The organism is Arthrobacter sp. NPDC058288, assembly GCF_042880995.1.
Classification (GTDB): Bacteria; Actinomycetota; Actinomycetes; order Actinomycetales; family Micrococcaceae; genus Arthrobacter.
On the sequence record NZ_JBHVYH010000002.1, the window covers coordinates 112883 to 227921 of the forward strand.

Below are 115039 nucleotides of genomic sequence, written 5' to 3' on the forward strand. Positions count from 1 at the left end.
TTCCGCTCGGCGTCCTCGGCAAAAGCCACCAGCGCCTTACCCACCGACGTGGTGTGGAGGGCGCCAAGATGCCCGGGATCACTCGTGACGCGGAACGTCTGCGGTCCGTCCACCTTGTTGACCGTAAGGTGATGGTTTCCGTCGCGGACGGAGAGGATGGTGGCTTCCCCGGTCTTCTCAGTGACCCGGCGGAGGATGGGCAGCGCCGTACCGGCGAATCCGTGATGGTTGGAGACGCGCTGGCCCAGCTGGAAGACGCGCAGGCCCAGGTGGTAGCGGCGGCCGTCCGGCTCGTAGTCCACAAAGCCGTCCCGGGTGAGCGAGCCCAGCAGCCGGTACGTGGTGCTGAAGGGCAGCTCGGCCCGCCGGGACAGCTCGGCCGCACTGGCGCCCCGCGGCTCATCTCCCAGCAGGACAAGAAGGCCCAGGGCCTTGCCCACCATATCCGTACGGGAATCTTCCTTGGCTGCCCTGGGCACCCTCGCCCCTTTGACTGCTCCGGCCACAACGTCCGGCTCTGTGCTTTGATTCACACTCATAACTCGATGTTGCCACATTGTGAGAGCTATTTCTAGATCGTGATTATTTTTCTTGACAAGTGACAGCCCTCACAGCCATCATTGCTATATCGCACAAGTAGCTCCCACCATGTGGCTACTCGTCCGGGTCTTCACACGGACCACCGGCCGCCGCCAGCAGAGCCTTCAACTAGGTTTCCAGCAACAAACAGGCGTCAGCTGCGAAAATCCTGATCCATCCGCGACAATGTCGTCACACAAAGGAACACCATGAGCCAGACACTCCCGTCCACGACGCCGGGCACCGCTGCACCGGCCGGGACCCCGAAGAAGGCAGCCCTCGCCAGCTTCCTGGGAAGCGCCGTCGAGTACTACGACTTCTTCATCTTCGGTTCAGCCGCCGCGCTGATCTTCCCGCACGTGTTTTTCCCCAATGCTGATGCCAACGCCGCCATCATGTCCTTCGCCACCTTCGGCTTCGCCTACGTGGCCCGCCCGATCGGCGCCGTCATTCTGGGCCACTTCGGCGACCGCGTGGGCCGGCAGAAGGTCCTCATGTTCACCCTGGTGCTGATGGGAGCCTCCACCTTCCTCATCGGCTGCCTCCCCGACTTCAACACGGTGGGCTGGTGGGCTCCCGCGCTGCTGGTGCTCGCCCGCCTGTGCCAGGGCCTCTCCGCAGCCGGTGAACAGGCCGGTGCCTCGTCCATGACGCTGGAGCACGCCCCGGACAACCGACGTTCCTTCTTCACGTCCTGGACCCTCACCGGTACCCAGGGCGGCCAGATCCTCGCGGCCCTCGTGTTTATCCCCGTGCTCGCGCTGCCTGATGAGGTCAAGTACGGCATCGGCTGGCGCATCCCGTTCTGGCTCAGCGCCGTGGTGGTCCTGGTGGCCTTCTTCATCCGCCGCACCCTGCACGAACCGCCGGCATTCGCCGAAGCCCAGAAGACCGCTGCCATCTCCAAGCTGCCCGTGGCCGACCTGCTGAAGCACCACTGGCGCGACGTCCTCCGGGTTGTGGCCTGCGCCTTCATCGCCGCAGTGTCCACCGTGTTCGGCACGCTGGCCATCAGCTACGCCAAGACCGTGGCCGGCGTGGACGGCACCACCACCCTCTGGCTCGTAGTTGGCGCAAACTTCGTGGCCCTCGGCACCCAGCCCCTGTTCGGCATGCTGTCGGACAAGATCGGCCGCAAGCCCGTCTTCATCTATGGCGCCGTAGCCAGCGCCGTCCTGACGCCGGTGTTCCTGCTGAGCCTCGAATCCGGCAGCGTTCCGCTGATGTTCCTGGCCGCCATCGGCTTCTTCTCCTTCGGCTACGCAGCCTCCAACGCCGTCTGGCCGTCCTTCTACGCCGAGATGTTCAGCACCAAGGTCCGCTTCTCCGGCCTGGCCATCGGTACGCAGCTCGGCTTCCTGATGGCCGGTTTCGCCCCGGCGATTGTGGCGGCAATGGGCGGCATCAAGCCCGGCGGCTGGGTCCAGATCAGCATCTTCACGGCAGTCATCTGCGGCGTTGCGGCGATCTCCGCCCTCACGGCCAAGGAATCCTTCATGACCCCCACCCGGGAGCTCGGCCTGAAGTAAGGCGCGTTCCTGCGGCAGCCGCCGTCGTGACCCTTTTTGCCCGTCAAAACGGCCCCGACACGGCGATTCCCTGACCTTCCGGCCAAGTTCACACAAAAGAAGGTCACGACGGCGGCCCGTCCCCTCACGGGGGCGGGCCGCCGTCGCTTAACCAGTAGTTTGAGGCCGGTCTAAGTGGCCAACACCTCGGCGAGGTCGTACTTGACGGGTTCTTCCAGCTGCTCGTAAGTGCAGGATTCCGGGTCCCGGTCCGGCCGCCAGCGGACGAACTGGGCGGTATGGCGGAACCGTTCGCCTTCCATGTGGTCGTACTTCACTTCCAGCACCCGTTCAGGCCGGAGCGGGGTGAAGGACAAGTCCTTGCCCGCGCTCCACCGGCTGCCTTCGGCGTTCCGCGGCGTCCGGCTGCCCTCCTCCTGCTTGGCCCACGCCCAGGGGTGGCCGTCGAAGTCAGTCACCAGGGGCTGGAGTTCCTCGAACAGTTCCTTGCGGCGCTGCATCGGGAAGGCACCCACCACGCCCACACTGGCCAGCTGGCCCTCGCCGTTGTAGAGCCCCAGTAGCAGCGAACCGATACGGTCCGGCCCGCTGGTGTGCACGCGGTAGCCGGCCAGGACGCAGTCCGCGGTGCGTTCGTGCTTGACCTTGAGCATCACACGTTTGTCCGGCTGGTAGCTGCCGTCCAGGGCCTTGGCCACAATGCCGTCGAGGCCGGCTCCCTCGAACTGGTGGAACCACTGCTGCGCCGTGCCGTTGTCCCGCGTTGTGGCGGTCAGGTGGACGGGCGCGGAACTGCCCGCAAGGGCCTTCTCCAGCATGCTCCGCCGCTCGGAAAACGGCCGCCCGGTGAGGTCCTCGTCATCAAGCGCCAGAAGGTCGAACGCCACAAAGCTGGCCGGCGTCTGGGCTGCGAGGAGCTTCACCCGGCTGGCGGCGGGGTGGATCCGCTGCTGCAGGGCCTCGAAGTCCAGCCGGTCACCGGAGGCACCCACCAGGATGATTTCGCCGTCCAGAACGCAGCGGGGCGGCAGGTTCACCTTCAGCGCCTCGACGAGCTCCGGGAAGTAGCGGGTCATGGGCTTGCCGTTCCGGCTGCCGATCTCCACCTCGTCGCCGTCCCGGAAGATGATGGACCGGAAGCCGTCCCACTTGGGTTCGAAGCTCCATTTCGGGCCGGAATCAGGAACCTCGGGCAGGGAGCTGACGGCTTTGGCGAGCATGGGTGCGATCGGGGGCATCACCGGCAGTTGCATAACGCCCATTCTTGCCCGGAGGCCCGCTCCGCACCACCCCTGCGGGGCGGGAACCTCCGTGGCGCGCGTGGCTGGCCCGCGGCCCAGGCTGCTACAGGGCCTTGACTGCCCCCAGCACCTTGGTCAGCGAGTCCTTGGCGTCGCCGAACAGGAGCGTGGTCTGCGGTTCGTAGAGCAGCTCGTTCTCGATGCCGGCGAAGCCCGGACGCATGGAACGCTTGAGGAACACCACTTGCCGGGCGTCCGCCACTTCCAGGATGGGCATCCCGTAGATCGGCGAGCCGGAGGACGTCTTCGCGGCCGGATTGACCACGTCGTTGGCACCCACCACCAGGGCAACGTCCGCAGTCTTGAACTCCGAGTTGATCTCGGTCATTTCCTTCAGTTCCTCATACGGAACATTGGCCTCGGCCAGGAGCACGTTCATGTGGCCGGGCATCCGGCCGGCCACGGGATGGATGGCGAAATCCACCTGGATTCCGCGGAGCTGCAGGGCCTTGGCCAGTTCCGCCGCGGTGTGCTGGCCCTGGGCCACGGCCAGGCCGTAGCCGGGAACGATGATCACGCGCTGCGCGTAGCCCAGCAGCACGGCGACGTCCTCCGCGCTGGACGAGCGGACCGGCCGTTCACTGACGGCGGTGGAACCCGCCGTCGAACCTCCCCTGAACGCCCCGAAGAGGATGCCGGCCACGCTGCGGCCCATGGCGGCGGCCATGGCCCGGGTCAGGATGGTACCGGAGGCCCCCACCAGCGTGCCGGCCACGAGCAGCAGGACGTTGCCCAGCACCAGGCCCGAGGCTGCGACGGCCAGGCCCGTAAAAGCGTTCAGCAGCGAAATGACGATCGGCACGTCCGCGCCGCCCACCGGCAACACCAGGAAAACGCCCGCGGCGAGTCCCAGGACCAGCAGCAGCAGTGCCAGGGGCAGCGAACCGGTCAGGACGACGGCGGTGCCGGCACCCACCGCGGCCAGCAGCACCGCCGCCATGACCACGGGAAGTCCCGGGAAGACCACCGGCCTGGTGGTCATAAGCTCCTGCAGCTTGGCGAAGGTGATGGCGGAGCCTGCGAAGGAGACCGCCCCAACCAGGAGCGTGAAGGCGATGGCCAGGCGGACCCAGGCGTCCTCCGTGTGTGCCAGCTCGAGGAGCGCCACGAGGGCAGCGGCGCCGCCGCCCACTCCGTTGAAGGCGGCCACGAGCTGCGGCATCTGGGTCATCTTCACGCGCCGGGCCACGGGGGCGGCCACTGCTGAGCCCACAGCAATCGCACCGAGAATCCACGGAATGTTGTCCAGCCGTGCAGAAAGGAACACGGTGGCTACGCCCAACACGGCTCCCGCGGCGCCCACGAGGTTGCCGCGGCGGGCCGTGCGCGGTGAGTTCAGGCCCATGAGGGCCAGAATGAACAAGACAGCCGCAACCAGGTAAAGGAGTCCCGTCCAGGTCGGGTCAAGGATGCTCATCGCGGACCCTTCCCGTCCCGACGGCCGCGGAACATCTCCAGCATGCGGTCCGTCACCACGAAGCCGCCCACCAGGTTAGCGGTGGCCAGCACGACGGCGAGCAGCGCGACCGCGAGGACCCACGGGTCCGCGGCCTGGCCGGCCACGATGATGGCCCCCACCAGGATGATCCCGTGGATGGCGTTGGCGCCTGACATCAGCGGTGTGTGCAGGGTGCTGGATACTTTCGAGACCACTTCGAAGCCCACGAAAACCGCCAGCACGGTGATCGTGAGCAGGCTGATACCGTCCATCAGGCCACCCCCTCGTTGTCGGATGCGCGGTTGTCGGGCATGGCCAGGGCCTCCGCCGTCGGCGCGTGCCGCACCTCGCCGTCGTGCGTGAGGCACGTGCCGGCCAGCACCTCGTCACCGAAGTCCAGTGACAGGGTTCCGCCCCGGACCACCAGGGCGAGCAGGTTGGCCACGTTCTTCGCATACAGCCGGGAGGCGTCGGCGGGCATGGCGGATGCGGCGTCCTTCAGGCCCACCAGCGTCACCGTGCCCTCGCCATCGGCGGTATCCACCCGGATGTCCTGGCCGGGAACCGATCCCTCCACGTTGCCGCCGGACTCGGCGGCGAGGTCCACCACGACGGAGCCGGGCCGCATTCCCTGCACCATCTCCCGGCTTACCAGGAGCGGGGCCCTCCGGCCGGGGACGGCCGCCGTCGTAATCAGCACATCCGCCTGGGCCACGTGCGGCGCCAGGAGCTTCCGCTGCAGGGCGCCGCGGTCCGCACTGAGCTCGCGGGCATAGCCGCCCGCGGCCTCTGCCGTCTCCAGGTCGAGCTTGATGAAGGTGCCGCCCATGGAGGCAACCTCGTCTGCCGAAGCGGGCCGGATGTCATTCGCGGAAACCCTCGCCCCCAGCCGTTTTGCAGTGCCGATGGCCTGCAGCCCCGCCACGCCGACGCCGAGCACCAGCACGCGTGCCGGCGGGACAGTGCCCGCCGCCGTCATAAAGAGGGGGAAGAACCTCGGCAGCCGGATGGCCGCTTCCAGAACACAGCGGTAGCCGGCCACGAGGGCCTGGGAGGACAGTGCGTCCATCGACTGCGCCCGGGAGATCCGCGGCACCAGTTCCATGGCGAAGGAAGTCACCCCGGCGGCGGCGAGCGCCCGGACCGTGGTCAGTTCGGACGACGGCGATGCGAACCCGGCGGTGACGGCACCGCGGCGCAGTGCCGCCGCCGTCGCGGGTTCCAGCGGCCGCACATGGGCGAGGATGTCGAGTGTGCCGGGGTCCAGCTCGGGGACGATCCGGGCCCCGGCCCGGACATACGCGTCGTCGCTATAGCCGGCGGCCGCTCCCGCCCGGGATTCAACCAGGACCTCAAGCCCCAGGCCAACCAGCTGTTGCACGGTCTCCGGTGTTCCGGCAACCCGCCGCTCGCCCTCGCGGTGTTCCCGCGCAATGCCTAGCTTCACCCGCCACTCCCTTTCCAGCGTCATCGCTGTCCCGCGTCATCACTTCCCCGGGTCGGTACTGGCTAGAGTCTATGCAGAAAGACGCGGCTCCGCCGGTGCTTTCCTCGACACGCGTCTTCCCCGCCGGTAGACATTAACGATGGCTACTATCGGTTTCCACGCATCGCATGAACAGATCAGCCCGGGCCAACTGCTCCAGGACGTCCAACTGGCGGAGCAGGCGGGGTTCGACGCCGCCATGTGTTCGGACCACATTGAACCCTGGTCCGCCCGCCAGGGCCACTCCGGCTTCGCCTGGTCCTGGCTGGGCGCGGCACTGGCCACCACGTCCCTCCGCTTCGGCGTGGTGACCGCTCCGGGCCAGCGCTACCACCCGGCCATCATTGCGCACGCCTCGGCCACCCTGGCGGACATGTTCCCCGGGCGGTTCTGGATGGCTCCGGGGAGCGGGGAGAACATGAATGAGCACATCACCGGCGATGCGTGGCCGGCCAAGGAAACCCGCCAGCAGCGCTTGGAGGAATGCGTTGACGTCATCCGGCGCCTGCACAACGGAGAAGAAGTCACCCATCACGGCCTGGTCACCGTGGAACAGGCACGCCTCTGGGACGTTCCGGAAACCAAGCCGCCGCTGATTGCCCCCGCGGTCAGCGTGCAGACAGCCCGGCGGGCGGCGGCTTGGGCGGACGGCCTGGTCACCGTCAACCAGCCGCACGCGAAGCTGACGGAAATGCTCGCTGCCTACCGTGACAACGGCGGCAACGGCAAGGCGGTGCTCCAGATCCATCTGTCCTGGGCGCCGCGGGAAGAGGATGCGGCTTCCATCGCCCTGGACCAGTGGCGGTCCAACGTGTTCGCGCCGCCCATCCCCTGGGACCTGCCCACCGCGGCGCACTTTGACGGCGTCAGCACCGACGTCGGCGAGGACCAGGTCCGGAAGGCCGTCAACATCTCTGCCAGCCTGGACCAACACGCCACATGGCTGCAGGAGTACGCGGACCTGGGCTTCGACGAGCTGTACCTGCACTTCGTGGGCCAGCAGCAGAAACCCTTCATCGAGGCGTTCGCCGAGCATGTCCTGCCGCAGCTGCGGGCCGGCAGCGGGACGCAGGCGGTGACGGCATGAGGATCGCCGAGACGTCGGATCTGTGGTGGAAGAATGCCGTGGTCTACTGCCTTGACCCGGAAACCTTTTTCGACGACGACGGCGACGGCACCGGGGATTTCGGCGGCCTGATCCAGCGTGTGGACTACCTGGCGGCCCTGGGCGTCACGTGCATCTGGCTCATGCCGTTCTATCCCTCGCCGGACCGGGACGACGGCTACGACATCACCGACATGTACGGCGTGGACCCGCGGCTCGGCACGCTGGGCGACGTGGTGGAGTTCATCCGGACGGCGAAGGACCGGGGAATGCGGGTGATCGCGGACTTCGTCATCAACCACACCTCGGACAAGCACCCCTGGTTCAGGGAATCCCGGAAGTCCGTGGACAACCCTTACCGCGACTATTACGTGTGGCGGAAGGACACTCCCCCGGACACGTCGGAACAGGTGGTGTTCCCCGGTGAAGAAACGTCCATCTGGACCCGGGACAAGGCCACTGGCGAGTGGTACCTGCACATGTTCGCCAAGCACCAGCCGGACCTGAACGTCGCCAACCCGAAGGTCCGGGACGAGATCGCCAAGTCCATGGGTTTCTGGCTACAGCTGGGGCTGGACGGTTTCCGGCTGGATGCCGTGCCTTTCTTCCTGGAGCTGCAGGGCGTGTCCAAGGAGGATGCGGCCAAGATCGATCCGCACGACTACCTGGCCGCGCTGCGCAGCTTCCTGAACCGGCGCAGCGGCAGCGCAGTCCTCCTCGGCGAGGTCAACCTCCCCTATAAGGACCAGCTGAAATACTTCGGCGGGCCGGACGGCAACGAACTGAACATGCAGTTCGACTTCCTGAGCATGCAGAACCTCTACCTGTCCCTGGCAAGGGAGGACGCCCGGCCGCTGGCCAAAACCCTGGCCGCCAGGCCGGCTATCCATCCGGACAACCAGTGGGCCATGTTCGTCCGCAACCATGACGAGTTGACGCTGGACAAGCTCAGTGACGAGGAGCGGGCCGAGGTCTTCGCCGCCTTCGGGCCGGACCCGGACATGCAGATGTACGGCCGGGGGCTCAGGCGCCGCCTGCCAACGATGCTCGACGGCGATTCTGCCAGGATCCGCATGGTCTATTCGCTCATGTTCTCCCTCCCCGGAACCCCGGTTCTGTTCTATGGCGAGGAACTTGGGATGGGTGAAGACCTGCGGGCCAAGGGCCGCTCCGCAGTACGGTCCCCCATGCAGTGGACTGACACGGCGAACGGCGGGTTCTCCACCGCCCCGGCGGACAAGCTGGTGGCTCAGGTGGTTGACGGTTACTTCGGGCCGAAGAACATCAACGCCGCACAGGCAAAGCGCGACCCGGACTCGCTGTGGAATTTCATCGCCGCACTCATCCGAAGCTACCGGGAGAGCCCGGAACTTGCCTGGGGCGACTTCGAACTCATCAAGCAGTCAAATCCCGGCGTGCTCCTGCACAGCTGCACCCGAGCCGGTTCAACACTGGTCCTGGCCCACAACATGGCCGCGCAGCCGGCCTCCGTCGCGGCAAAGGTGTCGTCGCCGGAAGATCCGCAGGAGACGTTCGGCGGCGCCATCCTGCTGGACCTGCTCGACGGCGAAAACGTTCCGCTGGCGGACGACGGCGGCTTCGAACTGGAGCTGGAGCGCTACGGCTTCCGCTGGTTCAGGATCCAGCGACCGGCCGACAGGCGGATATAGCAACGACGGATATCGCGCCGCCGGATCTGAGGCGGCACGGCCCGACGCCGCCGCCCCTTCAGCTGCCACAGGGGCGCGGAAACAGCATGGGCGCGGAAAACTAACGCGGCCATTACCGGCGTGAAACGCGGCGGCAACAATGGCGCAGGACACTGGATGTTGCCGGCAATTGCAGGCAACAGCACAAGCTCCAGCTCAGGAGGCCCGCCATGTTGAAGGAAGCCAAAGCCCATGTGACCCGCGTTCGCGCCCTGGACCAGCTGCACCGCGGCGACGAGATCGAAGCCCGCCTTTCGGTGGGTCCCAGCTATGACGATGTGGTGATACGACGGGGCCGCGTGCAGGAAACTGCGCCGGGAATCGGCGTCGTGTGGATCATGGACCGTCAGACCGGGATGCGCAAGGCGATCAATTCGGACGAGTGCAGCATTTGGCGAGTAGCCTGAGCCCCTCAGCCGCCGGCCACGGACTGGATGATCACCACTTCCTGGCCGGCAGCCACTTCAGTTTCGAGTCCCTGCAAGCGCCGGACCTCGTCCCCGTTCACGTAAATATTCACGTAGCGGCGGAGGGTACCGGTCTCATCCCTCAACCGCCTCGCAAGCACCGGATAATCCCCGGCCAGCGAGTCCAGCAAAACCCCCACAGTCACCGCCCCGTCGGCGGGCGTAGTCAGGATGGACTGCCCGCCGGCGAGCGGCTGGAGGACACTGGGCAGCACAACGCTGATGTCAGCCACCACGGACCCTAGGCGGGGACCGGAGCGCCGGGCACCAGGGCTGCGGACACCACGGCGGCGCGGACACACAGGACGTCCGGCAGATGTGACGCAACTTCGGTGAAGTGCTCGCCCTCGTCCGGGCTGGCGTAGACCGAGCCACCGCGCGTTCCGAAGTACACCCCGGCAGGTTCTGCGGAATCCACCGAGGCAGCGTCACGGAGAACTGCGTTGTATTCGCCCTGCGGCAGCCCTGAATCAAGGCGCTTCCAGGTCCGTCCGGCGTCGTCCGTCCGGTGCACGGCCAGTTTCCCGTCCGGCGGGATGCGTTCGCCGTCGGCCTTCAGCGGGATCACCCACGCAGTGCCGGCCCGTCGGGGATGCGTCAGCATCACAAAACCAAAATCGGCGGGGAGTCCTTCAGCGATTGACTCCCAGTTCTCACCGTTGTCGTCCGTGCGGTAGACGCCATGATGGTTCTGGGCGTAGAGCCGGCCCTCGACAGCGGCATCCGCCGCGATCTTGTGCACGCACTGGCCGAACTCCGGGTTGGGGTCGGGCATAAAGTACGCCGAGATCCCCTTGTTCCGAGGCTCCCAGGAGGATCCGCCGTCAAGCGACCGGTAGACGCCGCCCGTGCTCATGGCGATGTGCACGTTTTCCCCGGAGGGATTGACAACGATCGAGTGAGCGGCTGCTCCGCCGTACCCGGCGCCCCACTCGCCGCGGTGCGGATGGTCCCAGAGCCCGCGGTTGAGTTCGAAGTGTTCACCGCCGTCAGTCGATTTCCATACGGATATGGGTTCCGCGCCGGCCCAGACCACCCCGGGGCGGGACTCGGCGTCCGGGTAGATCTGCCAGATGCGCTCCACCGCGGTGTCGGTGCCGTCCGGGAACTTAATGGCGCCTTGTTCGGGCTCGGTCCACGTCGCGCCGAGGTCATCCGAGTGCGCAACAGTGGGCCCCCAGTGCTCGGAGCGGACACCCACCATGATGCGGGTACGCCCGTCGCGGGTGTCGATGCCGATGCTGGGGACTTCGCTCATCAGGAAATGGGGGCCGGACATGGACCATGTCCGGCGGTCCTGGCTGGTCGCCAGCCACAGCCCTTTTTTGGTTCCGATTGCTAGGACATAACTCTGTTCGATGGCCATGCACCCCATGCAACCACTCAGGCACGGAGGCCGCAATGGTTTTGGCGCGACGTCATGCGCCCTGCGGATCAGTCCACGAACTCAGACTGCGTCTCGATGAAGTCCCAGTCCGCGTAGGTCAGGACTCCCGTGGCGGTGTCCGGGTGCGGGCCGCCAGCCTCTGCAATCCCCTGCAGCACAAACAACGGGAGTTCCTCGGCGCGCAGGTTCTCCCGCAGCCATTCCTTGCTGGCCAGATCCAGGTCAAGCCACCACATGTAGATTTCCACCGCGGACCACCTCTCCTTCTGCCTCAACGCTATTCCGCGGCGGCGAGGTGTACAAGGGTCCAAGGGCCATGGCGCCCCGTTTCCGGCCCCCGCGCCCATTGCCCCTTGTGCCGGCACTTCCACTGCGCCAATCTTGTCTTGTAGGCCTGCCGGGCGCACCACCACAGGCGTCGGAGGCCCGCTGTGGAGGTACTCCGCACGTCATTGAGAAGGTTGTCATGGACGGCGACATAGAACTCGAACTCGCATCAGGTTCCGAGCCGGGTGAGTACACCGTGCGCGTGGTGCAGGCCCCGGCCGGAGGCAGCGCATCGGGGCTGTTCAGGCTGGACGTGGACGGGATCCTGGCACGTCGCGCGGAATTGGAGTCCACCGTCCTGGCCTCGTCCGTGGCCGCCCGCCGCACCACGCCAGTCGCCGAGCTTCCGGTGCGGGGCGTGGGCCAGGAACTCTTCCAGGCACTTTTTACCCGCGAGGTCTATGGGACGTACCGGGCAAGCCTGGGTGCCGCCCAGCATAGCGGCCAGCAACTGCGGGTCGTGCTGCGCCTTGCTGCTCCTGAGCTGGCCGCGATGCCGTGGGAAATGTTGTTTGACCCGGAAACCGAGAGCTACCTGTGCCAGACGGAACCGCTGCTTCGCCATATTCCCGCGCCCGACTATCACCTGAACCCTCTGGAGATCGTCCCCCCGCTGAGGATCCTGGGCCTGATCGCATCCCCGCGCGACCTCCCCTTGCTGGATGTCGAAGCGGAGCGGGACCATCTCACCGCAGCCTTGGCGGGGCCTGTTTCCGAGGGACGAATCGAACTCGTGTGGGCGTCGGGCGGGACCTGGGACGAGATCCAGTCGATGTTGCTTGACGGCCCCTGGCACGTTGTCCATTTCATCGGCCACGGTGACTACGACGCCAGGAACGATGAAGGCCGGATCGCCTTGGTGGGGGCCGACGGCCGCGCCTCCATGGTGCGGGCCATCCGGTTCATGGCCTTGTTGAGCGTGGCGGTACCCCGGCCCCGCCTGGTGGTCCTGAATTCCTGCTCCTCGGGAGAAACCGGCCGGGAGGATCTCTTCTCCGGCACCGCCTCCACCCTGGTCCGCAGCGGCATCAGCGCGGTGGCTGCCATGCAGTTCGCCATTAGCGACGGCGCCGCGATCTCCTTCGCCCAGGGCTTCTATGCTGCGATAGCGAACGGCCGCGGCGTGGACGAGGCCGCACGGGTGGGGCGGATCTCCGTGATGGGAAGCCCTGACGGAACCCTGGAATGGGTGACGCCGGCACTGTATGTCCGGGGCGGCGACACGAAGCTGTTTAACTTGAAGGCACCGGGCCGTCCCGCGGCGGCACGCAAGGTGGACTCTGCCGTGCCCGTCACGGCTGCTTCCGGGAACAACACTGCGGGAACACCAGAGCGGTCCGATGCCCGGATCCGGCAGGCCGAACTCCGCGCGCTGTATGTGCAAGCCTGTGCTGAGCTGCGGACCAAGCATTACGCGGTGGCCATCGAGCTGTTCGATGACCTCCTGACGCTCGATGGCGGCTACCGCGACGCGGCGGTACTCCGCGCTTCCGCTGCGCAGCATCTGGAACGTTCCGAGGCATACCGCCACGCCCGGGAGGCCGAAGACGCCGGGGACTGGACTGCGGCTGCCGATGGCTACACCGCGGTGGGGGACGATCCGGACTTCCCCGACGCCGCAGCCCGGGCTCGCGATTGCGCCAAACGGCAGCGGACAGCCGACCTGCAGGGTGAACTGGAGTACCACGCCAGCAGCGGAAACTGGCAGGCGGCGGTGGACGTGTCGGCCGAGCTTTACGGTTTGGATCCCGCCGCCTCTGACCCGGACGGACTCGCGACCAGGGCACGGAACGAACTGCGTCGCGAAAACGACGCGCTGCGGGCCGCGCAGCGGAACGCCCAGAAGGCTGCCCGGCAGGCGGAACCGGAGCGGAACGGCATGGAGGGCCCCGCAGCGGAGAGCGCCGGCGTAGATGCGCGGCTGCGCACGGCGTCAGGTCCCGATCCGCGCTTCCTTGCCGCCGGCGGCGCCGTCCTGGCCGTGGCCGGCGCCCTCCTGGCAGCCTTCTTCGCCTACCTCAACTGGGTCGATCACGACTGGTGGTACTCCGGCGGGGAGGTCAGCGTGCGCCTGGTCTACGCATTCCTGGCGCCCGCGGGTTATCTCCTGCTCCTGCTCGCCGGGTTGCCGGATCAGACCGAATCAGGCCGGGTGACTCTGGCCATCGCAACCGGAGCCGGCGGGCTGCTGGGCGTGGTTGGCCTGGAACAGGATCTTCTGTGGGCCGCCACCGCCACCACCCTGGCTCAGGCACTTTTCGGCGGGTGGGCGGGCATCCGGGCCATCCGCGCTCCGAACACACCGGCTTTGGCCGGCTGGCTTCTCCTGGTCTGCCTGGTCACACTCCCGCTGATGTGGCTGCCGGGAGAGGACCTGTCAGCACGGGCAGCGTTGCTGACGGTGCAGAACGCCGCCGTCGGCGCCAGCGGTTTGGTCTTCCTGGGACTGGCACTCAGACGGAAGAGGAAGGGCTAGAGATGACGCGGCTGGTGGAATTTCCTACGGACGGGGGCGGAACCGTGCTCCTGGAAGTATCAGACAGCACGGGCGGCCTGGTAACGCGCGGGGGCGGGCAGGGCGGCGTTTTCGCGCGGGCGCAGCAGACCTTTGAGCGCGCCCTCAGCAACATCCGGCCGGCCGTCCAGGGTGTCATTGATGAACTCACAGCCCTCCCCGACAAGCCGGACGAAGTGTCGGTCAAGTTCGGCCTGGACCTGCATGCCGAGGCCGGAGCATTCATTGCCGCGGCCAGCACCAGCTCAAACTTCACGGTGACTCTCACCTGGCGGCGCCCCAAGCCTGCGCTGGAGGCTCCTGACGCCGACCCTGACTAGGCCGACCCGGCCCAGGCAGTGCCGGGTGACCCGGTTGCGTGGCGGCGCTGTTCAAGGAATGCACGCAGGGCCACAATGGAGTATGTCTCCTGAACGCTTTAGCGGCCCGCCTCCCCTGGTAGTCGGGGTGTTGCCTGGCCAGCACTCCGAGGTACTGCAGTTGGCCTCCGGCCTCGCGGAAAAGCTGGGCGTTCCCTTGTTGTGCGCCTACGTCGACGAGGCGAGCTACCTCGTCGAGTGGGACCCGGCACGGTCGGCGCACCGGCTGTCCCTGCACCCGGACAGGGACGATGCCGATGTCCGGGCCGTGAGCGAGGAGCTCCGCGGCACCGTAGGGGCTGCCTGCGCCACGAAATCGGTGGAGTGGACCCTGCGGATCCTGTCCGGAGACCCGGCGCGCGCCCTGGGGCGTGTGGCGGCGGAGGCCAACGCCTCCATGATCATCGTGGGAACCCCCGAGCGCGGACTGGGGCACCGCCTCTCGGCAGCCCTCAACGGTTCCGTGGCCGCGTGGCTGACCCACCACCAGGACCGCCCCGTCCTGGTAGTCCCCGCACACATGGGCGCCCACCGGGACATGCCCGAGTGACCACAGCTCCCGGCGCAGTCCAGCACGGCTACGAGCGCAACTGCAGGGAGCTCGAGCGCTGGCTGGCCGCCGCTTCCGACGCCGATCTCCGCCGCAGGAGCGCCGGCACCCGCTGGACCAACGAGGAGCTTTTGTTCCACATGGTTTTCGGCTACATGGTGGTGCAGGCCCTGCTGCCCCTGGTCCGGATTTTCGGGGTGCTGCCGGCGCCTTTCAGCCGGGGGTTTGCGCGCATGCTCAACGCCGGAACTGCACCGTTCGACGTCGTCAATTACCTGGGTTCCAAGGCTGCGGCCCGCGTTTTCAACCGCAGGCGGATGGCCGCGAAGCTCCGGCGGGTGACACACTCGCTCGAGCGGCGGATTCGGCGAGAGACAGCCGCGGCAATGGCACGGGGGATGTCCTTCCCGGACCGCTGGGACCCCTTCTTCACCCCGCGGATGTCCCTGGCGGACGTCTACGCCTATCCCATCGAACATTTCGACTTCCATGCCACCCAGCTCAGCCTGGACCGGCGGGCACCCTGAACGAACATGCTTCAGAAAGACAGGACGAAAGGCCCTGTGAAAGTAAAGCGAAAGTAGTTATTCAAGGTAGTGGCGCTCACCGCTACCGCCAAGTAAGCTGGAGTTCGCAGGAAGATGTTGGACCTGCCCCATAAGCTGCTCCGGAGTGCGTATCCCCCAATAACGCACTCCGGAGCTTTTTAATGTCGCGCCGGATTCCGGGGATAATCAAGCGAAAAGCGGCGCCGGCCGCCTGCCAGGGGAGCAATCCGTGACCACAACGCCAGTCCATACGCCGACCGCCGCCGTCACGGCTCCGCTCTACGCCGCCGGCTTTGTCACGGCCTTCGGGGCGCATAGCATCGCAGCCGGGATGGGGGCCCACAGCGGTGATATCGGACTGAGCCTGCTCAATCTTGGCATTCTCCTGGCTGTTTACGACCTTGCCGAGGTCGTGCTGAAACCGGTTTTCGGAGCTTTGAGCGACCGAATTGGCGCGAAGCCGGTGGTCGTGGCAGGGCTTTTCGCTTTTGCGCTGATGTCGCTGATCGGGTTGTGGGGCTCAAACCCCCTGATGCTCGGGCTCGCCCGAATCGGCCAGGGCGCCGCCGCCTCGGCGTTTTCGCCGGCGTCCTCGGCCATGGTCGCGCGGCTAGCCGGCCGCAACGCAGGGACCTATTTCGGCCGCTACGGCTCGTGGAAGAGCCTGGGCTACGTTGCGGGACCGCTGATCGGCGCCGGCCTGATCTTCCTGGGCGGTTTCACCCTCCTTTTTGCGGCCCTGGGCATCCTCGCGGGGGCCACTGCGGTGTGGGCGATGGTGACGCTTCCGCAGCTGGCCCCTTTACCGCGGCCGCGGTACACACTGTTGGATCTTGCCCGCCAGGTAACGCATCGGAGCTTCCTCGTGCCTACGCTCGTTCTCGCGGCAGCCACCGGAGCCCTGGGCACAGCCATTGGCTTCCTCCCCGCCCTGGCCACCCGGCACGGCCTGGATCCCATGGCTGCCGTAGCCGCAGTCAGCGTCCTGGCACTCGCGTCCGCTGCCACCCAACCCTGGATCGGCCGCCTGCGTGATCGGGGCCGGCTCCAGGACGGCCCCGGCATGACAGCCGGGCTGCTGCTGACGGCGGCCGGAATCGCGGCGGTGGCACTGTTTCCCGGACCGGTCACCCTTTTCGGGGCGGCGGCGGCCATCGGCACGGGAATCGGTGTTGCCACGCCGCTGGGCTTCGCACACCTGGCCGCTACTACGCCACCTGAGCGTTTGGGCCGGACCATGGGATCAGCCGAGCTGGGACGCGAGCTTGGCGACGCCGGTGGTCCGCTCCTGGTTGGTGCCGTGGCTACGGCTTCCACGCTGCCCCTGGGCCTCGGAGTCCTCGCCGCCGCGGTCGCCGCCGCATCCCTGCTCGGCATCGGCAGCATCGGCCGCGGGGCGCCGTCTCGTCCGTCAGGGAGAGACCGGACCGCGGACAAGTAGTCCGGGACACCGCTCGCAAATATACCCCCTGGGGGTACTTGCCATATACCCCTTGGGGGTATATGTTTGGGACATGGATTCAGCAGAAGACGCCGACCCCCGGACCGCGGACGCCGAAACCGTCCCCCAGCATGGCTACACCTCGAACAAAGAAGCATATCTGCGCCGACTCAAACGGATTGAGGGCCAGGTCCGCGGAATTGCCCGGATGGTTGATGAGGACAAATACTGCATCGACATCCTCACCCAGGTTGCGGCCGTGAACAAAGCGCTGCACGCAGTGAGCCTGGGCCTCGTCGAGGAGCATATCGGTCACTGCGTCGTCGGCGCCGCCGCAGAACCCGATCCGGCACTCCGCGCGGAGGCCATCGACTTCAAGGTCAAGGAGGCTACCGATGCCATCGGGCGCCTGCTGCGGTAGCGGCAATCCGACCCACCACACCATCCGGATGATCCGAACGGGTCAGTCCGGCGCCGCCGACACCACCGGCACCACCGAGAAAGAGGAGCACACCATGAGCCCCGTATCCACCACCGTAAATGTGTCCGGAATGACCTGCGGACACTGCGTGTCGTCCGTGAGCGAAGAGCTGGAAGCACTGGAAGGCGTGGAAGCGGTCGACGTCGACCTCAACGCCGGCGGCATTTCCACCGTCACCATCACATCCGACAAGGCCCTCTCGCGCTCCGAGATCGGCGAAGCCGTAGCCGAAGCCGGTTACCTGGTGGTGGCCAACGAGGCCTGAACGGTCCGCGCCGCCTGCCCCACCTACAGCGAACAGATACCGACAACGAGGACACGCCGTGAGTAACGAGCAACTGCTACACCAGCCGGGAACCCGGGTCATCGAACTCGACATCGAGGGCATGACCTGCGCTTCATGCGTCGGCCGGGTGGAACGCAAGCTCGGGAAGCTCGATGGCGTCGAAGCCTCGGTCAACCTGCCCCTTGAGTCGGCGCAGGTCACGGTCCCCGCCGGCATCACCGACGAGCAGATCACGGCCACAGTGGAGGCGGCAGGCTACAAGGCCCGGGTCCGGCAGCCGCGCTACCCGAGCCGGGGCGGCGACGCTGAGATTGCGACCGGCTCAACCACAACCGGTGGGACACCCTCGAGCGGCGACGCCGGGGGCATGCCGCAGCATGCGTCTGAGCGAGGTACGAGCGAGCCTGCAGAGCATGCCTCCGGTGGTGCCGCGGCTGGTGGCCACATGGCCCACGGTGACGCCGCTGCCCAACTTAAACCGCGGCTCATCGTTGCCGCCATCCTCACCGTCCCGGTGTTCGCGATTTCGATGCTCCCGTCGTTCCAGTTCGCCAACTGGGGCTGGGTGGCGGGGATTCTGGCATTGCCAGTGGTCACGTGGGCGGCCTGGCCGTTCCACCGCGCCGCGGCCATTAACGCACGGCACCTGGCGTCCACGATGGACACACTGGTGTCCATCGGCGTCACCGCCGCATACCTGTTCTCCGCCTGGCAGTTGCTGGCCGATCCCCGCATGACCGAACACCCCGGCATGGAAATGGGCACGGGCGGGCTGTACTTCGAGGTGGCCTCCGTGGTCACTGCCTTCCTGCTGCTGGGCCGCTTTTTGGAAGCCAACGCGAAGCAGAAGGCGGGCGATGCCCTGAAGGCACTGCTGAACCTGGGCGCCAAGGATGCCACGGTACTGGCCGATGGGGCCGAACTCAGGATTCCCGCCGACCAACTGACGGTGGGCGATGTCGTGGTGGTCCGCCCCGGCGAGAAGATCGCGACGGACGGCGTGGTTGTGGACGGCGCCTCGGCCGTGGACACCTCCCTGGTAACGGGCGAGTCGGTACCGGTCGAAGTGGGTCCGGGCAGCCCTGTCACCGGGGCCACAATCAACACTTCCGGCCGCCTGCTGGTCCGCGCCACCCGGGTTGGCTCCGAAACCACCTTGGCCCAGATGGCCCGGCTGGTTGCCCAGGCGCAGACGGGAAAGGCGCCCATCGCCCGCCTGGCGGACCGCATCAGCGCAGTGTTCGTGCCGATTGTGCTAGCCATAGCCGTCCTCACTTTCGTCCTCTGGATCGTCTTCAGCGGCCCGGTGATTGAGCCTGCCGACATCCGCGCGGCGTTCACCGCAGCCGTGGCGGTGCTGGTCATCGCCTGCCCCTGCGCCCTGGGCCTTGCCACTCCGGTGGGACTCCTCACCGGAACGGGCCGCGGCGCCCAGCTGGGGATTCTGATCAAGGGGCCGCAGGTGCTGGAAGATACCCGCACCGTTGACACGATCCTGCTGGACAAGACGGGCACGGTGACCACCGGCCACCTTGCCGTTGACGACACCCGCGCCTTCGGCACGCACAGCAGGACTGAAGTGCTGCGCTTTGCCGGGGCAGTGGAGGCGGCCTCCGAGCACCCCATCGCCCAGGCCATTGCGGCCGCTGCGCTGTCCGCGGAGCGCAGGAACGACGACGGCGGCCGGCTTCCCGCCGTCGAGCACTTCCGTTCCGCGCCGGGCGGCGGGGTTGTGGGCCGTGTGGCCGGCAGGCCGGTCATCGCCGGACGGACCGGCTGGTTGCGGGACAACGGCATAACGGTCTCGGCGGAACAGCAGGATGCGCTCCGGGCCGCGGAGGAATCCGGTGCCACCGCCATCTGGGTTGCCGTGGACGGGGAACCAGCGGGCATTGTCTCGCTCCGGGACACCATCAAACCGGGATCAGCTGCAGCGATCTCGCGGCTGAAGCAGCTGGGCCTCCGGCCGATCCTGCTGACCGGCGACAACGCCGCGGTGGCTGCGCAGGTGGCCGCCGGCGTCGGCATCGCTCCGGAAGATGTGTTCGCCGGGGTGCTGCCCGAAGGCAAGGTCGAGGCCGTGCGGAAGCTGCAGGCTGCCGGCGCCACCGTGGCCATGGCCGGAGACGGCGTGAATGACGCCGCAGCCCTTGCCCAGGCCGATCTGGGCATCGCGATGGGCTCCGGCACGGATGTGGCTATTGAAGCTGCGGACCTGACCGTCATGGGCAACGACCTGGCGCAGGTGGCTCAGGCCATCGAGCTGTCCCGGCGCACGCTGGCCACCATCAAGACCAACCTGTTCTGGGCGTTCTTCTACAACGCCGTCGGAATTCCCGTGGCGGCGCTGGGCCTGCTGAACCCCATGATCGCCGGGGCCGCCATGGCCGCAAGTTCGGTGCTGGTGGTTACCAACTCGCTCCGGCTCCGCAACTTCGGCAAGCCCGGCGGCCGGGGCGCTTAGGCGGCACCGAAGCGGACTGCCGCCTTGGCACGAGCCTTGGCGGCCTCCTCATCCCGGTCCTTGGCCGGAGCATGTGTCACCAGCGAATCGAGCAGGTGCTGGGTGGCATGCGCGATCTCGTGCACGGCGCGGTTGAACGCCTCCTCATTGGCCTTCGACGGCTTCGTGCTGCCACTGATTTTGCGCACATACTGCAGCGCAGCGGCTTCCACCTCGGCCGATGTGGCATGGGGCTCAAAATTATGCAGGGTCCGGATGTTGCGGCACATAGTCCCATGCTAGGCTCTGGACCGCCTGGGATCGAGGCCCGAAGCCTGTCCGGGTACCACTGGCCCGGCAGCTGCCCTCACGGACAGGGCTGCATGGGGAGCGGTGCCCATCGACAGTGTTCGGGCCGCGGGATAGTTTCTAGGTAATGGATCTTCCGGATGAGCCGGGGGCCGCTGGGGATGCCGATCGGATCGGGTCCGTTGACTGAAGGAGAAAACTAATGGCTATTTGGGGTGCAGACATTGCTCAGCTCAAGGCGCTCGGGACCAAGCTTCAGGCTGGTTCGTCCGAGATCGAGAAGGCTAAGTCGCAGCTGACGAAGGCTCTTGACAGCACCGACTGGAAGGGCCCGGACGCTGAGAAGTTCCGCAGCGAATGGTCCGGCCGCCACGTCACCGACCTGGCACGGGTGGCCCGGGCCCTGGAAGAGGCCGGCAAGCAGGCCAGCAAGAACGCTGCCCAGCAGGAAGAGGCTTCCCGCTAGGGAACGCCTCCCGCGGGTAATAACACCGAAACGGATGCCCCGGACGCAACAAGCGTCCGGGGCATCCGCCTTCTAACGCGAAGGCCGCCGCAGCAATGTGCAGGTTCGCGCGGGGCTGATCAGGGGACGGGTTCGACGTCGTTGGCGTGGTCCAGCGGTGCCGGCACCGACGCTGCACCGGACCCGCCTGCAGACGCGGCCGATGTCCGCGGGCCTCGGAGCTCGTCCACGCGGACCAGGACCACGCCGCCAACAATCAGCCCGCCGCCAAGGAGCTGGATGGGACCGGGCAGTTCACCGAGCAGGAGCCACGCCCAGATGACAGCGAAGAGCACCTCGGTAAGCGACACGAACGACGCGACCTTTGAACCGAGCGCCCGGGCGGCAACGATGCCCGAAACGTAGGCGAGGACAGTGGCAAGGATGACGAGGCCGCCCAGCGAAACCCACCAGGGGGTGACCCACGGCCCCAGCCTGGTGTCCGCGGTGCTGAACGCCATGGGTAGAAGTCCCGTGGCTGCTGCCAGCCACATCACCGCGGCACCCACCATCAGGCCGCCGGATGCCAGGACTATCGGCGGGAGGGTGTCATTTTCCTTGGCCGTGATGAAGAAATAGATCGCCAGGCAGACGGCTGCGGCGATTCCCCAGAGAACACCGACGGCGTCGATTTTCACGGCACCAGTGAGATCCAGCACCAGGATGAGTCCGCCCAGCGAAAGCAGCGTTCCCGCAATCGTGAGCGGGCGTGGACGCCGTCGGCTCGCGGCCCACAGCCAGAGGACGATGATCACCGGGGCGAGGTACTCCAGCAGCAGGGCAACGCCCACAGAGAGTCGCTCGACGGCGTTGAAGTAGAACAGCTGGCAGGCCGCAACGCCGATCAGCCCGAACAGCAGGATGGTCAGCCAGTTGTCCCTCAGCTGGTTCCAGCGGCCGCGCAATGCCGGCACTGCCGGGATCGCCAGGATAAGGGCTGCTCCGGTCAAGCGCGCGGTCACGGCAGCACCCGGAGTCCAACCGGTTTCAAGCAGGGATTTTGCAAAGGATCCGGAGAGCCCGAAGACGGCTGAAGAGAACAGCGCCACGCCGAGCCCGGATGCCAGGAAGCCGGCAGCGGGCCGGCGCCTGGCGCCAACCCTGGATGCGGCGGCCCGGTCGGACGCATCGGCGCGTTTGCTTGCGGCAGGCACGGCTGCCTCCTGTCAGGAGTAAAGTGGGGTAATGGTCATGACATTACGCCCGGACCCTGTAAGGAGTCAAGATGGTTTTTGCACCTGACACTGAAGTGGCGCTTCGCACTGTGGTGGGCCTGATCAACAGCGCGGCCAACGGCGAAGAGCATCTCGCCACGATCGCGGACCTGGACCGCTTCCTCCAGGCCGAAGGATTCTCCGGAGCGAGGTCACGCGACGCCGCCGAACTGGCCAGCGTCCATAAGCTGCGGAGCCAGCTCGCCGAGCTCTGGACCATGGATGAGGACGCGGCCGTCGCGACGGTGAACCGCCTGCTCCGCGAAGCCAACGCGCTTCCGCAGCTCATCAAGCACGATGAGTGGGACTGGCACCTGCATGCCACCACACGGGAAGCTCCGCTCGCGGACCGGATGGGCACCGAGGCTGCCATGGCACTGGTGGATGTGATCCGCAGCAAAGAGATGGACCGGATGCTCGTCTGCGCCGCGGAGGACTGCAACGCCGTGGTGCTGGACCTCAGCCGGAACAGGTCCAAGCGGTACTGCGATACCGGGAACTGCGCCAACCGCGCGCATGTGGCCGCCTACCGCGCACGGAAAGCTGCGTCGTAGGGACGGGCGCACGGAACAACCGGGGCGTGAGGGAACTGGTATCCGGGAATTTCCCCGGAGCACCTACCGGGGGTCGGCGTCGGGCGCGGCATCCGGCGCACCGGGGGCCTGCGCGTCCGGGCGCGCGGAGTAGCCTCCGTGACCGGAGGACTTCCTGGAGCTCAGGTTGACGCCGGAACCTTTGCCGAGGTGGTCGGCATTGTCCTTGTGGCTCATCGAAAGCATCGCGGCGATCACCAGGGTCACGATGAAAGCGATCCCGGCACCCGTGAAGGCGAGATCGAAACGAGGGGACCGGGCGCTGCCGCCGGACGCGAAGATCAGCACGGCAAAGAAAGCCAGGACGGCCCAAAATGCTGAGAACATGAGGGGTCCCTTGACCGAGGTCCGCAGATTGCGCGGTTCTCCTGGTTTCTGCTGTGCCAAGGTGTTTCCTCCCGTGCAGCACGGCCTGGGCCCTGCCGCTTAAATCAAGCGATTGTTCTACACGAAGTAGAACCGTTCCCTACTAGTTTACGGCCTCGCTGGAAACAGACCGCGCATCGTGCCGCAGGGTCAGGGCCGCCAGGATCCAGAGCACGCCCGAAATGATGGCGCCGCCGCCGGCCACTCCCAGCAGGGCATGCGCGCCGAGGTTGATGAAGAACGGCAGGGCCGCTGCGGTCCCCAGTCCGATCACACCAGAGGCCAGCCAGTCGCGCGCCAGGACGCTGCGTCCGCGGTACAGGAAACCCAGGTAGAGCTCCGCCGCCCCAAGCAGGCCCAGGCCCAGCGCAGCCAGGACACCGAACACCAGCTCGCTGCCCAGGAACGCCACGGCTACGCCTGCACCGGTAAGGACGGCCCCGGCAGCTGCCATGACCTTGCCGGCCGGCTGCCTGGGCGCCAAGCCAAACTTCCCGATTCCGCGGATCAGTGTCACGCCGGTCGCCAGCAGGTAGAGCCCGCCGGCCCAGCCCATTTCGGACGCCGACGGTGAGGCCCAGAATACGGTCACTGCACCGAACGCAAGGGCAAGCACGGCCCGGGTGAGCACCGGCTTCCACAGGTCCGCGGCGGGAGCGGTCAGGGCAGCGGGATCGGAAGGAGTTACGGGGAGGGTCACGGGTCCAGTTTAGTGCGCGGCCGATTCGACCCGAGAACCATCCACCTGTCGGTCCGTGCCCGCAGACCCAGCGTTACCGCCCGGGCGGACATGTAACCCAGCGAAAAGGCCGCCCACAGCCAAACGAGCCCGGCGGCGCCGTCGACGTTGGCGAGCCGGACGGCTACCAGCAGCGGCAGGTACACCGCGAGGTTCACGACGCCGGCAATCGCCAGGTACTTCGCGTCGCCGGCACCGATGAGTACTCCATCGAGCACAAAAACGTAGCCCGCCACGGGCTGTCCGGCGGCGAGCACCCACAGGGCGAGCATCAGCGTGGACTGGACGCCGGCGTCGGACGTGAACAACGCGCCGGCCCACGGGGCCGCGATGGCCAGGAGCACTCCTGTGACGAACCCGAATCCCGCACCCCACCGGATCATGGTCCGGGTCAGGTCCCGCACCATGCCTGGATTCGCCGCACCCAACTCCTTGCCGATCAGCGCCTGGGCTGCAATCGCAAGGGCATCCAGGGCGAAGGCAAGGAAGGTGAAAATGGTCATGGCCAACTGGTGGGCAGCCAGGTTCACCGGGCCCTGGGCAGTGGCCACCAGCACGGTCGCGAGGATCGCGATCCTCAGGCTTAGCGTCCGAAGCATGAGCCAGGACCCCACTTTGGCCATGGCACGCACGCCCCGCCAGTCCGGCCGGAGGGAAACTCCGTGATCACGTGCGTTGCGCTGGACAATCACCAGGTACACCAGCGCCATGACCCACTGGGCAATGCTGGTGCCCGCGGCGGAACCGGTCACGGACCAGCCCAGGCCGTAGACCAATACCAGATTGAGGAGGACGTTCAGGGCAAACCCTGCCGTGGCGACAGCCAACGGGGTCCGGGTGTCCTGGAGGCCACGCAACACGCCGGTCCCGGCGAAGATCAGCAGCATGGCCACCAGTCCGGGCATGGACCAGCGGAGATAGTCCACGGCGAACCGTCGGACGTCGCCCGTTGCGCCCATCAGGTCGACGAGCACCTCGGCACCGGCGAACCCTGCCGCTGCCAGCACCAGGCCCAGGACAAGCGCCAGCCAGACGCCATCCCGCCCTGCCGCGAGGGCTTTGGGAAGCTTGCCCTCGCCGATGGCCCGGGCGACTGCGGGGGTGGTGGAGTATGCCAGGAACACCATGAGGCCTACGGCCGTGTGGAGCACTGCCGACGCCAGGCCCACCCCCGCCAACTGCGACACGCCGAGATGGCCCACTATGGCTGAGTCCGCCAGCAGGAAGAGCGGTTCCGCGATGAGGGCGCCGAATGCCGGCACGGCGAGGCGGAGGATTTCCCGGGCGTTCCGGCTGGCGCGAACAGCCTGGGCGGGGGCACGTGAGTCTGGCACGGAGCCAGCCTAGCTGGCGAGACCTGTCACATGCCGACCCAATTAGTTGACTCTTCAACTAATAGCCTGGCAGGGTTAAGTATTGAAGCTTCAACCGCGTCCGAAAAGGGCGCACTGCCATGCCCCCGACCTTGAAATGGTGAAATTCCCATGAACCAGTCCACCCTGACCACCACAGCACTCACTATCCTGCGCGTCATAGCGGGCTTCCTCTTCGCGGCCCACGGCTGGCAGAAATTCAACGAGTGGACCATCGCCGGCACCCAGGCCGCCTTCGCCAAGATGGGCGTGCCGGCCGCTGAACTGGCCGCTCCTGCCGTAGCCACCCTTGAGCTGGTTGGTGGCATCGCCCTGATCCTGGGAGTACTGACGCGTGTGTTCGCAGCACTTCTTGCCTTGGACATGCTTGGCGCCCTGTTCCTGGTGCACGCCTCTGCCGGCGTCTTCGCCGCCACGGGCGGTTACGAGCTGGTGCTGCTGCTGGCAGCCGGAGCCCTGGCCATTGCCCTGACCGGCGCGGGTAAGGTGGCCGTGGACCGGGCCCTGTTCGGCCGCAGCAATTCGAAGGTCAGCGTCCTGGCGTAAGGCGGGAAGCAGCCCAAAAGACCATAAACGAACGACGCCGGGCCGGCCACGCCAGTGGCTGGCCCGGCGTCGCTGTCTGCGAACCACACGAGGCAGTCCCACGCCTGGGAATCCTAACCGGATACGCCCGTCAGCTCGTTGGGCACGTGCGCGAGTTCCGCCGATTTGGCTACTTTGCCCGAGGGAAGGTCAACGGCATGGATCGCGCTGCTTGCGGGCTCCGTGATATAGGCAGTGGAACCCTGCACGAACAACGTCGGGCGAGGGTCCTGCCACGTTTCCGATTCCTCCCAGGCATCAACCACGGGGATGGTGGACGTGATGTTTCCGCTCGACGGGTCGATGATGCGCAGGGCACCGTCAGTCCCCAAAACCAGGGCCTCACCCGCGGGACCCCTGCCCAGCGAGCGGAACGAATAGCTCGTACCGAGTTCCACCAGCCGGAGGGTGGCCGTCTCCGCATTAACGAGCGAGACACGCGTAGGCCGTTCCAGCCCGGCATCCTTATCCACCTTGTAATCACCCAGAACCACCGGCGACTTGGGGGAGCCCGCCTGGTTTCCCATTCGCCCGTACGCATCAGGGCTGGACACTTTCGAAATCTTTCCGTCCCGGTAGATCAGCATGCCGTTTTCGCAGCCCACCACCACCGCATCCGGGCCGGCGGCTGCTTCGCCGTGCACGCCGGGGCAGTCCTCGTTGCGTACCAGTTCCGCCCGGTCCTGTCCCGCTCCCGCTGCAAGCACGGCGATCCCCCGCCTCGACTCCTCGTCGCCGAGCGTGACGAGGAGTTTGCCCGCCTCGAGCGGCACCGCTACGCCATGGTGGGCTGCCGGGGTGTTGTAGACATCGCTATCCGGAAGGACACCCGACTCCTCCGCCAATCCCGCCGGGTCGAAGAGCTCCACCTTTCCGGAACCGTCACTGAAGAGGGCGGTCCTGCCGGCGTGGAAGACGGCGTGGCCGGACTTGCTGGCTTCGAACGAGGCAGCCGTGAGGGATGGCTCAACGGCGTAGGAATGCCCGTGATCGCCATGCTTCTCAGTCCACACGCCCGCGTCGAACACCCTGAAAGCGTTTCCGGTGGACACCAGGACATGCCGGCCGTCACCCGCGGGGTTCAATCTGGTGAAGCCCGTAAGCTCCGCCTCCCCCACGACCTCCAGCGAGGTGGCATCCAGCACCGTGATGCCCCCGGCATGGGTCAATACCAGCCTGGGCGCGGGGCCCTGGACTTCCCGGCTTGCACTGGACGGCCCGGCGGGCTGCCCGGCGGATGACACGCCGCCTCCTGCCCGTGCGCCGTCACCGCTCCGCCCCGGATCCACGGCGCATGCGCTCAGCATGAGCGTGGCAACGGCAAGTCCGGCTGCTGCCGGCAGGCCGATCGGGGAAACCCGCGCACCAGGCAGCCGTGCCGGGCAAAGCGGGGGAAGCGAGGGTTTGGGGTGGCGGCGAAAGACGCTTTTTTGGCTCTTCATAAAATAAATAATAATCATTCTCAATAGGCTGGCAAATCGGGCCGTCACTTCCGGTTCCACCCACCAGCCCCCGCATGGCGCGCCGCCGCCGCCCGCATGTGGCGGGTTCTGCGGCGTTTGTGTCATTCGGACCCGCCGGTATGCCGGGTCATCAGTAAACTCGCAGCATGAGCGAGACTGCCGCCAACTCAGTGACCCTCCGCTTTCTAGCGGCCCCCATGGACGTCGGCCACAGCGGCTCCGTGGACGCCGGAACCGTGCTCGAGTGGGTGGACAAAGCGGCTTATGCCGCAGCGGTCGGCTGGGCCAAGTCGTACTGCGTGACGGCCTACGTGGGCAACATCCACTTTGCCGATCCGGTCAACAGCGGGGACATGGTGGAAGTCACCGCAACGATCGTCTACACCGGGCGGTCTTCCATGCATATCCGCACGGTGGTGTCCTCGGGCGACCCCAAAGGCGGGGCGGCCACAATGCGCAGCCAGTGCATGGTGATATTTGTGGCCGTGGGGCCGGACGGCAAACCGGTGCCCGTCCCGCAGTTCGAGCCGTCCACTCCGGAGGAAATCGAACAGCGTGACCACGCCTTGGCGCGCATCAAGGTCCGCGAGGACATCGTCCAGGCGATGAATGCGCAGGAGTACACGGACGCCGGCACCGCGGAACGGGTGGTCCTTCGGTTCATGGCCGCCCCGACGGATGTGAACTGGGGTGGCAAGGTGCACGGCGGCATCGTCATGAAGTGGATCGACGAGGCGGCCTATGTTTGCGCGTCACGGTATTGCGGCAAGGACACCGTGGCGGTATTTTCCGGCGGGGTGCGTTTCTACCGGCCACTGCTGATAGGACACGTCGTGGAAGTGGAGGCGCGTCTTGTATACACCGGCACCAAAGGAATGCACATTGCGGTGCACGTCCGGTCCGGGGACCCCAAGGGTCGGGAGATGAACCTGACCACGTACTGCCTGACCGTCATGGTGGCCAGGGACGCGGCCGGGAACTCGGTGCCGATTCCGCCGTGGGTGCCGGTCTCGGAGGAGGACAAGCGCCTGCACGCCCACGCCCGGGAGCTGCTGGAGATCCGCGGCCGGGCGCCGGGGAACCGGCTGCCCAACCACCTGCTCTCCGCTGGCGGGGTGCAGGAAAGCGCCTAGTCGGGTTGGCTAGAAGCCGCCGCCGCCGGCGTCCGCCGCCATGTTGGCGAACCGCGAGTAATGCCCCTGGAAGGCGACCACAATGTCTTTCGTAGGGCCGTTACGGTGCTTGGCAATGAGGATGTCCGCCTCGCCGGCGCGCGGCGATTCCTTGTCATAGACGTCCTCGCGATGGAGCAGGATGACCATGTCGGCGTCCTGCTCGATGGAGCCCGATTCTCGGAGGTCGGAGACCATGGGCCGCTTGTCCTGGCGCTGTTCGGAGCCACGGTTCAGCTGTGACAAGGCAATCACGGGCACCTGGAGTTCCTTGGCCAGCAGCTTCAGCGCACGGGAGAACTCTGAGACTTCCTGCTGGCGTGATTCCACTTTCTTGCCGGAGCTCATGAGCTGCAGGTAGTCCAGGATGACCAGCTTGAGGTCGTGCTGCTGCTTCAGCCGGCGGCACTTGGCCCGGATTTCCATGAGCGACATGTTGGGGCTGTCATCAATGAACAGGGGCGCGTCATTCATCCGGCCCATGGTTGTGGCGATCTTGGACCATTGTTCATCCTTGATGGTGCCCTTGCGGAGATCCTGGAGACCGATGGTGGCCTCCGCGGAGAGCAGACGCATGGCAATTTCGTTCCGGCCCATTTCCAGGGAGAACATCACCGTGGCGAGGTTGTTCTTGATAGCGGCGGACCGGGCGAAATCCAGCGCAAACGTGGATTTACCGACTGCCGGGCGGGCAGCGATAACAATCATCTGCCCCGGGTGCAGGCCGTGGGTCAGTTCATCCAGTTCGTAGAAGCCCGTAGGGACGCCCACCATCCCCTCGCCTCGATGGCCGGAGGCTTCGATCTCGTCCACCGTGGATTCCATAACGTCCTTGAGGACCACATAGTCCTCGGCGGTGCGCCGCTCGGCAACGGCGTACACCTCGGCCTGCGCCTGGTTGACGAGGTCTTCCACTTCGCCGTCCGAGCCGTAGCCCAGCTGGACGATCTTGGTGCCGGCGTTGACCAGCCGGCGCAGGACTGCACGCTCGGCGACGATCTCCGCGTAGTATCCGGCGTTGGCTGCCGTGGGCACGGTCTGGATGAGCTCGTGCAGGTAGGCGGGGCCGCCGATCCTGTTGATTTCGCCGCGCTTGGTCAGTTCATCGGACACTGTCACGGCGTCGGCGGGTTCACCCCGGCCGTAGAGGTCAATCACGGCCTCGTAGATGGTCTCGTGCGCGGGCCGGTAGAAGTCCTGGCCCCGCAGAATCTCCACCACGTCCGCAATGGCGTCCTTGGACAACATCATGCCGCCAAGAACTGATTGCTCAGCGGGGATGTCCTGGGGCGGCTTGCGGCTGCCTTCGGAACCCCGGGTGCCCTCGATTGAGTCCAGGTGCGTAACTGACAAAGCTGCCGTCCTCCGTTGTGTACCGCGGCGCATTCCTTGATGCCGTCGGTGCTGTAGCTATCTGCCATTGGGCTGCCATGGCGCAGCGAAACCCCGCTGCGCGGCAGGACAAGTACTACCACCCGGCACTGACAGTTTTTCCTGCGCGGGATTACGCCCGACCGCTGTTCCGGCCGCAAACCCGGTTATCCCCAATTTGCAGAGGTTATCCACAATCGATGGTCCGGGTGAGCTTCGGGATCGTCCGCAATATGCTCCTGCTGACTCCCGAAACCAAGTACCACTGCCCCAAAAACAGGTATCCCGCTACGTTAGTACCCCCGCTCCCGGGCACCAAGCCCGCTTACATGCACACCTGTGGATAAGTTGTGGACTACCGGGCGCTGCTTGTGCACAGCCTGTGTGGCAACCTGTGGAAATCAAAAAACTTTGCGGCCCAATACGCCTCTGACCTGCGGAAACGTTGAAAATGACCTGTGGACTAAAGATTCTTTTAAGGAACGTTCATCCACAGCTTGCAGGTTCCCATTGGGGATACCGGGGAGTAACCCGGGGACAAGTGACGGAGAATATACCCGTTGTGTGATTTAGGCCTCGCCACGGGGTTCGAATTGACGCCTTCCTCGCAGGGCTGTATGCGCAGCCGAGAATATGCTGTGGATAACAGCGAACTGGCATAAGCTCTATTCATGGGCGATGTCTTGATGGTTATGCTGCCTGCCCTCATCCTTGTGGCAGTGATCTGGGCGGTTTCCACGGCGCTGAAGCCCCGGGACACCGGCATCTCGGATGCGGAGCGCTATCAACTGGAACTGGCCGTACGGTCGCAGGCCCACTATGCAGCACAAGTACAGGCAGCCACCGCCGCGCGGGCACGGGTCGACGCAGCCACCCGGCCAAGCCAGAACGAGCAACAGCAGTCGCAGCAGGCCGACCACGCACGGGCGGCCTTGCGCGCCCAGGCCGGGTCGAGTCCTGGCGTTGGAATGGATGGCTACCAAGGTCCGGTCCTTCCCGGCGGCCAATTGAACCCGCAGTTCGCTCTCCAACTGCAGGCTCTGGCCCGCAACGGCCAGAAACTTCAAGCCATTAAGATGCTGCGGCAGGCAACCCACTCAGATCTCCTGACCGCAAAAAATTATGTAGATCGGCTTTAGCAATGGAATCGCTAGTGATCCCCGTCCTGATCCTGCTCATCGTGGTGGCCGCCGTCCTGCTGGTGGCCCGCGCCGTGGGCCGCCGCACTGGCGGTGCAACAGCGCCCGCCGCTAGGACAGGCCGCGGAACTCCGTCCGGTGATCCCGTGGAAGCGGCCAGGGCCGCAGCAGCCAAACTCACCGAAGACCAGCACCGGCGCCTGTACGCCCTGATCGCCCAGGGCCAGGCCATGGCGGCCATCAAGCTCTACTACGAAGCCTCAGGTGACGGCCTGCGGGCCTCCCGCGACGCCGTCGGCGCCCTGGCCGCCCACCCGCAGCCGTTCCGCCCAGCGGCCCCCGAGGCCCCTGAGCATGACGACGACGATGCTCCCGAGCGTTTCCCGTACCGCTACCGCGCGATCGCCAGTAAGGGCGATGTCACGCGTGAGGTCAGCAGCAACATGCTGAATGACGAGATATACGGCCGGATCCGCACGCTTGCCAAGAGCGGTGACACCGAAGCAGCGGCCACGGCCCTGACCCGGCACTCGGACATTTCCATGAAGCAGGCCAGGGAATTCATTGCGCTGCTCGACGACTGAACCTCCGGCCCGGCAGCTCAGAAATCGAAGAGCTCGCCGAGCCAGCCTTCCTTCTTCTTAGGCCTCCGGCGGTCGTCATAGCGGGGCTGGTCGTACCGCGGCCGGTCCCTTGGGTCGTCATAGCGGCGCTCATCAGGTCGGCGGTCATCGCGGCGCGGGTTGTGGTTGTTATACAGCGGCGGCGGAATCAGTCCCGGAACAGGCGGGGCGGCCGGCGGCACGGGGGCCGCCGGCCCCGGACCCATCAGCTCGGCGGCGCGATCGATGATCTTGTCGAGTTCGCCGCGGTCAAGCCACACACCCCGGCACTGCGGACAGTAGTCAATCTCCACTCCACTGCGCTCACTCATCACCAGGTCAACTGAATCCACAGGGCATTTCATGTCCCGCACAACGATCGGTACGCCTGAAAAGTTCGAATCAAGCCGGGCCGGGCGCCGGGCACTGCTGCCTAGCGGCCGTTCGAGATTCCGGCCAGGAGCTGTTCAAACGGCAAGGAACCTGCGGCGTCCGGCCTCCGCCGCGGCCGCGAGGCCTTCACAAGCTCCGCAAGCTCATCAGCCGCCCTGTCGATCCGCACCGAAAGGGGCGAGCCGCCGTCGTCCGTGTTGCCCCAGTCCTGGGGTCCGGCGAAGACGCCGGTGGCAGCCGTCCGGGTCCGCAGGTAACTGAACAACGGCCGCATGGCATAGTCCAGGACCATCTGGTGGCGGTCGGTGCCGCCGGTTGCCCCGAGGAGCACGGCTTTGCCCTCCAGTGACTTGGGGTCCAGGACATCGAAGAAGGACTTGAACAAGCCGCTGTAGGAGGCGCTGAACACCGGTGTGACGGCGATGATGCCGTCGGAGTCCTCCACGCCGGCAATCACTTCGGCCAGCCGCGGCGGCGCATAGCCGGTGACAAAGTTGTTGGCAATGTCCACGGCCAGATCACGGAGCTCAACCACATCGACGGACACTTCGTAGCCGGCGGCAGTTAGCCTGCGCTCGGTTGCGGCCGCGAGTTGGTCGGCCAGCAGCCTGCTCGACGAAGGAACGCCTAGTCCGGCGGTGAGGACGGTGATACGGCGGGTTTCCACGGTTTACTCCTGAAGGTCAACGATAAGTCCAGACTACATGCGTTTGCATCTATCGAGTAAACCGGCGCCTCCCCGTGTTTATTCCAAGGCACAGGACCCCCACGTGCAAACCCTGCTGACAAGCGCAGCGGCGTCTGCCAGACTGCCGTCATGGTTGAAAACAAGACCCGCGCAACCGACGCTTCCGTGGATGACTTCCTTGACGGCGTGGAGAATCCGGCCCGCCAGCGGGACGGCCTCAGGCTCCTGGCCCTGATGAAGGAAAACACCGGCGAAGTGCCCGTGATGTGGGGGCCAGGCATCGTGGGTTTTGGCAGTTATCACTACCGGTATGAGAGCGGCCGCGAGGGTGACACAGTGGCCGTGGGTTTCTCGCCGCGGAAGGGGAGCCTCTCACTCTATGGCCTCACATACGCGCCCGAAGCCGCGGAGCTGCTGCCGCGCCTTGGCAAGCACAAGGTCGGCGCTGGGTGCCTCTACATCAACAAGCTCGAGGACGTGGATGAAGGGGTGTTGGCCGAACTCATCCGGGCGGGCCACCGGCACTCCACCACCGTGATGCACCAGGAGTAGCCCCGGACGCACCAGGACCTTTGAACAGCCGGGGATTAAAGAACAAAGGCCCCCTCCTGCGGTTCCGAAAAGGAAATCCGAGGCGGGGGCCTTCAGCAGTTCAGGACTGCGTAGCGCTCTGGCGGTTGGCCGGAGGGGCTACTTACCTGCGACTACGTCGAGTTCGATCACAGCGGCAACGTCGTCGTGCAGACGGACGTTGGCCTGGTAGGAACCGGTCGACTTGATGTGAGCCGGCAGTTCAACCTTGCGCTTGTCGATGCGGCCGAGGCCGGCGGCCTCAACAGCGTCGGCCACGTCGCCCTGCTTGACGGTGCCGAACAGACGTCCGGTCTCGCCAGCCTTGACAACGAGCTTGACCGGCTTGGCCTGCAGTGCAGCGGCCTGCTTCTGAGCGTCTTCCAGGGAAGCGTGCTCGCGGGCAGCGCGGGCAGCCTTGATGGACTCAACCTGCTTCTCGCCGCCCTTGGACCAGGTCAGTGCGAAACCGCGGGGCAGCAGGAAGTTACGTGCGTAACCGTCCTTGACCTCGACGACATCGCCAGCAGCACCGAGACCGGTGACTTCGTGGGTCAGAATGAGCTTTGCCATTTTAGTTAATCCCTTCCTTAGCCGCGGCCAGCGCCGGAGTAAGGCAGCAGAGCAACTTCGCGGGCGTTCTTGATTGCCTGGGCGATTTTGCGCTGTTCCTGCACCGTGACGCCAGTGACGCGACGGGCGCGGATCTTTCCGCGGTCGGAGATGAACTTGCGCAGCAATGCTACGTCCTTGTAGTCGATGACGGTGATGTCAGCGGCCTTCAAGGGGTTGGACTTTGGTTTGGGCTTACGGAGTTCAGCCTTAGCCATCGTGGAGCTCCTATTCTATGGAGCCCGTGGATATTGATCCACGGGATGGTGGTGGTTCGGCGGCGGCACTCACCCGGGAGCCATAGGGCATCCCGGCGGGTTCCGGCGCCGGACCTGAATTATTGGTTAGAAGGGAGGTTCGGAATCCGGGCCGTTGCCCCAGCCGCCGCCTGCATTGCTGACCCCGGGCGTTGCCCAAGGGTCTTCCTGCGCTGCGGGCTGGTTGCCGCCCCAGTTTCCTCCGGTGTTGCCGCCCTGGTTTGCACCCTGGCCGCCACCGAACCCGCCGCCGCTGTTGCCGCCGCCGAAGCCGCCCTGACCACCTTGACCGCCGGAGCGCTGGGTGCGGTTGACCTTGGCGTTGGCGTAGCGCAGGCTCGGGCCGATTTCATCGACTTCGAGCTCGATAACGGTGCGCTTTTCGCCTTCTTTGGTTTCGTAGGAACGGCTCTTCAAACGGCCGGAAACGATAACCCGCATCCCCTTTGTGAGGGATTCCGCGACGTTTTCGGCTGCTTCACGCCAGACGGATGCGCGGAGGAACAGGGTTTCCCCGTCCTTCCATTCGTTTGACTGGCGATCGAAGGTGCGGGGCGTAGAAGCGATGGTGAAATTCGCTACTGCCGAACCTGACGGTGTGAACCTCAGTTCGGGGTCATTGGTGAGATTACCGATGACCGTAATAGTGGTTTCGCCTGCCATCTACTGCCTCCTTGTTCGTTCCTGCGGGGTAAAGATTGAATGTACGGTGCTGAAATTACTCAGCAACGACCTTCTGCTCTTCGGGGCGGGTGATCTTGGTGCGCATGATGGTCTCGTTGAGACTCAGCTGGCGGTCAAGTTCCTTGGCGGTGTCCGGCTTGGCGGTGAAGTTCACCACGGCGTAGATACCTTCAGACTTCTTCTTGATTTCGTAAGCCAGTCGACGACGGCCCCAGATGTCAACCTTTTCGATGGTTCCACCATCGTTGGTGATGACGTTCAGGAACTTCTGAAGCGACGGCTCAACGGTACGCTCTTCGACCTCGGGGTCGATGATTACCATCAATTCGTAAGGACGCATATGTGAACCCACCTCCTTTGGGCTAAGCGGTTACGGCATTTCCGTAACAGGAGGTTCATTTGCGGTGCCGTGCGCATCCGGTCCCCAAAACGAAGGCAGGACGCAGCACAGACTTCAATATCTTAGTGCATTTAGGCCGGTTTCGGCGATTCGTGACCGCTCAAGGCTAGTCCCGGGTCCGTGCCGGGCGGAAACGCTCCGGGATCCTATGTGGAAAACCGGCGCGGATCCGGGCTGGGGCTGTTTGTTTGGCTAGAGTATCGACACATGGACACCAGCCCCCTGCCCGCCAGGGTGAAACGAAGCCGGCTGCGGTTTCTTGCCATGGTTTTGACCGGCCTGGCGGCCGCGGCGGTCACCGGGCTGTCCGGATACTGGGTGGAGGCGCCGGCCGTCGGCTGGGGCAGCGCGGCCCTGGTCTACGTGGCCTGGGTCTGGCTTGTGGTGGGACGTCTCGACCCCGCAGGCACCCGAGCCCACGCGACGTCCGAGGACCCGTCGCGCAGCACCACCGACCTGCTGATCCTGGTGGCCAACGTTGCCAGCCTGGCCGCAGTTGCAGCCGTGGTGGTGGACTCCCACAGGTCCGACGGCGGCTCGCGGCTGAGCGGCGGCCTCCTGGCCCTGGCGTGCGTCGCGTTGTCCTGGATCCTGGTGCAGACCCTTTTCACCCTCCGCTACGCCGAGCTGTACTACAGTCCCGGGAAGCGGGGCGGATCCGACGCGGGCGGCATCGATTTCAACCAGCACCGGCCTCCGCAGTACACGGACTTCGCCTACCTGGCCACGAGCCTGGGCATGACGTACCAGGTGTCCGACACCAATCTGCAGAACCACCTCATCAGGGCTGAAGCCCTCAAACACAGCCTGCTGTCCTATCTCTTCGGCACCGTCATCCTGGCCACCACCATCAACCTGGTGATCGGGCTCGCCTAGGAACCGGCCTGTTGCGGGCGCGCGTGGTCCGCGGTGGTGGCTAACACCGGGCCTTGACCCATCGGGCACCGAAGAGGACCATGGCACAAGTACCGGTCTCACCTCGGCAACGATAGGTGAAGGCCATGGAAAAAAACACGCCTCGCAGCACGCTCAGGGCCGGAGGAATCAGCCTCGCCTTCCTCCTTGCATCGGCGTTGGTAGCCGCAGGGATGTGGAACCAGGCGCAATCCTCAGCTTCCCCGGCGCAGGCGGCGTCTGTTCCCGCCCCCGTTCAGTTGCGCGAAGTTGACGGTGGTCCCAACTACTTCGCTAAGTTTCCCGGTTCGCTGCCTGTAGATCCCGCGTATTTTCCCATCGGGGTCTGGCTGGAGAGCCTCATAGAACCCACCGACGCCCCGAAGGACCGGCTCGTCGGGATAAACCTCTACGTTGACTTGACGAGCAGTTCAGACATTGCGCACGCCACGAACCAGGGGATGCGCGCATTGACCAGCGTCGCGGTTCCCGCTGCCGCGGGATGGGTCATCGCGGATGAGCCGGACATGTGGGCCGGCCCCGGGAATGACGCATGGACCCGCAACTGGCCGGGAGCGGGGCCCATATGCGCTCCGGAGACCGGGCGCTGCGGGTACACCGTCCAGCGCGAAATGCGTAAGACCGTGCCCGCCGGACAGATGGTGTACGCCAATTACGGGAAAGGTGTGACGTTCTGGGAGACCAACGAGCAGGCAGCCGCCTTCGTCAACGAATTCCAGGATGTAGTGTCCGCGGACAACTACTGGTTCACCGACCCGTACATCTGCGGCGCGTCCGAGGGCGGCGGCGTGTTCGCCGCCGGGGCGGCGTTGGCACCTGAGAAATGCAGGCTCGCCGCCAACTACGGCTGGACCGTCGACCGCGTACGTTCCCTGGTGCAGCCGGCATTGAGCAAACCCGTCTGGGCCTTCGTGGAAGTGGGCCATCCCTTCACGGACCCTACTGCCCCCACCATCTCAGGACCGGAAATCCGCGCTGCCGTGTGGAGCAGCCTCATCCACGGGGCACGGGGCATCGTCTACTTCAACCACAACTTCGGCGGCCCCTGCCTGTCACAGCATGTGTTGCGGGACACCTGCGGGGACGCCGTCAGGCCCTGGGTGACCGACGTCAATGCACAAATTACTCGTCTGGCGCCGGTCCTCAATTCCCCGTTCGTGGACAATGCCCTCTCGCACGGCGCGGGCGTCAGTGCGGCTGTCAAAGTCCACGGCGGATCGCTGTATGTCCTTGCCGGTTCGGCGCAAGCGGGGCAGCAGGACGCCCTCTTCCAGTTGAACTGCCTGGCTGGCACCGACTCCGCGGTCACCGTCCTGGACGAAAACCGCACTGTCACCATGACGAAGGGCGCATTCAGTGACCACTTTGCCGACGGGAATGCTGTCCATCTCTATCGGGTAGACGGAGCCGCTGCGTCCTGCGTCAAGTAGCAGGCGGATGCCTCCCGGCCTACGCCGCCGTCCGGAAGAACAACTCCGTCACCCGGGCCAGCCGGAAGGGGTCCTCAACGCCGCACAGTTCGCGCGCGGAGTGCATGGACAGCAGCGGCACGCCCACGTCCACGGTCCTGATGCCGAGCCGCGTCGCCGTCAGCGGTCCGATGGTGGACCCGCACGGCATCACGTTGTTGGAGACGAACTCCTGGTACGGGACACCCGCGTCGGCGCACAGCCGGGCCCAGAAGGCGGCACCCGGGCCGTCGGTCGCGTAGCGCTGGTTGGCGTTGATCTTCAGCAACGGGCCGCCGTTCAGCACCGGCCGGTTGACCGGGTCATGGCGCTCCGCGTAGTTCGGGTGCACCGCGTGGCCGGCGTCGGCCGACACGCAGAACGACGCCGCCAGGGCCCGCCTGCGCTGGCTGGCTGATGCCCCGAGGCCGTCCGAAATACGCACCAGGACGTCCTCGAGGAGCGGCCCGCAGGCCCCCGACCGCGAGTTGGACCCGATCTCCTCGTGGTCGAACGCCGCCAGCACGGCGATGGGCCCGCCGTCCGCCTGCTCACCGGTTTCCGCATGTGCGATGAGCGCGGCCAGGCCGGCATGGGTGGCGGACAGGTTGTCCAGCCGCCCGGAGGCGAAGAACTCACCCTTGGCCCCGAAAACCGCGGCCGGCTGCGTGTCCGCCACAACGACGTCGTACCCGCCGATCTGTGCCGGATCCACCGGCGCGGAACCGGGAGCCGCTGCGGTGGCCCGTTCGGCGAGCAGCGCAAGAAGGTCCTCGCCTGCCGGATCGCCGAGCCCAAAGACGGGATTCATGTGCTGCTGCTTGTCCAGCGCCAGGCCCTCATTGACTGCGCGGTCCAAGTGGATGGCGAGCTGCGGGAACCGCAGCAGCGGCCCCGTGGCGGTCAGGCGCTGCGTTCCGTCCAGCATCACCAGCCGGCCGGCCAGCTGCAGTTCCCGGTCCAGCCAGGAATTGAGCAGGGGGCCGCCGTAGATTTCCACGCCGGCCTGCAGCCAGCCGAATTTTCCCGTGGTGGGCTTGGGCTTGAGTTTGAACGACGGCGAATCGGTGTGCGCCCCCAGGATGTTGAAGCCCGTGGTCGGTCCGGCATTCTTCGGCGTCACCCATGCGATCAGGGCACCGTCGCGGATCACGTAGAACCGCCCTGCCGCCCCGCCATCGGTGCCGCCGCCAGCCGGCCAGGCCGCCAGTTCGTCCAGGCCTGTGAATCCCGCCTGGTCCAGCCGGCGCGCGGCTTCCTGTACCGCATGAAAGCTCGACGGCGAGGCGCTGACGTACGCGCCCAGGTCCTGGATATGGTCTGCGGCAGTGGCGTGGGAAGGCATGGCTTCGAGTCTAGCCGGGACCCGGCGGCCCGCGCCTGGGGCCTTGTCCTAGACCGTGACGTTGAGTCCCGCCGCGTAGCCGCGGGCCACTGAACCGGACATGGTGGCCAGCTGGTGGATGCCGCCGTCGTCGCCAAACACGTTGTCCGAGGTGAGCGTGGTGTTCGGGAAATTCCGGGCACTGGCCTCATAGCCTGCCGTGGCGTACACCTCGTTGCAGGCTGCCTCAGTCATGGCGATCTGGGAGACCGCCAGCACCTGGCCGGCCGCAGTGGCGTTGCTCATGGACTCGAAGACTTCGAAGTGGATGTGCGGCCAGCGGCCGTTGTATGCCCCCGGGTAGATGGTGGCGAAAGAGACCTGGCCGTTGGCGTCCGCTTCCTGGACACCGCGGAGGAAGTTCTCTTTTTCAAGTCCGGCGTCGTACATCGAGTACTTGCCGTCCCGGTCGCAGTGCCAGGCGTAGACGGCGGCACCGGCAAGGGGTTTGCAACCGTTGGCGTTGTCCAGGAGGGTCAGGGTGACCGTCAGCGGAATGCCTTCCGCTTTGGTGGTGGAGGTCCCGAAGCTGGCTGTGATGTCCTGCCGGACCACGCCGGACGCCGTCAGGGCGTTCGGGCCGTTGGAACCGTCGCCGGGGTAGGGCCCCGCTGTTTCCTGCGGAATTTCCACGCCGCATTCGGCGATGGCCCGGGTCAGGGTGGGTGACGCGGAGGGCGTGGCGGAAACGGACGCAGACGAAGTCGGCGTGGTGGTCGCGGAACTGCTGGCGTCCGCCGCCGTCGTCGCGGCTCCGGAAGCGGACCCGCCGGGCGTGCACGCTGCCAGGGCGGCCGCCGCTGTGCCGGCACCGAAGAAGAGGCCCAGTGAACGGCGGCTCATCAGGGTGGCAAGGTCGAATTCCAGGCCGCGGTCGTGGTTGGGGTGGGGTTCGTGCGGAAGGGGCGGTGACGTTGTCATGCACCCATCAAACGATGACGCGCTATGCCGCGCATAGGCCTTTCCTGTGAGCCCGCTGTGCGACTGCCGACGGCGCGGGGGTCTTCATGGCGCGGGGTTTCTCGGGCTCGTGGACGGTGGGACAGAGGTTGCTGATCAGGCCCGTGCCGGCGCATTCCCGCATCGCCTCGATGCCAAGGGCCGCCGCACTGGTATCCGGAAATGGCCGCGAAACAGCCAGCACCGTACCGTCCGGGGCTATCATCCTGAAACGCACCCCGGCTGCATCGTCCGCGAAAAGCTCAAATTTTCCCGCCATGGTTTCCTTCCGAAAGTGGTCGTGGGGATTCCTCTCCATGCTGCCCTCATGTCGTCAACCCGGTAAGGGACGAAAGTCCTCTGCTTGGATAAATTCCCGGACATGAACGCCGGCCCTGCCTGTCGGCGCCTCCGCTTCTGCACCATCCGGGGACTTTGGGCCCTGTTGTCCGCTCCGGGGATGGGTATCTACTGGGGTTTGGGTCCGGGCCGCCAATGGCTGCCGGCTTGCCAGGAGAACAATCAGGAGAGAGTTATGTCCGGTGCGTTGAAATGGTCCCCGTTCGAGTCGGCCCGGTGGCCCTCTTCCCAGGACGGGGCGGACAGGAAACCGTCGCAGTTCGTCGGCGCATTGGGGCGCCCCTTCGAACACACGGACGCGCCCGTCGGTGTTGAGGAAGTCAGAGTCGACGAGTACGTCGACCAGGAGACCCTGGTGGTCCGGGCACAGCTGCCCGGCGCGGATCCTGACAAAGACATCGAGGTTTCCGTGGCCGGAGGAGTGCTGCATATCCGCGCCGGACGTGACGAGGCCGGCGGCCACGCCGACGGGGAACGGTTCTCTTCCGGATTGCGTTACCGCCGCTTCACCCGCAACCTGCCGCTGCCGGAGGGTGTGACGGACAAAGACATCAAAGTGTCCTTCCGGAACGGCGTCCTGGAAGTCAGGACCCCTCTTCCCGCGGCACCCGGGACCGCTGCCGCCGAAAAACGGCTCCCCATCAGCCGCGATTAGCCGCGGCTGCACCATCGAACAGCTGCCCGACCGGGAAAGAGGCAAGACAACACATGGAACGGGTCCCCTCATGGAACTGAAATCACACTGGGACCGGCTGGATCCCGAAACCCGCCGGTGGCTCATCGATAATCCGGGGTGCGTGGTGCTGCCGAGGACGATTGCCACCATAGTCGCCAGGGTTGCTGATGAGCCCGTGGTCCGGGATCAGCACGGCGCCATACAGCTCACCCCGGCAGACGTCAGCTTCATCCGCTCCCGCGTTCACGGATCCTCCGCCGCAACCGGGGAGCATCGTTTCTTCGACGCCGTGCAGCCGGACCCGGACGTAACGGAGTCCGGACACCTTGGCTGAAGGTGGCCGGACTCCGTTTCCTGGCGGGCTGTGCCCACTCCTGCTGCGCTAAAGCCTTTCCCGGGCTAGCGCCTTCGGACTACGAGGCCGGGCCGGCAGTTACCCCGGCTTCTTCCGGCGCGGCTTCGGCCGTAACGGTGCCGGTGGCGCCGAGGCCCTTCCGGTAGCGCCACACACCCACGCCCACCACCACAGCGGCCAGGCCGAGTGAGAGCAGCAACGACTCCCGCGTGGATTCCAGGATCACCATGCCGATAAGCAGCGCGACGATGCTGGCAATGGCCACCCAGGTCAGGTACGGGAAGAGCCACATCTTCAGGGCCAGGTCCTTGGCGGCGGCACCCATCCGCTGGCGGAGGACGAGCTGTGAGGAGGCGATCACCAGCCAGACGAACAGCGCAATTGCACCCGAGGTGTTGACGAGGAACAGGAACACGGTGTCCGGGGCGATGTAGTTCAGGCCCACAGTGATGAACCCAACGACGGTTGAGGCCAGTACTGCGGAGGCCGGCACGCCGCGGCCGGAGATCCTTGTCCAGGCGCGGGGTGCGTCCCCGCGGCGGGCGAGGGAGAACAGCATGCGGCTGGCCGTGTACAGGCCGGAGTTCAGGCAGGACAGCACCGAGGTCAGCACCACAATGTCCATGATGGTTCCGGCGCCGGGGATGCCGAACAGTTCGATGACTGCGACATACGGGCTCTTGGCCACGGATGCGGAGTTCCACGGCAGCAGGGTAACCACGATGGCGATGGAGCCGATGTAGAACACCAGGATGCGCCAGACAGTGGACTTTACGGCCTTCTTGACGGCGTCCACCGGGTTCTCGGATTCACCGGCGGCAATAGTGGCAATTTCGGCGCCGAAGAAGGAGAAGACAACTACCAGGATGCCGGCGAGGACGGCTCCGGGGCCGTTGGGCAGGAATCCGCCGTTGTTGACCAGGTTGTCCAGTCCGGGTGCCGGAACTCCGGGAATCAGGCCCAGGATGGCGGCCACGCCAAAGATCAGGAACAGCACAATGGCGGCCACTTTGATGGAGGCGAACCAGAACTCGAATTCTCCGTACGACTTCACCGAGCCCAGGTTGGTGAGAGTCAGGAGCACCATGAGGACCAGGGCCCACACCCACTGGTCGATGCCCGGAACCCAGCGGTGCATAATGGCCGCACCGGCGGTGGCTTCGATCCCGAGGACGATGATCCAGAACCACGCGTAGAGCCAGCCGATGCTGAATCCGGCCCACCGGCCCAGCGCTTTGTCCGCGTACGTGGAGAATGATCCGGTTTCGGGATTGGCGGCCGCCATTTCGCCGAGCATCCGCATCACCAGGATCACCACGATTCCCGCGGCCATGTAGGCGAGCAGGATGCCGGGACCGGCCTGCTGGATGGCAGCACCGGAACCCACAAAGAGTCCGGCGCCAATCACGCCGGCAATGGCGATCATGGAAAGGTGCCTTGGTTTCAGGGACTTGGAAAGCTGTTGGTCAGCGTGCATGGAAGCGCCGTCCTTCGTTGAGGGTGTGGGCCCCGGGCTACACGGATCACCGTGTTGCAGGCCACATTTCTTTTTCACCCTAGACCCGATGACACCGCCCGGATCATGTGCAGTCGAACATTTTGACGTTACCGCAAAGGGAGCTTCACACAATAAAGAGTATCAATACGCAACACCAGTGACCTTGGGGGCAACTATGAAATGTGCCCGAAATCTACCTCCGAGTAGCTAATAGTCGGGATTGCTGGGTACCACCAGCCCGGTCTCATACGCGTAAACCACCGCCTGCACCCTGTCCCGGAGATGCAGTTTGGCGAGGATCCGGCGCACGTGCGTTTTCACCGTAGCCTCGGAAAGGAAGAACTTGTGGGCGATCTCCGCGTTGGACAGTCCCTCTGCCATGGCCTCCAGCATTTCCGTTTCACGGGGCGTCAAGGCCTCCAGCAGGGGGTCCCTCTGCTGCTCTTCGCCGTGTGGATGCCGGCCCCGGCCGGCCGCCGGAGAGGAGGTGCCCGTTCTTTGTCCGGGAACTGCCGACGGGCTGCCCGCACGGACATAGGCTTCCAGCAGGCGGCGCGTGACGCGGGGCGCCACCACGGCATCGCCGCTTGCCACCACGCGCACGGCACTCACCAGTTCGGCCGGGGCCACGTCCTTGAGCAGAAACGCCGAAGCTCCCGCCTGGAGGCCGGCAAAGGCGTATTCGTCGAGATCGAAGGTGGTCAGGATGATCACCTTCGCCCGGGAGCCGGAGGAGGTCACTGCCCGGGTTGCTTCGATTCCGTCCAGGACCGGCATCCGAACATCCATCAGCACCACGTCGGGGTCCGCTTCCCTGACCTGCCGGATTGCTTCCGCCCCGTCAGATGCTTCGCCCACGATCCGAAGGTCATCCTCGCCCTCAAGGATCAGGCGGAAGCCCATCCTCAGCAGCGGCTGGTCATCCACCAGCAGGACTGTGATCGGTGCACTGCCATTCATGTTTTTCCTTGGTCCCCATTCCAATTCAGAACTGCCCGGACACGCCATCCGCCGCCGGCAGGTCGTCCGGCTTCCACCGTACCGCCGTAAATACCGGCCCGCTCGCGCATCCCGGTCAGGCCCTGGCCGGAACCCGGCACCTTTCCGCCGCCGACCGCCGACCCCGGCCCGCCCGCTGGCCCGTGGCCCACCGTGCCCTTGCCGTCGTCGAGCACGTCAATGGTGACCGTACTTCCCGCACGGACCATGCTCACCTCCACCCGGCTGAGCGCCCGGCCATAGCGGAGGACATTGGTCAACGATTCCTGCACAATCCGGTAGACGGTCAGCTGGAAGGCTGTGTCCTCGGGAAGGGCCGGCCCGGTGTGCGAGTAGTGCAGCGGCAACCCCGCCGTTCGGAAGCCCTCGAGGAGCTTGGCCAGGCTGTTGCCGGCGCTCAGCGGCTGCCGGGGCGCCTGGGCCGCCGGCGACTCGTCACGCAGGACGCCCAGTACCCGGCGCATGTCTCCCAAGGCCGTGCGTCCCGTCCGGGAAATCTCGGCGAGGACCTCAGCGGCGCGCTCCGGGCTCTTCCTGACCACCACGGCGGCACCGTCGGACAAGGTGAGCATCACCGTCAGGGAGTGGGCCACGACGTCGTGCATCTCCCTGGCGATCCGGTTGCGTTCGGTGACTGAACCCAGCTCCGCAGTCCGGGCCGCCCAGGCGGCGATTTCCTCTTCGTGTTCCCGCCGCTGGCGGATGGAAATGCCGATGCCGGTGGCGATGATGTTGGACAGCGTGATGGTGATGCCGGCAACGATGCCAAACACCAGCTGCGAGTTCTCCGGCGCCGCGGGACCGCCGTTGGGAAGGGCACGTTCCAGCGGGCCCACGAGGGTCAGGAAGTACATCAGTGACAGCGGGGCGTTTGCCAGTGCCAGCGCCGTGATGGAGAACCTGCGGGACCGCTGGACGGCCAGCGCATAGAGCGCAAACCACAGCCCCGCGGACACATTGGAACCCCAGGGATGCAGGACCGTGATGCACACTTCCAGCACAGCCACTGTGGCAACAACGGCCACCGGATGGGACCGGCGGAAAAAGAGGGCAGCGGCGACTGCGGCGAGCAGCGCGGTGGCCGCCCAGCCGCCGCCGGGCACGGCATCCACGGCCGTGGGCGTGACCAGCAGCAGGTAGCAGAGCACCACCACCGCATCCATGACCCGGGGCCGCCGGTAAAGGTAGCGGCGGAGCCGGCCGCGGCGGCGGTCGGCGAGTTCGGCAAAGGACGCATCGACCCGGATAAGGGTTGATGCGTCCTTTGCCGATGATTCATGGTGCATCTGACGAGCCTAGACGGCGGTCCCGCCGCCCGCCCCGCTCAAACGTCCCGCTTTTTGAGCAGGACCATGGCCAGGACTGCCGGGATGACCACCCACGCGCCCAGCACCAGGGCCGCCTGCCAGGCCTCGAGGGTTCCGTTCATGTGTTCGACGGCGGTCAGGGGCGCCACCGTGTTGCCGGGGAGGTACTTGCGGGCTTCTTCGAAGAAGTCGCCCGGAATGAGCTGGAAGGCGATGGGGGCCACGAAGAACAGGCCCACCAGGCTCATGATCCCGCCCGCGGAATTGCGGATGATGCTGCCCAGCGACATGCCGATGGAAGCCACAGCGGCCACATAGAGGCTGTTGACGAGCAGGAGCTTCACCGATTGGGAACTGGCAAGGTCCAGGCCCAGGCCGTAGTTGTCCAGGATGGGGACGGACACCAGGCCGGCCAGGAGTGTCGAGACCCCTGTCAGGACGAAGGACACCACTACCACCACAAGGAATTTCGCCACGAAGGCCGGAGTTCTCTTCGGCACGGCTGCGAAGGTGGAACGCGCCATGCCGGTGGTGAATTCGGAGCTCATCAGCAGCACGCCGAGTGATCCCAGGATCAGCTGGGCAAATGCGATGCCGGACGTGGGGGCAGTCACCGCAATGTCCCCGCCCTGGGCCGCCATCTGGGCTGCCGCTTCCGGGTCGGACGCCATCTGCTCGCGGAACTGGCCGGTGGACCACGCGGCCAGGGCACCAAAGCCCACCATCACCAGCATGGTGGAGCCGAGCAGGATCAGCGTGGACAGCAGAGTGCGGAACTTGATGAATTCCGAGTTCAGCACCCGGAGGAAACTGGGGCCTGGTCCGGGGGACGCCGAGTTGCCGGCCGGGCGCGCGGGCTGACCGGAAGGACCACCGGCCCGGGGCCCTGCGTCGCCCTCCGCCCTGCGGCCGGAGGGGTTGGGTTCCAAAGTCGTAGAGCTCATGGCTTACTTCCCTCCGGTCTGCACGGGAACCGCGGCACCCGTAGTGATAAGCGAGTGGTATTCGACCTCATCCTTGGTCAGCTCCATGTACGCCTCTTCGAGGCTTGCCTGGAGCGGGGTGAGTTCGTAGATCATGACGTGGTTGTCCAGGGCCGCGCGGGCGATCTGGCGCGGGTCCAGGCCCTTGACCTCCAGCAGTTCGTGGTCCTGGGCCTCCACTGAAACCCCGGTGCCTGCAAGGAGGTGCATCAGCTGGTCCGGTTGGTCGGTGCGGACCCGGGTGCGGCTCGCGCCCTTCCCGGTGATGATGTCCTTGATGGGCGCGTCCGCGATGATCTTTCCGCGGCCGATCACAATCAGGTGGTCCGCCGTCACAGCCATTTCGCTCATGAGGTGGCTGGACAGGAAGACGGTCCGCCCTTCCGAGGCCAGGTACTTCACCAGGTTGCGGACCCACACCACCCCCTCGGGGTCCAGCCCGTTGACCGGCTCGTCCAGGATGATGGTCTGCGGATCCCCCAGCAGTGCCGCGGCGATGCCCAGCCGCTGCCCCATGCCAAGGGAAAATCCTTTGACCTTCTTTTTGGCGACGTCGGCCAGGCCGGTCATTTCGATGACCTCGTTGACGCGCTTTTTGGGAATGCTGTGCGTCGCGGCCATCGCCAGGAGGTGGTTGTAGGCCGAACGGCCGGTGTGAACGGCCTTGGCGTCCAGCAGGGCGCCCACTTCACGCAGGGGTGCCGCATGCTTGGTGAACGGGACCCCGTTGACGGTGACCGAGCCCGACGTCGGCGCGTCGAGTCCCATGATCATTCTCATCGTTGTGGATTTCCCGGCTCCGTTAGGGCCCAGGAATCCGGTCACCCGGCCCGCCTGGACCGTGAAATCCACTCCGCCCACGGCGGTCTTCTCGCCGTAGACCTTGGACAGGCCTCTTGCTTCAATCATGGAAGCGTTCCTTTGCGTAACGGTGGATGCGGTGACGGCCCTGCTGGTCGCAGTTCCGTTCGTACCAACCACGCTACAGACGCGGGGACCCCATTTCGCCGGTCTCAGGGATGATTCAGGGTGGAATCAGGGTAGTCCCAAGGGATGACCCATCAAGCTGCCTACGCCGGCTTCGGGCAGTAGTAGGTCAGAGCCCCGGGGAGCACCGAGAACTCGACGCGGCGCACGCCCGGCATGGCTTCCCCGTCCACGGCCAATGCCATGGGCGACCCCGCTGCCTCCACCGTCACCTTCGTGGATTCACTCAGGTGTGTGATCCTGGATGTGGCCACCGTGCCGGTGAGCACGGACCACAGGAGCCGTATCCGCGCGAAGGACTCATCGGCAGTGATCATCCGCAGGTCCAGGACACCGTCGTCCATCACCGGCCGCACCAGCGGTGCATGGTCGCGGGGGTAGTAGCGGCCCCGGCCAACGTAAAGGATCCACAGCTTGTGGCGGACGCCGTTCACAATCATCGTGGTGGGCGTGCCGGCCGCGAACGTCCGGAACATTGCGGCCACCCCGGCCAGCGGTTTGCCGAGGGCTGGCTGGAGCTGTTCCCGCCGGCGCACCAGGTTGGGATACAGGCCGATGCTCGCCGTGTTGAGCATGGTCCGTTCCAGCTTTTCGGGGTTTCCGGCCAACCCACGCTCCACCAGGACGTGCCCCACATCCGCCCGGGCAGCCGCGCCGGCGGAAGCGGCCTCGACTGCATCCTCGAGGGTCGAGGTTCCGGCGTCGCGGGCAAAGTGGTTGAGCGTTCCGCCGGGAAGCACCAGCAAGGGCAGTGACAGTTCCACGGCGACCGCCGCGGCGGTACCCACCGTTCCGTCCCCGCCCCAGACGCCGAGCGCTTTCACCTCTGGCCGGCCAGCCACCGCCCTGATCTCAGCAGCGACGTCTCCGTCCTCATCAATCTCGTGTATATGCGCTAAAGGGAATACATCCTGCAGTGCCTTTATGGTTTCCGGCGCATATGAACCGCCCAGTGTGTTGACCGCAATGCTCAGCCCTTGGCCGCCGGGCAGCGTGGCCGCGTCCGTGCCCGTGCGGGCGGTGTTCGGGAAAGGCGGGCGGACGGGCCACCACTTGCGGGTGATCATGGCTGCGCCGGCTCCCAGCGCCGAGCCGAACAGCACATCGGAGGGCCAGTGGGCGCCGGTGTGGACCCGGGAGTAGGCTACGCCGGCGGCCAGGGGTGCCAGCGCGGCGCCAATGGCCGGTTGCACCAGCCCCACCCCCACGGCAAATGCCGCCGCGGACGCCGAATGGCCTGAAGGCATCGAGGAGCTGGTGGGCTGCGGGTTGACGAACCGGAACACGGGGAGGTGCTCCGGCAGCGGCCGGGCCCGGGGCAGGAGTGTTTTGAACACGACGTTGGTGACAGCCGATGCCACACCCTGGGCAATCAGCCCGTGCAACGCGGCACGGCGGGGCTTGCCGGGAATGAGTGCCAGGCCTCCGGCCACCGCAAACCACAGCTTTCCGTGATTCGCGGCGGACGAGAGCCGGCGGAACAGCACATCGTGGTTCCCGCCAGGCAGGTTGGACACGGCTTTGAGTAATGTCCGGTCCAGCCCGGCCACCAGGCCCGGGCCTTTCCTCAGCATCCTTCGCATTTCCCCACCCTACCGCCGACATTGCGGTTGCCGGGGTTGGATGCGGCTGGCGCGTATGGCCGGTTCTACTCGTTGCGGAGTGGCGCACCGGGCAAGGGCTTGGCCGCTCCGGCCAGGAGGAGCGCCACCAGGATGGGCACCATGATCGCGAGCAGCGCCAGGTGGATCCCCGTCAGGTCGCCGAGGTAGCCCAGGAGCGGGGGTCCCGCCAGGAAGGAGATGTAGCCCAGCGTGGACACCACCGAGACGCGGGCTGCGGCTTTCTTCGGATCGTCGGCTGCGGCGGACATGCCCATCGGGAAGGCCAGTGCCGCGCCGATTCCCCAGAGCGCGGCCCCGGCGGTGGCCAGCCACACGTTGCCCGCCAGCACAAAGAGGCCAAGGCCCGCGGCGGCCGCGGCCATGCTGGCGCGCAGCACGGCAACACGGCCGTACTTGTCAATGACGAACCCGCCGCAGAACCGCATGGCCGTCATGGCCAGGACGAATACCGCAAACATCAATGCGCCGGTGGATTCGCTGGTACCCAGCCCATCCACGGAGGCTTTGGCGATCCAGTCGTTCCCGGCACCTTCGGTCAGGGTGGCACCGAGAACCACAACGCCGATCAACAGCGTGCGGCTGTCCCGCCAGGCGGATGCATCCTTCGGTGCGGCTCCTTCGCCGCTGGCGGGGACCTCCGCAGCAATGTGCGGCAGGAAGTAGCGGGGCGCCACCATGGTCAGGACTGCCACGACGGCGGCAATGACCAGCAGGTGGGCGGGGAGTCCCACTCCAAGGCCGGAAAGGCCCGCGCCGATCAAGGCGCCCACGAAGGCACCGCCGCTGAAAGCCGCGTGGAACTGCGGCATGATGGTGCGCTTAAGCCGGTGTTCGACGTCGGCCCCTTCGATATTCTGGGAGACATCCCACAGCCCGACGCCAATGCCAAAGAAGAAAAGCGACACCGCAGTCCCTGGCACCGACTCGGCCGTCAGTGAGAGGGCGATGCCCACCCCTGCCGAGGCGGCCAGCAATCCGCTGGCGCGGACCGTGTTGGCGGTCCCGATCCGGCCCACCACCCATCCCGCGGTTGGAAGGGCGATCAGTGAACCCACTGCCGTGCAAAGGAGCAGCGTTCCCATTTGTCCGGACGTAACGTGCAGGATTTCGGTGACGGCGGGGATGCGGGCTGCCCAACTGGCAAACACGAGACCGTTGATCCCGAAGACCAGGAAGGTGGCGGCAGCCGCAGCGTTCAGCTTCCGGGTGGAGACGGCGATGCTCATACATTCACTACTTTCACTGAGTGTTTTCCAAATTGCTTGAGTTCCTGCGGGCTAAATGACCTGTCCGTGACGATGACGTCCACGGCGTCCAGGGAAGCCACAAGCGCCACCGCGGCAGCGTTCCATTTGGAGCCCGCGCAGGCGGCGACCACCCGGGCGGCAGATTCGAGGCCGGCGCGTTTGACGGCCGCATCGTCGAGGTCGTGTGCCAGCAGTCCGTCTTTGAGGTTGACCGCGCAGGGGGTCACCACGGCCGTGTCGAAGCGGAGGGAGCGGATGTTGGCCTCGGCCAGCGGGCCCCGGAAGCACAGCTCTCCCGGAATCAGGCTTCCGCCCGGAACCAGCAGGGCGGGGTGATGCCCGGCCTGGCCTTCCGCCGTCAAAGCGTTGAGGGCGGGCAGCGACATGGGCATGAGCGTCAGTTCGCGATGCCGCAGCTGGCGGGCTATTCCGGTTGCGGTGGTTCCGCTGTCCAGCCAGACGTGTTCGCGGTCCTGCAGCAGGCCGGCAACGCCGGCGGCAATCCGGGCCTTGGCATCCTGCCCTTCCAGCTCCCGCTGCCCGTACCCGGGGTTCTCGCCGCGGAGCACCAGGCTCTTGGCTCCGCCGTGCACCCGGCGGAGGACGCCATGGACTGCCAGCGTATCCAGGTCGCGGCGGATCGTCGCCCCGGATGCTCCGCACTCCGCGATCAACTCGTCGACGGTCACCTCTTCGCGGTTCCGCAGCAACTCACCGATCAACCGGTGCCGGTCTTCAGTCCTCATGTTCAAATGCTAACTTAAAATGATCATTTAATCAGAAGTGATGAGCGTATTACTGTCGCCGGAGCCCCGACGCTCTCTCACTTCCTGCCACAAAAACGCCATCGCTCTCTCACCGGTGAGAGAGCGATGGCGGAAAACATTCAGGAAGTGAGAGAGCGTCCGGCTTTAGCGGGTGACTTCCTCCAGCAACTCCAGCACGTGCCGGTACTGGGCACCCGTGGCCCGGGTCATGCCCAGTTCGCAGGTGCGGTTGCACGAGGCGTGGGCGGCCGCGTCCATCCCGGCCACTTCCGCGGCCTGCTTCGCGGTGGCGGATGCCGTCAGCTCGGGGTGCAGCATGCCGCGGTCCCCGGCGAACGCGCAACAGCCCCAGTTTTCCGGGACCTCAACCCGGTCGGCCACGGCTCCGGCCACCGCACCCAGGGCATCGTTAAGCCCCATCCGTGTGGACGAGCAGGTGGGGTGGAGGGCCAGGGACTCGAGCTTCCCGTGGTCCGGCAGCCGCGGCAGGATCCGTTCCGCGGCGAAGTCCACGGCGTCCACCAGGCGCAGGGCACGCTGCCCGGCCCCGGGCTCGTCCGACTCCACGGCCTGGCGCAGGCCCTCGGTGCAGGAGGACGCATCGCAGACGATCGGAAGCTCGCCGTCCCGGGTTGCCTCCCGGAGGGCAGCCAAGGTCTTCTCGCGCATAGTCTTCCGGCCGGCATCCATGCCCTTGGAGGACCAGGGTGTGCCGCAGCACAGTCCGTCAATACCCTCCGGTACGAGGAGCGTGAGCCCGGCCCGGCCGCACAGCTGCTCGAAGCTGTACTGGACGCCCCGTCCTTCGGCGTCGGGCCCCGCGCCGGCGGGTCCGAACATGGTCCCCACGCAGGCCGGGAAGTAGACAGCGTCAACTTCGCCCGCCGGCGTCGGACGTTTCCGCACGGAACCGCCGCCCGGCAGTTCGGCGGAATACAGCGGTACGGTGTCCGTGCCGAGCACTGCCCGGGCGGCCTTGTTGGGCGGAGTGATGGCGGCCGCCGGGAGCTTGTCCACCACCGTCAGCGCCAGGGCAGCACCGCGCGTGACGCCTTCCCAGTGCTTGGCAGCGGCATTCCAGACGCCGTTAGCGAACGGGCCGGCGTCGTCCTTCCGCAGCTTCTTCACGAGCGACCCCGTGTTGATGTCCACCGGGCAGGCGGTCTGGCACATCCCGTCCACGGCACAGGTATCCACGGACTCGTACTCGTAGTCCTTCTCCAGTTCCCGGACCAGCGCCGTGTCCCCGGCCAGCCGCGCGGATTCGATGGCGCGCAGCGTGACGATCCGCTGCCGCGGCGTGAGGGTGATGTCCTTACTGGGGCACACCGGTTCGCAGTAGCCGCAGGAAACGCAGCGGTCCACTTCCTCGGCGACGGGCGGTGCCGTCTTGATGTGCCGCAGGTGTGCCAGCGGGTCCTCGTCCATCAGCACGCCGGGGTTGAGCATCCCGGCGGGGTCGAAGAGCTGCTTGATGCTGCGCATGACGTCGTAGAGCTCGTCACCGTACTGCCGGCGGACGTACGGGGCCATGACGCGCCCGGTCCCGTGCTCGGCCTTCAGCGATCCGCCCTCGGTGAGGACCAGGTCCACCATGTCCTCGGTGAAGGCGCTGTAGCGGTCCAGCTCGGCCTTTGTGGCGAAGCCGTCGGTCAGCATGAAGTGAACGTTGCCGTCCTTGGCGTGGCCGAAGATCACGCTGTTGCTGTAGCTGTATTTGTCGAAGAGCCGGATCAGTTCCCGGCAGGTCCGGCCCAGCACCGGGACGGGGACCACGATGTCCTCCAGCAGGGCGGTGGTGCCTTGGGGACGGGCTCCGGCCACCGAGGCGTAGAGGCCCTTGCGCAACTGCCAGAGCTGTCCGCGTTCCCGGCCGTCACCGGTGAACCGGGCAGGCGCGGCCAGCCCGAGTCCCTGGAGTACATCCTCGCCGTTGCCCTGGAGTTCCGCCAGGTCTCCGGCGCTGCCGGCGGAGTACTCCACGAGCAGGGCGGCATGCTCCCGGACCGCCAGGTCCTGCACGACGGCGGGAGTTCCCTTGAGCGTCTGGCCCACCTTGAGTGACAGCGCATCCATCAGCTCGATAGTTGCGGCCCCGGTTCCGACAACGTCAGGCAGGGCCCCGTTGGCGGCCTCAAGGTCCGGGAACACCAGCAGTCCCGCGGCAGCATGCTGGAGCCGGGGGATGGTGCGGAAGACAGCCTCTGCCACGAAACCCAGGGTGCCTTCGCTGCCGACGATCAGGTGGGCCATGATGTCCACCGGGGTCTGGAAGTCCAACAGGGAGTTCAGTCCGTAGCCCATGGTGTTCTTCATGGCGAACTGCTGCCGGATCTTGCTAACTGAGTCCGCGTTGCTCCGGACCCGCTCCGCCAGCCGGGCCAGGCCTGTGTATAGCACCGGCTCGAGGGTACGGAGTTTCCGGTCGGCGTCGGGTGCGCCGGTGTCGATCACGGTGCCGGAGGGCAGCACCACCGTCAAGGACTCCAGGGTGCGGTAGGTGTTGTCAACAGTGCCGCAGTTCATGCCGGAGGAATTGTTGGCCACCACACCGCCGATGGTGCACGCTGCCTCACTGGCAGGATCCGGGCCGAACTTCCGTCCGTAGCGGGCGAGCCTGGCATTGAGCGCCCGGACCGTGACGCCGGGCTGGACGCGGACCCGCGCACCGTCGTCGAGCACTTCAATGTCCTTGAAGTTGCGGCGCACGTCCACCAGCACACCATCGGTCACCGCCTGGCCGCTCAGGCTGGTTCCGCCGGAGCGGAGGGTCAGGGGCACGCCCTGGGCGGCACTGGCGCGCAGCAGTCCGCCCACGTCGGCGGCACTTCCGGCCGTGACCACAGCCTGCGGGATCAGCAGGAAATGCGAGGCGTCGTGGGCGTTCGCGTGCAGATCGATCGCACGGGTCTTCACCTGGGCCGGATCCTTTACCGCCGCGCGGAGGCCGGCCATGTCCAGGGTTGCCATCAGGGGACCATCCAGCCCAGTACGGGGGTGGACTGCAGGAAGATCAGCACAGTGATGAGCACCAGCAGGCCCACGCTCCAGCCGAGGAGTTTCCGGAAAAGGGTCCCCTCGGCCCCGTCAAGGCCCACCGCAGCCGAGGCCACGGCAAGGTTCTGCAGCGACAGCATTTTGCCCATCACGCCGGCGGAGGAGTTGGAGGCTGCCATCAGTACCGGAGACAGCCCGGTCTGTGCCGCTGCGGTGGCCTGCATCTGTCCAAACAGGGAGTTGGAGGACGTGTCGGAACCGGTGAGGGCCACGCCGATCCATCCGATCAGCGGTGAGAGGATGGCGAAGAAGCCGCCCGCCGAGGCCAGCGCAAAGCCGAGGGTGGTGGTCTGGCCGGACAGGTTCATCACGAACGATAGCCCCAGGACGGCGGTGACGGTTACGATCGTCCAGCGCAGCTGTACGAGTGTGTCCCGGTAGATGCGCAGGCCCTGTGATGCAGTGACCTTGTACAGCACCATGGTGAGCAGGCCGGAGAACATCAGCAGGGTGCCGGTGGCCTTGAGGTGGTCGAGCTTGAATTTGGTGGCCGCAACCGGCTTGCCGGCCGAATCGGTGATGTCCAGGCCGGGCCAGGCGAACGTCACGCTGCCCACCTGGCCCAGCCAGGTCTTGACGAACGGGATTTGCGCCACCGAGAACACGGCGATGATGATCAGGTAGGGAGCGATCGCCATCCAAATCTGCCGTGGTTCCGGCCGGGAGTTGTCGGCGGGAACCGACGGGCCTGAGGGGGCTGCCCGGTGTTCGGCGCCGGAACCACCCGCCGCTCCGCCAGCGGAACCGCTACGACGGGAGCCGGAAACGGACCCGACGGCGGCGGCGGCGCGGGCAGCTTCCGGTGCGGTTTCCACGGCGCCGCCCATTCCGACGATTTCCTTCGGCTGCCAGACCTTCAGCATCAGCAGCACCGCGGCCACTGTCACAACGGCGGCAACAACATCGGTCAGTTCCACAGCGAAGAAGTTGGAGGTCACGAACTGGGCTGCGCCGAAGGCGACGCCGGCCACCAGGGCCACGGGCCAGGTCTGTTTCACGCCGCGCCGGCCGTCCACGATGAACACGAGCAGCAGCGGCACTATGAGCGCAATGAACGGCGTCTGGCGGCCGGCCATGGAGGACAGGTCGTGCAGCGGCAGGCCGGTGACGCCATTCAGGGCGATGATCGGCGCGGCCATCGCTCCGAACGCGACAGGAGCCGTGTTGGCCAGCAGCGACACCACGGCCGACTTCAGCGGTTTCATGCCGGCAGCCATCAGCATGGCTGCGGAAATCGCCACAGGTGCCCCGAAACCGGCCAGGGATTCCAGCAGCGCGCCAAAGCAGAAGGCGATCAGGATGGAGAGGATGCGGAGGTCATTCGAGATGGAACGGATGGTCCGGCCCAGCACCTCGAACCAGGGGGTGGCCACTGTGAGCCGGTAGATCCACAGTGCATTGACCAGGATCCACAGGATGGGGAACAGGCCGTAGAAGATGCCCGCTGCCGTGGCGCTCAGGGCCTGGTTGACCGGCATCCGCCAGCCGACGATGGCCAGGACGAGGGAAAGCGCCAGGCTGGCCAGGGCCGCCTTCGGTGCCTTGACCTTGAAGACGCCCAGTAGGACGAAGAGCAGGACGAGGGGAAGGGCCGCGCAAAGGGCTGAAATCACCAGGGACCCGGCAATGGGGTCGAGGATCTGCTGAAACATGTGTCTCCAGATTGTGTTAGGCGTCACAACACCGTGGCGCCCTACGATTGTCTAACAAGTACACATGATGGTCAAGAGAGACTTGTTGACTTGTCTGGCAAGATTGAGGTGAATCAAGAAACTCTTGGCGGGAATGGAGCTCCGGTGGCCGGCCGAATTGCAGCAGTCTCGATCGTTGATGCGATCGCCGCGGATTTGCGGAGCCGGATCTTTGCCGGGGACCTCGGTTCCGGCCAGACCCTCACCGAGACGGAAGTCGCCTCGTCCTATGAGGTGGCACGTCCCACGGCGAAGGCATCGATCGAGAAGCTCGTCGCAGAGGGACTACTGGACCGCGGAACGCACAAGACCGCCCGGGTAGTGGACCTCGGACCGGACTCGGTGCGGGATATCTACCTGGCCCGCGCCTATCTGGAAAGCGAAGTGCTCCGCAGGCTCGCCCGCACCAGGGAGGTGCCGGAAGCGGCCCTGCAGGCCAACCGCGACATCGCTGCGGTGCAGACGGGCGCTCCGCTCGACGTCGTCGAACCGGACATGCGGTTCCATACCAGCCTGATTGACGCCGTCGGCAACGAGCGGATCAGCAGGATGTACCGCTCACTCGTGGGCGAGGTGCGGCTGTGCATGGTCCGCATCCAGTCCCTGCACCTCCTGGACACAGCCCTGATCCAGGCCGAGCACCAGAAGATCCTCGAACTTATTGAGGCCGGTCGGGGGGACGCCGCCGCCGAACTGCTCGACGAGCACCTTGGGCGGGCACGGGAACGGCTGGTGGCCGCCATGGGAGGAACTGCCGGCCCGGAGGCCGGGGTACGCTCCGAACTGCTGCCGGAGTAACCGGCACACGGAGAGGCTCGTTGGCTAGCGGACGCGCTCGACTCGCTTCTCATCCCAGACCGGCTCCGCGGATTCGTAGACCTTTCCGTCCGAACCGAACACCAGGAAGCGGTCGAAGGTACGGGCGAACCAGCGGTCGTGCGTGACAGCCAGGACAGTTCCCTCGAAGTGGTCGATGGCCCGTTCCAGGGCCTCGGCCGAGTGCAGGTCCAGGTTGTCGGTGGGCTCGTCGAGGAGCAGCAGGGTGGCGCCGGAAAGCTGCAGCAGCAGGATCTGGAACCGCGCCTGCTGGCCGCCGGACAAGGATTCGTACTTCTGCTCCGACTGGGATGCCAGGCCGTACCCGTCCAGGGCGCCGGCAGCTGCCTCGCGGCCGAGCCCGGAACGGTGCTCGTCGCCGCGGTGCAGGATCTCCAGGAGCGTCTTACCCAGCAGGTCCGGGCGGACGTGGGTCTGCGCGAAGAAGCCGGGACGGATGCGGGCGCCTAGTTTCACGGTGCCTTCGTGCGGCACTTCGGCGATGTCGACGTCGGACACCGGAAGGTGCTCCCGCTCGGGGTCCGTTCCCCCGGTGGCGAGCAGCCGGAGGAAGTGGCTCTTGCCGGAACCGTTGGAACCAAGCACCCCCACGCGGTCCCCGAACCAGACCTCGGTGGAGAACGGCTTCATCAGCCCGATCAGTTCCAGCCTTTCGGCCACAATAGCGCGCTTGGCCGTGCGGCCGCCCTTGAGCCTCATCTGCACGTTCTGCTCGATCGGCAACGCCTCGGGCGGACCGGCTTCGAGGAACTTCGCCAGCCGGGTCTGCGCCGCGTGGTAGCGGTTGGCCATATCTGAGCGGAACGCCGCCTTGTTCTTGTACATGTTGACGAGTTCCTTGAGCTTCACGTGCTCCTCGTCCCAGCGTTTGCGCAGCTCTTCGAAGCGGGCGTTGCGGTCCGCGCGCGCCTCCACGTAGGACCCGAAGCCGCCGCCGTGGACCCAGGCTCCGGCCCCGTTGATGCCCGGCTCAAGCGTCACAATCCGGCCGGCGGCGTTGTTCAGCAGCTCGCGGTCGTGGCTGATGAAGAACACGGTTTTCTTGGACTCGTTGAGCTTGGCCTCGAGCCAGCGCTTGCCCGGGACGTCGAGATAGTTGTCCGGTTCGTCGAGGAGCAGCAGCTCGTCGGGGCCTGCGAAGAGTGCCTCCAGTACCAGCCGCTTCTGCTCGCCGCCGGAGAGGCTCGACGCCGGGCGGTGCTGCGCGCGGTCGAACGGAAGTCCCAGCGCGGCCATGCAGACCTCGTCCCAGACGGTCTCGACGTCGTAGCCGCCGGCGTCTCCCCAGTCGACGATTGCCTGGGCGTACTTCATTTGGGTGGGCTCGTCGTCGTGCTCCATCATGGCCATCTCGGCGTCGTCCACGGCCCGGGCAGCGGCCGCCAGGGCGGGCGGCGCCGCGGAGACGAGGAGATCGCGGACCGTGGAATCATCCCGTACCTGGCCCACGAACTGGCGCATGATGCCCATGTTCCCGGACCGGCCGATCACGCCTTCATCCGGCACAAGGTCGCCGGAAATGATGCGGAAAAGCGTGGTCTTGCCCGTTCCGTTGGGTCCGATCAGCGCCGTCTTGGTGCCGTCCGGGACCTTGAAGGTCACCCCGTTCAGCAGCTGCGTGCCGTCGGAGAGGAAGTAATCAATATTGGAAACGTCAATATGAGCCACGCTTTCAATCTTCCCACGCCGCGTGTCGGTGCCTTGGTTAACCGGCGGCGACCAGGAAGTCTTTGAGCAAGGGACCGGATGTTGTGGCTCCCAGGCCACCCTCTTCGACGAAGACGGCTACGGCGAGGTCGCCGTGCACAGCCACAATCCAGGCGTGCGTCTTGGGCGGGTTTTCATTGCCGAATTCGGCGGTGCCGGTCTTGGCCCCCACCGGTTCCCCCGGCACTGAGGCCAGGAAGCCGGCGTGTCCGGAGGTGACCACAGCGCGCATCATGTCGGCCAAGGCCGCAGCTTCTGCCGCAGTGACCGGTTTCTCCGCAGCTTTCGCGGGAGCAGGCGCGGTGGAGGACAACGACGGCGATGTTCCGGCCGCCGTCGGGCTTCCGGACGCCTCAGGGGTTGCGCTGCCGGACCCTGCTTCCGGGTTCAGCACGAGGGAAGGGGACACGGGGGAGCCCTTGGCGACGGACCCGGCCATCACGGCGGCAGCCAACGGCGAGAGCAGCACCTTGCCCTGCCCGATCATGGAAGCGGCATGCTCGGTTCCCTCAGCTTCACCGGGGACCGAGCCAAGGAAGGCATCCGCCCCCAGCCCGGGCGCCTCGACGGCAACACCGAGAGAGGTGGCTGCGGATTCGAGCTGGGCCTGGCTGACGGAATCGCGGGCCGCGATGAAGGCGGTGTTGCAGGAGTGCGCAAATGCATCCCGCAGCGTGACGGATCCCAGGGAGTCTTCCGGATAGCCCTCGGCGTTCTTGAATGTGCGGCCGTCCACCGTGAGCGTGGGCGTGCATTCAACCTTGGAGTCTGGGGTCATGCCGTTGCGGATCATGGCTAGCGAATCCACCATCTTGAACGTTGAGCCAGGAGCGTACTGTCCCAGCATGGCGGTGTTGTAGCCGTTGCTGCCAGGTCCCGACGCCGCGGCCAGGACGGCACCGCTGGAAGGGCGTAGCGCAACAATGGCGGACGCCGGCCCCACGTCCGCCAGAACGTCTTCGGCGAGCTGTTGCAGCCTGGGGTCCAGCGTGGTTTTCACCGGGGTTCCAGGTTTCATTTCAACCTGGAACAGGCTCCGGCGCCCTTCGTTGGGCAAGGCCTGCCTCTCCTCGGCGGTAAGCCCTGCCTTTTCGGCGAAGACCTGGATCCCGTCCGTGCCGCGGAGTTGGGCATCGTATTGCTGCTGAAGCCCTCCGGTACCGGTGGTGTCCCCGGCTTTGAGCGCTCCGCCCGATTTCTCGATTTGTTCGGCATTCGCTTCGGCAGCCGTGCCCAGGAGGGCGCGGGCGAAGGTGCGGGTTGGCGCCAGCGGCAGGAGGCCGGCGATGGACCTGGCGCCGGGAATCCGGGCGATCTGCTCGTCCGTGATGGTCCGGCCGTCCTGCCGGAGGGTGATGGCTGTGACGAAAGCCTCCGGGCCGGCCGCCTGGACCTGCTGCGTGTAGGCGGCGGGGTCCACTCCCACCAGTTGGGCTAGCTGGGTGGCGGATGCAGCGGGGTCGGCGGAAGCCAGCTTGGGCTTGTCTATGCCAACGTTCACCACCGGCCGGTAGGTGACGAGTTTCGCGTCACCGGCGCCGAGGATATCCGCCCGTTGCGGGGACTCGGCGGCGACGCCGACAACTTCGCCGTCCGCCAGTTCGGGGACCAGCAGGGCCGGTTTCCACACGGTCAGCCACTTGTCGCCGGACTTCTTCAGTTCGGCGGAGGCGGTGTACTTCCACTCGCCGGAGCCGACCTTCCAGCTGTAATTCAGCGGGACCGTGGCGGTGTCCTTCTCCAGCGTCAATTCTCCGGCTTCAACGGCCGGTTTGACGGGATCGAGCGCCTGGAAGACTTCTTTCAGCTTCTCGTTTGCTGCTGCGGCGTCGGTACCTTCAAAGGCGACGGAGCCGACGTCCAGCGCTGCCACCGCCGAGGCGAGCTGCTTCGCTGCGTCCTGCGCGCCGGCACGGCCGTCGTCGCAGGCCACCAGCGAGCCGCCAATAATGAATCCGACAAGAGCAAGCGAAAGTTTCTGAAAGTTCCCCATCGCGCCATTATGCCCGCAAGCCCGGACAAAGTTCTTGTCACATGGACCCTGTTGAAAGACACCTGTCCGGCGGCAGGCAGGCGACAGGCAGGCGGCAGGCAGGCGGCCTGCCGCCTGTCGGGACTCCGGTTTACACGGGCCGGATGATCCGGCGTTGCGTCGCCACGGAAATCGCCGCGGTGCGGTTGTCCACGCCGAGCTTGCCGTAGATGTGCACCAGATGGGTCTTGACAGTGGCCTCGGAAATGAAGAGCCGCCGGGCGATGGCGCGGTTCGGCAATCCGGTGGCCAGCAGCTGCAGCAATTGAATTTCCCGTGCGGACAGCGCCGGTTCGGGATTGCGGATCCTGCCCATCAGCCGGGCAGCCACCTCGGGTGCCAGGGCCGTCCCGCCTGCCGCGGCGGAGAGGACGGCCTGGCGGATGTGCTCCGGCGGCGCATCCTTGAGCATGTAGCCGCTGGCGCCGGCTTCGACGGCGGCCAGGATGTCGGCGTCGGAATCAAAAGTGGTAAGGATCAGCACCGGCGGCGCGGGCGTGCCCGCCTCGCCGGCCTTGATTCTTTGCGTGGCCGTGACGCCGTCCATGCCGTCTCCCATTTGCAGGTCCATCAGGACCACGTCCACGGGCTCGCCGAGCGTGCGGAGCCTGGCGAGATGGGCCAGCGCAGCGGCACCATCACCGGCTTCCGCCGCCACAGTGATGCCCTCGAAGTCGCTCAGCATGGAGCGGAGACCGGCGCGGACCACGGGATGGTCGTCCACCAGAAGGATCCGGATTCCGCTCATGACTGGTCCCCGATTGCCGGCATTCCGGCGGCCGCCGCACTGTCCACCAGCGGGAGCCGGATGGCCACCACCGTTCCCTCACCCGGAGCGGATTCGATGTCGAGAGTTCCCGCCAGGGCGGTCACGCGTTCCCGGAGGGACCGGAGGCCGTACCCGGAACCGTCCTTCCTGTGCGGGCTGTCCCCGGATCCCTCCGGCTCCGGCCGGAAGCCCACGCCGTCGTCGTAAATGTCCATGGCCACTTCGGTGCCCATGAAGGACAAAGTTACGACGGCGGTGCTTGCCTTCGCGTGCACCCAGACGTTGGCAAGGCTCGCCTGGGCGGCACGCAGGAGCGTGGTGGAGTACGGGTTGGACAGCTCAACGGGGGTGCCTTCGAGGTCGAAGCGGCAACGAAAGCCAGCCCCGCGGGCCGCCGCCTCGGCTTCGGTCTTTTCACAGAGCCGGCGGAGGCTGCCCGCCAGGGACATCTGCTCGAGGTCCGGGGACTGCAGGCCGCGGACGAAGTTGCGGGCCTCGGCGAGGTTGGCGGACGCGGTCTCCTGCACGGTTCGGAGCCGACCGCGCGCCGTCGCCGTGTCGCCGTCGTCTAGCGCCTTCTCGGCCGAGCGGCCCATCAGCACGATGCTGGAGAAGCCCTGGGCCAGGGTGTCGTGTATTTCACGGGCCAGGCGTGCCCGCTCGGTCAGGGTGCCGGCGTCGTGCTGGCTGCGGGCCAGTTCCCCGCGTGTCCGCCGCAACTCCTCGGCTGCAAGCCGCTGGTTCTTCGCCTCCAGGTAGAGCGCCCGGTATGCGAGGCCGGTGATCACGGCGAAGGCTGCACCAAAGACCGGCCCCAGCACCATCGGCAATTCCAGCGCAGGTCCGGCGGCGCCCCGGTTATGGAACCAGAGCGCCACCACAACCAGGACAGTGGACGCTGCAATGACAGGCAGGGCCACCCGTCGCGGCAGCACGTGCAGCTGCAGGAAGAAGAGCGGAAAGGCCAGCCAGACGAAGTCCGCGCTGGACCAGATCAGCACCAGCCACAGGGCCGAGACCGCGCCAAGCCACCACGCCGCGTAACGCCGCGGGTCGAAACGGTTGGGGTTCGTGGAGTGGCGTTTCTCCAGCACGGTGCCGATAAGGTAGACGGCTGCGAGCAGCAGGGCGAGGACCAGGCTGAACCAGCTGGACGGCACCGGCCCTGACATGAGGACGCGCGCGGTGGCCACCAGGAGCAGGACAGCGAACCCCACGTGGAGGCTGACCCTCAGTAGCCGCAGGATTATCGCGGATCCGCTGGATTCGCCCGGTATCAACACATGCCTCGCATCAATCCAGCGTATCCTCCGGCACCGGGCTTACCGGGCGAAACGGGAACGCGCGGGCGGAGATCAACCTTTTGGTTGACCCGCGGCTCCACCACCTGCCTGCAGCTGACCAACCGGCATGCCGATGTGCATTGCCCAACGCGGCGGAAGAGTGGAACGAGCACGCCACACTGCCACGAAAGGAACCCCGTGTTTCTCGCCATTCGCGATCTCCGCTTTGCCAAAGGACGCTTTGCCCTGATGGCAGCCGTCATCGCCCTGATCACTTTGTTGCTCGTGATGCTCTCGGGACTGACCGCCGGGCTGGGAAACCAGTCGACGTCGGCAATCGCCTCGCTGCCGGCCGACCAGATCGTGTTCGACGCCCCCGCCGGAAAACCGGCCAAGGCATCGTTCACCGAATCGGAGGTCCGCCGGGACCAGCTGGCCGTGTGGTCCGGACGGGATGGTGTTTCGGGGGTGGAGGCGCTCGGCATCAGCCAGGCCCGCGCCCAGGCCGTTGGTCCCGGCGGAGCCCCGGCGGGTACCGCAAATGTGGCCGTCTTTGGAACCGGTAACGGCCTGTCCGGGGACCCGGGGGACGGAACCGTTACCGTGGGCGAAACCCTCGCTGCGGACCTGCACCTCAGCCGCGGCAGCCTGCTGGCAGTGGGCGGGGTGGACCTTGCCGTTGCGGACATCGTCCCGGACGAGTGGTATTCACATACCGCCGTCATCCGGACGTCGCTGAATGACTGGCGGCAACTGTCCCGCGCAGGCAGCGGGTCCCTCGGCACTGTGCTGGCCGTGACGTTCGACGCCGGCGCCCAGGTTGACGTGGACGCCGCAAATGCTGCGGCGGGTACAGTCAGCGCCACCCGTGAAGGGTCGTTTCAGGCGCTGGGGTCGTTCAAAAGCGAGAACGGCTCGCTGGTGCTGATGCAGGCGTTCCTTTACGGCATCTCCGCCTTGGTGATCGTGGCTTTCCTGACGGTGTGGACTGTTCAACGGACCAGGGACATAGCTGTCGTCAAGGCGATGGGCGGGTCACCGGGTTATGTGCTCCGGGATGCGATGGCGCAGGCCGGCATGGTGCTGGCTGCCGGGACGGTGACCGGCGGCGGAGCAGGATTGCTCGGCGGCCTTTTTGCGGCGCAGGCTGCACCCTTCCTGGTCACTCCGGCCACCACCCTGGTACCCATCGCGGGCATCCTGCTCCTGGGTCTCGGCGGAGCCGCCGTGGCGGTCCGCGGTGTTACCCGGGTCGACCCGCTGCTCGCCCTCGGCGGCAACTGACAACTGACTTCCCCCGTTACAGCTATATTCCTCGAAAGGAATACTCAATGGACACGCCGCTCAACCTTGTCAACGTCACGCTCGAGTACCCGGACGGGGAAACAAGCCTCAAAGCGCTGGACCAGGTAAACCTCGCCGTTGGCGCAGGGGACTTCCTCGCCCTCGTAGGGCCCTCGGGGTCCGGAAAATCATCCTTGCTGGCCGTCTCCGCTGCGCTTATCAGGCCCACGTCCGGTGCCGTGACAATCGACGGCGAGGTGATCGCGCGCCTGCGGGACGCTGAACTGACAGCACTGCGTCGGGAGAAGATCGGCATTATTTTCCAGCAACCCAACCTCCTGCCGTCCCTGACTGCAGCCGAACAGCTCATTCTGGCGGACCACCTGCGCGGGAAGCCCCCGGCGGCCGCCCGCAGGCGCGCCGCTGAGCTTCTGGACGTCGTCGGGCTCGGCAGCGTGCGGGACAAACGCCCTCACCAGTTGTCGGGCGGCCAGCGGCAACGCGTCAACATTGCACGGGCCTTGATGGGCCGGCCCAGGGTGCTGCTGGTGGACGAACCGACGGCGGCTCTGGACCACGAGCGAAGCGCCGGCATTGTCCGGTTATTGCGCGAGGTCACGGACGAATTCAATGTGGCCACAGTGATGGTCACGCACGACACTGAATTCGTGTCACTGACGGATACCGTGGCCACCATGCGGGACGGGCGGATCCGTTCCCTTCAGCCTTCAGGCATTGTCACATCACGGGCTTCGTCGTAGGCGTCCCGGGCGTTCAGAATGCTGGGAACGTTGGACTCGGCCCACTCCCGGAGGACCGTAAGGGGGCCCAACAGCGATAACCCCAGTTCAGTCAGTTGGTAGTCGACCCGGGGAGGGACCTGGGCGTATACCTTCCGGGTGATCAGCCCGTCGCGTTCCAGCGTTCTCAGGGTCTGGGTCAGGACCTTGGGTGTGATGACGTGGACGTGCTTGCGCAGTTCGGAGAAGCGGACGGGACCTTCGGCCAGCACCTGAACCACCAGCGACGCCCATTTGTCGCCGATTCGCTGGAACACAACCCTGGACGGGCACCGCGGATCCATGATGTCCGCAGTGGGCGGGGCCACGGGCGTGATGGTATGCATTCGGCACCTCGTTTCTTCTGAGCCTCTAGGTATCCTAGAGATACTGTGAATTCCTACGGTACCCAATACGAGGAGCGGCATGAAAATCGCAGTGTATGGTGCCACCGGAATGGTGGGCGGCCAGATCGTCAAAGAATCGTTGCGGCGGGGTCATGACGTCACGGCCATTTCGCGGACAGGCGCGGCGGTACCCGGCGCTACGGCGTGCCGGGCGGAACTGGCAGACATGAGGACGTTTACCAGCGTTGCAAAGGATCACGACGCCGTTGTGCTGGCCACGGTGCCCAGCCGCACGGGCGGGGATCACGGCGAATGGCTGGCTGCGATGAAGGCGGCCTTCGGCAGTGCCGGCACGACGCGACTGCTGGTGGTGGGCGGAGCGGGGTCGCTCGAAATCAACGGTGTGCGCCTGTGCGATTCCCCCGACTTCCCCGAGCCGTACCGTCCCGAGGCCCGCAGCATGGCCGCCGCCTATGACGAGATCCGCTCAGCTCCGGAGGCCCTTAACTGGACCATGCTGGCGCCCGCCCCCGTCATGCAGCCGGGGACCCGGAGCGGCAAGTACGTGACAGCGGACAATTCGCCTGCGGGGCGGTCCATCACCACCCAGGACTTCGCCGTGGCCCTGCTGGACGAGCTGGAGACACCGTCCCACCGCCGCACCCGTTTTACGGTGGCAAACCCTGAAGCCAAGACGGACGCGTCCGCGCCGGTGCAGCCCGTGTCCTGATTCCGGGACCCGACGCCCCTAGAGACTGAGCGGAGGGACCGCCAGCCCGAATATGTCCTTAAGGGCATATCTTGCCGCATGGAAGCCGGGCATGCCGGTAACGCCGGGGCCGGGGGGTGTCGACGAGGAGCACAGGTACACGCCTGCCAGGGGCGTCCGCCAGGGCACGGGGCTGATCACAGGCCGCTGGATCAATCCGCGGAGGTCCATGAGCCCGGCCGCAAAGTCCCCGCCCACGTAGTTCTGGTTGTATTCCGCCAGCCCGGCCGCCGTCGTCACCCGCACTTGGACCACAAGGTCCCGGAAACCCGGCGCAAAACGTTCCAGCTGGGCTGTCACCGCGTCCGCCATGTCCACGGTTGACCCTGACGGAACGTGGCAGTACGTCCACAGGATGTGCCGCCCCTCCGGGGCGCGGGAATCGTCAAACCGTGTCGGTTGGGACACCAAAACGTAAGGCCGTTCCGGATGCTTCCCGGAAGCCACCTGGTTTTCGGCCTGGGCCATCTCTGCGCGTGTGCCGCCCACGTGGACGGTTCCTGCATCGGCCAATCCGGCAGCCGCCCACGGGACCGGTCCGGACAGGATGAAGTCCACCTTGCAGGCGGCATTTCCGAAGCGGAACGATTCCAGCGACCGGCGGTATCCGGACGGCAATTTGTCCCCGGCGAGCCTGGCCAGCGCGGGCGGGGCTATGTCCAGGAGCGTCGCCCGGGCCGGCGGCAGCTCCGCCAGGGATTCGATCCGCCGTCCGGTTTCCACTATCCCGCCATGGGCTTCGATGTCCGCCACCATGGCGCGGGCGATGGACGCGGACCCGCCCACGGGGATCGGCCAGCCCTGTGCATGTGCCAGGGTACCGAGCATCAGTCCGGCCCCTGCGGGTGCCAGCGACGGCAGCCGCCCCACGGAGTGGGCTGCGACACCGGTCAGCAGGGCGGGCACCAGCTCGTCGCTGAACCTGGCGTTCCAGGCCGCTGAGCCCTGCTCCAGTGTCCGCAGCCCGAAAAGCACTGCGGCAAGGGGGTCGCGCGGGATCCGCAGGAGCTGGTTGAGCGTGAAGTCGGCAATGCCGTCCGCCCGGCGCACGAGGGGTGCCATCAGCCGCTTGTAAGCGGGGCCGTCCGGTCCGAGCCCTGCGGCCGTGCGGTCCAGGGAACGGTAGGCCAGTGCAGCCCGGCCGCCGTCCAGGGGTGATCCGAAGGAAAGCTCCGGAGTGACGAGGTCAATCCGGCGGGACAGTTCGAAGGCCTTGAAGAACGGTGAGGCAAGGGCCATCGGCTGGACGGCCGAGCAAATGTCGTGCAAGTGGCCGGCCTGCATGAGTTCCGAGGTCCGCAGCCCGCCCCCGGGGGTTTCTGCGGCTTCGAACAAGTGCACCTTGAGGCCTGCCCTCGCCATGGTCACGGCAGCGGCAAGTCCGTTCGGACCGGAACCCACGACGGTGACGTCAGGCATTGCCTGGCCTCCGCCAAGGGAGTATCGACGTCGCGGGGTCTGCCGGATTAAGGCGCAGCCAGTCGCGCGCGCCGTCGAACGGGCCTCCCTGCGGATCGTCCAGCGAGTGGCGGCGGACCACGTCGCAGCCCGGGTCCCAAATGTCCCAGGCCACGCGGACCATCAGGTAGGCCGTGGCAATCATGTGCAGACCCACCGCGAGTACGTAATAGGGCATGTCGATATTGTGCTGCGTCGGGCCTCCGCTGGTCACCTGTCCCAGGTACATCCACACGGCCGCCCAGTGCAGCCCTTCTATGCCCTGCCAGATCAGGAAGTCCCGCCAGCGCGGACGGGCAAGGGCCAGCAGCGGGATAAGCCAGATGACGAACTGGGGTGAGTACACCTTGTTGGTTAGGATAAAAGCCGCAACGATCAGGAACGCCAGTGCGGCCAAGCGGGGCCTGCGGGGTGCCGTCAGTGCCAGGACGGCAATGAGAACGCAGCTGACGAGGAACAGGTTGAGGGCCAGGGTGTTGATGGCTTCAGGGCCCAGAGGCAGCCACTGCAGGCGCCCGGCCACGAGGTTGTACGCAAACCAGGGAGAGCTGTAACCGGCCGGGCGGTCTTCAGTGAATTGGTAGAAGTACTTCCAGCCGGAGGGGTTCATGGCAGCGATGGGGGCATTGACGACGAGCCATGCAGCGGCGGCGGCCGCTGCCGTAACCAGCAGCGGCCGGATTTTTCCTGTCCTCAGGGCAAGCAGGAGGATCGCACCAAAGACCAGCACAGGGTACAGCTTGGTGGCCGTTCCCAGGCCGATGAAGACGCCGGCCAGCACCAGCCGTTCGCGCGAAAAGAAATACATGCCGACGGCAAGCAGGCCCACCGCCCACATGTCCCAGTTGATCACTCCGGCAAGGATGATTCCGGGGGCCACTGCCACCATGGCGGCGTCCCAGGGCCGGACCCGGCTCATGCGCGCTGTGGCAAGGACCGTCACGATCCAGACGGCGGCGATGAGGGTTGCGTTGACGTCGAAGTATCCGAGGATGCGTGCGTCGGTGGCGCCCTGTCCCGGGACCAGCATGGCCGTCAGCCCCGCAATAATGCCCATCAGGACCGGATATTCGAAGGAACTGCCTTCACTAAAGAAGGGAAAGGCGCCCTGCCCGAGTCCGCGGTTGCGGAAGAGTTCCGGGAAGTCCGAGTAGCACGTCGAGTAGAACTGCCCCGGCGATTCCCAGCCGTTCGCCCGGCAGTAGTTCTTAACCATGATGCTTGCCAGGGCCGCAAACACGGTGAGAATGATGAGGACGCGTTCAACGGTGAAGAATCCCGGCGGGACGATCCCAGGCGCGGACCGTTTTCCCATCGGTCCGCCAACGAGCTCGGTGAAGTTCCTGAGCAGGAGATCGGTACGGCTGGGGATGACCAAACGCGTTGTCTTTCGGTGCGCCGGCGGCATTGTCTCCTGCATCCCCCGAGCTTACCGTCGCAGTTGCGCTCCCACAGTCCCGGAATGTCGGCCACTCCGGCAAACAAAAAGCCCACGCGTCGCCGCGTGGGCTTTTTGAGCAGGGACATGGATCGTTGCCATCGGGTCCTCCTCGATATTTCCTTTCCCGGCTGCAGCACGGGACGTCCAGGAACGAAGGCCCGAGGTCAGCGCATGCCGCCCATCTGGTGGAGTACGACGAACACGTCTTCCCGTCTCTGATCCAGGAGCCGGCCGTTGAAGGGTGCTTTGTCGTTCAGCACGGGCAGCCTGCCAAAGCGTAGGACGCTTCGGAGTCTTTTCAGCATGGTTACCTCCTTCCGGGATGTAGCTCGGCGTCGCCGGCCATGATCGGCCTGCGGGGTTGCACTGGCGGTGATGCTCACCTTGGATCCTTTGATGGTTGATGGCACCGATGGTTGCTGGCACCCGAAATTGGGCATGACAATTAAGGCCGATTAATTGATTGAATTAATGGCGGAATTCAGGACAGAGGAATGCCCGGTGGATATGCCTGGACATAAAGCCCAAAGCAATTGATGGATTTCGCCAGCCGAAGGATCGCCCCTGGATGCAGCTGCGCCGCAGTCCCCAACAAGAAGCCGGGTTCCGAACTATGGGGTGTTGCGCAACCGCATGGGCCCGCGTGGACGGCTGACTGCCGGGCAGCTTCCCTGCCCGGGAGGCCGCTCAACAGGATTCGGGCCGGGAGGCCGGAATCCGCAGGTCAGGAGGCAGCCAGTCCGAGAAGTGGGCGCGAGGCAGCAGCGGAGGCCGGGAAGGCGGTGATGGTCATCTTCCATCCGCTAGTCAAAGTAATCATTTTCCCAACCTCCTTTTCTGCTTTGCCGCGGCCCAGTTGACTAACTGAACGGCGGGCGCCGGCGACCCTGGCAAAACGCACTGGAGTCAGAAATAAAATTACACTATCCTCAGGGTCTTTGACTACTGAATTGAGAAGATTCCCCGAAGATATTTATAAATCGTCTTTATAGTCCCCAGCGGACAATGGCAGGGGTCTTCTTATCCCATCCAAGGGTGCAGACTTTCGCGGTCCCCAGGACGAAATGCCGGCCTTCGTGGGCGTCCAGCCCCAACCAGCGCGCAGTCAGGATCCTGGAGAAGTGTCCGTGGGCCACAATGAGCACGTTGTCCAGTCCGGATTCCAGAACGCGGGCCACAATCTTGTCCGCCCGGGCAGCCACTTCCTCCAGGGCTTCACCGTTAGGCACACCGTGGGTCCAGATCAGGTACTCCGGGTTGTCCTTCCGGATCAAGTCGGAACTGATTCCTTCGTAATCGCCGTAGTTCCATTCCACCGCAAGGGGTTCCTGTTCGGCGTCGGGAAATCCCGCCAGTTCCGCCGTGCGGCGTGCGCGCCGCAGCGGCGAGGTCAGCACCAGGTCGAAGTCCACGGCGTCAAGCACCTTGCGTGCCTCCACGGACTGCTGCTCGCCCTCCACTGTCAAAGGCAGGTCGGTGAGTCCGGTGTACTGGCCGCTCTTGGACCATTCGGTTTCGCCGTGGCGCAGGATCCACAGCTGGGGGCGGGCAGTGCTGTTGAGTGAAACCACTTATGACTCCTCGGTAGTGGAAAATTCGACGCCGGCGGCCGGCTGGTGTTCGGCGGCCTCGGGCTGGGCCGCCCACCACTCGCGCAACCTGGCCTCTGCCACTGCAGGATCGAGCGGGCCGTGCTCCATCCGCTGTTCAAGAAGGAACTTGTATGCCCTGCCCACCACAGGCCCGGGCTTCAGCCCCAGCAGTGCCATGATCCGGCCGCCGTCCAGGTCGGGCCGTACCGCTTCCAGCGATTCCTGCTCACGCAGCGCCGCGATGCGTGCCTCAAGGTCGTCATAGGCAAAGGAAAGCCGGTCCGCCTTGCGCTGGTTACGGGTGGTCACGTCTGACCGGGTCAGCCGATGCAGGCGCTCCAGGAGCGGCCCTGCGTCCGTAACGTACCGGCGGACCGCGGAGTCGCTCCAGCCGGCCTCGCCGTAACCGTAGAAGCGCATATGCAGCTCGACGAGCCGTGCCACGGCCTTGATGGTGTCGTTGTCGAAGCGGAGGGCCTTCATCCGTTTCTTGGTCAGTTTGGAGCCCACCATGTCATGGTGGCGGAAGCTGACCGCGCCGCCCGGTTCAAAACGGCGCGTAGCCGGCTTGCCGACGTCGTGCATCAGGGCCGCAAACCGCAGCACAAAATCGGGGCCGGGCACGGCGCCGTCGGAATCCGTCTCCAGGGAAGCGGCCTGCTCCAGCACCTGAAGTGAGTGCTGGTAGACGTCCTTGTGCCGGTGGTGTTCGTCCGCCTCCAGGCGCAGGGCGGAGACTTCAGGCAGGACGAATTCGGCGAGGCCGGTATCCACGAGGAGGTCGATACCCACGCGGGGGTGGGCTCCGCAGATGAGCTTTACCAGTTCCTCGCGGACACGCTCAGCGGAAATAATGCTGATCCGTTCCGCCATCTGCGACATTGCCTGCTTGACGTCCCCGCGGACCGCCACACCGAGCTGGGAGGCAAAGCGTGCCGCCCGCATCATGCGCAGGGGGTCATCGGAAAAGGACGTCTCCGGTGCGCCCGGGGTGGCGAGGACGGAGGCGTGAAGGTCGCGGACACCGCCGAAGGGGTCGATCAGTTCCATCGAGGGCAGCCGCAGCGCCATGGCATTGATGGTGAAGTCCCGCCGAAGCAGGTCATCGGTCAGCGAAGACCCGAAGGCGACCATGGGTTTCCGCGACTCGGGGTCGTACGCTTCGGCGCGGTAGGTGGTGATCTCGATCTGGAAGCCGGACTTCCGCATTCCGATGGTGCCGAATGCCCGTCCGATCTCCCAGAAGTTGTCCGCCCACTTACGGATCAGCGCCAATGTCTGGTCCGGCGTTGCGTCCGTGGTGAAGTCGAGGTCGGGGGAGGTCCTGCCCAGGAAGAGGTCACGCACAGGGCCGCCCACCAGCGACAATTCATGCCCGGCATCGACGAAGCGCTGCCCGAGCTCCAGGACCACCGGGTCCACCTGGAAATCGACGGTGTGCGGGTCGGACTTTTGATGTGCGTGCGCCATAGTTACTTAAGCTTGTCAGAAAACCACGCCAACAAGCACCAATCGGGGCCGCCTGACCGCGCCGTTACGCCGCTGCTTCCGGAATTCGCGTCACACGCAGTCCACTTTCTTGTCATGTTCCGGTCATCACCAACGGGCAAGAGTCGTTAGAGTGGACTTCATGGCCCATCCCGTACCGAGTGCTCCTGGCAGGAGGACAAACCCACCGTTGCCGTCGGCAATCGGTGCCCATGTCGCGCCCGCCCCGCACCCCGGGCCGGCCTCGCTGCCCACCGTCGAGGAAATCTCCGCCGGGGGCGTCGTCGTTGACACGTCCGACGGCGAGCTGAGGGTCGCGATTATCGCCCGCCTCAACCGCGGTGGACGCCTCGAATGGTGCCTGCCGAAGGGCCACCCGGAGGGCAAGGAAAAGAACGAGGAAGCGGCAGTCCGCGAGATCGCCGAGGAAACCGGCATCAGCGGAGACATCCTGGCCCCGCTGGGAAGCATCGATTACTGGTTCACCGTCAGCGGTCACCGCGTCCACAAGACTGTCCACCACTATCTGCTCCGGGCCACGGGCGGCGAGCTGACCATCGAAAACGATCCCGACCAGGAAGCTGTGGATGTCGCCTGGGTGCCCATCCAGGAACTCGCCCGCAAACTCTCCTTTCCGAATGAGCGCCGCATCGCCGACCTCGCCAGGGAAGTCCTGCCGGAACACCTCTGAGGTCCCGTGACTGATTCCATGAAGCGCCGCCCACGTGCCTAACTGCGCACCCTTGAGACGATGAAGGCCATGTCAGCAGCCAATCCAGCTTCCCCCGAGTCCGGCTCCTCCGATTCCCAGGCCGAATCCCGGACCGTCCAGCACGGAGAGGCCCGTTCCAGCGCCATTATGGCCGCCGGGACGCTGGTCTCCCGCTTCCTGGGCTTCGGCAAGACCTGGATGCTGGGATGGGCCCTGGGCCTGGGCTCCACGGTCAATGACACGTTCATCAACGCCAACAACCTGCCGAACCTGATCTTCCTGCTGGTGGCCGGGGGTGTGTTCAACGCCGTCCTGGTGCCCCAGATCATCAAGGCGAGCAAGGCGCCGGACAGGGGAGCGGATTACATCAGCCGCCTGCTCACCCTGGCTGTCGTGGTGCTTCTCAGCCTGACGTTGCTTGTCACCCTGCTGGCTCCCTGGGTCATTGAGCTGACCACGCAGGGGTATTCGCCAGAACAAAAATCTCTCGCGGTTTCCTTCGCATTCTGGTGCCTGCCCCAGATCTTCTTTTACGGCCTGTACGCCCTTCTGACGCAGGTATTGAATGCCAACGGGGCATTCGGTCCGGCAATGTGGGCGCCCATCCTGAACAACATCGTGGCCATTGCCGGCCTGGGCATGTTCATCTGGATCCTCGGGGCCAACGTCACCAACCCCCACACCCTGGACAACTGGGGACCCACCCAGACCTTCCTCATTGCCGGATTCTCCACCATCGGCGTGGTGGCCCAGACGGCCATCCTGCTGATCCCGGTGTTCCGCCTGCGGCTGCGGCTACGTCCCAGGTTTGGCTGGCGCGGGGTGGGACTCGGCCAGGCGGCACGGCTGAGCGTGTGGACGCTTCTGACCGCCGCCGTCGGACAGCTCGCCTTCCTTTACGTCATGCGCATAGCTACCATCCCCGGCGCCGAACGGCTCCGCCTCCAGCGCGCGGGAGACCTCACCGGCGCGGCCACCCTGCCCGGCAATGCCGTGCTGGAGGTGGCCAGCCAGCTGTACCTGCTGCCGCACTCCATCATCGCGCTGTCACTGGCCACGGTGCTGTTCAACCGCATGACCCGGGCATCCCAGGACGGCGACCGCGCCGGGCTCCGGGAGGCACTGTCCCACGGGCTCCGCACCATGGCGGTGGCCACGGTCTTCGGCGCGCTGGCGCTGTTTGCGCTGGCCGGTCCGCTGGGCATGTTCTTCTCCGGCGGCAAGGTGCAGGACGGCGTGATGCTCGCCCAGACCCTGACCATCCTGGCCCTGAGCACACCGTTCATGAGCGCCAACTTCATGATGTCCAGGGTTTTCTACGCCAATGAGGACGCCCGTACGCCGTTCTACATCCAACTGGTCCTGGCAATCGTCAATGTGGTGGCGGCCTTTGCCATCCAGTTCCTGCCCTATGACCGGATCATCTTCGCCATAGCCATCCTGTATACGGGCGGCAACATACTTTCCGTGGTTGTTAGCTCGTTCTTCCTCCGCCGCCTTCTGGGGCACCTGGACGGCCCCCGGATCGCCAATTCGTACATCCGGATGGGATATGCAGCGCTAGGTTCCGCGCTGGCCGGCTCAGGTGCGCTGTGGTTGATGGGGAGCTACAGTTCCGACGGCTTTGCCTGGAGCGGCAGGATCCAGGCCCTGGTGACCATCGTCGTCGTCGGGCCTGTAATGCTCGTGGCGTACCTCTTCCTGCTGAAACTCTTCCGCGTCACGGAGTTGCGCGACCTGCTGCAGCCGCTGCTCGGCCGCCTGGGCCGGGGGTCGACTCCTACTGCCGCGCCGGCGGAACCTGCCCCGGGTTCCCCGGCCGGCGCGCCCTCCGCCCGGCAACGCACGACGCCGGAGCGCGCCACTGTCTCGGTGGACACCGGCCTGATCCCGCGGATTTCCGGCGAATTCGACGCTGCGTCGTTCCGTGCGGGACCGCAGGTTGACGAACCGGAAGCACACCCCGACGTGCGGCAGAGCGGTTCCACGGGCGAATACCTACCGGCCGAGGAAGTGCCCAACACCGCGAGGGGCGGCATCCTGAGGGAGGAAATCCCGCTGCCCGGCCGCCGCACCTTCCAGGGCACGGCCGGCCGCAACCCGCACTTCAAGAGTCGGTCGGAAAATCGGCGAAAGAAGAAAAGGTGACACCGCCGCGGGTCCACCGAGCCTGTCTCACACGGCCGTAACGCACCATCGGCTAGGATCAGAAGCTAACTAGGGTAGTAGTTACAGACCAGAAATTAACCGGCTAACCGGCGTATCCGCTTTCGCATGATTGGGGCGCGGTTCCCCGGACAGTCTAGGAGGAACCCGTGTCCCACCCGATCGATGTTGGATCAGTGCTCGGCGGCCGCTACAAGGTCACCGCCACCGTATTGACCTCACACGACCATGATCTGGTGCTGGATGGCGTTGACCAGGTCCTCAACCGGCCGGTCAGCATCCTCGTTGCAGGTCCGGACAACGCGGAGCAGGTGGCCCAGAGCGCCCGCGAGGTTGCCACCGGCGAGCGGCCCGGAAATGTACAGATCCTGGACCTTGGCGTCAGCGATTCCACTACCTACCTGATCACCAACCACACGTCTGCTGCCGACCTCCTTGACCTGGTGGTTGCCTCCAACCCGCCCTACGTTGAGCCCTTCTTTACCGACACCCTTGGCAGCGAAATCTTCGGTCAGGCACGGTCCCACGAACCGGAAACGTATGACGGCCAGTACGACGAAGAAGAGGTCGAGGCCGGCTACATCAACTACGGCAACAACCAGCCGGCCGCCCAGGAACGCAAGCAGTCATCCCCGCCGGTGGTCCCCCCTGTAGTTCCACCACGGGCCGCGCCGGTGCGCCCGGCGTCGGCCCCGTCTGTTGGTTCCTCCGGCTCCGATGCCGGCGCTGCGCGTCCCGGCGGTGGGCTTGGCGGCGGTACGCGTCCCGGCGGTGGCCGCGGAACAGGTGCTGGGGTCGCGGGTGCTGCGGGTGCAGCAGGACTTGCGGCCGGAGCCGCAGCTGCGGCCAAGGAGTCCAAGGACCCTTCCACGGCACCCCAGGCCACCACACCTCAGCAGGCTGTTCCCGCCGGCGGGCGTAATACCGAAGCCATCAGTACGCAGGCTCCGGCTACAGATTCTCCCAAGGTGTCCCTCTGGGAGAACAGCGACTACGACTACCCGGAGGAGGAGGCGCCCTCCACCGGGCCAGCCAGGACCGCCCGTGAGCGAATGGCAGCCACCTTCCCGGCGTTCGCGGGCGGCGGCGGCCGCGACGAAACGGACGAATATTACGACGACGAAGAGCCTCCCGAGCGCGAGCCGCGGTCAATGCGCTGGCTGGTGGGCGGGCTACTGGCCGCCGTATTGGTCGTCGGACTGATCTTTGCCGTCTCCAACCTGGGAAGCCTGTTTAAGAGCGAACCGCAGGGCAATCCCGCGCCGGCAACCTCCAGCAGCGCCTCCCAGCCGCAGACTTCCGGGGCTCCGACAGCCAGCGGGTCCTCAGCGCCGGAGGCAGGTCCGCCGGCTGTCGAGGGTGTCTCCCGCCTGGGCAACTTCGATTTTGCGGCCACTTACGATGGAGATCTTTCAAAGACGTTCGACGGCAACGGGGCAAGCTACTGGTCTGACATGGAGTTTGCCACGGACAATTGGGGCGGCCTTGCTCCCGATGTTTCCCTCGTCGTGAAGCTCAAGAGTCCTTCGAAAGTCTCTTCCATCACTCTCAGCCAGCTAGGCGGAAGCGGCGGCAACATCAGCGTCCTGACGAATGACAGGCCGTCACTGGAAGGTGCCAAGCAGGTAGGAACCAACAGCTTCACCTCACCGGACCTGACCATGCCGCTGTCTGAGCCGGTCACGGCACAGTACGTGATCGTGTCCATCAAGAACCTCCCCAAGCTGGCAGCACCGAAGACCCGCTTCGGCTACGGTCTCCGCCTCGCCGAGATCAAGGTTCAGTAGCTCCCTCACGCGTGGCAGGAACGGGCCCAAAGCACTTTGGAGGCCCGGTAACACGGGTGTCTCCCGGCCCGGTCAGACGGTACCCTGAGTGGTGGCGTCTTGTTGGTCTGCCTCCATGCCCGGAATATTCAGGATCAACAACGGGTTGTGCCATGTGGCCGGCCAGCAACAGCAGGCGCATCGACAAAGGAAGAGGTTCACCGTTCAGTGAGCACCGCAGAAAACACCGCGTCCCAGGTACGTGATGTCATCATCGTCGGCTCCGGCCCTGCAGGCTACACAGCTGCAGTTTATACGGCGCGAGCCAACCTGAAGCCGCTGCTCCTTGCCGGTTCCGTCACGGCTGGCGGGGAACTGATGAACACCACCGACGTGGAAAACTACCCCGGCTTCCCTGAAGGCATCATGGGTCCTGACCTGATGGAGAACTTCGAGAAGCAGGCTGCGCGCTTTGGCACGGAGATCCAGTTCGAGGATGTCACTGCTTTGGATCTCGACGGCGACATCAAGACAGTCACCATTGCCACGGGGGAGACCTTCCAGGCGCGCGCCATTATCCTGTCCACCGGATCGGCGTACCGCGAGCTCGGCCTTCCGAATGAGAAGCGGCTGTCCGGCCACGGCGTTAGCTGGTGTGCAACCTGCGATGGTTTCTTTTTCAAGGACCAGGACATTGCCGTTATTGGCGGTGGAGACTCCGCCATGGAAGAGGCACTGTTCCTCACCAAGTTCGCCAAGTCCGTCACGGTAGTGCACCGCCGGGACTCCCTCAGGGCGTCCAAGATCATGGGCGACCGCGCACAGGCACACGAGAAGATCAAGTTCGTGTGGAACACGGGCGTCGAGGACGTCCTCGGCGGAGACAAGGTCACCGGCCTGAAGTTGAAGAACCTCGTGGACGGCACCGAGTCCGAACTGGCTGTGACCGGAGTCTTCGTGGCCATCGGAAACGATCCTCGCACCGAGCTCATCAAGGACACGCTGGAGCTCAGGCCGGAGGGAACCATCGCCGTTGACGGCCGCAGCTCCAGGACGAGCGTCAAGGGTGTGTTCGCCGCCGGCGACGTTGTGGACCCCACGTATCGCCAGGCCATCACTGCCTCCGGCTCGGGCTGCGTGGCAGCTATTGACGTCGAGCACTACCTCGCAGACTTCCACGCCTAACAGCGCACCATTGATCCGAAGGGAAACAAGAAGATAATGAGCAACGCAAAAGACGTAACCGACGCAAGTTTCAGCACCGATGTACTGTCGGCCGACAAGCCGGTCATCGTAGACTTCTGGGCTGAATGGTGCGGCCCCTGCCGCAAGCTGGGTCCCATCCTGGATGAGATCTCCGTCGAGTACAGCGAGAAGGTGAACGTCGTGAAGGTGAATGTTGACGACAACCCGGCGATCGCTGCCGAATACGGCATTACCTCCATTCCGGCCGTCTACCTGTTCCAGGGTGGCGAGGTGAAGAACACCGTGATCGGCGCCAAGCCGAAGCAGTTCTTCGAGAAGGAATTCGCGGACGTCCTGTCCTAGCAGAAGTGCCGTCTGCGGATTACCCGCGGCGGGCGCGAGCATAGCTATTAGCGGTGGCCGGTACTCAGTCAAGAGGACCGGCCACCGCTTCCGCATTTAATGGCTTGCGGCACGGGCTCGGAGCGTGCCGCCTCCCAGGCAAGGACTAGATCGAACTGGCCATGTTTTTTTATCAAACTGATTCGGGCTGATTAATTGACATGTTTGCGCTCCAAACTGTTCCCCAGTGGCGGCACTACTTCGCCCTGAGTAGGGGTAGGCTCTGGTTCGCCCTGCTAACCGCTGGCACAACTGGAGCGATGGCCAAGACCGGCCACCGACGGACCAGAGCCGGTAACCCCGAACCGGTCAGTGTCCGTAAAGGCGTCGCTGTTGGCCGGTCGCTCAGCTCGGCGAACGGACCGCCTCATCGTTCAGTAGGGCGGCCTGCCATGATCCCGCGTGGCGTAACGACTGGAGGATCCAAGTGGATCACCCAGCCCCGTGCGGTGCAGTTTCACGTGAAACACTAGGCGTCGGATTCCCGGCTTCTAGCCCATTCGGATTGTCGGAAGGGACCACGCCTGCCACGACCGGGAGTAATGACCCTACGCAACGCCTGCGAGGTCCCAGCACGGGAAGAACCTCATGAGCCGATGGCGCCTCACTCCTCAGATGCTTAGAGGAGGGACGGCGCGATCTCAGGCTTCCTCCTCGAGGCATTGTTTCACGTGAAACACTCCGGGGGACCGCGGGTGGCCGGCTGGTGCGTCACCCTGGACGCAGCCTGAGTCCTCCCGGCCCCAATGGCCAGCCTGAGCCCTCCCGGTACAATGAAAGATGCCATCTTGGCAGATCCAAAGGGCTGCGACCACCGCAACCTTCCCAATGCACGCAGTATCGGTATAGACGCCTTTAGTGTCTCCGCGGCAATATGGAAGATCCTGTTATCGGAAGGTACTGGGGATATTGTTCAGTCCGCACTCAAGCCAAAGCGGCCGGTTAGTTCCGGCAGGAACTTCCCAGTCGGGAGTCACTGAAACCAGGGCCCAAGTGGTCTGACCTGCGTTTTGCGCCGACCCTCGAACTCCGTTCCATCCCGTCTACCTCCGTGTACCTCCGGGGCGAGGATTCCCGGTCATGTGAGGGCGGACTGCGGATTCGCCCACATTCGCAGCTCAGCGACCGCCAAGAGTTGCATTCGACAAATTGTCTGCGGACCTGGTCGAATGTAACCTTTCCGGTCCCAGCGCGCACATGAGCGCGCAGGCTCCGCACATGTGAACCTCAGGCAAGTACGCGCCTGAGGTGCACACCGGCGATGGGAACCTTCTGAGAATGTCGCTCTTGTGCCGGCCACTGGAGTGCGGGGGGATGTGCGCTGGGCCGGCGTATCGGGAGCGGGAGATGCGGACAGCACCCCAATGCTCCCGTCCATAGGTCTCGGATGGAGAATGCGGCGGCTGATCAACAGTTTGGAACGTTAGGGCTACTACCAGCCCTATTATTGCGGACCGCTCCAAGAGGCCCGCTACGTTTCACGTGAAACATAGTGCCATCTCAGTCTCTCAATGACCCGATTCGGCCGTGCCGCGAAACAGGGCATGACAGCGCGGTCGCCGGCATGCAAGCAACACACGCTGAGGACCGCTATAGCCCGCACTCATCAGGGCTGCAACCCGTCGCTAGCCCAATTATCCCGAGTCCCGGCCCCTATAGAGCCTCCCTCCAGTCGACCAGCACAAACGACGCCGGCCTGCAATCGCAGCGGCAGGTCGTAGGGGCGGGTCGCTGCCGAAACCTGGCTGATTCGGCGGCAGGAACATCCTGCCCGCCGTCCGCCCTGGCGAACCTGGTTCTCTTCGCCTAAGCATTGTGAGGCTTGACGTTGTGTCGTGCATCGCGATCGCCAACCAGCCAGGCTTGGCGGGGGGATTCCCCACCAGACAGGTTGAAGGGAGGCAGCTCGGCGCAATCAGTGGTTCGATGAACCCTCACCTGCACCGCCACAACCCGTGGTCCTCCCGCGGACGCGGTCGGGTGCGCCGTCTTGTTTCACGTGAAACACTCGAGACGTCGTCATATTGCCCGGACCGAAAGGTCAGCAGGTCAACCCAGAACGAATGATCGGAAAGACTTCGACGTCCCTCAGCACGGCGTGGCGCGTGTTGTGCACCGCAGGAACCACAGAATAGTTGTCGCACGAGCCCTACCCGACTACCTGGTAGCGGACCCTTAGTTACTGCTGTTTCATCCTCCGAACGGGACAGTCGGGACAGGCAAACCAAGACCAGGCTAAGGAAACGAGGAGTCGGTACTACTGCTCCGTCGGAATGGCATCGCAGCCCCAAACGTAGGCGCTAAGGGAGTCACGATCCGCGGCAGTCCTACGCACCTCCATCGGCACAGTATCGACATCAGGTGCCGTCGCTCGTCCCAGCGCAGCGTTTCGACTGGGGTGCCCGGGGGACTGTTCCACAGTCCGCGTAGACGTCGGACGGCCATCTTGATGACACAAACATCGAAGTATCACTCTCACCGCCAGGTCGACGACGTCCACAAACGGCCGAGCAGACCAGATTAGCGGTCCCATCAGCACGGTAGCCGCGCCGCCGCATCGAGCCAGTGCATCGATCGCCTGCGGGCTACTGCCTCGATGGCCGCTGCATATAGCTGACCCTGCCAGCAGTCAGACACGGGAGAGAATCCGAACGAGCACAGCCTCAACTGGATCTTTAGTGTGCACTGTTCACGCAGCGACATCCTTTGTCTTGGTGGTCATGGCCCCTTAGTGCCCTGGGAGCGCGGTGCCAGTACAGCCGGCCTAGCATAGATAAGGCCCGCAGCTGCCGCACTACACATGCATCCCGTCTCAGACCCCAGAGACGAGTGCGGTGGCACATGCATATGTTGTCCGAATATACGACGCTGGTATTACCCCTCGTGGCCCAATGTTGCGTAACGCGTGAGGGCTCTCGAGGAGGGCGGTAGCCGGGTATGGAGTCCGCAAGGTGCCTAGGGACAGGGACCGGCCAACGGCGAGCGAACGGACCCAGATGAGGAACAACGGCGCCCGGCAGCATCGTCAGCCAGGCCCAGTCGCAGACGGACTACAGCGCCACTCAGAAGCGTTTCGATCTGACTGTGCGAACAACCCGTGCTCCGCATGGAAGGCTAGTACCGTCACTTCAGCCCCAGTGCATGGCAGGTGCAATGGCAGACGGCATTAGCTGGAGCAGTAGCGGCACAGGCCCGTGACAGGCTCCCCGCCGCTTCGCCGCCTCTCCGCCGGGCCGTACAGTCGAGTTCGTTCCCAGAGATGGCCAACCATGCATGACGCTCCGCCCTGGACGTTCGGGTACGGCCTTGGCAATTTGTGGCCCCAATAGCAACCCCCTGTTCCGACCCGAAGGGCCCGCCGCGAACGCAATATCCAAGCCGGTGGCGTGGGTGTGGTGAGCAGTTGTCCCCATGGCTCTTTCATTTCTCCACAGAAGTTATCCACAGCGTTGTCCACAGTGCTGGCTGGTGACCATCATTCGTGACTTTGGACATAGCTTCACCCAGGGTGCGCGAGCCCGCTCCGGTGGCGCGTGTCACGTTCTGTGTGCAGTGTAAACTGCCATGGCCACACGCCTCTAAAACGGCTCCAGTGGCCGAAATTTGCTGCGTTTTTGGCTGTTTTCCTCAGAACTAGGCGATCTGGGGATGCTTTTGTCCGAGAGGGACGATGTTTCACGTGAAACCGAGCAGGTGGTACGCGTAGCCCACTGCATGCACCTGGCTGCCCTAGGCCCGGGTCCGCACGCGGTCCGGCCTGCAGCACGGATTTATCCCCAAAGTTATCCACAGAGATATCCACCACGTTATGCACCGCTCTATCCACCGATCCAGGCCCTCATCACCGACCGAACTTGGCCGTCCAGCCGGCGGTGAAAACGGGTTCGCTGCGGCATCACTATCAGGAAACCACCAAACCGCGAAGTCGCACGATCCCGACTTCGGAGGATCGGCCCGCAAACAACAGCCTCAACTCACCAAGGAAGTCCGTGAGAATACCCGCACTAAATACCACTGTGCATCCAACGTCGAAGCTCCCACCAATAGGAGCACGCAACTCCATGCCAAGTCTCGACAGGAGAGGAGCTTGGGCGACAACGGAACCTCGACCTCCGTACGAACCCCCTGTCACTCGAACGCCGGACGACTCGATCCACACTTCGACGTCCTATATTTGCGCCATCGGACAGAAGCAGGAAACCCATTGACCGTCACTGCAATTGCGCGTCAGACCATAGACACAGCCACAAGTCGGCCGCTACCACCGCGAACTCGCTAAAGGTCACCTGTGTTGGCGTTCTGCTCCGGAGCCAATTCACTTAGTGGCGAGATCAAATGGTGCTTCGGTCTGCCCGCTGATACTCAAGGGTCCAGTGGCCACTGCGGCTCCGTCCTACGACAGGATCAGCTACGAACGACGGCCGACCCTGCGTCGGGGTGAGCCACCCTGGAGCCCGCCCGGGGTTCCGAAGGTCCACCCGCGATCTCAGCTCCATCGTCGCGAGGCCCTCTGTCAGCCATAGGTCTGTTGCCATGACTGCCACGGTTCGCCTCTTCTCTAAAGGATCCCGCTCCGGCCTCCGACCACGTTCCTCCGTGCGGGACCGTCGCTGCGATTTCGGTCGCTCCCACGCAACGCAACCACATCTTCATTCCGGGGGAGTACGCATCCTCCTGGACCCTTCTTCGTTCACCGGATATGGACGCCACAACGACGGTTCTTCTGGTTCGTAGATCAGAAGACAGAGGCGGATGCGGGGGCCATTGTGGACGGAGGGTCGTGACTAGGTACTGGACGATCGACCACTGTGGGTCCATTGACGTCAGCACTGCATTCCGGCTCGCCCGGGTTTGACCACTGACCTACACCTGTCAGCGAGGAGCCAACACCTGGCACCAGTCACGTCAAAGAAGTATGACAACATCGGGCCAGATCCGGAGTCCGTTTCACGTGAAACATCCTTGATGCCTGCCCCAGCTACGGACCTTCGTGCTCCAACTGATCTAGGCAATGACAGCTTCGTCTCGCAGAACTGGCAACGGACCAGCCAAGTATATTCCTGGAAAACCCGGGAAGCACCACAACGATCTGTTGACCAAATAGCTGCACCAAACCGGGTGAGGAAATCCGCCACAGGACCATAACAACCCGGATCCTGTTGATGGCCAATCATCACATATAGACCGTGTAGAGAGATCGTGCCGTGGGGAACTACTAGGGGCCAAGCAGAATCACAGTATTTCGCGGAGGGGAATCACCTCATCCACGACTTTTGGACCTGCCATCACGGCGAAATACCCGTTTCTACCACCAGCACATTGCCTCTAGAGACCTGGGTTTCACGTGAAACAGGAACATCATCCCACGGGCCGAGTCTCCCGCGCGTCCATCATCCCCACACTTGATTTCAGAAGCCCACGACCTTCGCCACACGCGACAGTCATCCTCAGGAGTGGCCATCAGGCTCACGGCACCACACGTGTCGCTCGCTTGGCGCCGGAATCGAACTGCTGCAGCCCGCGAACGCCGTCCAACACTAAAGACCACATTCGGACGTCAGGACATTACGGAACAAACGCCGTCGAAACGAAAGCCCGGCCCGATCGACCCAAGGATACATCGCTAGCAGATCAGCGTGCTCACAAACAATATCGGCAGCCTGGCTCCGTTAGCTGCCGGCGCCGTATCCCCGCGCTGTGACTGAATGCAAATCATGTCGCATGGCATGCCCGGTTCCGCCACCTGAACGAGAGTTGCAGCGGTTGCCACAGTGATCGTGTAGGCCCTCCGAAGCAGCGGCGCCAGTTGCTGCTGTCAGGCCGCACACGCCCCGCTTGGAGACCCCCAGGGCCCAATCTCACAGCGCGAGACGGCAGCAGCCGAGCTGGGGGCGGGGAAGGGAGCACGCGACGCCGGTGCCGCCAGCGTGGCCCTGAGTCCGGTTTGCCTTCTTTGTTGCTGGAATTGCCCGGCTACCTCCTTTGCCGCACACGGCAACGAAAGGAAAGGGGGCGGTGGCACGAGCTGGAGAGACTTCAATAGCCGTCACTTCTCAGCCGGACTGCAAACAAAAAGGGCCTGTTTCACGTGAAACAGGCCCCGCATGTTGGCTAGAAACTCAGTTTTCGGATCCCGGCGTCAGAACCTCCATGATCCGGTTCAGGTCCTCCACGCTGGCAAACTCGATACTTACGCGTCCCTTCCTGGCGCCAAGGGAGATCTTCACGTTGGTGTCGAGCCGATCCGACAGGGACGATGCCAGATAGTCCAGGCGTTCATGACGGGCACCGGGACGGGGAACATTGTTCTTTGTGGGCGTTGCCGGGCTCTGATAGAGCGTTACAGCTTCTTCAGTTGCACGTACCGACATTCCCTCAGCGACGATCTTTTGCGCCAGGCGCTCCATTGCTGCCGCATCCGGAAGAGCAAGCAGGGCACGAGCGTGACCAGCGGACAAAACACTCGCAGCTACCCGACGCTGCACCAACGGCGGCAGCTTAAGCAGGCGCAGCGTGTTCGAAACCTGGGGACGGGAGCGGCCGATCCGGTCAGCAAGCTGTTCATGCGTCGTCCCGAAGTCCTCGAGCAGTTGCTGGTAAGCGGCCGCTTCTTCAAGAGGGTTCAGTTGGCTACGGTGCAGGTTCTCAAGAAGGGCATCCCGAAGCAGGTCATCGTCCGTAGTGTCCCTGACAATTGCCGGGATAGTTTCCAGTCCCGCAGCCTGGACTGCACGCCAGCGGCGCTCACCCATAACGAGCTCGAAGGGTTCGCCACCCTTTTCGGTTGAAGTACGGACAACAATTGGCTGGAGAACGCCTATTTCTCGTACGGAGTGGATGAGCTCCGCCATGTCGTCCTCATCGAAGACGGAACGCGGCTGTTTGCGGTTGGGATGGATATCACCGACCGGAATCTCCGCGAACCTGACTCCGGGAACTTCCACGAGTTCAGGTCCGGCATCGGTGACGGCAGCTGATGCCGAAGCGGCAGCAGACTCCTCGGACTCCTCGGTGGCAGTCTTCCTGGCGGGGGCTGACTTGGTTGCAGGTTTCCGAACCGGGGCCTTCGAATCCGACGCCGCGGCAGCACCGGCGGACTTCTTGGGTGTCTGCTGACCCGACGCGGTCGTGTCATCCTCGACGACAAGGGCCGGGACTGGTGAGGCCGTCTTCCGGGCTTCCGGGAAAAACAGGTCCACTGGTCGCGAAGGTGCTGCGCCATTGCCGGATGCGTTAGCCGGAGCGGAACTTGGAATGAGTGCGCCAAGACCGCGACCGAGGCCGCGTCGCTTATCGCTCATGGATAAATCCCTCCAATGGAAGAGCCCGGCAGATCCGGCTCTGGCTAGTGCAATTGTTGAAAATTCTAACGTTCAGCGATTTCCGCTGCGGCTTCCAGATAGGAGAGTGCACCGCTGGAGGACGGATCGTAGGTCATCACCGTCTGCTGGTAACTCGGCGCTTCGGAGATCCTGACCGACCTCGGCACCACAGCACCAAGAACCTGCTCAGGGAAGTGCTGACGGACCTCGGCAGCTACCTGCGCAGCAAGGTTTGTGCGGCCGTCGTACATGGTGAGGAGGATGGTGGACACCACCAGCTCGGCGTTGAGGTGCTTCTGAATCATTTCGATGTTCTTCAGCAGTTGGCTGAGACCTTCCAAGGCGTAGTACTCGCACTGGATGGGGATCAGAACCTCGCTCGCGGCACAGAAAGCGTTGACCGTCAGAAGGCCCAGGCTAGGCGGGCAGTCAATGAAGATGTAGTCAAGACGGGCCTCGCCGGCCTTCTGCCGTTCCTTGGCGTAAACGTCGATCGCACGGCGGAGGCGTTGTTCCCTCGCGACCAACGAGACGAGCTCAATTTCTGCGCCGGCCAAATGAATGGTGGCGGGTGCACAGATCAGGTTCGCGACGTCGGGGCACTGGGCCACGACGTCCTTGAGGGGTACGTCGTTGATCAGGACGTCGTAGATGCTGTCGACGTCAGCGTGGTGCTCAATGCCAAGGGCGGTAGACGCGTTGCCCTGGGGATCAATGTCAATGACCAGGACGTTCAGACCGGCAGCAGCAAGCGCGGCGGCAATGTTGACGGTGGTGGTGGTCTTGCCAACCCCGCCCTTTTGATTCGAAACGGTGAAGACGCGGGTCTTTTCCGGCTTTGGAAGCTGCCGGCCGATCAACCGCTCCCGCCGCTTGTTTTCGTGAGCCAATTCACGGGCGATGGGGCTCGAGTCATCAATGGAGTCCATGATGTTCCCACTTACCGATGTCCCGGTTTCACGTGAAACTGCACCGGACTTGGACCGATTCGCCACCGAATTCAGGTGATTCCACGAGTCAGTCGGCGCAATCGAGGGCGCGACCATAGCCCGTGCGGACCCCAGGGACACGAACGGGGGTATCCGCTGTGTGGAGGCTTCGCTACTGGTCACTGTGACACACTCACTCTCATTCGGCTTCTACTGCCGTTCACTAGCCTAACCGCTTCCCCCAAAAGACCGGCGGCACCGGGCCAGCGGCTAGGCAATCTTTTGCGTCTTATTAACGATGATCCGGACGACAGTGGTGGGTTCCTCGAGGAGGTCTTCCCCGACGACCAGCACGGACGTCTGAACGCCGCCGAGCTTGCGGATGGCCTTGGCAGCCTTCTCAATCTCCTCGCCGGCGCTGCGTCCCTTGATAGCCACAACCTCGCCCTTGCCCGCGAGCAGGGGGATGGTCAGACCGGCCAGGTTGGACAATGCGGACACGGCGCGGGCCGTGACGACATCGGCATTCACCAACCCGACCGCCAGTTCAGCCCGGGTCCGCATCACCGTTACATTGGTCAGTCCAAGGTCGTCTACGACCTCCTGCAGCCAGATCACGCGGCGTTCCAGCGGCTCAATCAGCGTCAGTTCCAGGTCGGGACGTGCGATGGCCAGGCACAGCCCGGGCAATCCGGCGCCGCTCCCCACGTCCGCGACATGGCTTCCCTGTGCGATTTCGCGCTCGATGACAGCGCAATTCAGAACGTGGCGGCTCCAAAGCCGAGGCACTTCGCGGGGGCCGATCAGGCCACGCTCAGTGCCGGAAGTGGCCAGGTGTTCGACGTAGCGCTTGGCAAGTTCGAGGCGGTCACCAAAGATCGCTTCGGCCGCCTTGAGCTCCGCCGCAGTAATCTCAACCATCGTCAGCGTCCCGGCGTCCTCAGTCTGCGGAGACAACGATGTGCCTCCCGGCACCTTCGCCTTCAGATTCGCTAACGAACCCCAGATCAGCCACGGCGTCGTGGACAATCTTCCGCTCGTAGGCGCTCATCGGCTCCAGTGCCACCGCATTTCCGGATTCCTTCACGGAGGCGACTGCGTCCTCCGCGATCTTCTGCAGGTGCCCTGCACGCTCCTGGCGATATCCGTTGATGTCCAGGACCAGGCGGGAGCGGTTCTCGGTGGCGGAGAGTACCGACAGGCGGGTCAGCTCCTGCAGGGCTTCCAGTACTTCGCCGTCGCGGCCAACAAGGCTTTCGAGCCCCGCTGATTCTTCCTCGGCCACGATGGAAATGTAGGTCCGTCCGTTCCGGACCTCGATGTCGATGTCGCCGTCGATGTCGGCGATGTCCAGCAGTTCCTCGAGGTAGTCTGCTGCGACGTCGCCCTCTTCTTCCAGCCGGCTTGCAGAAGAACCCTTGCCAGCATCCTGGATCTCGTCCTGGGCGTCGTCCTGGTCTTCAATGGCCTCGGCGGAAACGGCGTTTTCGGTGCTATCGACAGACATTACTTCTTCTTCCTGTTCTTGCGTTGTGGCTGGATGCGCTGGCTCTTGGCCTCGGCAACCGCGGCGGCAGCTGCAGCTTCAGCCTCTACGTCGGCCTTCTTGCCTCCCAGAATGGGCAGGGCCGGAAGGCCCTTGGCGGCACGGCGCTCGGCGAGGGCCTTGGCGGCGGGGGATCCCGGCGTCGGCATGCGGCGGATGACGAAGAACTGCTGCCCCATTGTCCAGAGGTTGGTGGTGGTCCAGTAGATGAGGACACCGATGGGGAAGTTGATGCCACCCACGCCAAAGACAATCGGCAGGATGTAGAGCATCATCTTCTGCTGGCGCATGAACGGGCTGGCCATGGCCTCCTCGGACATGTTCTTGGCCATGATCTGCTTCTGCGTGATGAACTGCGATGCCGTCATGGCAAGGATCATCACGATCGAGAGGATCCAGACGGCGGTCTGGTTGCCCGCGCCGCCGTGCAGGAGGGAAGCCGAAAGCGTGGCCCCGAAAATGCTGGAATCGTCGAACTGCACAACCTGCTCGTGGCTCATCGCCCCGATACCGGCGCCCTTGGTACGGGCCGCGGTGATGCCGGAAAGCACCTGGAACAATGCGAAGAAGAACGGCATCTGGATCAGCATGGGCAGGCAGGCCGAGAAGGGGTTGGTCCCGTGCTTCTTGTACATCGCCATCTGCTCCTGCGCCATGGCCTGGCGGGACAGCTGGTCGGTCTTTCCCTTGTACTTGTCCTGCAGCTTCTTCAGGTCCGGTTGCAGGAGCTGCATGCCCCGCTGGGCCTTGATCTGCTTGACGAACACGGGAATCAGGGCGGCACGGATGACCAGCACCAGCCCGATGATGGACAGCGTCCACGTCCAGCCGTTGGCAGCCGGCAGGCCAATGGCACTCAGGCCTTCATGGAAGCCCACCATGATGACTGACACCAGCCACTTGAACGGAAACATGATTGTTTCAAAGAAGTCCATACGATATCCCTATTCGTTAGGCCGCAGTGCGGCCTTCTCCATCAGACTGCGCAACCAGGTACTTGTCCGGGTTGTTCAGTACAACAATTGTGGGGGTCTGGTTTTCAGGCCAGTGGCGGTGGCCAGCGGGGACGTGGTCCACACCGCCGGCGTTCCAAGGATGGCAGCGCACCAGGCGCCGGGCCGCGAGCCAGCTTCCCTTGACGGCGCCGTGCACCGTGATCGCTTCGAGGGCGTACGCCGAGCACGAAGGAAAGAAGCGGCAGACCTGTCCATACAAGGGCGAAATCACCTTGCGGTAGGTCATGAGCAGCAGGATAAGAAGGTTGCGGGGCAGGTTCCAGATCGTCCTGCCGACCAGGACGGCTGCCGGTTTGAGGAAGCGGACGACGGCGGCAATGGAATTACGCACGCGGTGTCCCTTCCTGTGTTGTTTCCCGTGGAACCGCTGACGCGGCCCGAGGAAGGCGGCCGCCCAGCCGTTTCATGGTCGTTTCCAGAGCGGCGTTGTAGTCTGCCAGCAGTTGGTCCCAGCTGGCAGCCGCGGCCGCAGGCAGTGCCCGGACCACAATGGCGAACCCGGTACCGTACTCCTGCAACGACAAAGCACCGGCTTCCCTCAGTCTCCTCTTAACGAGGTTCCTGACCACAGCGTTCCCGACACTCTTGGAAACGATGAATCCGATCCGGCTAGGTTCGTCAGCAGCAATAGCTACCGTATATAACACTACGTTCCGGCGTCCATTGCGGACGCCGGAACGTACAGTTGTTGAAAAATCGGTTGGTGTCCTCAGACGGTTCCTGGTGGCTAGCACCGTTAAACTCGCAAAGGGATGGTGACCGACGAGTCAGTGTATTTAGGCCGACAGTTCGGTGCGGCCCTTGCCACGACGGGCTGCCAGGATGGCACGGCCGGCACGGGTACGCATACGAAGGCGGAAGCCGTGCTTCTTGGCTCGACGGCGGTTATTCGGCTGAAAAGTCCGCTTGCTCACGTTAGTTACTCCAGTGGATCAAAGGTGCGCCCACCCGATCAAAAAGGGGAAGAACTGGCCGACGCTAAGTTTTGTATGTGCACACGCTGCCCTCGGCTCGTAGGACGCAGAACGTCAGAGAGATTCAAATGAGGTCGAAAAGCGGACACAAAGGACTTCACAACGTTAGGCCAAGAAGCGTCGCGTAGTCAAACCGGACCGGACTTCACGATCCTGCGGCAGTTGTGGTTAACCTCTGCCCACAGCCTGTGGATGAAGTGGCTCACAGGGTGCATTTTCGAACCACAGCGGTGTAATTATCCACAAGCCTGCACCCAGCTATCTTCTAGGCTTTTCATCCCCTAGAGTGGCTCAGTAGCCGATTATCCACGCTCTGTGCATAACCCTGTGGATTAAGCCGGAACCAGACCCCTGGTTCAGGACTTGTGGCTGCAGGTAATGCAGGCAAGCAAGTTTGAGGAACTGATTGATGACAGTAGACGAAGCCAACCACGCGAATACTGTCGGAAGTTCCTGGCGGCGGGTTGTGAGTCTTCTGGAGCAGGACCACCGGGTTTCACCCCGGCAGCGCGGATTCGTCATCCTCGCCCAGGCACAGGGTCTCATCGGCTCAACACTCCTGGTGGCAGTGCCCAATGAACTCACCCGCGAAGTCCTTCAGACCCAGGTCAAAGAAGCACTCGACGACGCCCTTCACAACGTTTTCTCCGACGACATCCGCTGCGCCATCGATGTGGACACCGATCTGGTGCCCCTCCACACGGAGCCTGAACCCGCCGTCGAACTTTCCCTCGCCACTGATCCCACTGTGGAGCAGAAGCCGCAGCCCATGCTGCCGAGCACCTCCCACGAATTCGGCCGTCTCAACCCGAAGTACGTCTTCGACACGTTCGTCATCGGTTCCTCGAACCGGTTCGCTCACGCCGCGGCCGTCGCCGTCGCCGAAGCACCGGCCAAGGCCTACAACCCGTTGTTCATCTACGGCGATTCCGGCCTGGGCAAGACCCACCTGCTGCACGCGATCGGGCACTATGCCCGGCGGCTCTACAGCGGCATCCGGGTCCGCTACGTGAATTCCGAAGAGTTCACCAACGACTTCATCAACTCCATCCGGGACGATGAAGGCACCAGCTTCAAGACCACGTACCGCAACGTGGACGTCCTGCTGATCGACGACATCCAGTTCCTGGCCGGCAAGGACCGCACGTTGGAGGAGTTCTTCCACACGTTCAACGCGCTCCACAACAACAACAAGCAGGTGGTCATCACCTCCGACCAGCCGCCCAAGCTGCTCGCAGGATTCGAGGACAGGATGAAGTCCCGCTTTGAGTGGGGCCTGCTGACCGACATCCAGCCGCCGGAACTGGAAACCCGTATCGCGATCCTCCGCAAGAAGGCCCTCAGTGAAGGTCTGTCCGCACCGGATGACGCCCTGGAGTACATCGCGTCCAAAATCTCCAGCAACATCCGCGAACTCGAAGGCGCACTCATCCGCGTCACTGCATTCGCCAGCCTGAACCGGCAGCCGGTGGACGTTGCCCTCGCCGAAATGGTCCTCAAGGACCTCATCACGGACGATGGCGCCCAGGAGATCACTTCCGCTCAGATCCTGACGCAGACGGCAGACTACTTCAAGCTCAGCATGGAGGAACTCTGCAGCAAGTCCCGGACCCGCACCCTGGTGACGGCACGGCAGATCGCCATGTACCTGTGCCGCGAGCTGACCGATATGTCGCTTCCCAAGATCGGACAGGAGCTCGGCGGCCGGGACCACACCACGGTGATCCACGCAGACCGCAAGATCCGTGAACTGATGGCCGAGCGCCGTGTGATCTACAACCAGGTTACGGAGCTGACCAACCGCATCAAGCAGCAGCAGCGGGATTCCTAGGCCGGACTTCCGCCCCGCACTCTTACCTTATTAACAGGCGCATGTGGATAAGCCTGTGGATAGTTAAGGGGACAACCGCGCTTAATGGGCTTAAAACCCTTAAGGCATCTGTGGATCAGCGAAACGGCCAAAAAAGTTGTCCCCATCCACACCCTGTTTAAAACCTGCTTCGCCCACAACGGATGAACAGGGCTTAACCGCGGAATCGTGCCGCCAAACAGAGTTATCCACAGTTTCCACAGCAGTTATTAACACTACTAATCCCAAAAAATTGAAATTCCCTCAAACAACAATCTCGTTCCCGGCCGAACACAGCCACGTTGCCTCGGCCCCCAAAGGCCTGGTGGGCTGCCGGGGATGGGGAAATCCTCAATCTTCCGGCTAAGCTGTCAGCAGCGCTCCCATCCTTGGGTCTGTTTGTGGTTCAGCAAGCGCTGACCATGCAGGTTCCGGTGTCCGGGGGCAGGTTTTTCGAACTCCCCAAGGGAGTTCCCGTTGAGAAAATGGCAGCAGCAATGAAAGGCGGCACCCTTCCGTGAAGTTCAGAGTCGAACGGGACGTCCTGGCAGAAGCCGTCACATGGACCGCCCGGTCGTTGTCTCCGCGGCCGCCGGTTCCGGTCCTTTCCGGACTCCTCCTCAAGGCCGAAGCAGGCACCGTCAGCCTTTCGAGCTTTGACTACGAAACGTCAGCGCGCCTTGAAATTCCGGCAGACATCAGTGTCGAAGGCACCATCCTGGTTTCCGGTCGCCTGCTCGCGGACATCTGCCGCAGCCTGCCCTCTGCTCCGGTTGACGTTGAAACCGATGGCAACAAAGTCACGCTCACCTGCCGCCGCAGCAGCTTCCACCTGGCCACCATGCCCGAAGCCGAATACCCGCCGCTGCCGGCATTGCCCACCATCAGCGGAACCGTCCCGGGCGATTCCTTCGCGCAGGCCGTATCCCAGGTGATCATTGCTGCCAGCAAGGACGACACCCTGCCGATCCTCACCGGAGTCCGGATGGAAATCGAGGACGACCTCATTACGCTGCTGGCCACAGACCGCTACCGTCTGGCCATGCGCGAAGTACCGTGGAAGCCTGTCACCCCGGGGATCTCCACCAGTGCCCTCGTCAAGGCAAAAACCCTCAACGAAGTGGCCAAAACGCTGGGCAACAGTGGCGACATCAACCTCGCCCTGGCCGATGACGACAGCCGGCTCATCGGCTTCGAAAGTGGCGGCCGCACCACCACATCCCTCCTCGTGGATGGCGACTACCCCAAAATCCGTTCGCTGTTCCCGGACGCCACCCCCATCCACGCCACGGTGCAGACCCAGGAACTGGTCGAGGCCGTACGGCGCGTATCCCTGGTTGCCGAACGCAACACTCCTGTCCGGTTGGCATTCACCGACGGACAGCTCCATTTGGATGCAGGCACAGGCGAAGACGCACAGGCTTCGGAAGAACTTGAAGCGCAGCTCACCGGCGACGAAATCACGGTTGCATTCAACCCGCACTACCTCATCGAGGGCCTGAGCGTCATCGAAACCAAGTTCGTGCGGTTCTCCTTCACCACGGCACCGAAGCCCGCCATGATCACGGCACAGGTCGACGCCGACGGCGAAGACCAGGACGACTACCGTTACCTCGTCATGCCGGTGCGCCTGCCCAACTAGGTAGCAGCTGATGTCGTTATGGAACCCTAAAACGACATCTAATGCGGCCCAGTTGGGCTCCCGACCGCAGCCCCTCCACCACCAGCGCAGAAAAGAGTTCCCACCGTGCACATCGGACTGATCGGCCTTGGAAAAATGGGTTTCAACATGCGCGAAAGGCTGCGCAAGGGAGGTGTGGAAGTCACCGGCTTCGATCGCAACCCTGACATCACGGACGTCGCCACGGTGGACGAACTCATCGCGGCTGTTCCGGCTCCTCGAGTCATTTGGGTCATGGTTCCGGCAGGCGAAATCACCGACGCCGTCATCACCGAGCTGGGTTCCAAGCTCGACGCCGGGGACCTGGTGATCGACGGCGGCAACTCCCGCTTCACGGAGGACCAGAAACACGGCGCCGCGCTGGCCGAGAAGGGCATCCGTTTCGCTGATTGCGGTGTATCCGGCGGCGTCTGGGGCCTGCAAAACGGCTACGGTCTGATGGCCGGCGGCGATGCCGCCGACATCGAACGGGCGATGCCCGCATTCGATGCCCTACGTCCCGAAGGCGACCGCGCGGACAGCTTCGTCCACGTGGGCGGAATCGGCGCGGGGCACTACGCCAAGATGGTGCACAACGGCATCGAGTACGGACTCATGCAGGCCTACGCAGAAGGCTACGAACTGCTCGCCGCCAAGGACATCGTGACGGACCTGCCGGGAACCTTCCGCGCCTGGCAGAAGGGAACGGTTGTGCGCTCCTGGCTCCTGGACCTGATGGTCAAGGCCCTGGACGAGGATCCGGGCCTGGCGTCGATCGATGACTACGTAGAAGATTCCGGCGAAGGCCGCTGGACCGTTGAAGAGGCAATAGCCAACGCGGTTCCTGCGCCGGCCATCACGGCGGCGTTGTTTGCCCGGTTCTCGTCCCGCGAGGACAATTCCCCGGCCATGAAGATGGTGTCCGCCCTGCGGCACCAGTTCGGCGGCCATGCCACCCGCCCGGCCAAGTAGCGGCAGTCCGAGCAGTCCGGGAATCCTGAAGACGGCGTGTACCTAGAAAAGCTTTCGCTGACCGATTTTCGCAGTTATGCCCAGGTGGACCTCACCCTCGAACCCGGGGTGACGGTGCTCGTGGGGTACAACGGCATTGGCAAGACCAATCTCATGGAGGCCATCGGGTATCTGGCCACGCTCAGCTCGCACCGCGTCAGTTCGGATGCCCCCCTGCTGCGCTTCGGCACTGAGCGCGCCCTGATCAGGGCCAAGCTGGTCCGGGGCGGGCAGTCCACTGTCCTCGAGCTGGAAATCAACGGAAACCGCGCAAACCGGGGGCGCATCAACCGCAGCAACCCTGTCCGTGCCCGCGACATCCTAGGTATCTGCCAGACGGTGCTTTTTGCCCCTGAAGACCTCGCCCTGGTGAAGGGGGATCCTTCCAACCGCCGCCGTTTCCTGGATGAGTTGATGGTCAGCCTCATGCCGCGCCACTCGGCTACTCGATCTGATTACGACCGCGTCCTCAAGCAGCGCAACGCCCTGCTCAAGTCAGGCCGGGCCGGTAAGTTCACCGCTGGTCACGAAGCAACCCTGGACGTTTGGGACCAGCACATGGCCAAGGCCGGTGCCGAGCTGCTGCACGCCCGCCTGGAACTGCTGGAACGGATCAGGCCCCACCTGAAGGCAGCGTATGCCCAGTTGACTGACGGGTCCAAGGAAGCGGACGCGATCTACCGGTCCACGCTCCAAGGAATGATGGACGACGACGGCGCCGGTTACGGTGCGGAACCCGCCGCCGTCGAACGCGTTGAGGACCTCCGCCTACTTTCCGTCGATGAACTCACCCAACGCTACGTGCAGGCGTTTGCGGCGTCCCGCCGCAAAGAACTGGAGCGGGGCATTTCCCTTGTGGGACCGCACCGCGACGACGTCGAACTCATCCTCGGCGAGGCGCCGGCAAAAGGATATGCCTCGCACGGCGAAACGTGGTCCATGTGCCTTTCCTTGCGGCTGGCGTCCTACTACGTGATGCTCGACGACGCACGCACCGGCGGTTCCGCCCCGATCCTCATCCTTGACGATGTGTTCGCGGAACTCGACGTTCAGCGGCGGCGTAAACTGGCGGCAATAGTAGCCGGTGCCGAACAGGTACTGGTGACCGCCGCCGTCGACGCCGATATTCCGGAAGAGCTTGCCGGGCGACGGGTGAAGGTGGTCCCCGGAGGAATCGATGAGCCGGAATCCCGATGAATAAAGATGCTGGCGGCCTGCAGCCGGGCCGCGAACCCGATGACATCGATGCTGCCCAGGCGGCGCTCAACCGGATGCGCGAAGCGGCCGCCGCCCGCGGTGAAATCCGTCGCAAGGCACCCCTTCCCGGCGGCGCAGCCAAGAAACCGGGGCGTGGCGGCGCAGGAACCCGGGGTTTTACCCAGTTCCACGGAACAGGCCGGGACCCCTTGGGCCTTGGCAAAGTGGTGGGCCGGCTGGTGGCCGAACGGGGTTGGACCTCACCGGTAGCGGTGGGTTCCGTCATGGCGGAGTGGGGAACCCTTGTAGGTCCGGAAATTTCTGCGCACTGCACCCCGGAGAGCTTCACCGACACCACCCTTCACGTGCGGTGTGATTCAACGGCGTGGGCCACCCAGCTGCGCCTGCTCAGCTTCAGCCTGCTGGAGAAGTTCCGGACCGAACTGGGCGAAGGTGTCGTCACCAAAATCCAGGTCCTGGGGCCGGCGGCTCCGAGCTGGCGGAAGGGCGGCCGGACCGTCAACGGCCGAGGTCCCCGCGACACGTACGGATAGCGAAGAAGACCGTGATAGCCGGCGCGGTCCCGGCTGCCGCTGGCCTGGACTCTTGAAAAATGGCCAAACGGCGTGTAGGGCGCTCTAACGCCCCATGGCTGTATAGGAACCCAGAGCCCGGACCCCTGGAGCCTTGCAGGCGGGGCCAATGGCCTGCCAGCACCATATTCCCGCGCGTTTACGGGCCTGGAATGCGGGATTACGCTCTCCAACACGGTAGAATCGTGGTAGATAACTGGGCGCCGGTGAAACGTTGACTGAGTCCGTTTTCCGGCGTTTTTTGCGGCCGGGGCACGGTTCCGCCAGTCACCCGAGTAAACGGCGTTATCAGTGACGTGCCTGTTGGCAGGAGCCTCTTCTATCGGAGACGGTGACGGCCGGCCATACGAATATAGAGGAGTCGAAAGCGCCTGTGGCTAACGACAATGCAGATATCCCGGCAGTGGAACCCGCAGCTGAGGATGCCCGTACACCCGATGCGCCGGCGGAGGCAGCCGAACGCAAGGGATATGGTGCGAGCGACATCACCGTCCTTGAAGGACTTGAAGCTGTTCGGAAACGTCCCGGCATGTACATCGGTTCAACGGGACCCCGCGGTCTCCACCACCTCGTGTACGAAGTGGTGGACAACTCCGTTGACGAGGCCCTCGCGGGGTATTGCACCCACATTGAGGTTGTGCTGCAGGCCGACGGCGGCGTCAAGGTAGTAGACGACGGCCGCGGTATCCCGGTGGACATGCACCCCACGGAGCACAAGCCAACGGTTGAGGTTGTCATGACCATCCTTCACGCCGGCGGTAAGTTCGGCGGCGGCGGATACGCCGTCTCCGGCGGCCTCCACGGCGTGGGCATTTCGGTGGTCAACGCGCTTTCCAGCCGGGTGGACACAGAAGTGCGGCGCCAGGGCCACGTGTGGCGGATGTCCTTCGCCGACGGCGGCAAGCCCCAGGGCAGCCTGGTCAAGGGCGAAGAGACGGACCAGACCGGTACGACGCAGACGTTCTACCCCGATGCCAGCATCTTCGAGAGCACGGAATTCGACTTCGAAACGCTTCGTGCCCGCTTCCAGCAGATGGCGTTCCTCAACAAGGGCCTGCGCATCACGCTGACGGACGAGCGCCGTGAGGCGCTGGAATCGTCCGAAGACGAGGACCTGGATCTCGATAACGTTCCCACCGAAGGCGAAGTCGCCGCCGAATACCGCACGGTTGTGTACCAGTACGACGACGGCCTGCTGGACTACGTGAAGCACCTGAACTCCGGCAAGAAGGTTGACGTGGTCCATGAGGACGTCATCGCCTTCGAAACCGAGGACAAAGACCGGAAAATCGCCCTGGAAATGGCGATGCAGTGGACCAACGCGTACTCCGAGAGCGTCCACACGTATGCCAACACCATCAACACGCACGAGGGCGGAACCCACGAAGAGGGCTTCCGCGCCGCCATGACGTCGCTCATCAACCGCTACGCGCGGGAGAAGAACATCATCAAGGAAAAAGACGACAACCTTACGGGTGATGACATCCGCGAAGGCCTCACCGCCGTCATTTCCGTGAAGCTGGCGGAACCCCAGTTCGAAGGCCAGACCAAGACCAAACTCGGCAACTCCGAGGTCAAGGGATTCGTCCAGCGCGTGGTCACCGACGGCCTGGGCGACTGGCTGGAGCGCAATCCGGGCCCGGCGCGCGACGTCATCCGCAAGGCGATTTCCGCTGCCCAGGCCCGTATGGCGGCCCGCAAGGCCCGTGACAACGCCCGCCGCAAGAGCCCGCTGGAATCCTTCGGCATGCCGGGCAAGTTGTCAGACTGCTCCTCGAAAGACCCGGAGAAATGCGAGGTCTACATCGTGGAGGGTGACTCCGCCGGCGGTTCGGCCAAGCGGGGCCGGAACCCGGAAACGCAGGCCATCCTTCCGCTGCGCGGCAAGATCCTGAACGTCGAGCGGGCCCGGCTGGACAAGGCCCTCGGCAACAATGAGGTCCAGTCCATGATCACCGCGTTCGGTACGGGCATCGGCGAGGATTTCGACCTCGCCAAGCTGCGTTACCACAAGATCGTGCTCATGGCCGATGCCGACGTGGACGGTCAGCACATCACCACCCTGCTGATGACACTGCTCTTCCGCTACATGCGGCCGTTGATTGAGAACGGCTATGTGTACCTGGCCCAGCCGCCGCTGTACAGGATCAAATGGTCCAACGCTCCGCACGATTACGTCTACAGCGACCGCGAACGCGACGCGCGGCTCGTGGCCGGGCAGGCCGCAGGGCGCCGTATTCCCAAGGACAACGGCATCCAGCGTTATAAGGGCCTTGGCGAGATGGACTACACGGAACTGTGGGACACCACCATGGATCCGGACCATCGGACACTGCTGCAGGTCACCATGGACGACGCCCTGGCGGCCGACCAGATCTTCACCGTGCTGATGGGCGAGGATGTTGAATCACGCCGAAACTTCATTCAGCAAAACGCCAAGGATGTCAGGTTCCTGGATATCTGACGGGCCTTCCGACGGCCCGCAAGTATTCCTGAATAGACATATACCTGAAACGGAAAATATAGACTATGAGTGACGAAACACCCGAGGTTCCCGCGGATTCCGCCGGCCCCGTCGAGCCCGTTTTGGAGGGCGACGTGCTGGTCGACCGCGTGGAACAGGTGGACCTGCAGACGGAAATGCAGCGCTCCTACCTCGACTACGCCATGGCCGTCATTGTGGGCCGCGCGTTGCCGGACGTCCGCGACGGTCTCAAGCCCGTCCACCGCCGCGTTCTCTACGCCATGTTCGACGGCGGCTACCGCCCGGACCGCTCGTTCAACAAGTGCGCCCGCGTGGTGGGCGAGGTCATGGGCCAGTACCACCCGCACGGCGACACGGCCATCTACGATGCCCTGGTCCGCCTGATCCAGGACTGGACCATGCGGTACCCGCTGGCCCTGGGACAGGGTAACTTCGGTTCGCCCGGCAACGACGGCGCTGCAGCACCGCGGTACACCGAAACCAAGATGGCTCCGCTTGCCATGGAAATGGTCCGCGACATCGATGAGGAAACCGTCGATTTCCAGGACAACTATGACGGCAAGAACCAGGAGCCCACCATCCTGCCGGCCCGGTTCCCCAACCTGCTGGTCAACGGCTCCTCGGGCATCGCCGTCGGCATGGCCACGAACATCCCGCCGCACAACCTCCGCGAGGTTGCCGACGGCGTGCAGTGGTACCTGGCCAACCCCACCGCGAGCCGCGAAGAGCTGCTGGAAGAACTCCTGCTGCGCATCAAGGGCCCTGACTTCCCGACCGGCGCCACCATCCTCGGCCACAAGGGCATTGAAGACGCTTACCGGACCGGCCGCGGCTCCATCACCATGCGTGCCGTGGTGAACGTTGAGGAACTCCAGGGCCGCACGTGCCTGGTGGTCACCGAACTGCCCTACCAGGCAAACCCGGACAACCTGGCCATCAAGATCGCCGAGCTGGTCAAGGACGGGAAGATTTCCGGCATCGCCGACCTTCGGGACGAGACCTCCGGCCGGACCGGCCAGCGCCTGGTGATTGTGCTGAAGCGCGATGCCGTGGCCAAGGTGGTGCTGAACAACCTCTACAAGCACACCCAGCTGCAGGACAACTTTGCAGCCAACATGCTGGCCATTGTTGACGGTGTGCCCCGGACGCTCAGCCTGGACGCCTTCATCCGCCACTGGGTCGCCCACCAGATGGACGTCATCGCCCGCCGGACCCGGTACCGCCTGCGGAAAGCCGAAGAAGAGGCGCACATCCTGCGCGCCCTCCTCAAGGCGCTGGACATGCTGGATGAAGTCATTGCCCTCATCCGCGCGTCCAACACCACTGAAGCGGCCCGCGACGGCCTGATGCAGCTGCTGGACATCGACGAGCTGCAGGCCCGCGCCATCCTGGACATGCAGCTTCGCCGCCTTGCAGCGCTGGAACGCCAGAAGATCCAGGACCGGCACGCCGAACTTGAGGCCCTGATCGCAGAGTACAACTCGATCCTCGCCTCGGAGGAGCGCCAGCGCGAGATCATCAGCACCGAGCTCTCCGAGATTGTCGCCAAGCACGGGGATGACCGCCGCACGAAGATCCTGATGGGCTTCGACGGCGACATGTCCATGGAGGACCTCATTCCCGAAGAGGAAATGGTGGTTACCATCACCCGCGGCGGCTACGTCAAGCGCACTCGCAGCGACAACTACCGCTCACAGCAGCGCGGCGGCAAGGGCATCAAGGGTGCCCAGCTCCGCGGGGATGACGTGGTGGAGCACTTCTTTGTCACCACCACCCACCACTGGCTCCTGTTCTTCACCAACTTGGGACGCGTCTACCGCGCCAAGGCCTACGAACTCGTGGAAGCGGGACGTGATGCCAAGGGCCAGCACGTCGCCAACCTGCTGGCATTCCAGCCGGACGAGCACATTGCCCAGGTACTGGACCTCCGGGACTACCAGCACGCACCGTACCTGGTGCTGGCCACCAAACGCGGCCTGGTCAAGAAAACCCGCCTGGAGGACTATGACACCAACCGTTCCGCCGGCGTCATCGCGATCAACTTGCGCGACGGCGACGAACTGGTCTCTGCCCAGCTCGTGTCTGAAACGGACGACCTGATGCTGGTTTCACGGATGGGCCAGTCCATCCGCTTCACGGCCACCGACGATGCGCTGCGTCCCATGGGCCGTGCAACGTCGGGCGTGACCGGAATGAAGTTCCGCGAGGACGACGAACTGCTGGCGGCCGACGTCGTCAAGGACGGCTCGTTCGTCTTCATTGTCACCGAGGGCGGCTACGCCAAGCGGACGGCGGTGGAGGAATACCGCCTGCAGGGCCGCGGCGGACTCGGCATCAAGGTCGGAAAATACCAGGAGGAGCGGGGCCACCTCGTAGGCGCCCTCATCGTCCAGGAAGAGGATGAAGTCCTCGTCGTTATGGAAGGCGGCAAGGTGGTCCGGTCCTCGGTGGCCGGGGTGCCTGCCAAGGGCCGCGACACCATGGGCGTCATCTTCGCCAAGCCGGACAAAAACGACCGCATCATTGAGGTGGCCCGGAACAGCGAACGTGGCCTTGAGGCTGAGGAGGCCGAAGCCATCGACCCGGAAAACCCGGCTGAAAGCCCGGCTGCGGCCGGGGATGACGTAACGTTGGCTGAAGGTGCCGGGTCCCATGAAGGGTCCGCAGAGGCAGATTCAGCACCGGCCGTGGAATCCGACGAGTCATCGGACGACGCTGAGCTGGACGAAGAAAATACCGGAGGTAACGAGTGAGTAATTCCGACTCATATCCCAAGCCGAACAGCAACACTCCCGGCGGGATCAGGCAGCCGGCGTCCGCTCCGCGCGTGAACGCCCCCGTACGTCCCCAGCAGCGGCCGTCGACGCCGGGTGCCCCGGCCCAGCGCCCGGTGGTCCCCGGTCAGCGCCCGGCACAAGGCCAGCGCCCCGGCCAGGCGCCCCAGGGTCAGCGTCCCGGGGCCCCTGCCCAGCGGCCCGCCCAGGGCGGCGCCCAAGGAGCGCCGGGTCTGGTTAAGCCGGCACCGAAGGCCAAGGTCCGCCGTGCCCGGCTTCTCATCAGCAAAGTGGACCCCTGGTCCGTGCTGAAAATGGCCTTCCTGCTGTCCGTTGCCCTCGGCATCGTCACTGTCGTGGCCGCAATCGTCCTGTGGACTGTCCTGGACCTGACCGGCATTTTCGACCAGGTGGACAGCCTGCTTGGAACGCTCGCCGGTTCCGAGGGTGGCGGGTTCGAACTGAAAAAGGTCGCTTCGCTGGGGCAGGTGGCCTCGTTCGCGGTCATCATCGCCGTGGTCAATGTGGTTCTGCTGACCGCACTGTCAATGCTTTCGGCCGTGCTGTACAACATCTCCGCGACCCTTGTCGGGGGCATCGGTGTGACCCTCACGGACGATTAGTGGCCGAAATTTCACGGGAATTCCACCCGCGAAATACCTCGATTTGAGATCGGGCCGGGATGTGCTGTAAAGTCATGTCTCGGCCCGATGAGGCATCGGGGCGTATAGCTCAGGCGGTTAGAGCGCTTCGCTGATAACGAAGAGGTCCCAGGTTCAAGTCCTGGTACGCCCACGGAACCTGCACAGGTTTTGGAAATGGTTCGGATAAAACCGGACCGGAACGGGGTGCATGTGAAGAAGTTGCTGGTTGTTGCAGTGGCTGTCGCAGGCGCGTTGCTCTTCAAGAAAGTGCAGGAGTCCGAAGCCCGGAAAACGGTCTGGAGCGAATCGACTGACACGGTCGATTAGTTCAGATTCCCGGTCTGAAGGCTGGTAATAAGGCCTCCGGAACTAGGGTATGATAGTCGGGTTGCTTCTTATGGGGGCATGGCGCAATTGGTAGCGCACCTGCTTTGCAAGCAGGGGGTTCGGGGTTCGAGTCCCCGTGCCTCCACCATAAGGAAGGCCCCGGAATGCGGAAACGCAATCCGGGGCCTTTTGCTTTGCGTTCAGTCTTTGCGCTTCGCGTAGTCATCCATGCCCTGCCAGTCGATGAACACGTAGGGCTCATCGCCCACCACCCAGGCGTCATGACCTGGCGGGATGACGCCGAAGTCGCCGGGGCCGTACTCCATCTCCTCGCCGTCGTCCATGACAACCTTCAGGCGCCCTGAAATCGTGTAGCCCGTGTGGCTAGCCTGGCAGCTCTCTGTCTTGGCGATCGGCTTGACGTGCTTGGACCACTGCCAGCCTGGCAGGAACGTAGCCCGGCCCACGGCGCCGGCGCTGATGTTGACGAGCTCCACCTGCCCTTTGCCGTCTTCGACGGGACGGGTTTCCTCCGGCTTGTCCAGACTCATGCGGATCATTGATGCCATGGTGGTCTCCTTCGTGGATGGTGGTGAGACCGGGAATTTAAGAGTGGCACTGCGGTATGGCACCGTCAAGGAGTCCCTCTCTGCGCCACGGTGGACGCCGGCGGAAGGAGTTCGTCCGGGACCGTGCGGGCACCACTACTGTTGGAACGGTGAACCTTCTCCTTGCCACCCTGGGCGTGCTCGGTGTGGCGTCATCCGGGCCCCTCATCGCCGCCACACTGGGTGCCACCACGGTCAGTGCTCTGGCTATCGCTTTCTGGCGGAATGCCATCGGTGCCGCAGTGATGGCCACCCCGGTCCTGGTGGCGAGTCCCCGTCAGTTCGGCAAGGTGACGCGCCGCGAGTTCCGCTGGTCAGCTCTGGCCGCAGTGGCGCTGGCACTGCACTTCGCCTGCTTCATTACCTCCCTCCAGCTCACGTCCGTGGCGGCGGCCACGGCGCTGGTATGCCTCCAGTCCGGATGGATCGCCGTGTTCCAGCTCTTCCGCGGCGTGCGTCACCGCTGGCAGGTACTGGTAGGGCTGGGAATGGCATTCGGCGGCGTTGTCGCCATCACGGGCTTCGACATGGGCACCTCGCCGGATGCCCTGCTCGGGGACGTTCTGGCGGTGGCGGGAGGTGCGCTGGCAGGGCTCTACACACTGGCGGGCGGTAAGGCGCGCGAAACCATGACCACTGGTACCTACACGACGCTCTGCTACGGCATGTGTGCGGCCCTGGTGGCCTTGCTGGCCCTCGTCTCCGGACAGCGGCTGGTGGGCTTCGAGGCGGCCGGCTGGCTGGGAATCGTGGCCATTACCGTGTGCGCCCAGCTGGTGGGCCACACGGCGTTCAACCACCTGCTGGCCACGATGAGCCCGCTCCTTGTTTCGATGATCATCCTGCTGGAGATTCCGGGGGCCGCTCTGCTGGCCGCTGTGTTCCTCGGTGAGACGTTGCCGGGCGGCACCTACGCAGGGCTGGCACTGATTCTGGTGGGGCTCGCCGTGGTGGTGGCCGGCCAGCGGCGCAGACGGCCCCCGCCCGCCGGCGAAGCCCGCCTGGCGGAACTGGGAACGGACTGAATCCGGCTGGTCCTGAATGGGCCGCCGGGTCGTGACGCCGGGCTGGAGCTACTGGCCGCCGCGGCGCACAGGCTGGGCGGAGTTCACGGTGTGGATGGCGCGCAGGAGCTTGGCCGGGAAGTAGACGGAGAAGAACACCACCATGGGCGCCTTGAGGGCCATCTTCTTGACGTTATGGGCCTTGTAGGTCCTGTCGAACCTGGTCACGTAGTACCGATAGTCCCGCGGTGAGTCCTCGAGGCGCCGGGCGGACATTCCGGACACCATCTGGGGCCAGTACTGCACGCGCAGGTCGTGGTCCGCCAGGTGCAGGGACAAATCAATGTCCTCGTGCATCTCGTCCTTTTCATCCCGGCAGGTTTCGTCCCGGATGGTCTCCCAAGCGGAGCGGCGCAGCGCCATATTGGAGCCGAAGAGGAAGTGGTACTGGTGCTTGGCGAGTTTGAGCATTAGCTGGCGCATCTTGTCATCCGCTTTGAGCCCGAACCGGCGCATTGGCATGTCGTAGTACACCACAGGGCCGGTGGCAGCCTGGACGGTCGGGTCGAGGAAGGCCTTCTGGACTTGCTCCACCCAGTCCGGTTCCACCACGGAGTCCGCGTCGATCCGGCCCAGCACATCGCCGGTGGCGTGGTTGAGGCCGAAATTTCGGGTGGGGATGAGGCCCTGGTCGCGGTCCTGGCTCAGCAGGATGATGGGACTTTCCGGGTATTCCTGCTGCATCTGGCGCACTATGTCGGCCGTGCGGTCCTTGGACATGTTGTCCACAACGATGATTTCCGCCGCGGGCACCGATTGGTAGATGGCCGCGATAAGGCACTGCCTGATGACGCTTGCTTCGTTGTATGCCGGTATCACGATGGATACGCCCGGCATAAGCGCAGCGTCGTGCGAGGCGTCGTCGGCGGATCTATCGGGTGACATCACCACAAATTTAGCACTCTTGTGGGCGGGAGCCCTGGACCGCGGGTGAAGGCCGGGGAAACAACAGGGGAGCCCCGCACTTACATGCGCGGGGCTCCCCTGATGTTGTGCCGTCCCGTGACGGCCGCTTTTTAGTTCTCGTTTGCCTTGCTGGAACCGTTGTTCATGCTTGATGCGATGTTCTTCACTGCGGTCTTGGCATCCGTGGCAACCTTGGCGGCCTCGTCCTTGGCATCTTCGGCGGCGTCGGCAGCCTTCGCTGCTGCGTCGTCTGACGCATCGGCGGCAGTGTCTGCTGCATCAACGGCCTTTTCGCCGGCGGTTGCCGTGGCGTCCTTCGCAGCGGCCGCGACGTCGTTGACCGTCGTAGCGGGCACGGGCGCGGGCGTTACCGGGGCGGGGGTCTTCCAGGGATCCTCAACCGGCTTGGATGCTTTCCATGCCGCCACTCCGGCGGCGACGGCGGCGGCGATGACGCCGAAAATCAGCAGTCCACGGTGCTTCGGCTTCTGCGGCTTGGCCACTTCCCCGGTGACAACCCGGGTGGCCTCTGCTGCGGCAGCTTTGAGCTGGTGGCCTGCGGCCTGGGCCTGGTCCTGGATGGAATGAACCACGCCGGAGTCCGCAAGCTTCTGCGCGACGGCATCCACGTGGGCCGGTGCGCTTTCGAGCGTGCGGTGCACCGCTTCGGAAGCGTGCCCGATCTGGTCCGAGAGCCTGGGCAGGTATTCCACCACCACGCGGTCGCGGGCCTGGGAGATGACGGGGGTGGCCTTATCCAGTGCTTCGTGGAGGCGCGGGGTGGCGCTGTCCACAACGTCATGGATCTTCGGCGCGAGGTGCGCGAGGCCGTCCTGGATGCGCGGCGTTACGGTGGCAACGCCGTCAGCCAGGTTGTGGGCTGCCGATTTGAGCCCTTCCTGAATCTTCGGGGAAGCTGTGTCAATGCCGTGCTGGAGGCGGGGAACCGCCCAGTCCACGGCTGCTTCTACGCGGGGGGCTGCCCAATCCTTGGCGTTCTCTACCGCGCTGCTGACTGACTGCTCCAGGTCACGGGCAATACGATCCGATTTCTTCACAACTACCTCCCGATTAATGTGACGGTTCTGTTGTTAGCCTACGTGGATTGCCCCCCACCGGCTATTCTTCAAAGCCATTTCGGGCCGATTTCACCTAGCGCGGAACTGCGTGGAAGGCCTGATGCCGTGCTGGGCCGACGTGGAACAATGGGCCTATGACTGCCATCGCAACTGCAAAAGCAACCATCCACACCAGCCTCGGCGACATCGTCGTCAACCTCTTCGGCAACCACGCGCCCAAGACGGTCAAAAACTTCGTTGGCCTGGCCACCGGCGAGCAGGCCTGGACCCACCCGGAAACCGGTGAGGACAAGACCGGAACCCCCCTTTACAACGGCACCATCTTCCACCGGATCATCAAGGACTTCATGATCCAGGCCGGAGATCCCCTGGGCCGCGGCGTGGGCGGACCGGGCTACAAGTTCGACGACGAAATCCACCCGGAGCTGACCTTCAACGAGCCGTACAAGCTGGCCATGGCCAACGCCGGCATCCAGATGGGCAAGGGCACCAACGGCTCGCAGTTCTTCATCACCACGATCCCCACCGACTGGCTGCAGGGCAAGCACAGCATCTTCGGTGAAGTGGCTGACGAGGAATCAAAGAAGGTCGTGGATGCCATTGAAGGTGTCCGCACGGGCATGGGCGACCGCCCGGTCGAGGACGTCGTTATCAACAGCATCGACGTCGAGCAGCTCTAACACCTCATGAGCTACGGAATTCCGGCGGCTGAGCCGTCCGCGCAGATTCCGGTGTGCCCCCGGCACCCGGACAGGCCTTCCTATGTCCGGTGCCAGCGCTGCGGGCGCCCGGCCTGTCCGGAATGCCAGCGGGCGGCCGCCGTCGGATTCCAATGCATTGACTGCGTCAACGAAACAAAACGTACGACGCCGGCCGCCCGGACGGTCTACGGCGGAACCGCCGTTGCCGGCCGCCCCCTGGTGACGTTCGCCATCATCGCCGTGTGCGCGCTCGTCTACATCCTGCAATGGATAGTTCCCAATGACGGGATCTACCAGAACTTCGCTTTCGCGACCGTCTATGCCACCCCCGAGTACGGGGTCTTCGAACCATGGCGCATGCTGACCGCCGCGTTCCTCCATTCCCAGGGCTTCATCCTCCACATCGTGCTGAACATGTACATGCTGTGGATGTTCGGGCAAGCCCTTGAACCCCTCCTCGGACGCATCCGCTTCCTGGCGCTCTACCTGCTGTCTGCAGTGGGCGGATCCGTCGGCTACCTCCTGCTGACGCCGGCCTATACACCCGGCCAGCAACTCGCCGGCGTCGTGGGGGCCTCCGGTGCCATCTTCGGGCTCTTCGGCGCCATGCTGGTGGTCCAGCGCCACCGCGGCGGCGACACCAAGCAGCTATGGGTTCTGATCGCCATCAATGGCGTCATCGGCTTCATCGTCCCCCAGATCGCCTGGCAGGCCCACCTCGGCGGCCTGGTCACCGGTGCTGCCTGCGCCGCAGCAATTGCGTATGCCCCCCGCGGTCCGCGACGCTGGCTCTGGCAGTCGGCAGGCCTTGTCCTCGTGCTCGGTCTGCTCGTCGGAGCCACCGCCTTCCGAATGGCCGGCGCTTAAGGCCTCACTGCCTCCTGCCCGCGCGGTCGTTGACTGTGCGCGGTTACGCCCATGCCGCGGCCCCGTGGCCGCTTGCCCTCGACCCCTCCTGACGTCCGTCCGGCAGCCCATTCTGCGGTCCTTTGACCTTCCCGCCGGCCACTGGCCCGTTTCGGTGCCTCACCGGTTCGGCGTCGGCCGGACTGTGTTGTGCTGCCGTTAGCTGCCTTGCCTCCCGCGCCTGCGCGACCTCTTCCCGCCAGCGCTCGGGCAAACAACCTCCCGTTACGAAGTTTTCCACAGCAGTTATCCACATTGTTGGTAACTTACATGCGTGTAGTTCAGAGCCGCTCCCCTGCGCAGCCCTTGCCAGCTGGCGATTATCGACAGCAACCCCGATGATTGTCCACATCTGTGGATAACCAGGTCCCTGCAGCCTGTGGTTAAGTGGACAACTTGCCGCCCCGGTGCCGGCCCTCGATCGGCTGCCGCCATGCCAGGGCTCTTAGCCGATCCCGCTACTACCGGCCGCGTTGAACCCATACAGCGTCCTCAGCCCACATCAGGGGTCTGGAAGTGCAGTCTGGCTGCCTTATTCACGATTGCTCCGGCACGCGGTCAACAGGTTATGCACAGTGTTAATAAATGGCGGGATCCCGGCCTTACCAAGGAATTCGGCGGGAGGACGCCCCAGCCGCCCCCTCCAGGCCTAATTATCCCCTGCTTTATCCCCAGCTGTGGATAACTTCTGGGGATAGCGTTGTTCGTAAGTGGATAAGTTCAGTTCCGGCGCGCTGTGCTTCCGAAGCGGGCGGATGGCATCGGCTGAGTCCAAATATCGGCGAGTCCACGCTGTTCGGATGGTTATCCACAGACAATCCACACTGTTAATAACTTACGGTCCTGTCATTCGATCTCTCAGCAAGGCCGGACTGGCGGTAGCCGGCGGAACCTGCCGCTCCTGAGTACCCGAGTTATCAACATTGTGGATAAGTTTCCCCACAGGCCGGGATAACTCAGGCATGATCCGTCCACACTCCGGAGGAGCCGCGCCGATGGCTATCCATCAAATGTGTGTCAATCATGCCGATCGCCTCCATGAGCGCGTGCATCGTGGTGGGTCCCACAAACGCGAAACCCTTGCTGCGCAGGGCCTTGGACAGCGCAATGGATTCAGGCGACGTGGTGGCGATCTCTGCGTGGTTTCGTGGACGCGGCGTCACCGGCGGTTGGAAGCTCCAGACAAAGTCCACCAGGCCGCCGTCGTCCCGCAGCGCGATGGTGGCCCGGGCGTTCGTGATGGCCGCCCTGATCTTGAGCCGGTTCCGGACAATGCCGGCGTCGAGCATCAGGCGCTCGACGTCCTCATCGGTGAACCCCGCCACTGTATCGGGTTGGAAGTCGTGGAAGGCGGACCGGAACGCCTGCCTCTTTCGCAGGATGGTCGCCCAGGACAAGCCGGCCTGGAAGGCCTCCAGGCTGATGCGTTCAAACAGGCCCTGTTCGTCTCGGACCGGCATTCCCCATTCGGTGTCGTAGTATTCCCGGAGCAGTGGGTCCACCGCGGCCCATGGCGGACGGGCCAGGCCGTCACTGCCGATGATGGTGCCGCATTCGTCCGGGGTCATTTTAAAGTCCTTAGCTAGTCCTGCAGCGCGTTGCAGACTCCAGCATATTCAGCGCCCGGGGAGGGACATGAGCCAGGGACCGCGAAATCCATAGTCGAACGATCACTCTCACATTATGCTGTGGCTCTGATCACAAATTACTGGGAGGTACGTGTGAGGAAAACCAAAATCGCCGTCGCCGGCGTGGCGGGGGTCGTTCTCGGGATGCTCAGCATCCAGGCCCCGGCCATAGCCGCACCACCTGTCGACGACGGGTCGGGCGGGTCCGCCGCGGCAGTCCGGCAGGACAACCGGCCCGGACCGCGGACAAAGGAACTCGTGGACCGGCGCAATGCGGCCATAGAGAAGGTCGCCAAAGGGCAGGCAAAAGCCAACGAAGACGGCGTGGTCCAACTGGCGCCGGACAAGTTCGCCGAGGTAGCAACCATCAGACAGGACAAAATCTTCACCATCCTGGCTGAGTTCGGGGACCAGGCCTCGGGGCGGTTCGGAACGACGCCCGGTCCGCTGCACAACATGATTGCCGAACCGGACCGCTCGGTGGACAACACCACGCTGTGGACCAAGGACTTCAGCCCCGCCTATTACGAAGAACTCTTCAATGGCGGCGGCGAATCCATGAAGGGGTACTACGAGGCCGTTTCCAACAACGCGTACTCCGTAGCAAACACCGTGACGGACTGGGTGACGGTTCCCAACAACGGATCCTTCTATGGCGACAACGCCACCGAAGACACGGGCGGCGCGTGGGCTTTCGTCCGCGACTCCGGCAATGCCTGGTGGAATTCCCAGCTCGCGGCCGGCAAGACACCAGCCGAAATCGACGCGTACCTTGCGCAGTTCGATGTGTGGGACCGCTACGACTTCGACAATGACGGCAACTTTGATGAACCGGACGGTTACATCGACCACTTCCAGGCGGTCCACGCCGGGGAAGGCGAGGAAGGCGGCGGCGGCGTCCTGGGCGAGGACGCAATCTGGTCCCACCGCTGGTACGCCTTTGGCAACCAGTTCGGCTCTGCCGGACCGGAAGGAAACCTGTCCGGCGGAACCCGGATCGGGTCCTCGAAATACTGGCTTGGCGATTACACGACGGAACCCGAAAACGGCGGAGTCGGTGTGTTCGCGCACGAATTCGGCCACGACCTTGGTCTGCCCGACTTCTACGACACCACCGGGGCTGCCACTAACAGCACGGCGTTCTGGACCCTGATGAGTTCAGGTTCCTGGTTGGGCCACGGTTCTGCTGCCAATGAAGGGATCGGCACCACCCCGGGCCTGATGGGGCCGGAAGAGAAACTCTTCCTCGGCTGGCTCGATTACGGCACGGCGACGGCGGGATCGAGCGGGGACTTCGTCCTGAATCCGTCCCAACTTCAGGTTGACGGCAAGGACCAGGCCGTCAGGGTCAACCTGCCGGATAAGACAACCACCACCAGCTACACGGTTCCCTCGTCAGGGAGTACGGCGTGGTGGACGGGCAGCGCGGACAACCTCAACAAATCCCTGACCCACGCAGTGCCGGCCCAATCCCGCGTGACCGTCACGGCGAACGCGTGGTACGACATCGAAGCGAACTACGACTTCCTCTACGGTGAGTACTCCACCGACGGCGGAAAGACCTGGAAGTCCGCCGGGCGCGCACTCAGCGGATCCGCCGCGTGGGGGCAGCTTCGATACTCTTACGACGCTGCCGGCCTGGAATCGCTGTTCCGCTTCAGGTACCAGACTGACGGCGGCGTCCACAACCCCGGTGCCTTCATTGACGACATCAAGATTTCGGCCGGAAAGACCGAAATCCTGAGTGACGATGTCGAGTCCGGCGCGGGACAGTGGAAGGCCGAGGAACCTTGGCAGCTGAGCAGCGGTTCCGTAACCCGGACCACCGAGCAGTACTACCTCGTGGAAAACCGGGAGTACGTGGGCTTCGACGCCACGCTGGCGGAAGGTCCGTATGCCTTCACCAAAGGCATCACGGCACCGAACTGGGTGGACTTCTTCAAGTACCAGAACGGAATGCTGGTCTGGTACATCGACGACTCCTACGCGGACAATAACGTTTCGGCGCACCCTGGCGCCGGTTCGGCGCTGCCCGTGGATGCCCGGCCGGCACCGTTGAGGTGGTCCGACGGAACGATGCCCGGCAACAGCCGCCAGCCGTTCGACGCGACCTTCGGTTTGGAGCCTACGGATCCGCTGTGCATCGCGAAGGAAGTGCAGACCGGAACCAAGCGCAGTCCGTCAGTCAGTTCACTTGACGCCTGCGCCCCAAGCTCGGCGCCGATCGGAGTTTTCAAGGACAACGATCCGTTGGCCTACTACAGCGCCGACAACCCGTACGGAAGCGTCAAGGTCGCTGGTCACGGCGTGGAGATTTCCGTAACCTCCGACGCCGGCACTGATCTGGCGATCCATGTACTCAACCCCGGCCGGTAGTCAGTTGCGGCCCGCACTAAACCAGCAATAGAAAAAGGTCGGACCGGCACAATGTGCCGGTCCGACCTTTTCGTTAACGTGGAGTACTCGCCGGGCGGTACCCGAAACGGACGCCTGTGGCGGCTAGGAACGCCAGCGGGTGGTCATCAGGAATCCGGCAATGGCAATGCCGAATCCGGCCACGATGTTCCAGGATCCCCAATCCCTGACCGGAAGGGCGCCTTCACTGATGTAGAAAGTGATGATCCACAGCAGCCCAAGGATCATCAGGCCGAACATGACGGGCTTGAACCACACCGCGTTGGGCTTGTATGCCTGCGATACAGAAGCCGTCTTTTCCGCGGCAGCGGTCTTCTTTCGTGGCTTTGACTCGGGCACGTGTCCTCCTCGTCGGGCTGAATCAAGGGCGGAGCCTCCGGCTTGATATCCTGCAGGAAGGAATATGCCGGCGGGGTTGGCGCCTTGGGTCAGGTCTGAATTCTTACTAGCAGCCAATTCTAGCTGTAGTTCAGAACACACCGGCGCCAGTCCAAGCCGCCAATTGAGGAGACCACGTGGTGTTGCTGGAGAAGGAGACGACTGCTGCCGTGCCGGCACGCGGCGTCGGGGTTCTCCGGAAAGTCGTCCAGGTCGTTGGCGAGCTGCTGATCACGGTGGGAGTCATCCTGCTCCTGTTTGTCGCCTGGCAGCTCTGGTGGACCAACGTGGAGTCCGATGCGAAGCAGAGCGAGACGATCAGGAATTTTGCCCAGGAACTGGGCGGTACCCCGGCTCCCGCGGCATCGGATGCGCCTGTCTCCCCGACACCCGCCCCCACAGACTACGGCCCGCCGAAGGTCGCCGAAGCGCCCGGACACGGCCAAACCATCGGCATCATGTACATCCCCCGTTTTGGCGCGGACTACACCCGGCCCATCGTGCAGGGAACCTCCACGGACGTCCTGGATACGCTGGGCCTTGGCCACTACAACGACACTGCGATGCCCGGGGAAACCGGTAACTTCGCGGTGGCCGGCCACCGCCAGACCCATGGGGCGGTCCTGGACAACATCCACACCCTGGTTCCCGGTGACAAGATCTACGTCCAGACCAGGGACGGGTTCTATGTTTACGTCTTCCGGAACAACCAGATCGTGCTTCCGTCGGCCACGGATGTCCTGCTTCCCGTGCCCACCCAACCCGCCGCCCGGCCCACGGAGGCCTACCTCACCATGACCAGCTGCAATCCTCGCTTCGGCTCGCAGGAACGCATCATTGCTTACTCCCTGCTGGACCACTGGCAGCCTGCCTCGGCTGGGCCACCGGCAGAAATCGCCGCCCAGGTGGCCAAGGCACTCGGGAAGGGCTGACGTCATGTACGGATGGATTTTCCGCCACCTGCCCGGGCCCCTGTGGTTCAGGATTGCCACGTCACTGGTGCTGCTGGCCGGCGTGCTGGTATTGATGGTTCAGTTCCTCTTCCCCTGGATGTCACAGTTCACCCAGTTCACCGACTCAACGATTGGTTTAGTAACTCGACAATGAGCACCACCAAGATCCTGGTCGTAGACAACTACGACAGCTTTGTTTACACCCTGGTGGGCTACCTCCAGGAGCTCGGCGCCGAAACGACCGTGGTCCGTAACGACGACGTCACCCTTGCCGAGGCAATCGAGATGGCGGACGCGCGCGACGGAGTCCTCATCTCGCCGGGCCCCGGCACTCCTGCGGAAGCCGGCGTCTGCATTGACCTGATCAAATGGTGCGGCAGTCACGACAAGCCGATGTTCGGCGTCTGCCTGGGCCACCAGGCACTGGCCGAGGCCTACGGGGCCACGGTGACGCACGCCCCGGAGCTAATGCACGGCAAGACATCCCTCGTGGAGCATGAAGGAGCCAGCGTCTTTGCCGGACTTCCCTCCCCTGTCACCGCCACGCGATACCACTCCCTGGCCGCTGTCCGCGAAACCATCCCGGACATCCTCGAGATCACAGCCCAGACGGCAAACGGCGTGATCATGGGCCTGCGGCACCGGACGGCGCCGCTCTGTGGCGTGCAGTTCCACCCGGAGTCGGTCCTCACCGAGGGCGGTTACCAGATGCTGGGCAACTGGCTCGAGTCACTCGGCATGGCCGGCGCAGCCGAACGGGCTGCGAAACTAAGCCCGCTCATCCAGCACTAACCAGCCGGCACTACTTCGGCGGCCGCTACCCCCGGGTACGGCTCGTCTCAGTCGGCGTAGGCGTCGGGGTTGGTGTGGGCTTGGGCGCCGGTGCCTTCGCAACAACAATGGTGATGGTTTTCCCCTGCTCCACGAGCGAGTTGACGGCGTCGCTCTGTTCGGTCACCTTTCCGGGTTCGACTTCGGAATTCTCCGCTTCCTTTACGTCGATGCCCAGGCCAAGGTTCTTGAGCGCCGTCTCCGCCTCCGCCCTGGGCAGTCCGCGCAGTTCGGGCATGGCCACCTTGCCGGTGGACACCACGATTTCCACGGTGCTTCCGACGGCGACCGTCTGGCCCGGCGCCGGCTTGGTAGTGATCACGATTCCGGTGGGAACGGTGGCACTGTTGGCCATGGTGGTCCCGGGGGCGCCGGCAAGGCCGATTTGTCGAAGAACATCCCGGGCAGCTGCTTCGGTCCGCCCCGGCAGGTCATCCGGAATCTTTACGGTGCTCGGTCCGTCTGAGATGTTCAGGGTCACCTTCGAGTCAGGTTCCATGGACGTTCCCGCCGCCGGAACCGTGCCGATCGCCGTTCCCTTGGTGATGGTGTCGTGCGGCAGCCTGGTGATCTGCGGGCTCAGCCTGGCGTTGTACAGCCGCTGCAGCGCCTCGGACTCCGTGAGGGCCGATACGGCCGGAACCTCGACCTTCGCCACCGGCGGGGGCGGCTGGTTCATCATGTTGTAGAGCCAGAGGCCGCCGCCTGCCAGGACCAGCAGGGTGAAGATCACCAAGGTGGCAATCCACGTTCGACGCCGGGACTTCTGCCGCGCGGTGCGCTCCCGTTCCGGCGGAAAGCCGAGGGGAAGGTCATGTGATTCCGAGGGCTCATAGACCTGGGCGGGAATCGCCTGGTCGTCGCCAAGCGTGTCATGGAGCGGCCGGAGGCGGCCGCTCGGTGAATCATCGAGGAAGCTTGCCCCCGTCAGCGAATACGGCGCGGCAAGGGCCGTCCGTTCCCCCGCCGGGACCGTATTGTTGGGATCCGTCGGGGCCTCGCCCGCCGCCACATCCGGCACGGCGACGCCGTTTCGGGCTGCCCGGAGTGCCCGTTGGAAAGCAGCTGCGTCCTGGAAACGGTCAGCGCGGTTCTTCTGCAGGGCCCTCGCAAGGACGCTGTCCAGGGCCTCTGACACCTCGGGGTTGAGGCTGCTGGCCGGTTCCGGAATCTCTCGCACGTGCTGATAGGCGACTGATACCGGACTGTCACCGATGAAGGGAGGCCGCCCCGTCAGCATTTCGTACAGCAGGCACGCGGCGGAGTAGAGATCACTCCGGGCATCCACGGTTTCACCGCGTGCCTGTTCGGGGGAAAGATACTGCGCCGTGCCAACGACCGCCTGGGTCTGGGTCATGGTGGCTGACGAGTCGGCCATGGCCCGGGCTATCCCGAAATCCATGACTTTGATGGTGTCCGAGTCGTCGCAGAACATCACGTTGGCGGGCTTGATATCCCGGTGCACGATACCCGCCCTGTGGCTGTACTCAAGGGCGGAGAGCACGCCAAGCGTGAAGTCGATGGCGTGGTCGATGCTGACTTCCTTCGCCCGGATGAGATCCCTCAGGGTCTTCCCGGACACGAACTCCATCACGATGTACGGCACCCGGACAGTGTCCTCGGGGCCGCCGGGCACTGCATGGTCCCCGGTGTCGTAGATGGCAACGATCGAAGGATGGTTCAACGCGGCAACGGCCTGGGCTTCGCGCTTGAAGCGCGCCTGGAACTGTGGATCCCGGGCAAGGTCCGGGCGCAGCAGCTTAATGGCCACTGTCCGGCCAAGCCGGGTGTCAACGCCGCGGTGGACGTCCGCCATGCCGCCGCGGCCGATCAGCTCACCGAGTTCGTACCGTCCGTTGAGGACGCGCTGGGTGTTCACTGGGAGGCTGTCCTCTCTGTGCGACGGGAGACGGGGTGAGTTCGGCACGGTGCGCCTTAGTTCGTCGGCGAAGTGGTGGGCGTGGGCAGGAGTTCGGCGGCGAGGTGGTAGGTCACCACGGAT

107 protein-coding genes and 2 tRNA genes (2 of these 109 cut by a window edge) are annotated in these 115039 nt (G+C 64.7%); 50 read left to right on the plus strand and 59 right to left on the minus strand.

What is annotated here, in order from left to right; all coding sequences use genetic code 11:
- Positions 1-539 carry the 5' portion of an IclR family transcriptional regulator gene (locus tag ACFVWT_RS09265; RefSeq protein ID WP_390247343.1) on the minus strand. The gene continues 298 nt to the left of window position 1, outside the view, so the window shows 539 of its 837 coding nt (coding positions 1-539); the start codon lies at positions 537-539; its stop codon lies beyond the left edge, outside the window.
- Positions 540-788: 249 nt separating this feature from the next.
- On the opposite strand from ACFVWT_RS09265, the gene ACFVWT_RS09270 reads away from it, so the two are divergent.
- The gene (locus ACFVWT_RS09270) at positions 789-2108 is read left to right on the plus strand and encodes an MFS transporter (RefSeq protein ID WP_390247345.1); all 1320 of its coding nucleotides are present in this window, start codon (positions 789-791) and stop codon (positions 2106-2108) included.
- A 170-nt stretch (positions 2109-2278) separates the two neighbouring features.
- Here the strand turns inward: ACFVWT_RS09270 and ACFVWT_RS09275 are convergent, their stop codons facing one another.
- From ACFVWT_RS09275 to ACFVWT_RS09290, 4 genes are all read right to left on the minus strand, one after another.
- Complete coding sequence (locus ACFVWT_RS09275) at positions 2279-3361, minus strand: ATP-dependent DNA ligase (protein ID WP_390247347.1); 1083 nt, start codon at positions 3359-3361, stop codon at positions 2279-2281.
- Positions 3362-3452: 91 nt separating this feature from the next.
- Positions 3453-4826 (minus strand): NAD(P)(+) transhydrogenase (Re/Si-specific) subunit beta, encoded by a 1374-nt coding sequence (locus ACFVWT_RS09280; RefSeq protein ID WP_390247349.1) that lies wholly within the window; start codon positions 4824-4826, stop codon positions 3453-3455.
- Positions 4823-5119 carry an NAD(P) transhydrogenase subunit alpha gene (locus ACFVWT_RS09285; protein WP_028271409.1) on the minus strand — a complete coding sequence of 99 codons (297 nt, stop codon included), beginning with the start codon at positions 5117-5119 and terminating at the stop codon, positions 4823-4825. Before ACFVWT_RS09285 ends, ACFVWT_RS09280 begins: the two co-directional genes overlap by 4 nt.
- Positions 5119-6294 carry a Re/Si-specific NAD(P)(+) transhydrogenase subunit alpha gene (locus ACFVWT_RS09290; RefSeq protein WP_390247351.1) on the minus strand — a complete coding sequence of 392 codons (1176 nt, stop codon included), beginning with the start codon at positions 6292-6294 and terminating at the stop codon, positions 5119-5121. Before ACFVWT_RS09290 ends, ACFVWT_RS09285 begins: the two co-directional genes overlap by 1 nt.
- Before the next feature lie 139 nt (positions 6295-6433).
- Here ACFVWT_RS09290 and ACFVWT_RS09295 point away from each other — a divergent pair, with 139 nt between their 5' ends.
- The 3 genes from ACFVWT_RS09295 (at position 6434) to ACFVWT_RS09305 (ending at position 9554) form a co-directional block, all read left to right on the plus strand.
- A complete protein-coding gene (locus ACFVWT_RS09295) occupies positions 6434-7420 on the plus strand; it encodes a TIGR03885 family FMN-dependent LLM class oxidoreductase (protein ID WP_390247353.1) in 987 nt (328 codons plus the stop codon).
- Entirely contained in the window at positions 7417-9108 is a 1692-nt protein-coding gene (locus ACFVWT_RS09300) for an alpha-amylase family protein (protein WP_390247355.1), read from the plus strand. The genes ACFVWT_RS09295 and ACFVWT_RS09300 overlap by 4 nt, the downstream gene beginning before the upstream one ends.
- 209 nt (positions 9109-9317) lie before the next feature.
- On the plus strand, positions 9318-9554 hold the full coding sequence (locus tag ACFVWT_RS09305; protein ID WP_209741870.1) for a hypothetical protein: 237 nt from the start codon (positions 9318-9320) through the stop codon (positions 9552-9554).
- A gap of 5 nt (positions 9555-9559) precedes the next feature.
- Here ACFVWT_RS09305 and ACFVWT_RS09310 read toward each other — a convergent pair whose 3' ends face one another.
- From ACFVWT_RS09310 to ACFVWT_RS09320, 3 genes are read right to left on the minus strand one after another with little or no spacing between them, the layout of a single operon-like run.
- Complete coding sequence (locus ACFVWT_RS09310) at positions 9560-9847, minus strand: MoaD/ThiS family protein (protein WP_390247357.1); 288 nt, start codon at positions 9845-9847, stop codon at positions 9560-9562.
- Positions 9848-9855: 8 nt separating this feature from the next.
- A complete protein-coding gene (locus tag ACFVWT_RS09315) occupies positions 9856-10989 on the minus strand; it encodes a WD40/YVTN/BNR-like repeat-containing protein (protein ID WP_390247359.1) in 1134 nt (377 codons plus the stop codon).
- A 59-nt stretch (positions 10990-11048) separates the two neighbouring features.
- Entirely contained in the window at positions 11049-11249 is a 201-nt protein-coding gene (locus ACFVWT_RS09320) for a hypothetical protein (protein ID WP_390247361.1), read from the minus strand.
- Positions 11250-11467: 218 nt separating this feature from the next.
- Between ACFVWT_RS09320 and ACFVWT_RS09325 the strand changes: the two genes are divergently transcribed.
- The 8 genes from ACFVWT_RS09325 to ACFVWT_RS09360 all read left to right on the plus strand — a co-directional run bounded on the left by ACFVWT_RS09325 (position 11468) and on the right by ACFVWT_RS09360 (position 19972).
- On the plus strand, positions 11468-13804 hold the full coding sequence (locus ACFVWT_RS09325; RefSeq protein ID WP_390247363.1) for a CHAT domain-containing protein: 2337 nt from the start codon (positions 11468-11470) through the stop codon (positions 13802-13804).
- A 14-nt stretch (positions 13805-13818) separates the two neighbouring features.
- Positions 13819-14163: a CU044_2847 family protein gene (locus tag ACFVWT_RS09330; RefSeq protein WP_390247365.1), complete on the plus strand. Its 345-nt coding sequence runs from the start codon at positions 13819-13821 to the stop codon at positions 14161-14163.
- Positions 14164-14245: 82 nt separating this feature from the next.
- Positions 14246-14752: a universal stress protein gene (locus tag ACFVWT_RS09335; RefSeq protein ID WP_390247367.1), complete on the plus strand. Its 507-nt coding sequence runs from the start codon at positions 14246-14248 to the stop codon at positions 14750-14752.
- A complete protein-coding gene (locus ACFVWT_RS09340) occupies positions 14749-15279 on the plus strand; it encodes a DinB family protein (RefSeq protein WP_390247369.1) in 531 nt (176 codons plus the stop codon). Before ACFVWT_RS09335 ends, ACFVWT_RS09340 begins: the two co-directional genes overlap by 4 nt.
- Positions 15280-15529: 250 nt before the next feature.
- Positions 15530-16741, plus strand: a complete 1212-nt coding sequence (locus tag ACFVWT_RS09345) for an MFS transporter (protein WP_390247371.1) — start codon at positions 15530-15532, stop codon at positions 16739-16741.
- A 73-nt stretch (positions 16742-16814) separates the two neighbouring features.
- Positions 16815-17162, plus strand: coding sequence for a metal-sensitive transcriptional regulator (locus ACFVWT_RS09350; protein WP_390247373.1), 348 nt, complete (start codon positions 16815-16817; stop codon positions 17160-17162).
- Between the two features lie 94 nt (positions 17163-17256).
- The gene (locus ACFVWT_RS09355) at positions 17257-17487 is read left to right on the plus strand and encodes a heavy-metal-associated domain-containing protein (protein WP_305942864.1); all 231 of its coding nucleotides are present in this window, start codon (positions 17257-17259) and stop codon (positions 17485-17487) included.
- Positions 17488-17545: 58 nt separating this feature from the next.
- Entirely contained in the window at positions 17546-19972 is a 2427-nt protein-coding gene (locus ACFVWT_RS09360) for a heavy metal translocating P-type ATPase (RefSeq protein WP_390247375.1), read from the plus strand.
- Here the strand turns inward: ACFVWT_RS09360 and ACFVWT_RS09365 are convergent.
- Positions 19969-20241 (minus strand): DUF2277 domain-containing protein, encoded by a 273-nt coding sequence (locus tag ACFVWT_RS09365; RefSeq protein WP_043485658.1) that lies wholly within the window; start codon positions 20239-20241, stop codon positions 19969-19971. The two genes, ACFVWT_RS09360 and ACFVWT_RS09365, sit on opposite strands and share 4 nt — an antisense overlap.
- A gap of 221 nt (positions 20242-20462) precedes the next feature.
- Here ACFVWT_RS09365 and ACFVWT_RS09370 point away from each other — a divergent pair, with 221 nt between their 5' ends.
- Complete coding sequence (locus tag ACFVWT_RS09370; protein WP_011691158.1) at positions 20463-20726, plus strand: hypothetical protein; 264 nt, start codon at positions 20463-20465, stop codon at positions 20724-20726.
- A 119-nt stretch (positions 20727-20845) separates the two neighbouring features.
- Here ACFVWT_RS09370 and ACFVWT_RS09375 read toward each other — a convergent pair whose 3' ends face one another.
- Positions 20846-21832, minus strand: a complete 987-nt coding sequence (locus ACFVWT_RS09375; RefSeq protein ID WP_390247837.1) for a DMT family transporter — start codon at positions 21830-21832, stop codon at positions 20846-20848.
- Positions 21833-21990: 158 nt separating this feature from the next.
- Between ACFVWT_RS09375 and ACFVWT_RS09380 the strand changes: the two genes are divergently transcribed.
- Positions 21991-22533, plus strand: coding sequence for a CGNR zinc finger domain-containing protein (locus tag ACFVWT_RS09380; RefSeq protein ID WP_390247377.1), 543 nt, complete (start codon positions 21991-21993; stop codon positions 22531-22533).
- 63 nt (positions 22534-22596) lie between these two features.
- On the opposite strand, the gene ACFVWT_RS09385 is transcribed toward ACFVWT_RS09380, so the two are convergent.
- The 3 genes from ACFVWT_RS09385 to ACFVWT_RS09395 form a co-directional block, all read right to left on the minus strand.
- A complete protein-coding gene (locus ACFVWT_RS09385; RefSeq protein ID WP_390247379.1) occupies positions 22597-22959 on the minus strand; it encodes a hypothetical protein in 363 nt (120 codons plus the stop codon).
- 82 nt (positions 22960-23041) lie between these two features.
- Complete coding sequence (locus tag ACFVWT_RS09390; RefSeq protein WP_390247381.1) at positions 23042-23638, minus strand: hypothetical protein; 597 nt, start codon at positions 23636-23638, stop codon at positions 23042-23044.
- Positions 23635-25011: an MATE family efflux transporter gene (locus tag ACFVWT_RS09395; RefSeq protein ID WP_390247383.1), complete on the minus strand. Its 1377-nt coding sequence runs from the start codon at positions 25009-25011 to the stop codon at positions 23635-23637. The genes ACFVWT_RS09390 and ACFVWT_RS09395 overlap by 4 nt, the downstream gene beginning before the upstream one ends.
- 150 nt (positions 25012-25161) lie before the next feature.
- Between ACFVWT_RS09395 and ACFVWT_RS09400 the strand changes: the two genes are divergently transcribed.
- On the plus strand, positions 25162-25596 hold the full coding sequence (locus ACFVWT_RS09400) for a DoxX family protein (RefSeq protein WP_390247385.1): 435 nt from the start codon (positions 25162-25164) through the stop codon (positions 25594-25596).
- A gap of 113 nt (positions 25597-25709) precedes the next feature.
- Here the strand turns inward: ACFVWT_RS09400 and aztD are convergent, their stop codons facing one another.
- Positions 25710-27077: a zinc metallochaperone AztD gene (gene aztD, locus ACFVWT_RS09405; protein WP_390247387.1), complete on the minus strand. Its 1368-nt coding sequence runs from the start codon at positions 27075-27077 to the stop codon at positions 25710-25712.
- A gap of 167 nt (positions 27078-27244) precedes the next feature.
- Between aztD and ACFVWT_RS09410 the strand changes: the two genes are divergently transcribed.
- Positions 27245-28231, plus strand: coding sequence for an acyl-CoA thioesterase (locus ACFVWT_RS09410; protein ID WP_390247389.1), 987 nt, complete (start codon positions 27245-27247; stop codon positions 28229-28231).
- Positions 28232-28240: 9 nt separating this feature from the next.
- On the opposite strand, the gene dnaB is transcribed toward ACFVWT_RS09410, so the two are convergent.
- A complete protein-coding gene (gene dnaB / locus ACFVWT_RS09415) occupies positions 28241-29623 on the minus strand; it encodes a replicative DNA helicase (RefSeq protein WP_011693932.1) in 1383 nt (460 codons plus the stop codon).
- Between the two features lie 689 nt (positions 29624-30312).
- On the opposite strand from dnaB, the gene ACFVWT_RS09420 reads away from it, so the two are divergent.
- A complete protein-coding gene (locus ACFVWT_RS09420; RefSeq protein WP_390247391.1) occupies positions 30313-30780 on the plus strand; it encodes a hypothetical protein in 468 nt (155 codons plus the stop codon).
- Between the two features lie 2 nt (positions 30781-30782).
- Positions 30783-31364: a hypothetical protein gene (locus tag ACFVWT_RS09425; RefSeq protein WP_390247393.1), complete on the plus strand. Its 582-nt coding sequence runs from the start codon at positions 30783-30785 to the stop codon at positions 31362-31364.
- 17 nt (positions 31365-31381) lie between these two features.
- Here ACFVWT_RS09425 and ACFVWT_RS09430 read toward each other — a convergent pair whose 3' ends face one another.
- Positions 31382-31747, minus strand: a complete 366-nt coding sequence (locus ACFVWT_RS09430) for a zf-TFIIB domain-containing protein (protein ID WP_390247395.1) — start codon at positions 31745-31747, stop codon at positions 31382-31384.
- Positions 31748-31815: 68 nt separating this feature from the next.
- On the minus strand, positions 31816-32442 hold the full coding sequence (locus ACFVWT_RS09435; protein WP_390247397.1) for an FMN reductase: 627 nt from the start codon (positions 32440-32442) through the stop codon (positions 31816-31818).
- Positions 32443-32592: 150 nt separating this feature from the next.
- Here ACFVWT_RS09435 and ACFVWT_RS09440 point away from each other — a divergent pair, with 150 nt between their 5' ends.
- Positions 32593-33015 carry a DUF1801 domain-containing protein gene (locus ACFVWT_RS09440; RefSeq protein WP_390247399.1) on the plus strand — a complete coding sequence of 141 codons (423 nt, stop codon included), beginning with the start codon at positions 32593-32595 and terminating at the stop codon, positions 33013-33015.
- 138 nt (positions 33016-33153) lie between these two features.
- Here the strand turns inward: ACFVWT_RS09440 and rplI are convergent, their stop codons facing one another.
- The 4 genes from rplI to rpsF all read right to left on the minus strand — a co-directional run bounded on the left by rplI (position 33154) and on the right by rpsF (position 34926).
- On the minus strand, positions 33154-33606 hold the full coding sequence (rplI, locus tag ACFVWT_RS09445; RefSeq protein ID WP_043479709.1) for a 50S ribosomal protein L9: 453 nt from the start codon (positions 33604-33606) through the stop codon (positions 33154-33156).
- Positions 33607-33623: 17 nt separating this feature from the next.
- The gene (gene rpsR / locus ACFVWT_RS09450) at positions 33624-33863 is read right to left on the minus strand and encodes a 30S ribosomal protein S18 (RefSeq protein ID WP_003800144.1); all 240 of its coding nucleotides are present in this window, start codon (positions 33861-33863) and stop codon (positions 33624-33626) included.
- A 126-nt stretch (positions 33864-33989) separates the two neighbouring features.
- Positions 33990-34565 carry a single-stranded DNA-binding protein gene (locus ACFVWT_RS09455; protein ID WP_317781537.1) on the minus strand — a complete coding sequence of 192 codons (576 nt, stop codon included), beginning with the start codon at positions 34563-34565 and terminating at the stop codon, positions 33990-33992.
- 55 nt (positions 34566-34620) lie between these two features.
- Complete coding sequence (rpsF, locus tag ACFVWT_RS09460; RefSeq protein WP_011693941.1) at positions 34621-34926, minus strand: 30S ribosomal protein S6; 306 nt, start codon at positions 34924-34926, stop codon at positions 34621-34623.
- Between the two features lie 267 nt (positions 34927-35193).
- Here rpsF and ACFVWT_RS09465 point away from each other — a divergent pair, with 267 nt between their 5' ends.
- Both ACFVWT_RS09465 and ACFVWT_RS09470 read left to right on the plus strand, forming a co-directional pair.
- On the plus strand, positions 35194-35862 hold the full coding sequence (locus ACFVWT_RS09465; protein ID WP_390247402.1) for a DUF1345 domain-containing protein: 669 nt from the start codon (positions 35194-35196) through the stop codon (positions 35860-35862).
- Between the two features lie 125 nt (positions 35863-35987).
- Complete coding sequence (locus tag ACFVWT_RS09470) at positions 35988-37331, plus strand: hypothetical protein (protein ID WP_390247404.1); 1344 nt, start codon at positions 35988-35990, stop codon at positions 37329-37331.
- A gap of 19 nt (positions 37332-37350) precedes the next feature.
- On the opposite strand, the gene ACFVWT_RS09475 is transcribed toward ACFVWT_RS09470, so the two are convergent.
- Genes ACFVWT_RS09475 through ACFVWT_RS09485 form a run of 3 tightly spaced genes read right to left on the minus strand, consistent with a single transcriptional unit; the run spans position 37351 to position 39952 of the window.
- Positions 37351-38694 carry a M18 family aminopeptidase gene (locus ACFVWT_RS09475; RefSeq protein WP_390247406.1) on the minus strand — a complete coding sequence of 448 codons (1344 nt, stop codon included), beginning with the start codon at positions 38692-38694 and terminating at the stop codon, positions 37351-37353.
- A 48-nt stretch (positions 38695-38742) separates the two neighbouring features.
- Positions 38743-39654 (minus strand): intradiol ring-cleavage dioxygenase, encoded by a 912-nt coding sequence (locus ACFVWT_RS09480; RefSeq protein WP_390247408.1) that lies wholly within the window; start codon positions 39652-39654, stop codon positions 38743-38745.
- A 22-nt stretch (positions 39655-39676) separates the two neighbouring features.
- Positions 39677-39952 carry a YegP family protein gene (locus ACFVWT_RS09485; RefSeq protein WP_390247410.1) on the minus strand — a complete coding sequence of 92 codons (276 nt, stop codon included), beginning with the start codon at positions 39950-39952 and terminating at the stop codon, positions 39677-39679.
- Positions 39953-40207: 255 nt separating this feature from the next.
- Between ACFVWT_RS09485 and ACFVWT_RS09490 the strand changes: the two genes are divergently transcribed.
- Positions 40208-40687 (plus strand): Hsp20/alpha crystallin family protein, encoded by a 480-nt coding sequence (locus ACFVWT_RS09490; RefSeq protein WP_390247412.1) that lies wholly within the window; start codon positions 40208-40210, stop codon positions 40685-40687.
- A 70-nt stretch (positions 40688-40757) separates the two neighbouring features.
- Positions 40758-41042, plus strand: a complete 285-nt coding sequence (locus tag ACFVWT_RS09495) for a hypothetical protein (RefSeq protein WP_390247414.1) — start codon at positions 40758-40760, stop codon at positions 41040-41042.
- A 79-nt stretch (positions 41043-41121) separates the two neighbouring features.
- Here ACFVWT_RS09495 and ACFVWT_RS09500 read toward each other — a convergent pair whose 3' ends face one another.
- From ACFVWT_RS09500 to ACFVWT_RS09545, 10 genes are all read right to left on the minus strand, one after another.
- Complete coding sequence (locus ACFVWT_RS09500) at positions 41122-42540, minus strand: amino acid permease (RefSeq protein ID WP_390247416.1); 1419 nt, start codon at positions 42538-42540, stop codon at positions 41122-41124.
- Between the two features lie 228 nt (positions 42541-42768).
- On the minus strand, positions 42769-43521 hold the full coding sequence (locus ACFVWT_RS09505) for a response regulator (RefSeq protein WP_390247418.1): 753 nt from the start codon (positions 43519-43521) through the stop codon (positions 42769-42771).
- Complete coding sequence (locus tag ACFVWT_RS09510) at positions 43518-44846, minus strand: sensor histidine kinase (protein ID WP_390247420.1); 1329 nt, start codon at positions 44844-44846, stop codon at positions 43518-43520. Before ACFVWT_RS09510 ends, ACFVWT_RS09505 begins: the two co-directional genes overlap by 4 nt.
- 38 nt (positions 44847-44884) lie before the next feature.
- Complete coding sequence (locus ACFVWT_RS09515; RefSeq protein WP_390247422.1) at positions 44885-45811, minus strand: ABC transporter permease; 927 nt, start codon at positions 45809-45811, stop codon at positions 44885-44887.
- A gap of 3 nt (positions 45812-45814) precedes the next feature.
- Positions 45815-46759 carry an ABC transporter ATP-binding protein gene (locus ACFVWT_RS09520; RefSeq protein WP_390247424.1) on the minus strand — a complete coding sequence of 315 codons (945 nt, stop codon included), beginning with the start codon at positions 46757-46759 and terminating at the stop codon, positions 45815-45817.
- A gap of 161 nt (positions 46760-46920) precedes the next feature.
- Positions 46921-48420 (minus strand): bifunctional phosphatase PAP2/diacylglycerol kinase family protein, encoded by a 1500-nt coding sequence (locus ACFVWT_RS09525; protein ID WP_390247426.1) that lies wholly within the window; start codon positions 48418-48420, stop codon positions 46921-46923.
- 65 nt (positions 48421-48485) lie between these two features.
- Entirely contained in the window at positions 48486-49688 is a 1203-nt protein-coding gene (locus ACFVWT_RS09530; protein ID WP_390247428.1) for an MFS transporter, read from the minus strand.
- Positions 49685-50455, minus strand: a complete 771-nt coding sequence (locus ACFVWT_RS09535; RefSeq protein WP_390247430.1) for a DeoR/GlpR family DNA-binding transcription regulator — start codon at positions 50453-50455, stop codon at positions 49685-49687. The genes ACFVWT_RS09530 and ACFVWT_RS09535 overlap by 4 nt, the downstream gene beginning before the upstream one ends.
- Positions 50456-50620: 165 nt before the next feature.
- On the minus strand, positions 50621-53446 hold the full coding sequence (locus tag ACFVWT_RS09540; protein WP_390247432.1) for an FAD-binding and (Fe-S)-binding domain-containing protein: 2826 nt from the start codon (positions 53444-53446) through the stop codon (positions 50621-50623).
- Positions 53446-55185 carry an L-lactate permease gene (locus tag ACFVWT_RS09545; RefSeq protein ID WP_390247434.1) on the minus strand — a complete coding sequence of 580 codons (1740 nt, stop codon included), beginning with the start codon at positions 55183-55185 and terminating at the stop codon, positions 53446-53448. The genes ACFVWT_RS09540 and ACFVWT_RS09545 overlap by 1 nt, the downstream gene beginning before the upstream one ends.
- A 144-nt stretch (positions 55186-55329) precedes the next feature.
- Between ACFVWT_RS09545 and ACFVWT_RS09550 the strand changes: the two genes are divergently transcribed.
- Positions 55330-56022: a GntR family transcriptional regulator gene (locus ACFVWT_RS09550; RefSeq protein WP_390247436.1), complete on the plus strand. Its 693-nt coding sequence runs from the start codon at positions 55330-55332 to the stop codon at positions 56020-56022.
- A gap of 24 nt (positions 56023-56046) precedes the next feature.
- Here ACFVWT_RS09550 and ACFVWT_RS09555 read toward each other — a convergent pair whose 3' ends face one another.
- The 4 genes from ACFVWT_RS09555 to ACFVWT_RS09570 form a co-directional block, all read right to left on the minus strand.
- Complete coding sequence (locus tag ACFVWT_RS09555; RefSeq protein ID WP_390247438.1) at positions 56047-57729, minus strand: ABC-F family ATP-binding cassette domain-containing protein; 1683 nt, start codon at positions 57727-57729, stop codon at positions 56047-56049.
- A 37-nt stretch (positions 57730-57766) separates the two neighbouring features.
- Positions 57767-59761, minus strand: coding sequence for a penicillin-binding transpeptidase domain-containing protein (locus ACFVWT_RS09560; protein WP_390247440.1), 1995 nt, complete (start codon positions 59759-59761; stop codon positions 57767-57769).
- 130 nt (positions 59762-59891) lie between these two features.
- Positions 59892-60548 (minus strand): response regulator, encoded by a 657-nt coding sequence (locus tag ACFVWT_RS09565; RefSeq protein WP_390247442.1) that lies wholly within the window; start codon positions 60546-60548, stop codon positions 59892-59894.
- A complete protein-coding gene (locus ACFVWT_RS09570) occupies positions 60545-61849 on the minus strand; it encodes a sensor histidine kinase (RefSeq protein WP_390247838.1) in 1305 nt (434 codons plus the stop codon). Before ACFVWT_RS09570 ends, ACFVWT_RS09565 begins: the two co-directional genes overlap by 4 nt.
- A gap of 201 nt (positions 61850-62050) precedes the next feature.
- On the opposite strand from ACFVWT_RS09570, the gene ACFVWT_RS09575 reads away from it, so the two are divergent.
- Positions 62051-63136, plus strand: a complete 1086-nt coding sequence (locus ACFVWT_RS09575; RefSeq protein ID WP_390247444.1) for an FtsX-like permease family protein — start codon at positions 62051-62053, stop codon at positions 63134-63136.
- Positions 63137-63183: 47 nt separating this feature from the next.
- Positions 63184-63897 (plus strand): ABC transporter ATP-binding protein, encoded by a 714-nt coding sequence (locus ACFVWT_RS09580; protein WP_390247446.1) that lies wholly within the window; start codon positions 63184-63186, stop codon positions 63895-63897.
- Here the strand turns inward: ACFVWT_RS09580 and ACFVWT_RS09585 are convergent.
- Positions 63858-64262, minus strand: a complete 405-nt coding sequence (locus tag ACFVWT_RS09585) for a winged helix-turn-helix transcriptional regulator (protein ID WP_390247448.1) — start codon at positions 64260-64262, stop codon at positions 63858-63860. The genes ACFVWT_RS09580 and ACFVWT_RS09585 overlap by 40 nt on opposite strands.
- A 79-nt stretch (positions 64263-64341) precedes the next feature.
- Between ACFVWT_RS09585 and ACFVWT_RS09590 the strand changes: the two genes are divergently transcribed.
- Positions 64342-64992, plus strand: a complete 651-nt coding sequence (locus ACFVWT_RS09590) for an NAD(P)-dependent oxidoreductase (RefSeq protein ID WP_390247450.1) — start codon at positions 64342-64344, stop codon at positions 64990-64992.
- Positions 64993-65010: 18 nt separating this feature from the next.
- Here ACFVWT_RS09590 and ACFVWT_RS09595 read toward each other — a convergent pair whose 3' ends face one another.
- The 5 genes from ACFVWT_RS09595 to ACFVWT_RS09615 form a co-directional block, all read right to left on the minus strand.
- Complete coding sequence (locus ACFVWT_RS09595) at positions 65011-66450, minus strand: phytoene desaturase family protein (RefSeq protein ID WP_390247452.1); 1440 nt, start codon at positions 66448-66450, stop codon at positions 65011-65013.
- Positions 66443-67909 carry a glycosyltransferase family 87 protein gene (locus ACFVWT_RS09600; RefSeq protein WP_390247454.1) on the minus strand — a complete coding sequence of 489 codons (1467 nt, stop codon included), beginning with the start codon at positions 67907-67909 and terminating at the stop codon, positions 66443-66445. The genes ACFVWT_RS09595 and ACFVWT_RS09600 overlap by 8 nt, the downstream gene beginning before the upstream one ends.
- A 185-nt stretch (positions 67910-68094) precedes the next feature.
- A complete protein-coding gene (locus tag ACFVWT_RS09605) occupies positions 68095-68235 on the minus strand; it encodes a hypothetical protein (RefSeq protein WP_390247456.1) in 141 nt (46 codons plus the stop codon).
- A gap of 681 nt (positions 68236-68916) precedes the next feature.
- Complete coding sequence (locus ACFVWT_RS09610; protein ID WP_390247458.1) at positions 68917-69501, minus strand: histidine phosphatase family protein; 585 nt, start codon at positions 69499-69501, stop codon at positions 68917-68919.
- Positions 69502-70992: a CCA tRNA nucleotidyltransferase gene (locus tag ACFVWT_RS09615; protein ID WP_390247460.1), complete on the minus strand. Its 1491-nt coding sequence runs from the start codon at positions 70990-70992 to the stop codon at positions 69502-69504. It lies immediately after the preceding gene.
- Positions 70993-71152: 160 nt separating this feature from the next.
- Here ACFVWT_RS09615 and ACFVWT_RS09620 point away from each other — a divergent pair, with 160 nt between their 5' ends.
- The 5 genes from ACFVWT_RS09620 to trxA all read left to right on the plus strand — a co-directional run bounded on the left by ACFVWT_RS09620 (position 71153) and on the right by trxA (position 77202).
- Positions 71153-71701, plus strand: coding sequence for an NUDIX hydrolase (locus tag ACFVWT_RS09620; protein WP_390247462.1), 549 nt, complete (start codon positions 71153-71155; stop codon positions 71699-71701).
- Positions 71702-71770: 69 nt separating this feature from the next.
- Entirely contained in the window at positions 71771-73870 is a 2100-nt protein-coding gene (gene murJ, locus ACFVWT_RS09625; RefSeq protein WP_390247464.1) for a murein biosynthesis integral membrane protein MurJ, read from the plus strand.
- 167 nt (positions 73871-74037) lie between these two features.
- Positions 74038-75675 (plus strand): ABC transporter substrate-binding protein, encoded by a 1638-nt coding sequence (locus ACFVWT_RS09630; RefSeq protein ID WP_390247466.1) that lies wholly within the window; start codon positions 74038-74040, stop codon positions 75673-75675.
- A gap of 207 nt (positions 75676-75882) precedes the next feature.
- Positions 75883-76839: a thioredoxin-disulfide reductase gene (gene trxB / locus ACFVWT_RS09635; protein ID WP_390247468.1), complete on the plus strand. Its 957-nt coding sequence runs from the start codon at positions 75883-75885 to the stop codon at positions 76837-76839.
- A gap of 36 nt (positions 76840-76875) precedes the next feature.
- Positions 76876-77202, plus strand: coding sequence for a thioredoxin (gene trxA, locus ACFVWT_RS09640; protein ID WP_011693983.1), 327 nt, complete (start codon positions 76876-76878; stop codon positions 77200-77202).
- Between the two features lie 6158 nt (positions 77203-83360).
- Here trxA and ACFVWT_RS09645 read toward each other — a convergent pair.
- The 8 genes from ACFVWT_RS09645 to rpmH form a co-directional block, all read right to left on the minus strand.
- Entirely contained in the window at positions 83361-84542 is a 1182-nt protein-coding gene (locus tag ACFVWT_RS09645; protein WP_390247470.1) for a ParB/RepB/Spo0J family partition protein, read from the minus strand.
- A gap of 65 nt (positions 84543-84607) precedes the next feature.
- Positions 84608-85675 (minus strand): ParA family protein, encoded by a 1068-nt coding sequence (locus tag ACFVWT_RS09650; protein ID WP_390247472.1) that lies wholly within the window; start codon positions 85673-85675, stop codon positions 84608-84610.
- Positions 85676-85762: 87 nt separating this feature from the next.
- Positions 85763-86413: a 16S rRNA (guanine(527)-N(7))-methyltransferase RsmG gene (gene rsmG, locus ACFVWT_RS09655; protein WP_390247839.1), complete on the minus strand. Its 651-nt coding sequence runs from the start codon at positions 86411-86413 to the stop codon at positions 85763-85765.
- Positions 86414-86432: 19 nt separating this feature from the next.
- Positions 86433-86999: a R3H domain-containing nucleic acid-binding protein gene (locus ACFVWT_RS09660; RefSeq protein WP_043479784.1), complete on the minus strand. Its 567-nt coding sequence runs from the start codon at positions 86997-86999 to the stop codon at positions 86433-86435.
- Complete coding sequence (gene yidC, locus ACFVWT_RS09665; protein ID WP_043479786.1) at positions 86999-87973, minus strand: membrane protein insertase YidC; 975 nt, start codon at positions 87971-87973, stop codon at positions 86999-87001. The genes ACFVWT_RS09660 and yidC overlap by 1 nt, the downstream gene beginning before the upstream one ends.
- Before the next feature lie 16 nt (positions 87974-87989).
- Complete coding sequence (yidD, locus tag ACFVWT_RS09670) at positions 87990-88385, minus strand: membrane protein insertion efficiency factor YidD (protein ID WP_390247475.1); 396 nt, start codon at positions 88383-88385, stop codon at positions 87990-87992.
- Entirely contained in the window at positions 88378-88788 is a 411-nt protein-coding gene (gene rnpA, locus ACFVWT_RS09675) for a ribonuclease P protein component (protein WP_390247477.1), read from the minus strand. Before rnpA ends, yidD begins: the two co-directional genes overlap by 8 nt.
- A 42-nt stretch (positions 88789-88830) precedes the next feature.
- Positions 88831-88968: a 50S ribosomal protein L34 gene (gene rpmH, locus ACFVWT_RS09680; RefSeq protein WP_003800212.1), complete on the minus strand. Its 138-nt coding sequence runs from the start codon at positions 88966-88968 to the stop codon at positions 88831-88833.
- Between the two features lie 469 nt (positions 88969-89437).
- On the opposite strand from rpmH, the gene dnaA reads away from it, so the two are divergent.
- The 11 genes from dnaA (at position 89438) to ACFVWT_RS09735 (ending at position 101716) form a co-directional block, all read left to right on the plus strand.
- Complete coding sequence (gene dnaA, locus ACFVWT_RS09685; protein WP_043479795.1) at positions 89438-90859, plus strand: chromosomal replication initiator protein DnaA; 1422 nt, start codon at positions 89438-89440, stop codon at positions 90857-90859.
- 535 nt (positions 90860-91394) lie between these two features.
- A complete protein-coding gene (dnaN, locus tag ACFVWT_RS09690) occupies positions 91395-92519 on the plus strand; it encodes a DNA polymerase III subunit beta (RefSeq protein ID WP_011689873.1) in 1125 nt (374 codons plus the stop codon).
- A gap of 105 nt (positions 92520-92624) precedes the next feature.
- Positions 92625-93509 (plus strand): phosphogluconate dehydrogenase (NAD(+)-dependent, decarboxylating), encoded by an 885-nt coding sequence (gene gnd / locus ACFVWT_RS09695; protein ID WP_390247479.1) that lies wholly within the window; start codon positions 92625-92627, stop codon positions 93507-93509.
- Positions 93510-93545: 36 nt separating this feature from the next.
- The gene (gene recF / locus ACFVWT_RS09700) at positions 93546-94745 is read left to right on the plus strand and encodes a DNA replication/repair protein RecF (RefSeq protein WP_390247481.1); all 1200 of its coding nucleotides are present in this window, start codon (positions 93546-93548) and stop codon (positions 94743-94745) included.
- A complete protein-coding gene (locus ACFVWT_RS09705; RefSeq protein WP_390247483.1) occupies positions 94742-95299 on the plus strand; it encodes a DUF721 domain-containing protein in 558 nt (185 codons plus the stop codon). Before recF ends, ACFVWT_RS09705 begins: the two co-directional genes overlap by 4 nt.
- Positions 95300-95711: 412 nt before the next feature.
- Positions 95712-97802 (plus strand): DNA topoisomerase (ATP-hydrolyzing) subunit B, encoded by a 2091-nt coding sequence (gene gyrB, locus ACFVWT_RS09710; protein WP_390247485.1) that lies wholly within the window; start codon positions 95712-95714, stop codon positions 97800-97802.
- A gap of 65 nt (positions 97803-97867) precedes the next feature.
- Positions 97868-100576: a DNA gyrase subunit A gene (gene gyrA, locus ACFVWT_RS09715; protein ID WP_390247487.1), complete on the plus strand. Its 2709-nt coding sequence runs from the start codon at positions 97868-97870 to the stop codon at positions 100574-100576.
- A complete protein-coding gene (locus ACFVWT_RS09720) occupies positions 100573-101220 on the plus strand; it encodes a DUF3566 domain-containing protein (protein WP_209741805.1) in 648 nt (215 codons plus the stop codon). Before gyrA ends, ACFVWT_RS09720 begins: the two co-directional genes overlap by 4 nt.
- Before the next feature lie 98 nt (positions 101221-101318).
- Positions 101319-101392: transfer RNA gene (locus tag ACFVWT_RS09725), tRNA-Ile, on the plus strand.
- A 23-nt stretch (positions 101393-101415) separates the two neighbouring features.
- Positions 101416-101568 carry a DLW-39 family protein gene (locus ACFVWT_RS09730; RefSeq protein ID WP_245198902.1) on the plus strand — a complete coding sequence of 51 codons (153 nt, stop codon included), beginning with the start codon at positions 101416-101418 and terminating at the stop codon, positions 101566-101568.
- 72 nt (positions 101569-101640) lie between these two features.
- Positions 101641-101716, plus strand: a tRNA-Ala gene (locus tag ACFVWT_RS09735).
- A 52-nt stretch (positions 101717-101768) separates the two neighbouring features.
- Here ACFVWT_RS09735 and ACFVWT_RS09740 read toward each other — a convergent pair.
- On the minus strand, positions 101769-102137 hold the full coding sequence (locus ACFVWT_RS09740; protein ID WP_390247490.1) for a cupin domain-containing protein: 369 nt from the start codon (positions 102135-102137) through the stop codon (positions 101769-101771).
- Positions 102138-102286: 149 nt separating this feature from the next.
- On the opposite strand from ACFVWT_RS09740, the gene ACFVWT_RS09745 reads away from it, so the two are divergent.
- Complete coding sequence (locus tag ACFVWT_RS09745; protein WP_390247492.1) at positions 102287-103201, plus strand: DMT family transporter; 915 nt, start codon at positions 102287-102289, stop codon at positions 103199-103201.
- A gap of 48 nt (positions 103202-103249) precedes the next feature.
- Here ACFVWT_RS09745 and ACFVWT_RS09750 read toward each other — a convergent pair whose 3' ends face one another.
- On the minus strand, positions 103250-104125 hold the full coding sequence (locus ACFVWT_RS09750) for a glycosyltransferase (protein ID WP_390247493.1): 876 nt from the start codon (positions 104123-104125) through the stop codon (positions 103250-103252).
- Between the two features lie 131 nt (positions 104126-104256).
- Entirely contained in the window at positions 104257-105204 is a 948-nt protein-coding gene (locus tag ACFVWT_RS09755; RefSeq protein WP_390247495.1) for a hypothetical protein, read from the minus strand.
- A gap of 155 nt (positions 105205-105359) precedes the next feature.
- Between ACFVWT_RS09755 and ACFVWT_RS09760 the strand changes: the two genes are divergently transcribed.
- Both ACFVWT_RS09760 and ACFVWT_RS09765 read left to right on the plus strand, forming a co-directional pair.
- On the plus strand, positions 105360-105905 hold the full coding sequence (locus tag ACFVWT_RS09760; protein ID WP_011689883.1) for a peptidylprolyl isomerase: 546 nt from the start codon (positions 105360-105362) through the stop codon (positions 105903-105905).
- Between the two features lie 6 nt (positions 105906-105911).
- On the plus strand, positions 105912-106793 hold the full coding sequence (locus ACFVWT_RS09765) for a rhomboid family intramembrane serine protease (RefSeq protein WP_390247497.1): 882 nt from the start codon (positions 105912-105914) through the stop codon (positions 106791-106793).
- Between the two features lie 995 nt (positions 106794-107788).
- Here the strand turns inward: ACFVWT_RS09765 and ACFVWT_RS09770 are convergent.
- Positions 107789-108400, minus strand: a complete 612-nt coding sequence (locus tag ACFVWT_RS09770) for a DNA-3-methyladenine glycosylase I (protein ID WP_390247499.1) — start codon at positions 108398-108400, stop codon at positions 107789-107791.
- Positions 108401-108553: 153 nt separating this feature from the next.
- On the opposite strand from ACFVWT_RS09770, the gene ACFVWT_RS09775 reads away from it, so the two are divergent.
- On the plus strand, positions 108554-110836 hold the full coding sequence (locus tag ACFVWT_RS09775; RefSeq protein ID WP_390247501.1) for an immune inhibitor A domain-containing protein: 2283 nt from the start codon (positions 108554-108556) through the stop codon (positions 110834-110836).
- A 123-nt stretch (positions 110837-110959) separates the two neighbouring features.
- Here the strand turns inward: ACFVWT_RS09775 and ACFVWT_RS09780 are convergent, their stop codons facing one another.
- The gene (locus ACFVWT_RS09780; protein WP_390247503.1) at positions 110960-111214 is read right to left on the minus strand and encodes a cell division protein CrgA; all 255 of its coding nucleotides are present in this window, start codon (positions 111212-111214) and stop codon (positions 110960-110962) included.
- A 176-nt stretch (positions 111215-111390) separates the two neighbouring features.
- On the opposite strand from ACFVWT_RS09780, the gene ACFVWT_RS09785 reads away from it, so the two are divergent.
- The 3 genes from ACFVWT_RS09785 to ACFVWT_RS09795 are packed head-to-tail and all read left to right on the plus strand — an operon-like array spanning position 111391 to position 112998.
- Positions 111391-112185, plus strand: a complete 795-nt coding sequence (locus tag ACFVWT_RS09785; RefSeq protein WP_390247505.1) for a class E sortase — start codon at positions 111391-111393, stop codon at positions 112183-112185.
- Positions 112186-112189: 4 nt separating this feature from the next.
- Entirely contained in the window at positions 112190-112360 is a 171-nt protein-coding gene (locus ACFVWT_RS09790) for a hypothetical protein (RefSeq protein WP_011689889.1), read from the plus strand.
- Positions 112357-112998, plus strand: coding sequence for an aminodeoxychorismate/anthranilate synthase component II (locus ACFVWT_RS09795; protein ID WP_390247507.1), 642 nt, complete (start codon positions 112357-112359; stop codon positions 112996-112998). Before ACFVWT_RS09790 ends, ACFVWT_RS09795 begins: the two co-directional genes overlap by 4 nt.
- 25 nt (positions 112999-113023) lie before the next feature.
- Here ACFVWT_RS09795 and pknB read toward each other — a convergent pair whose 3' ends face one another.
- Both pknB and ACFVWT_RS09805 read right to left on the minus strand, forming a co-directional pair.
- The gene (gene pknB / locus ACFVWT_RS09800; RefSeq protein ID WP_390247509.1) at positions 113024-114916 is read right to left on the minus strand and encodes a Stk1 family PASTA domain-containing Ser/Thr kinase; all 1893 of its coding nucleotides are present in this window, start codon (positions 114914-114916) and stop codon (positions 113024-113026) included.
- Positions 114917-114972: 56 nt separating this feature from the next.
- Positions 114973-115039, minus strand: partial view of a protein kinase gene (locus ACFVWT_RS09805; protein WP_390247511.1) — the 3' portion only. It continues 1766 nt past the right edge of the window; only the last 67 of its 1833 coding nucleotides appear in the window; its start codon lies off the right edge, out of view — the gene reads right to left on this strand; it ends in the stop codon at positions 114973-114975.

Bases quoted from the DNA above. Each gene is read 5' to 3' on its own strand.
- ACFVWT_RS09270 (WP_390247345.1), top strand. From the start codon at position 789: ATGAGCCAGACACTCCCGTCCACGACGCCGGGCACCGCTGCACCGGCC.
- ACFVWT_RS09275 (WP_390247347.1), bottom strand. From the start codon at position 3,361: ATGCAACTGCCGGTGATGCCCCCGATCGCACCCATGCTCGCCAAAGCC.
- ACFVWT_RS09280 (WP_390247349.1), bottom strand. From the start codon at position 4,826: ATGAGCATCCTTGACCCGACCTGGACGGGACTCCTTTACCTGGTTGCG.
- ACFVWT_RS09285 (WP_028271409.1), bottom strand. From the start codon at position 5,119: ATGGACGGTATCAGCCTGCTCACGATCACCGTGCTGGCGGTTTTCGTG.
- ACFVWT_RS09295 (WP_390247353.1), top strand. From the start codon at position 6,434: ATGGCTACTATCGGTTTCCACGCATCGCATGAACAGATCAGCCCGGGC.
- ACFVWT_RS09300 (WP_390247355.1), top strand. From the start codon at position 7,417: ATGAGGATCGCCGAGACGTCGGATCTGTGGTGGAAGAATGCCGTGGTC.
- ACFVWT_RS09305 (WP_209741870.1), top strand. From the start codon at position 9,318: ATGTTGAAGGAAGCCAAAGCCCATGTGACCCGCGTTCGCGCCCTGGAC.
- ACFVWT_RS09315 (WP_390247359.1), bottom strand. From the start codon at position 10,989: ATGGGGTGCATGGCCATCGAACAGAGTTATGTCCTAGCAATCGGAACC.
- ACFVWT_RS09325 (WP_390247363.1), top strand. From the start codon at position 11,468: ATGGACGGCGACATAGAACTCGAACTCGCATCAGGTTCCGAGCCGGGT.
- ACFVWT_RS09335 (WP_390247367.1), top strand. From the start codon at position 14,246: ATGTCTCCTGAACGCTTTAGCGGCCCGCCTCCCCTGGTAGTCGGGGTG.
- ACFVWT_RS09350 (WP_390247373.1), top strand. From the start codon at position 16,815: ATGGATTCAGCAGAAGACGCCGACCCCCGGACCGCGGACGCCGAAACC.
- ACFVWT_RS09355 (WP_305942864.1), top strand. From the start codon at position 17,257: ATGAGCCCCGTATCCACCACCGTAAATGTGTCCGGAATGACCTGCGGA.
- ACFVWT_RS09365 (WP_043485658.1), bottom strand. From the start codon at position 20,241: ATGTGCCGCAACATCCGGACCCTGCATAATTTTGAGCCCCATGCCACA.
- ACFVWT_RS09370 (WP_011691158.1), top strand. From the start codon at position 20,463: ATGGCTATTTGGGGTGCAGACATTGCTCAGCTCAAGGCGCTCGGGACC.
- ACFVWT_RS09380 (WP_390247377.1), top strand. From the start codon at position 21,991: ATGGTTTTTGCACCTGACACTGAAGTGGCGCTTCGCACTGTGGTGGGC.
- ACFVWT_RS09400 (WP_390247385.1), top strand. From the start codon at position 25,162: ATGAACCAGTCCACCCTGACCACCACAGCACTCACTATCCTGCGCGTC.
- aztD (WP_390247387.1), bottom strand. From the start codon at position 27,077: ATGAAGAGCCAAAAAAGCGTCTTTCGCCGCCACCCCAAACCCTCGCTT.
- ACFVWT_RS09410 (WP_390247389.1), top strand. From the start codon at position 27,245: ATGAGCGAGACTGCCGCCAACTCAGTGACCCTCCGCTTTCTAGCGGCC.
- ACFVWT_RS09420 (WP_390247391.1), top strand. From the start codon at position 30,313: ATGGGCGATGTCTTGATGGTTATGCTGCCTGCCCTCATCCTTGTGGCA.
- ACFVWT_RS09425 (WP_390247393.1), top strand. From the start codon at position 30,783: ATGGAATCGCTAGTGATCCCCGTCCTGATCCTGCTCATCGTGGTGGCC.
- ACFVWT_RS09430 (WP_390247395.1), bottom strand. From the start codon at position 31,747: ATGAAATGCCCTGTGGATTCAGTTGACCTGGTGATGAGTGAGCGCAGT.
- ACFVWT_RS09440 (WP_390247399.1), top strand. From the start codon at position 32,593: ATGGTTGAAAACAAGACCCGCGCAACCGACGCTTCCGTGGATGACTTC.
- rplI (WP_043479709.1), bottom strand. From the start codon at position 33,606: ATGGCAAAGCTCATTCTGACCCACGAAGTCACCGGTCTCGGTGCTGCT.
- rpsR (WP_003800144.1), bottom strand. From the start codon at position 33,863: ATGGCTAAGGCTGAACTCCGTAAGCCCAAACCAAAGTCCAACCCCTTG.
- ACFVWT_RS09455 (WP_317781537.1), bottom strand. From the start codon at position 34,565: ATGGCAGGCGAAACCACTATTACGGTCATCGGTAATCTCACCAATGAC.
- rpsF (WP_011693941.1), bottom strand. From the start codon at position 34,926: ATGCGTCCTTACGAATTGATGGTAATCATCGACCCCGAGGTCGAAGAG.
- ACFVWT_RS09465 (WP_390247402.1), top strand. From the start codon at position 35,194: ATGGACACCAGCCCCCTGCCCGCCAGGGTGAAACGAAGCCGGCTGCGG.
- ACFVWT_RS09470 (WP_390247404.1), top strand. From the start codon at position 35,988: ATGGAAAAAAACACGCCTCGCAGCACGCTCAGGGCCGGAGGAATCAGC.
- ACFVWT_RS09475 (WP_390247406.1), bottom strand. From the start codon at position 38,694: ATGCCTTCCCACGCCACTGCCGCAGACCATATCCAGGACCTGGGCGCG.
- ACFVWT_RS09480 (WP_390247408.1), bottom strand. From the start codon at position 39,654: ATGACAACGTCACCGCCCCTTCCGCACGAACCCCACCCCAACCACGAC.
- ACFVWT_RS09485 (WP_390247410.1), bottom strand. From the start codon at position 39,952: ATGGCGGGAAAATTTGAGCTTTTCGCGGACGATGCAGCCGGGGTGCGT.
- ACFVWT_RS09490 (WP_390247412.1), top strand. From the start codon at position 40,208: ATGTCCGGTGCGTTGAAATGGTCCCCGTTCGAGTCGGCCCGGTGGCCC.
- ACFVWT_RS09495 (WP_390247414.1), top strand. From the start codon at position 40,758: ATGGAACTGAAATCACACTGGGACCGGCTGGATCCCGAAACCCGCCGG.
- ACFVWT_RS09500 (WP_390247416.1), bottom strand. From the start codon at position 42,540: ATGCACGCTGACCAACAGCTTTCCAAGTCCCTGAAACCAAGGCACCTT.
- ACFVWT_RS09505 (WP_390247418.1), bottom strand. From the start codon at position 43,521: ATGAATGGCAGTGCACCGATCACAGTCCTGCTGGTGGATGACCAGCCG.
- ACFVWT_RS09510 (WP_390247420.1), bottom strand. From the start codon at position 44,846: ATGCACCATGAATCATCGGCAAAGGACGCATCAACCCTTATCCGGGTC.
- ACFVWT_RS09515 (WP_390247422.1), bottom strand. From the start codon at position 45,811: ATGAGCTCTACGACTTTGGAACCCAACCCCTCCGGCCGCAGGGCGGAG.
- ACFVWT_RS09520 (WP_390247424.1), bottom strand. From the start codon at position 46,759: ATGATTGAAGCAAGAGGCCTGTCCAAGGTCTACGGCGAGAAGACCGCC.
- ACFVWT_RS09525 (WP_390247426.1), bottom strand. From the start codon at position 48,420: ATGCGAAGGATGCTGAGGAAAGGCCCGGGCCTGGTGGCCGGGCTGGAC.
- ACFVWT_RS09530 (WP_390247428.1), bottom strand. From the start codon at position 49,688: ATGAGCATCGCCGTCTCCACCCGGAAGCTGAACGCTGCGGCTGCCGCC.
- ACFVWT_RS09535 (WP_390247430.1), bottom strand. From the start codon at position 50,455: ATGAGGACTGAAGACCGGCACCGGTTGATCGGTGAGTTGCTGCGGAAC.
- ACFVWT_RS09540 (WP_390247432.1), bottom strand. From the start codon at position 53,446: ATGGCAACCCTGGACATGGCCGGCCTCCGCGCGGCGGTAAAGGATCCG.
- ACFVWT_RS09545 (WP_390247434.1), bottom strand. From the start codon at position 55,185: ATGTTTCAGCAGATCCTCGACCCCATTGCCGGGTCCCTGGTGATTTCA.
- ACFVWT_RS09560 (WP_390247440.1), bottom strand. From the start codon at position 59,761: ATGGGGAACTTTCAGAAACTTTCGCTTGCTCTTGTCGGATTCATTATT.
- ACFVWT_RS09565 (WP_390247442.1), bottom strand. From the start codon at position 60,548: ATGAGCGGAATCCGGATCCTTCTGGTGGACGACCATCCCGTGGTCCGC.
- ACFVWT_RS09580 (WP_390247446.1), top strand. From the start codon at position 63,184: ATGGACACGCCGCTCAACCTTGTCAACGTCACGCTCGAGTACCCGGAC.
- ACFVWT_RS09585 (WP_390247448.1), bottom strand. From the start codon at position 64,262: ATGCATACCATCACGCCCGTGGCCCCGCCCACTGCGGACATCATGGAT.
- ACFVWT_RS09590 (WP_390247450.1), top strand. From the start codon at position 64,342: ATGAAAATCGCAGTGTATGGTGCCACCGGAATGGTGGGCGGCCAGATC.
- ACFVWT_RS09595 (WP_390247452.1), bottom strand. From the start codon at position 66,450: ATGCCTGACGTCACCGTCGTGGGTTCCGGTCCGAACGGACTTGCCGCT.
- ACFVWT_RS09600 (WP_390247454.1), bottom strand. From the start codon at position 67,909: ATGCAGGAGACAATGCCGCCGGCGCACCGAAAGACAACGCGTTTGGTC.
- ACFVWT_RS09605 (WP_390247456.1), bottom strand. From the start codon at position 68,235: ATGCTGAAAAGACTCCGAAGCGTCCTACGCTTTGGCAGGCTGCCCGTG.
- ACFVWT_RS09615 (WP_390247460.1), bottom strand. From the start codon at position 70,992: ATGGCGCACGCACATCAAAAGTCCGACCCGCACACCGTCGATTTCCAG.
- ACFVWT_RS09620 (WP_390247462.1), top strand. From the start codon at position 71,153: ATGGCCCATCCCGTACCGAGTGCTCCTGGCAGGAGGACAAACCCACCG.
- murJ (WP_390247464.1), top strand. From the start codon at position 71,771: ATGTCAGCAGCCAATCCAGCTTCCCCCGAGTCCGGCTCCTCCGATTCC.
- trxA (WP_011693983.1), top strand. From the start codon at position 76,876: ATGAGCAACGCAAAAGACGTAACCGACGCAAGTTTCAGCACCGATGTA.
- ACFVWT_RS09645 (WP_390247470.1), bottom strand. From the start codon at position 84,542: ATGAGCGATAAGCGACGCGGCCTCGGTCGCGGTCTTGGCGCACTCATT.
- rsmG (WP_390247839.1), bottom strand. From the start codon at position 86,413: ATGGTTGAGATTACTGCGGCGGAGCTCAAGGCGGCCGAAGCGATCTTT.
- ACFVWT_RS09660 (WP_043479784.1), bottom strand. From the start codon at position 86,999: ATGTCTGTCGATAGCACCGAAAACGCCGTTTCCGCCGAGGCCATTGAA.
- yidC (WP_043479786.1), bottom strand. From the start codon at position 87,973: ATGGACTTCTTTGAAACAATCATGTTTCCGTTCAAGTGGCTGGTGTCA.
- dnaA (WP_043479795.1), top strand. From the start codon at position 89,438: ATGACAGTAGACGAAGCCAACCACGCGAATACTGTCGGAAGTTCCTGG.
- ACFVWT_RS09705 (WP_390247483.1), top strand. From the start codon at position 94,742: ATGAATAAAGATGCTGGCGGCCTGCAGCCGGGCCGCGAACCCGATGAC.
- gyrA (WP_390247487.1), top strand. From the start codon at position 97,868: ATGAGTGACGAAACACCCGAGGTTCCCGCGGATTCCGCCGGCCCCGTC.
- ACFVWT_RS09730 (WP_245198902.1), top strand. From the start codon at position 101,416: ATGGTTCGGATAAAACCGGACCGGAACGGGGTGCATGTGAAGAAGTTG.
- ACFVWT_RS09740 (WP_390247490.1), bottom strand. From the start codon at position 102,137: ATGGCATCAATGATCCGCATGAGTCTGGACAAGCCGGAGGAAACCCGT.
- ACFVWT_RS09750 (WP_390247493.1), bottom strand. From the start codon at position 104,125: ATGTCACCCGATAGATCCGCCGACGACGCCTCGCACGACGCTGCGCTT.
- ACFVWT_RS09760 (WP_011689883.1), top strand. From the start codon at position 105,360: ATGACTGCCATCGCAACTGCAAAAGCAACCATCCACACCAGCCTCGGC.
- ACFVWT_RS09765 (WP_390247497.1), top strand. From the start codon at position 105,912: ATGAGCTACGGAATTCCGGCGGCTGAGCCGTCCGCGCAGATTCCGGTG.
- ACFVWT_RS09770 (WP_390247499.1), bottom strand. From the start codon at position 108,400: ATGACCCCGGACGAATGCGGCACCATCATCGGCAGTGACGGCCTGGCC.
- ACFVWT_RS09790 (WP_011689889.1), top strand. From the start codon at position 112,190: ATGTACGGATGGATTTTCCGCCACCTGCCCGGGCCCCTGTGGTTCAGG.
- ACFVWT_RS09795 (WP_390247507.1), top strand. From the start codon at position 112,357: ATGAGCACCACCAAGATCCTGGTCGTAGACAACTACGACAGCTTTGTT.